Source organism: Megamonas rupellensis DSM 19944, assembly GCF_000378365.1.
Taxonomy (GTDB): domain Bacteria; phylum Bacillota; class Negativicutes; order Selenomonadales; family Selenomonadaceae; genus Megamonas; species Megamonas funiformis.
Genome location: NZ_KB899566.1, coordinates 1 through 115,343, shown reverse-complemented (window position 1 = coordinate 115,343; position 115,343 = coordinate 1). Strand labels below are relative to the sequence as shown.

General features: G+C 32.8%; 126 protein-coding genes, 7 tRNA genes and 2 other annotated features (1 of these 135 running past the window's edge). Of the genes, 81 read left to right on the top strand and 52 right to left on the bottom strand.

What is annotated here, in order from left to right; genetic code table 11:
* Both F553_RS0100665 and F553_RS0100660 read right to left on the bottom strand, forming a co-directional pair.
* Positions 1–13, bottom strand: the 5' portion of a protein-coding gene (locus tag F553_RS0100665) for a sulfite exporter TauE/SafE family protein (protein ID WP_018998588.1). Its footprint begins 773 nt before the window's first position; only the first 13 of its 786 coding nucleotides appear in the window; the start codon lies at positions 11–13; the stop codon falls past the left edge of the window.
* 39 nt (positions 14–52) lie between these two features.
* Positions 53–976, bottom strand: coding sequence for a ketopantoate reductase family protein (locus F553_RS0100660; protein WP_018998587.1), 924 nt, complete (start codon positions 974–976; stop codon positions 53–55).
* Between the two features lie 86 nt (positions 977–1,062).
* Here F553_RS0100660 and F553_RS0100655 point away from each other — a divergent pair, with 86 nt between their 5' ends.
* The 4 genes from F553_RS0100655 to catA all read left to right on the top strand — a co-directional run bounded on the left by F553_RS0100655 (position 1,063) and on the right by catA (position 3,473).
* Complete coding sequence (locus tag F553_RS0100655; protein ID WP_018998586.1) at positions 1,063–1,344, top strand: ArsR/SmtB family transcription factor; 282 nt, start codon at positions 1,063–1,065, stop codon at positions 1,342–1,344.
* A 69-nt stretch (positions 1,345–1,413) separates the two neighbouring features.
* Entirely contained in the window at positions 1,414–2,400 is a 987-nt protein-coding gene (locus F553_RS0100650) for a permease (protein ID WP_018998585.1), read from the top strand.
* Positions 2,401–2,416: 16 nt separating this feature from the next.
* A complete protein-coding gene (locus F553_RS0100645) occupies positions 2,417–2,818 on the top strand; it encodes an arsenate reductase ArsC (protein WP_018998584.1) in 402 nt (133 codons plus the stop codon).
* 7 nt (positions 2,819–2,825) lie between these two features.
* Positions 2,826–3,473: a type A chloramphenicol O-acetyltransferase gene (catA, locus tag F553_RS0100640; protein ID WP_018998583.1), complete on the top strand. Its 648-nt coding sequence runs from the start codon at positions 2,826–2,828 to the stop codon at positions 3,471–3,473.
* Positions 3,474–3,510: 37 nt separating this feature from the next.
* Here catA and pheT read toward each other — a convergent pair whose 3' ends face one another.
* Positions 3,511–5,946 (bottom strand): phenylalanine--tRNA ligase subunit beta, encoded by a 2,436-nt coding sequence (gene pheT / locus F553_RS0100635; protein WP_018998582.1) that lies wholly within the window; start codon positions 5,944–5,946, stop codon positions 3,511–3,513.
* A gap of 21 nt (positions 5,947–5,967) precedes the next feature.
* Positions 5,968–6,993 carry a phenylalanine--tRNA ligase subunit alpha gene (gene pheS / locus F553_RS0100630; protein WP_018998581.1) on the bottom strand — a complete coding sequence of 342 codons (1,026 nt, stop codon included), beginning with the start codon at positions 6,991–6,993 and terminating at the stop codon, positions 5,968–5,970.
* Positions 6,994–7,041: 48 nt separating this feature from the next.
* Positions 7,042–7,240, bottom strand: a binding site (T-box leader).
* A 325-nt stretch (positions 7,241–7,565) separates the two neighbouring features.
* Here pheS and F553_RS0100625 point away from each other — a divergent pair.
* The 3 genes from F553_RS0100625 (at position 7,566) to F553_RS0100615 (ending at position 10,671) form a co-directional block, all read left to right on the top strand.
* The gene (locus F553_RS0100625) at positions 7,566–8,537 is read left to right on the top strand and encodes an L-lactate dehydrogenase (RefSeq protein ID WP_015563002.1); all 972 of its coding nucleotides are present in this window, start codon (positions 7,566–7,568) and stop codon (positions 8,535–8,537) included.
* A 137-nt stretch (positions 8,538–8,674) separates the two neighbouring features.
* Positions 8,675–9,907 (top strand): MFS transporter, encoded by a 1,233-nt coding sequence (locus F553_RS0100620; RefSeq protein WP_018998580.1) that lies wholly within the window; start codon positions 8,675–8,677, stop codon positions 9,905–9,907.
* Between the two features lie 59 nt (positions 9,908–9,966).
* Complete coding sequence (locus F553_RS0100615) at positions 9,967–10,671, top strand: GntR family transcriptional regulator (RefSeq protein ID WP_008538976.1); 705 nt, start codon at positions 9,967–9,969, stop codon at positions 10,669–10,671.
* 35 nt (positions 10,672–10,706) lie between these two features.
* On the opposite strand, the gene F553_RS0100610 is transcribed toward F553_RS0100615, so the two are convergent.
* From F553_RS0100610 to F553_RS0100575, 8 genes are all read right to left on the bottom strand, one after another.
* Positions 10,707–11,342 carry a sugar O-acetyltransferase gene (locus tag F553_RS0100610; protein ID WP_008538975.1) on the bottom strand — a complete coding sequence of 212 codons (636 nt, stop codon included), beginning with the start codon at positions 11,340–11,342 and terminating at the stop codon, positions 10,707–10,709.
* A 36-nt stretch (positions 11,343–11,378) separates the two neighbouring features.
* Positions 11,379–12,029, bottom strand: coding sequence for a thiamine phosphate synthase (thiE, locus tag F553_RS0100605; RefSeq protein ID WP_018998579.1), 651 nt, complete (start codon positions 12,027–12,029; stop codon positions 11,379–11,381).
* A 36-nt stretch (positions 12,030–12,065) separates the two neighbouring features.
* On the bottom strand, positions 12,066–13,184 hold the full coding sequence (locus F553_RS0100600; RefSeq protein ID WP_018998578.1) for a Nif3-like dinuclear metal center hexameric protein: 1,119 nt from the start codon (positions 13,182–13,184) through the stop codon (positions 12,066–12,068).
* Positions 13,181–13,870 (bottom strand): tRNA (adenine(22)-N(1))-methyltransferase, encoded by a 690-nt coding sequence (locus F553_RS0100595; RefSeq protein ID WP_033405383.1) that lies wholly within the window; start codon positions 13,868–13,870, stop codon positions 13,181–13,183. The genes F553_RS0100600 and F553_RS0100595 overlap by 4 nt, the downstream gene beginning before the upstream one ends.
* Positions 13,871–13,964: 94 nt before the next feature.
* Positions 13,965–15,350 carry an N-acetylglucosamine-specific PTS transporter subunit IIBC gene (gene nagE / locus F553_RS0100590; RefSeq protein ID WP_018998576.1) on the bottom strand — a complete coding sequence of 462 codons (1,386 nt, stop codon included), beginning with the start codon at positions 15,348–15,350 and terminating at the stop codon, positions 13,965–13,967.
* A 136-nt stretch (positions 15,351–15,486) separates the two neighbouring features.
* Positions 15,487–15,891 (bottom strand): divergent PAP2 family protein, encoded by a 405-nt coding sequence (locus tag F553_RS0100585; RefSeq protein WP_008538969.1) that lies wholly within the window; start codon positions 15,889–15,891, stop codon positions 15,487–15,489.
* A 142-nt stretch (positions 15,892–16,033) separates the two neighbouring features.
* Positions 16,034–17,266: an oligosaccharide MFS transporter gene (locus F553_RS0100580; protein ID WP_018998575.1), complete on the bottom strand. Its 1,233-nt coding sequence runs from the start codon at positions 17,264–17,266 to the stop codon at positions 16,034–16,036.
* Positions 17,259–19,310 (bottom strand): beta-galactosidase, encoded by a 2,052-nt coding sequence (locus tag F553_RS0100575; RefSeq protein ID WP_018998574.1) that lies wholly within the window; start codon positions 19,308–19,310, stop codon positions 17,259–17,261. Before F553_RS0100575 ends, F553_RS0100580 begins: the two co-directional genes overlap by 8 nt.
* A gap of 178 nt (positions 19,311–19,488) precedes the next feature.
* Here F553_RS0100575 and F553_RS0100570 point away from each other — a divergent pair, with 178 nt between their 5' ends.
* Positions 19,489–20,382, top strand: coding sequence for a helix-turn-helix domain-containing protein (locus F553_RS0100570; protein ID WP_018998573.1), 894 nt, complete (start codon positions 19,489–19,491; stop codon positions 20,380–20,382).
* Between the two features lie 61 nt (positions 20,383–20,443).
* On the opposite strand, the gene F553_RS0100565 is transcribed toward F553_RS0100570, so the two are convergent.
* From F553_RS0100565 to dnaG, 5 genes are all read right to left on the bottom strand, one after another.
* Positions 20,444–20,518 (bottom strand) — tRNA-Ile (locus F553_RS0100565).
* Between the two features lie 9 nt (positions 20,519–20,527).
* A tRNA-Asn gene (locus F553_RS0100560) sits at positions 20,528–20,603 on the bottom strand.
* Positions 20,604–20,625: 22 nt separating this feature from the next.
* Positions 20,626–20,701: transfer RNA gene (locus tag F553_RS0100555), tRNA-Asn, on the bottom strand.
* 138 nt (positions 20,702–20,839) lie between these two features.
* On the bottom strand, positions 20,840–21,979 hold the full coding sequence (gene rpoD, locus F553_RS0100550) for an RNA polymerase sigma factor RpoD (protein ID WP_018998572.1): 1,140 nt from the start codon (positions 21,977–21,979) through the stop codon (positions 20,840–20,842).
* Positions 21,980–22,046: 67 nt separating this feature from the next.
* On the bottom strand, positions 22,047–23,861 hold the full coding sequence (gene dnaG / locus F553_RS0100545; protein WP_018998571.1) for a DNA primase: 1,815 nt from the start codon (positions 23,859–23,861) through the stop codon (positions 22,047–22,049).
* A 266-nt stretch (positions 23,862–24,127) separates the two neighbouring features.
* Here dnaG and F553_RS0100540 point away from each other — a divergent pair, with 266 nt between their 5' ends.
* Positions 24,128–25,255 carry an acyltransferase gene (locus F553_RS0100540; protein ID WP_018998570.1) on the top strand — a complete coding sequence of 376 codons (1,128 nt, stop codon included), beginning with the start codon at positions 24,128–24,130 and terminating at the stop codon, positions 25,253–25,255.
* A 38-nt stretch (positions 25,256–25,293) separates the two neighbouring features.
* Here the strand turns inward: F553_RS0100540 and brnQ are convergent, their stop codons facing one another.
* The 5 genes from brnQ to cobU all read right to left on the bottom strand — a co-directional run bounded on the left by brnQ (position 25,294) and on the right by cobU (position 32,603).
* On the bottom strand, positions 25,294–26,637 hold the full coding sequence (gene brnQ / locus F553_RS0100535) for a branched-chain amino acid transport system II carrier protein (protein WP_018998569.1): 1,344 nt from the start codon (positions 26,635–26,637) through the stop codon (positions 25,294–25,296).
* A 40-nt stretch (positions 26,638–26,677) separates the two neighbouring features.
* Complete coding sequence (locus F553_RS0100530) at positions 26,678–30,442, bottom strand: PolC-type DNA polymerase III (RefSeq protein ID WP_018998568.1); 3,765 nt, start codon at positions 30,440–30,442, stop codon at positions 26,678–26,680.
* Between the two features lie 15 nt (positions 30,443–30,457).
* A complete protein-coding gene (locus F553_RS0100525) occupies positions 30,458–31,096 on the bottom strand; it encodes a histidine phosphatase family protein (protein WP_008538963.1) in 639 nt (212 codons plus the stop codon).
* Positions 31,097–31,132: 36 nt separating this feature from the next.
* Complete coding sequence (gene cobS / locus F553_RS0100520) at positions 31,133–31,927, bottom strand: adenosylcobinamide-GDP ribazoletransferase (RefSeq protein ID WP_018998567.1); 795 nt, start codon at positions 31,925–31,927, stop codon at positions 31,133–31,135.
* A gap of 127 nt (positions 31,928–32,054) precedes the next feature.
* Positions 32,055–32,603: a bifunctional adenosylcobinamide kinase/adenosylcobinamide-phosphate guanylyltransferase gene (gene cobU, locus F553_RS0100515; protein ID WP_018998566.1), complete on the bottom strand. Its 549-nt coding sequence runs from the start codon at positions 32,601–32,603 to the stop codon at positions 32,055–32,057.
* Between the two features lie 93 nt (positions 32,604–32,696).
* Here cobU and F553_RS0100510 point away from each other — a divergent pair, with 93 nt between their 5' ends.
* A complete protein-coding gene (locus F553_RS0100510) occupies positions 32,697–33,632 on the top strand; it encodes a bifunctional riboflavin kinase/FAD synthetase (RefSeq protein WP_008538958.1) in 936 nt (311 codons plus the stop codon).
* On the opposite strand, the gene F553_RS0100505 is transcribed toward F553_RS0100510, so the two are convergent.
* On the bottom strand, positions 33,614–34,237 hold the full coding sequence (locus F553_RS0100505; protein ID WP_018998565.1) for a hypothetical protein: 624 nt from the start codon (positions 34,235–34,237) through the stop codon (positions 33,614–33,616). The genes F553_RS0100510 and F553_RS0100505 overlap by 19 nt on opposite strands.
* A gap of 237 nt (positions 34,238–34,474) precedes the next feature.
* Between F553_RS0100505 and greA the strand changes: the two genes are divergently transcribed.
* From greA to F553_RS12145, 4 genes are all read left to right on the top strand, one after another.
* On the top strand, positions 34,475–34,951 hold the full coding sequence (gene greA / locus F553_RS0100500) for a transcription elongation factor GreA (protein ID WP_008538956.1): 477 nt from the start codon (positions 34,475–34,477) through the stop codon (positions 34,949–34,951).
* A gap of 65 nt (positions 34,952–35,016) precedes the next feature.
* A complete protein-coding gene (lysS, locus tag F553_RS0100495) occupies positions 35,017–36,459 on the top strand; it encodes a lysine--tRNA ligase (RefSeq protein WP_370755001.1) in 1,443 nt (480 codons plus the stop codon).
* Between the two features lie 223 nt (positions 36,460–36,682).
* Positions 36,683–38,614, top strand: a complete 1,932-nt coding sequence (locus F553_RS0100490) for an HsdM family class I SAM-dependent methyltransferase (protein ID WP_018998563.1) — start codon at positions 36,683–36,685, stop codon at positions 38,612–38,614.
* On the top strand, positions 38,604–39,698 hold the full coding sequence (locus F553_RS12145; protein WP_018998562.1) for a restriction endonuclease subunit S: 1,095 nt from the start codon (positions 38,604–38,606) through the stop codon (positions 39,696–39,698). Before F553_RS0100490 ends, F553_RS12145 begins: the two co-directional genes overlap by 11 nt.
* A 95-nt stretch (positions 39,699–39,793) precedes the next feature.
* Here the strand turns inward: F553_RS12145 and F553_RS0100480 are convergent, their stop codons facing one another.
* The 3 genes from F553_RS0100480 to F553_RS0100470 all read right to left on the bottom strand — a co-directional run bounded on the left by F553_RS0100480 (position 39,794) and on the right by F553_RS0100470 (position 41,516).
* Positions 39,794–40,411, bottom strand: coding sequence for a LysE family translocator (locus tag F553_RS0100480; protein ID WP_008538948.1), 618 nt, complete (start codon positions 40,409–40,411; stop codon positions 39,794–39,796).
* Between the two features lie 75 nt (positions 40,412–40,486).
* Positions 40,487–40,885, bottom strand: a complete 399-nt coding sequence (locus F553_RS0100475; RefSeq protein WP_018998561.1) for a GNAT family N-acetyltransferase — start codon at positions 40,883–40,885, stop codon at positions 40,487–40,489.
* Between the two features lies 1 nt (position 40,886).
* Positions 40,887–41,516 carry a hypothetical protein gene (locus F553_RS0100470; RefSeq protein ID WP_018998560.1) on the bottom strand — a complete coding sequence of 210 codons (630 nt, stop codon included), beginning with the start codon at positions 41,514–41,516 and terminating at the stop codon, positions 40,887–40,889.
* A 125-nt stretch (positions 41,517–41,641) separates the two neighbouring features.
* On the opposite strand from F553_RS0100470, the gene speD reads away from it, so the two are divergent.
* Entirely contained in the window at positions 41,642–42,109 is a 468-nt protein-coding gene (gene speD, locus F553_RS0100465; RefSeq protein ID WP_018998559.1) for an adenosylmethionine decarboxylase, read from the top strand.
* A 9-nt stretch (positions 42,110–42,118) separates the two neighbouring features.
* Here speD and hydF read toward each other — a convergent pair whose 3' ends face one another.
* The 12 genes from hydF to F553_RS0100405 all read right to left on the bottom strand — a co-directional run bounded on the left by hydF (position 42,119) and on the right by F553_RS0100405 (position 58,104).
* Complete coding sequence (gene hydF, locus F553_RS0100460; protein WP_018998558.1) at positions 42,119–43,312, bottom strand: [FeFe] hydrogenase H-cluster maturation GTPase HydF; 1,194 nt, start codon at positions 43,310–43,312, stop codon at positions 42,119–42,121.
* Between the two features lie 20 nt (positions 43,313–43,332).
* On the bottom strand, positions 43,333–44,751 hold the full coding sequence (gene hydG, locus F553_RS0100455; RefSeq protein WP_018998557.1) for a [FeFe] hydrogenase H-cluster radical SAM maturase HydG: 1,419 nt from the start codon (positions 44,749–44,751) through the stop codon (positions 43,333–43,335).
* A gap of 31 nt (positions 44,752–44,782) precedes the next feature.
* On the bottom strand, positions 44,783–45,856 hold the full coding sequence (hydE, locus tag F553_RS0100450) for a [FeFe] hydrogenase H-cluster radical SAM maturase HydE (RefSeq protein WP_018998556.1): 1,074 nt from the start codon (positions 45,854–45,856) through the stop codon (positions 44,783–44,785).
* A 19-nt stretch (positions 45,857–45,875) separates the two neighbouring features.
* Positions 45,876–47,618, bottom strand: coding sequence for an NADH-dependent [FeFe] hydrogenase, group A6 (locus F553_RS0100445; protein ID WP_018998555.1), 1,743 nt, complete (start codon positions 47,616–47,618; stop codon positions 45,876–45,878).
* 16 nt (positions 47,619–47,634) lie between these two features.
* A complete protein-coding gene (locus F553_RS0100440; RefSeq protein ID WP_008538938.1) occupies positions 47,635–48,876 on the bottom strand; it encodes a complex I 51 kDa subunit family protein in 1,242 nt (413 codons plus the stop codon).
* 17 nt (positions 48,877–48,893) lie between these two features.
* Positions 48,894–49,394 (bottom strand): NADH-quinone oxidoreductase subunit NuoE family protein, encoded by a 501-nt coding sequence (locus F553_RS0100435; protein WP_008538935.1) that lies wholly within the window; start codon positions 49,392–49,394, stop codon positions 48,894–48,896.
* A 246-nt stretch (positions 49,395–49,640) separates the two neighbouring features.
* Positions 49,641–51,128, bottom strand: coding sequence for a UxaA family hydrolase (locus F553_RS0100430; protein ID WP_018998554.1), 1,488 nt, complete (start codon positions 51,126–51,128; stop codon positions 49,641–49,643).
* A 3-nt stretch (positions 51,129–51,131) separates the two neighbouring features.
* Positions 51,132–52,631: a tagaturonate reductase gene (locus tag F553_RS0100425; RefSeq protein WP_018998553.1), complete on the bottom strand. Its 1,500-nt coding sequence runs from the start codon at positions 52,629–52,631 to the stop codon at positions 51,132–51,134.
* Between the two features lie 13 nt (positions 52,632–52,644).
* On the bottom strand, positions 52,645–53,664 hold the full coding sequence (locus F553_RS0100420; RefSeq protein WP_018998552.1) for a zinc-binding alcohol dehydrogenase family protein: 1,020 nt from the start codon (positions 53,662–53,664) through the stop codon (positions 52,645–52,647).
* 187 nt (positions 53,665–53,851) lie between these two features.
* The gene (locus F553_RS0100415; protein WP_018998551.1) at positions 53,852–55,690 is read right to left on the bottom strand and encodes a sigma 54-interacting transcriptional regulator; all 1,839 of its coding nucleotides are present in this window, start codon (positions 55,688–55,690) and stop codon (positions 53,852–53,854) included.
* A 111-nt stretch (positions 55,691–55,801) separates the two neighbouring features.
* Positions 55,802–57,064: a nickel-dependent putative hexonate epimerase gene (locus F553_RS0100410; protein WP_018998550.1), complete on the bottom strand. Its 1,263-nt coding sequence runs from the start codon at positions 57,062–57,064 to the stop codon at positions 55,802–55,804.
* A gap of 89 nt (positions 57,065–57,153) precedes the next feature.
* Positions 57,154–58,104, bottom strand: a complete 951-nt coding sequence (locus tag F553_RS0100405; RefSeq protein ID WP_018998549.1) for a C-terminal binding protein — start codon at positions 58,102–58,104, stop codon at positions 57,154–57,156.
* Positions 58,105–58,408: 304 nt separating this feature from the next.
* Here F553_RS0100405 and F553_RS0100400 point away from each other — a divergent pair, with 304 nt between their 5' ends.
* The 4 genes from F553_RS0100400 (at position 58,409) to F553_RS0100385 (ending at position 62,462) form a co-directional block, all read left to right on the top strand.
* Positions 58,409–59,350 carry a sugar kinase gene (locus F553_RS0100400; protein ID WP_008538927.1) on the top strand — a complete coding sequence of 314 codons (942 nt, stop codon included), beginning with the start codon at positions 58,409–58,411 and terminating at the stop codon, positions 59,348–59,350.
* 20 nt (positions 59,351–59,370) lie between these two features.
* The gene (locus F553_RS0100395; protein ID WP_018998548.1) at positions 59,371–60,342 is read left to right on the top strand and encodes a bifunctional 4-hydroxy-2-oxoglutarate aldolase/2-dehydro-3-deoxy-phosphogluconate aldolase; all 972 of its coding nucleotides are present in this window, start codon (positions 59,371–59,373) and stop codon (positions 60,340–60,342) included.
* 29 nt (positions 60,343–60,371) lie between these two features.
* Complete coding sequence (locus tag F553_RS0100390; protein ID WP_008538924.1) at positions 60,372–61,658, top strand: MFS transporter; 1,287 nt, start codon at positions 60,372–60,374, stop codon at positions 61,656–61,658.
* A 108-nt stretch (positions 61,659–61,766) separates the two neighbouring features.
* Positions 61,767–62,462 (top strand): FadR/GntR family transcriptional regulator, encoded by a 696-nt coding sequence (locus tag F553_RS0100385; protein WP_008538922.1) that lies wholly within the window; start codon positions 61,767–61,769, stop codon positions 62,460–62,462.
* A gap of 98 nt (positions 62,463–62,560) precedes the next feature.
* Here F553_RS0100385 and F553_RS0100380 read toward each other — a convergent pair whose 3' ends face one another.
* A complete protein-coding gene (locus F553_RS0100380; RefSeq protein ID WP_008538921.1) occupies positions 62,561–63,250 on the bottom strand; it encodes a GntR family transcriptional regulator in 690 nt (229 codons plus the stop codon).
* A 227-nt stretch (positions 63,251–63,477) separates the two neighbouring features.
* Here F553_RS0100380 and uxuA point away from each other — a divergent pair, with 227 nt between their 5' ends.
* The 4 genes from uxuA to F553_RS0100360 all read left to right on the top strand — a co-directional run bounded on the left by uxuA (position 63,478) and on the right by F553_RS0100360 (position 68,625).
* Positions 63,478–64,557 carry a mannonate dehydratase gene (gene uxuA, locus F553_RS0100375; RefSeq protein ID WP_008538920.1) on the top strand — a complete coding sequence of 360 codons (1,080 nt, stop codon included), beginning with the start codon at positions 63,478–63,480 and terminating at the stop codon, positions 64,555–64,557.
* 75 nt (positions 64,558–64,632) lie between these two features.
* Positions 64,633–65,652 carry a zinc-binding alcohol dehydrogenase family protein gene (locus F553_RS0100370; RefSeq protein WP_018998547.1) on the top strand — a complete coding sequence of 340 codons (1,020 nt, stop codon included), beginning with the start codon at positions 64,633–64,635 and terminating at the stop codon, positions 65,650–65,652.
* Positions 65,653–65,674: 22 nt separating this feature from the next.
* Positions 65,675–66,952, top strand: a complete 1,278-nt coding sequence (locus F553_RS0100365; RefSeq protein WP_008538918.1) for an MFS transporter — start codon at positions 65,675–65,677, stop codon at positions 66,950–66,952.
* Between the two features lie 65 nt (positions 66,953–67,017).
* Complete coding sequence (locus tag F553_RS0100360) at positions 67,018–68,625, top strand: mannitol dehydrogenase family protein (RefSeq protein WP_018998546.1); 1,608 nt, start codon at positions 67,018–67,020, stop codon at positions 68,623–68,625.
* A gap of 456 nt (positions 68,626–69,081) precedes the next feature.
* Here the strand turns inward: F553_RS0100360 and argH are convergent, their stop codons facing one another.
* From argH to F553_RS0100305, 10 genes are all read right to left on the bottom strand, one after another.
* Positions 69,082–70,506 (bottom strand): argininosuccinate lyase, encoded by a 1,425-nt coding sequence (gene argH / locus F553_RS0100350; RefSeq protein ID WP_018998544.1) that lies wholly within the window; start codon positions 70,504–70,506, stop codon positions 69,082–69,084.
* Positions 70,506–71,720, bottom strand: coding sequence for an argininosuccinate synthase (locus F553_RS0100345; protein ID WP_018998543.1), 1,215 nt, complete (start codon positions 71,718–71,720; stop codon positions 70,506–70,508). The genes argH and F553_RS0100345 overlap by 1 nt, the downstream gene beginning before the upstream one ends.
* Before the next feature lie 77 nt (positions 71,721–71,797).
* Positions 71,798–72,727: an ornithine carbamoyltransferase gene (gene argF / locus F553_RS0100340; protein ID WP_018998542.1), complete on the bottom strand. Its 930-nt coding sequence runs from the start codon at positions 72,725–72,727 to the stop codon at positions 71,798–71,800.
* A 23-nt stretch (positions 72,728–72,750) separates the two neighbouring features.
* A complete protein-coding gene (locus F553_RS0100335; protein ID WP_018998541.1) occupies positions 72,751–73,947 on the bottom strand; it encodes an aspartate aminotransferase family protein in 1,197 nt (398 codons plus the stop codon).
* A 21-nt stretch (positions 73,948–73,968) separates the two neighbouring features.
* A complete protein-coding gene (gene argB / locus F553_RS0100330; RefSeq protein WP_008538909.1) occupies positions 73,969–74,871 on the bottom strand; it encodes an acetylglutamate kinase in 903 nt (300 codons plus the stop codon).
* The gene (gene argJ, locus F553_RS0100325; protein ID WP_018998540.1) at positions 74,871–76,076 is read right to left on the bottom strand and encodes a bifunctional glutamate N-acetyltransferase/amino-acid acetyltransferase ArgJ; all 1,206 of its coding nucleotides are present in this window, start codon (positions 76,074–76,076) and stop codon (positions 74,871–74,873) included. Before argJ ends, argB begins: the two co-directional genes overlap by 1 nt.
* A gap of 27 nt (positions 76,077–76,103) precedes the next feature.
* Entirely contained in the window at positions 76,104–77,141 is a 1,038-nt protein-coding gene (gene argC, locus F553_RS0100320) for an N-acetyl-gamma-glutamyl-phosphate reductase (RefSeq protein ID WP_018998539.1), read from the bottom strand.
* A 239-nt stretch (positions 77,142–77,380) separates the two neighbouring features.
* Positions 77,381–77,965 (bottom strand): hypothetical protein, encoded by a 585-nt coding sequence (locus tag F553_RS0100315; RefSeq protein ID WP_018998538.1) that lies wholly within the window; start codon positions 77,963–77,965, stop codon positions 77,381–77,383.
* Positions 77,966–78,076: 111 nt separating this feature from the next.
* Positions 78,077–78,997 (bottom strand): SufB/SufD family protein, encoded by a 921-nt coding sequence (locus F553_RS0100310; RefSeq protein WP_008538904.1) that lies wholly within the window; start codon positions 78,995–78,997, stop codon positions 78,077–78,079.
* A gap of 11 nt (positions 78,998–79,008) precedes the next feature.
* Positions 79,009–79,728, bottom strand: coding sequence for an ABC transporter ATP-binding protein (locus tag F553_RS0100305; protein ID WP_015562946.1), 720 nt, complete (start codon positions 79,726–79,728; stop codon positions 79,009–79,011).
* A 384-nt stretch (positions 79,729–80,112) separates the two neighbouring features.
* On the opposite strand from F553_RS0100305, the gene F553_RS0100300 reads away from it, so the two are divergent.
* From F553_RS0100300 to F553_RS0100050, 51 genes are all read left to right on the top strand, one after another.
* Positions 80,113–80,188, top strand: a tRNA-Thr gene (locus F553_RS0100300).
* Positions 80,189–80,203: 15 nt separating this feature from the next.
* Positions 80,204–80,279: transfer RNA gene (locus F553_RS0100295), tRNA-Met, on the top strand.
* An 11-nt stretch (positions 80,280–80,290) separates the two neighbouring features.
* Positions 80,291–80,366: transfer RNA gene (locus F553_RS0100290), tRNA-Thr, on the top strand.
* Positions 80,367–80,379: 13 nt separating this feature from the next.
* Positions 80,380–80,456: transfer RNA gene (locus F553_RS0100285), tRNA-Met, on the top strand.
* 237 nt (positions 80,457–80,693) lie between these two features.
* Positions 80,694–80,843 (top strand): 50S ribosomal protein L33, encoded by a 150-nt coding sequence (rpmG, locus tag F553_RS0100280; protein ID WP_008538901.1) that lies wholly within the window; start codon positions 80,694–80,696, stop codon positions 80,841–80,843.
* A gap of 35 nt (positions 80,844–80,878) precedes the next feature.
* Complete coding sequence (secE, locus tag F553_RS0100275; protein ID WP_018998537.1) at positions 80,879–81,097, top strand: preprotein translocase subunit SecE; 219 nt, start codon at positions 80,879–80,881, stop codon at positions 81,095–81,097.
* Positions 81,098–81,129: 32 nt separating this feature from the next.
* Positions 81,130–81,657, top strand: coding sequence for a transcription termination/antitermination protein NusG (gene nusG, locus F553_RS0100270; protein WP_015562944.1), 528 nt, complete (start codon positions 81,130–81,132; stop codon positions 81,655–81,657).
* Between the two features lie 62 nt (positions 81,658–81,719).
* Entirely contained in the window at positions 81,720–82,145 is a 426-nt protein-coding gene (gene rplK / locus F553_RS0100265) for a 50S ribosomal protein L11 (protein WP_008538898.1), read from the top strand.
* A 75-nt stretch (positions 82,146–82,220) separates the two neighbouring features.
* Complete coding sequence (gene rplA / locus F553_RS0100260; protein WP_008538897.1) at positions 82,221–82,925, top strand: 50S ribosomal protein L1; 705 nt, start codon at positions 82,221–82,223, stop codon at positions 82,923–82,925.
* A gap of 6 nt (positions 82,926–82,931) precedes the next feature.
* Positions 82,932–83,071, top strand: a sequence feature (ribosomal protein L10 leader region).
* 36 nt (positions 83,072–83,107) lie between these two features.
* Positions 83,108–83,650 carry a 50S ribosomal protein L10 gene (rplJ, locus tag F553_RS0100255; RefSeq protein ID WP_008538895.1) on the top strand — a complete coding sequence of 181 codons (543 nt, stop codon included), beginning with the start codon at positions 83,108–83,110 and terminating at the stop codon, positions 83,648–83,650.
* Positions 83,651–83,721: 71 nt separating this feature from the next.
* A complete protein-coding gene (rplL, locus tag F553_RS0100250) occupies positions 83,722–84,090 on the top strand; it encodes a 50S ribosomal protein L7/L12 (RefSeq protein ID WP_008538893.1) in 369 nt (122 codons plus the stop codon).
* A 353-nt stretch (positions 84,091–84,443) separates the two neighbouring features.
* Entirely contained in the window at positions 84,444–84,683 is a 240-nt protein-coding gene (locus tag F553_RS0100245) for a L7Ae/L30e/S12e/Gadd45 family ribosomal protein (protein ID WP_018998536.1), read from the top strand.
* A gap of 116 nt (positions 84,684–84,799) precedes the next feature.
* Complete coding sequence (rpsL, locus tag F553_RS0100240) at positions 84,800–85,177, top strand: 30S ribosomal protein S12 (protein WP_008538888.1); 378 nt, start codon at positions 84,800–84,802, stop codon at positions 85,175–85,177.
* Positions 85,178–85,217: 40 nt separating this feature from the next.
* Positions 85,218–85,688: a 30S ribosomal protein S7 gene (gene rpsG, locus F553_RS0100235; RefSeq protein WP_008538887.1), complete on the top strand. Its 471-nt coding sequence runs from the start codon at positions 85,218–85,220 to the stop codon at positions 85,686–85,688.
* Positions 85,689–85,729: 41 nt separating this feature from the next.
* On the top strand, positions 85,730–87,808 hold the full coding sequence (gene fusA, locus F553_RS0100230; protein ID WP_018998535.1) for an elongation factor G: 2,079 nt from the start codon (positions 85,730–85,732) through the stop codon (positions 87,806–87,808).
* Between the two features lie 20 nt (positions 87,809–87,828).
* Positions 87,829–89,016: an elongation factor Tu gene (gene tuf / locus F553_RS0100225; protein ID WP_018998534.1), complete on the top strand. Its 1,188-nt coding sequence runs from the start codon at positions 87,829–87,831 to the stop codon at positions 89,014–89,016.
* A 177-nt stretch (positions 89,017–89,193) separates the two neighbouring features.
* The gene (rpsJ, locus tag F553_RS0100220) at positions 89,194–89,505 is read left to right on the top strand and encodes a 30S ribosomal protein S10 (RefSeq protein ID WP_008538883.1); all 312 of its coding nucleotides are present in this window, start codon (positions 89,194–89,196) and stop codon (positions 89,503–89,505) included.
* 16 nt (positions 89,506–89,521) lie between these two features.
* A complete protein-coding gene (gene rplC, locus F553_RS0100215) occupies positions 89,522–90,163 on the top strand; it encodes a 50S ribosomal protein L3 (protein WP_008538881.1) in 642 nt (213 codons plus the stop codon).
* A 26-nt stretch (positions 90,164–90,189) separates the two neighbouring features.
* Positions 90,190–90,813: a 50S ribosomal protein L4 gene (gene rplD, locus F553_RS0100210; RefSeq protein WP_008538879.1), complete on the top strand. Its 624-nt coding sequence runs from the start codon at positions 90,190–90,192 to the stop codon at positions 90,811–90,813.
* Entirely contained in the window at positions 90,813–91,094 is a 282-nt protein-coding gene (gene rplW / locus F553_RS0100205; RefSeq protein ID WP_008538878.1) for a 50S ribosomal protein L23, read from the top strand. The genes rplD and rplW overlap by 1 nt, the downstream gene beginning before the upstream one ends.
* Before the next feature lie 27 nt (positions 91,095–91,121).
* Positions 91,122–91,958 carry a 50S ribosomal protein L2 gene (gene rplB / locus F553_RS0100200; RefSeq protein WP_008538877.1) on the top strand — a complete coding sequence of 279 codons (837 nt, stop codon included), beginning with the start codon at positions 91,122–91,124 and terminating at the stop codon, positions 91,956–91,958.
* 62 nt (positions 91,959–92,020) lie between these two features.
* A complete protein-coding gene (rpsS, locus tag F553_RS0100195) occupies positions 92,021–92,302 on the top strand; it encodes a 30S ribosomal protein S19 (RefSeq protein WP_008538876.1) in 282 nt (93 codons plus the stop codon).
* A gap of 21 nt (positions 92,303–92,323) precedes the next feature.
* Positions 92,324–92,656: a 50S ribosomal protein L22 gene (gene rplV, locus F553_RS0100190; protein WP_008538875.1), complete on the top strand. Its 333-nt coding sequence runs from the start codon at positions 92,324–92,326 to the stop codon at positions 92,654–92,656.
* 19 nt (positions 92,657–92,675) lie between these two features.
* The gene (rpsC, locus tag F553_RS0100185) at positions 92,676–93,350 is read left to right on the top strand and encodes a 30S ribosomal protein S3 (protein ID WP_008538874.1); all 675 of its coding nucleotides are present in this window, start codon (positions 92,676–92,678) and stop codon (positions 93,348–93,350) included.
* A complete protein-coding gene (rplP, locus tag F553_RS0100180; RefSeq protein WP_008538873.1) occupies positions 93,350–93,787 on the top strand; it encodes a 50S ribosomal protein L16 in 438 nt (145 codons plus the stop codon). The genes rpsC and rplP overlap by 1 nt, the downstream gene beginning before the upstream one ends.
* Positions 93,777–93,971 (top strand): 50S ribosomal protein L29, encoded by a 195-nt coding sequence (rpmC, locus tag F553_RS0100175; RefSeq protein ID WP_008538872.1) that lies wholly within the window; start codon positions 93,777–93,779, stop codon positions 93,969–93,971. The genes rplP and rpmC overlap by 11 nt, the downstream gene beginning before the upstream one ends.
* Before the next feature lie 58 nt (positions 93,972–94,029).
* The gene (rpsQ, locus tag F553_RS0100170; protein WP_008538871.1) at positions 94,030–94,290 is read left to right on the top strand and encodes a 30S ribosomal protein S17; all 261 of its coding nucleotides are present in this window, start codon (positions 94,030–94,032) and stop codon (positions 94,288–94,290) included.
* 39 nt (positions 94,291–94,329) lie between these two features.
* Positions 94,330–94,698, top strand: coding sequence for a 50S ribosomal protein L14 (gene rplN, locus F553_RS0100165; protein ID WP_008538869.1), 369 nt, complete (start codon positions 94,330–94,332; stop codon positions 94,696–94,698).
* Between the two features lie 24 nt (positions 94,699–94,722).
* Complete coding sequence (gene rplX, locus F553_RS0100160; protein ID WP_008538867.1) at positions 94,723–95,055, top strand: 50S ribosomal protein L24; 333 nt, start codon at positions 94,723–94,725, stop codon at positions 95,053–95,055.
* A gap of 21 nt (positions 95,056–95,076) precedes the next feature.
* Positions 95,077–95,616 (top strand): 50S ribosomal protein L5, encoded by a 540-nt coding sequence (gene rplE, locus F553_RS0100155; RefSeq protein WP_008538865.1) that lies wholly within the window; start codon positions 95,077–95,079, stop codon positions 95,614–95,616.
* Between the two features lie 25 nt (positions 95,617–95,641).
* Entirely contained in the window at positions 95,642–95,827 is a 186-nt protein-coding gene (locus F553_RS0100150) for a type Z 30S ribosomal protein S14 (protein ID WP_008538864.1), read from the top strand.
* A gap of 27 nt (positions 95,828–95,854) precedes the next feature.
* Complete coding sequence (gene rpsH / locus F553_RS0100145) at positions 95,855–96,253, top strand: 30S ribosomal protein S8 (protein WP_008538862.1); 399 nt, start codon at positions 95,855–95,857, stop codon at positions 96,251–96,253.
* A gap of 28 nt (positions 96,254–96,281) precedes the next feature.
* Entirely contained in the window at positions 96,282–96,827 is a 546-nt protein-coding gene (rplF, locus tag F553_RS0100140; RefSeq protein WP_008538860.1) for a 50S ribosomal protein L6, read from the top strand.
* A 36-nt stretch (positions 96,828–96,863) separates the two neighbouring features.
* Positions 96,864–97,223, top strand: coding sequence for a 50S ribosomal protein L18 (rplR, locus tag F553_RS0100135; protein WP_008538859.1), 360 nt, complete (start codon positions 96,864–96,866; stop codon positions 97,221–97,223).
* A gap of 22 nt (positions 97,224–97,245) precedes the next feature.
* A complete protein-coding gene (gene rpsE / locus F553_RS0100130) occupies positions 97,246–97,746 on the top strand; it encodes a 30S ribosomal protein S5 (protein WP_008538858.1) in 501 nt (166 codons plus the stop codon).
* A 15-nt stretch (positions 97,747–97,761) separates the two neighbouring features.
* Positions 97,762–97,947, top strand: a complete 186-nt coding sequence (rpmD, locus tag F553_RS0100125; protein WP_008538857.1) for a 50S ribosomal protein L30 — start codon at positions 97,762–97,764, stop codon at positions 97,945–97,947.
* A gap of 21 nt (positions 97,948–97,968) precedes the next feature.
* The gene (rplO, locus tag F553_RS0100120) at positions 97,969–98,409 is read left to right on the top strand and encodes a 50S ribosomal protein L15 (protein ID WP_008538856.1); all 441 of its coding nucleotides are present in this window, start codon (positions 97,969–97,971) and stop codon (positions 98,407–98,409) included.
* Positions 98,410–99,666: a preprotein translocase subunit SecY gene (gene secY, locus F553_RS0100115; protein ID WP_008538855.1), complete on the top strand. Its 1,257-nt coding sequence runs from the start codon at positions 98,410–98,412 to the stop codon at positions 99,664–99,666.
* An 11-nt stretch (positions 99,667–99,677) separates the two neighbouring features.
* Complete coding sequence (locus F553_RS0100110; protein WP_018998533.1) at positions 99,678–100,322, top strand: adenylate kinase; 645 nt, start codon at positions 99,678–99,680, stop codon at positions 100,320–100,322.
* A 264-nt stretch (positions 100,323–100,586) separates the two neighbouring features.
* Entirely contained in the window at positions 100,587–100,805 is a 219-nt protein-coding gene (infA, locus tag F553_RS0100105; protein ID WP_008538853.1) for a translation initiation factor IF-1, read from the top strand.
* 55 nt (positions 100,806–100,860) lie between these two features.
* Positions 100,861–100,974: a 50S ribosomal protein L36 gene (rpmJ, locus tag F553_RS0100100; RefSeq protein ID WP_004092858.1), complete on the top strand. Its 114-nt coding sequence runs from the start codon at positions 100,861–100,863 to the stop codon at positions 100,972–100,974.
* 15 nt (positions 100,975–100,989) lie between these two features.
* Complete coding sequence (gene rpsM / locus F553_RS0100095) at positions 100,990–101,358, top strand: 30S ribosomal protein S13 (protein WP_015562925.1); 369 nt, start codon at positions 100,990–100,992, stop codon at positions 101,356–101,358.
* A 19-nt stretch (positions 101,359–101,377) separates the two neighbouring features.
* Positions 101,378–101,770 carry a 30S ribosomal protein S11 gene (gene rpsK / locus F553_RS0100090; RefSeq protein WP_018998532.1) on the top strand — a complete coding sequence of 131 codons (393 nt, stop codon included), beginning with the start codon at positions 101,378–101,380 and terminating at the stop codon, positions 101,768–101,770.
* A gap of 21 nt (positions 101,771–101,791) precedes the next feature.
* The gene (gene rpsD / locus F553_RS0100085) at positions 101,792–102,385 is read left to right on the top strand and encodes a 30S ribosomal protein S4 (RefSeq protein WP_008538847.1); all 594 of its coding nucleotides are present in this window, start codon (positions 101,792–101,794) and stop codon (positions 102,383–102,385) included.
* Between the two features lie 43 nt (positions 102,386–102,428).
* Entirely contained in the window at positions 102,429–103,385 is a 957-nt protein-coding gene (locus F553_RS0100080; RefSeq protein WP_008538846.1) for a DNA-directed RNA polymerase subunit alpha, read from the top strand.
* Between the two features lie 20 nt (positions 103,386–103,405).
* A complete protein-coding gene (gene rplQ, locus F553_RS0100075) occupies positions 103,406–103,747 on the top strand; it encodes a 50S ribosomal protein L17 (RefSeq protein WP_008538845.1) in 342 nt (113 codons plus the stop codon).
* A gap of 200 nt (positions 103,748–103,947) precedes the next feature.
* On the top strand, positions 103,948–104,799 hold the full coding sequence (locus F553_RS0100070; protein ID WP_026296879.1) for an energy-coupling factor transporter ATPase: 852 nt from the start codon (positions 103,948–103,950) through the stop codon (positions 104,797–104,799).
* A gap of 29 nt (positions 104,800–104,828) precedes the next feature.
* Positions 104,829–105,698, top strand: a complete 870-nt coding sequence (locus tag F553_RS0100065) for an energy-coupling factor transporter ATPase (protein WP_018998530.1) — start codon at positions 104,829–104,831, stop codon at positions 105,696–105,698.
* Positions 105,692–106,516, top strand: a complete 825-nt coding sequence (locus F553_RS0100060) for an energy-coupling factor transporter transmembrane component T family protein (protein ID WP_018998529.1) — start codon at positions 105,692–105,694, stop codon at positions 106,514–106,516. The genes F553_RS0100065 and F553_RS0100060 overlap by 7 nt, the downstream gene beginning before the upstream one ends.
* A 103-nt stretch (positions 106,517–106,619) precedes the next feature.
* Positions 106,620–107,390: a tRNA pseudouridine(38-40) synthase TruA gene (gene truA / locus F553_RS0100055; RefSeq protein ID WP_018998528.1), complete on the top strand. Its 771-nt coding sequence runs from the start codon at positions 106,620–106,622 to the stop codon at positions 107,388–107,390.
* A 45-nt stretch (positions 107,391–107,435) separates the two neighbouring features.
* Entirely contained in the window at positions 107,436–107,945 is a 510-nt protein-coding gene (locus tag F553_RS0100050) for a P-loop nucleotide/nucleoside kinase family protein (RefSeq protein WP_018998527.1), read from the top strand.
* Between the two features lie 50 nt (positions 107,946–107,995).
* On the opposite strand, the gene F553_RS0100045 is transcribed toward F553_RS0100050, so the two are convergent.
* Positions 107,996–108,769, bottom strand: a complete 774-nt coding sequence (locus F553_RS0100045) for a DUF134 domain-containing protein (protein ID WP_018998526.1) — start codon at positions 108,767–108,769, stop codon at positions 107,996–107,998.
* 166 nt (positions 108,770–108,935) lie between these two features.
* On the opposite strand from F553_RS0100045, the gene F553_RS0100040 reads away from it, so the two are divergent.
* Together F553_RS0100040 and F553_RS0100035 are read left to right on the top strand one after the other, a co-directional pair.
* Entirely contained in the window at positions 108,936–109,679 is a 744-nt protein-coding gene (locus F553_RS0100040; protein ID WP_018998525.1) for a carboxymuconolactone decarboxylase family protein, read from the top strand.
* A gap of 17 nt (positions 109,680–109,696) precedes the next feature.
* Positions 109,697–110,521: an SDR family oxidoreductase gene (locus F553_RS0100035; RefSeq protein ID WP_018998524.1), complete on the top strand. Its 825-nt coding sequence runs from the start codon at positions 109,697–109,699 to the stop codon at positions 110,519–110,521.
* A 43-nt stretch (positions 110,522–110,564) separates the two neighbouring features.
* Here F553_RS0100035 and F553_RS0100030 read toward each other — a convergent pair whose 3' ends face one another.
* Positions 110,565–110,969 (bottom strand): MerR family transcriptional regulator, encoded by a 405-nt coding sequence (locus tag F553_RS0100030; protein ID WP_018998523.1) that lies wholly within the window; start codon positions 110,967–110,969, stop codon positions 110,565–110,567.
* Between the two features lie 95 nt (positions 110,970–111,064).
* On the opposite strand from F553_RS0100030, the gene F553_RS0100025 reads away from it, so the two are divergent.
* The 4 genes from F553_RS0100025 to F553_RS0100010 are packed head-to-tail and all read left to right on the top strand — an operon-like array spanning position 111,065 to position 114,337.
* Positions 111,065–112,141, top strand: a complete 1,077-nt coding sequence (locus F553_RS0100025; protein ID WP_033405376.1) for an alpha/beta hydrolase — start codon at positions 111,065–111,067, stop codon at positions 112,139–112,141.
* Positions 112,142–112,160: 19 nt separating this feature from the next.
* Positions 112,161–112,793 (top strand): flavodoxin family protein, encoded by a 633-nt coding sequence (locus F553_RS0100020; protein WP_018998521.1) that lies wholly within the window; start codon positions 112,161–112,163, stop codon positions 112,791–112,793.
* Positions 112,794–112,824: 31 nt separating this feature from the next.
* The gene (locus F553_RS0100015) at positions 112,825–113,475 is read left to right on the top strand and encodes a flavodoxin (protein WP_018998520.1); all 651 of its coding nucleotides are present in this window, start codon (positions 112,825–112,827) and stop codon (positions 113,473–113,475) included.
* 19 nt (positions 113,476–113,494) lie between these two features.
* Entirely contained in the window at positions 113,495–114,337 is an 843-nt protein-coding gene (locus F553_RS0100010) for an aldo/keto reductase (RefSeq protein ID WP_018998519.1), read from the top strand.
* Positions 114,338–114,464: 127 nt separating this feature from the next.
* Here F553_RS0100010 and F553_RS12635 read toward each other — a convergent pair whose 3' ends face one another.
* Positions 114,465–115,067, bottom strand: coding sequence for an alpha/beta hydrolase (locus F553_RS12635; RefSeq protein WP_008538832.1), 603 nt, complete (start codon positions 115,065–115,067; stop codon positions 114,465–114,467).
* Positions 115,068–115,182: 115 nt separating this feature from the next.
* Here F553_RS12635 and tnpA point away from each other — a divergent pair.
* Positions 115,183–115,343, top strand: a 161-nt coding sequence (gene tnpA, locus F553_RS12245; RefSeq protein ID WP_156809608.1) for an IS200/IS605 family transposase, incomplete at its 3' end; no start/stop codon positions are given.

Below are 115,343 nucleotides of genomic sequence, written 5' to 3'. Positions count from 1 at the left end.
GAATTTCAATCATAAAAAAACCTTACTTTCATATTTTGTAATTTATTATATTTTAGGCTATAAAACCAAAATGTTTAGCCACTAATTCATAGGCTGGCACAGCGATATTTTTGGTTTTTGCCATGCGAACAACTTCAAAAATGAGTCCATCAATTTCTGATTGACTGCCTTTTTGTAAGTCTTTTTGCATAGAAGCTGTAGTATCTGGTGTCATAGCATTTAATGTTTTTAAGTTTATATCAATGATATTTTCAGGAAGATTAATATTATAAGCTTTAGCTAGATTAATACAATCTTTTGTTAAGGCAATGAATAAATCTTGTTCTTTTCCTTGTTTTTGCATGATACCTGCTGGTATATCAAAATAAGCTCCACAACTAGCATAAGGGGAGATTAAAACGAATTTGCGGAAGGTATCTTCTGCGATATTTTCTGATAAGACAACGGAAATATTACTATTTTTAAGGTCTTGAGCAATTTGTTCTAATTGATTTTTTAATGGAGTTTTTCCACGTGTGCCAAAGACGATGCGGAAAATATTACCCTTTTGAGATATTTCTCCAGGTGCAGAAATATAGGCAACAATATAGATACATCCTTCAATTACATTTGTATGAGGTAATTTAGGTGCTAGTCTATAACCTGTACCATAGATATTTAGTATAGGAATGATGATGGTATTTTCCTTGCTTACTTTGGCTAAAAAAGGAATGATATCATCAAGAGCATATCCTTTGACAGAAATAAAAATTACATCAGGTATTTCATTTGTTTGAAGATATTGCTCTGTAGTCATTGCTTTTACGGGTTTTAAATTAAATTTACCAATTCTATCAGAATTGATGGTAAGACCATTTTCGTTGATGGTTTCAAGATGTTTTCCACGAGCGATAAAGGTTACATCGTGATTATTTTTAGCTAAAAAACTACCGATACAAGCTCCAGTTCCTCCAGTGCCGACAATGAGATATTTCAAGAAAATCCCTCCTTAAATATGATATAGTTATTATAGCAAAGTATAAAAGATTTTTCTTAATAAAATAAGAAAGTGAGATAAATAATATGACAGAGATTGATTATGTAAAAATTTTTAAAGCGTTATCTGATGAAATGAGATTAAAGATTTTACAAGAAATTGCAAAACATGAGGAAATTTGCGTTTGTAAATTAATGGAACAATTTGCTATAGCTCAAAGTAAATTATCTTATCATTTAAAATTATTGTTAGAAGCGAATTTAATAAAAGTAAAACCACAGGGAAAATGGAATTTTTATAGTATTAATAGTTCTTTATTGACAGAAGTATTTAGTCAAAAGGCGATAAAATTTTTTCAACATGAATAAATAGACTTGTCATATCAAAAAAAGTTGATATAATAAACATATCAAAAATATTTGATATGAGGTGAGATAATGTTTGATTTTTTTGTTGAACAAATACTAGGAATGCAATGGCTGAATGATTTAGTTTGGCAAGTCTTAGTAAATTATTTTAATGCAGATAAAAGTTCAAATTGGTGGTCTAGTATTCATTTTTTCTTTTATGATACGATAAAGATAACTATCTTATTAGTAACTTTAATTTATTTGATATCATATATTCAGTCGTATTTTCCACCAGAAAAGACAAAACGAATTTTAACGCATTTTGATGGTTTTACTGGAAATATAATTGCTGCACTACTTGGAACAGTAACGCCATTTTGTTCTTGTTCAAGTGTGCCTATTTTTATAGGTTTTACTAGAGCAGGATTACCTGTAGGCATGACTTTTTCTTTTTTGATATCTTCTCCTATGGTAGATGTGGCATCTATGCTTATGTTGATGTCATTTTTTGGACCTGAATTTGCTATTTTTTATACAGTTGTAGGCGTAATATTGGCTGTTGTTGGCGGTAAAGTCTTATCGATAATGAAGGTTGAAAAATATTTGAAAAAATATGATGGAGCAATTAGAGATTTTTATGCTGAATCAGAATATTTTAATCAAAGACAAAGATTAAATTATGCTTTAAATGACACTAAAATTATCGTGAGAAAAGTTTTTCCTTATGTATTATTGGGCGTATTAATAGGTGCAGTAATTCATAATTGGATACCACAAGAATTTATTTTAAGTATTTTGGGAGATAATAATCCCTTTGCTGTTATTTTAGCTACAATTATTGGCATACCTATTTATGCTGATATATTTGGAACTTTGCCAATCGCTGAAGCTTTGTATTTAGTAGGTGTGCCAGCTGGTACGATTTTAGCATTGATGATGGCGATAACAGCTTTATCACTTCCGTCACTTATTATGCTTAGCCAAGTATTGCAAAGAAAATTATTGTTTTTATTTATAGGTATTGTAAGTATAGGGATTATTTTTGTAGGCTATATTTTTAATTTTGTATTTTAAGATAGAGGTGTAAAATTTGTTAAAAGTAGCATTTATTTGTGTGCATAACTCTTGTAGATCCCAAATGGCAGAAGCTATAGCTAAAGAAATGGGAAAAGATGTTTTTGAAGCTTTTTCAGCAGGGACACAGTTAAAAAATCAAATAAATCCTGATGCAGTTCGCATTATGAAATCTTTAGGTTATGGTGATATAACAAAGGTGCAAAGACCTAAATTATTGCAGGAATTATCAGAGATTGATATTGTTATAACTATGGGTTGTAATGTAGCTTGTCCTATGATTAAATGTAAATATCGTGAAGATTGGGGTCTACAAGACCCTACAGGAAAATCTGATGAGGAATTTTTGAAAATCGTTGAACAGATAAAAGTGAAAATGAATAATTTAATAGCTAGAATAAATAATAAAGAGTTGTGATATTGAAATGGATTTTATAAAAATAGATAAAGAAAAATGGCAAAGAAAAAAAGTTTTTGAGCTGTATAGCAAAGATGTTCCGTGCACTTATAGCATGACAATCAATTTAGATATCACAGGTTTAAAAAATAAAATAGAGATAAAACAGCTAAAATTTTTTCCTGTAATTTTATATGGTTTGAGTAAGTTTGTTAATAAATATAAAGAATTCCGCATGGATTTAAATGAAGATGGAGAATTAGGATATTATGATGAGATAAATCCTATTTTTACAGTCTTTGAAGAAACGCAAGAACAGTTTTATCAAGTGTGGACAAAATATGATGATGATTTTGAAGTGTTTTATCAAAATTATTTATTGGATATGAAAAATTACCAACAGCAAGAGATAAAAAGCTCTAAATTATTATTAGAAAAAAATGTGTTTAATATTTCTTGTGTTCCTTGGGTTAGTTTTACAGGTTTTAATTTGAATTTAGTTAAAGGATATGATTATTATTTACCTATTTTCACTATAGGAAAGTATTTTGAACAAGGTGAAAAAATATTATTGCCATTAGCTATTCAAGTACATCATGGAGTATGTGATGGTTTTCATTTATCAAGATTTATAAATGATTTGCAAGAATGGTTGGATAAAACAGATGAAATATAAAAAAAGGCACTACAATTGTAGTGCCTTTTTATTTTTATTAGCCACGAAGATTTGCATTGAAATCTTTTTGAAGTTTAGCTACGATTTTTTCGATTGCTGGATCAATTTCAGCATCAGTTAATGTTTTATCATTGGATTGGAAAGTTAAGGAGAATGCTAAGCTTTTTTTGCCTTCTTCAACTTGTTTACCAGTGTAAACATCAAATAAAGTGATTTGAGTGAGATTTTGACCTGCAGCTTTAGTCATAGCTTTTTCGATATCAGCAGCATTTACATCAACATCTACGAGCATTGCAAGGTCACGGCTAGTTGCTGGATATTTTGGTAATGCTTTATATTTTAAATCTTTAGCCATGTATTTCATAACAGTAGTAGCGTCAAGTTCAAAGATATATACAGGTTTTGTAATACCATAAGCAGAAAGTACAGCAGGATGAACTTCACCAACTGTTGCGATTACATCGCGACCTTTTTTGAAGAGAGCAGTTTTGCCTGGGTGCATAGCGTAGTGTGTACCAGCTTCAACTGTATAACGAGTTACACGAAGGTTTGCAAGTAATTCTTCGATAATGCCTTTAGCATCGTAGAAGTCTACCATATCATTTGCTTGGTTCCAGCCCTGAGCATTGCGACGACCAGTGATAGCACCTGCAATTTTTACAACTTCATCTGGAAGTTCTGTTACAGGAAGTGCTTTAGGGAAGAATACAGAACCTACTTCAAATAAAGCTACATCATCATTTTTACGAGCAAGATTGCGAGCAAGATTATCAAAAATACTGCTGAGCAATGTTGTACGAACGAGAGGATATTCGTCAGAAAGTGGGTTCATGATAGGTACAGCTTTACGAAGAGGGCTATCTTGTGGAATGTTTAATTTATTGAATGTTTCTTCGTTAGTTAAAGCAAAGGAAATTGTTTCATAAAGTCCTTGGCTAGATAAGGAAGCTTTTACTTTATCGATAAATGTTTGTTTTGCAGATTGAGTCCCCTGCATAGAAACGCCATTTGGAAGAGTGGATTTAATTTTATCAAAACCATGTAAACGAGCAATTTCTTCGGAAATATCAGCCATGCAAGTTACATCATTTCTCCAAGATGGAACTTTAACAGTGATTTCATCATTTTCATCTTTTGTAACATCAAAACCAACGCTTGTAATGATATTAAGCATAACATCTTTAGCGATATTAGTACCGAGATGATTATTGATTTGTTCTGGTGTGAAAGTAACATAATTAGCTTGTTTTGGATTTGGATATACATCTACAATTCCTTCGCAAACAGTGCAAGCACCCATTTCTTGAAGTAATTGAGCTGCTCTGTCGAGGGCTTTAATAGTAGTTTCGCTATCAACACCACGTTCAAAACGACCAGAAGCTTCAGAAGAAAGACCGCAAGCACGAGCAGTTCTGCGGATACATGGACCATAGAAATCAGCAGATTCTAATACTACAGTAGTAGTAGTGTCTGTGATTTCTGTTTCGAAACCACCCATGATACCAGCAAGACCAGCAGCTTTTTCGCTATCAGCGATTACGAGCATTTCACCTTTTGCTTTGCGAGAAGTATCATCAAGAGTATGAAGTTCTTCACCTTCAATGGCACGACGAGCAATTAATTTTTTGCCTGTGATTTTATCATAATCATAAGCATGCATAGGATGACCAAGTTCAATCATAACGAAGTTTGTAACGTCAACTACATTATTGATGGAACGAATGCCAGCACCTTCAAGACGTTGTTGCATCCATTCAGGAGATGGGCCGATTTTTACATTTTTAAGCATACGTGTAGAGAAACGAGAGCATAAATCAGGGTCTGCGATTTCTACAGAGAAGATATCGTTTAATTTAGTGTTATCATCTTCATTAACTTTGATTTCAGGGAAATGTGGTTTATTGCCAGTGATAGCAGCAATTTCGCGAACAAGACCGAAAACACTGAAGCAGTCTGCACGGTTAGCTGTAAGTTCAAATTCCAATACAACATCATTTAAACCTAATACATCTTTAGCAGGAATACCTACAGGAGTATCACTAGGTAAAATGAAGATACCAGTTTTTTGTTCTTCAGGTAATTTTTCAAGGTCAAGTTTTAATTCTTGAGCGGAGCAAAGCATACCATTAGAAGCTACACCACGAAGTTTACCTTTGGAGATTTTCATGCCATTTGGCAAATGAGCACCTACCATAGCTACAGGAACAACTTGTCCTTCTGCTACGTTTTGAGCACCTGTTACAATGATGATATTTTCAGCAAGACCCACATTCATAGTGCAGATTTGTAAGTGGTCAGAATTTTGATGTGGTTCAAGCTTTTCGATGCGACCAGTTACAACTTTTTCTAAACCTTCGCCAGGGTCTACAACATTTTCTACAGGAATACCAGCCATTGTGAGTTTATCAGCAAGCTGCTCTGGAGTTTCAGTAAAATCTATATAATCTTTAAGCCATTTAATAGAAACTTGCATTAAATATAATCCTCCTTAATATTAGAACTGACGTAAGAAACGTACATCATTATCATAGAATAAACGTAAGTCATCAATGCCATAAGCGAGCATAGCAATACGTTCAACACCCATACCGAAAGCAAAACCGCTAACTTGTTTAGGGTCATAACCACTCATTTCAAGTACATGAGGATGAACCATACCTGCACCTAAGATTTCAAGCCAGCCAGTGCCTTTACATACACGGCAACCTTTACCTTTACACATAACGCAAGAGATATCTACTTCAGCACTTGGTTCAGTGAATGGGAAGAAGCTTGGACGGAAGCGAACTTTTACATCTTCACCGAAGATTTGTTGTAAGAAAGTAACAAGTGTGCCTTTGAGATCAGCAAAGCTGATGTTTTTATCAATGCAAAGACCTTCAACTTGAGTAAACATTGGGGAATGTGTAGCATCATAATCATCACGGCGATATACATGACCTGGAGCAATGATGCGAATTGGGCTATTTGGTTCATGAGCTTGCATTGTGCGAGCCTGTACAGGAGAAGTCTGACTTCTAAGTAAGATATCTTCTGTGATATAGAAAGAGTCTTGCATATCACGAGCTGGGTGATCTTTTGGAAGATTTAAAGCTTCAAAGTTGAAATAATCAGATTCAATTTGAGGACCTTCAGCGATAGAATAGCCCATGCTAGTGAAGATATTTTTTATATTGTTTAAGGTAACAGTTAAAGGATGAAGATGTCCTAAGCTTTGACGACGACCAGGAAGCGTAACATCAATTTTTTCTGTAGCTAAACGATTTGCAAGTTCAGCTGCTTTTAATTCTTCTTGTTTAGCTGCGATTGCAGTTTCTAATTCTTTACGAGTTGTATTTACCATTTGACCAACTACAGGACGTTGTTCAGGGCTTAATTTACCCATGCCACGTAAAATGCTAGTCAAAGAGCCTTTTTTACCAAGATATTTTACACGCACATCATTTAGTGCATTGAGATTAGAAGCGCTATTAATATCATTAATCGCTTCTTGTTGTAAACTTTTGAGTTCTTGTTCCATGATTTCACTCCTACAAAATTTTAACAAAAAATAAAAGCTCTCACCCCATGAAGGGGCGAAAGCTTGTTTCGCGGTACCACCCTAATTGATACTTAAAAGCATTAACGCTGCCAGACGCTATGACTACTTATTTTCACCATAGAAGCTCCAAAGTGAACTTCAATTAAATTTTCTTTTATTGTTCTCAGCCTAGACAATATTTTCTGTAAAAGAAATCTTAATTTACTCTCTTTATCATCGCTTAGTTATATTACAATTTTACAGTGAAAAGTATATCATAAAAATTTATTAAAAACAAGATTGAGCAAATATTGAAGATTTTTATAAAAAAATAATTTTAATTTATGTTATTTTTATGTATTTTAGAGGCGATTTTGCGAATTATGGCATTTATAAAAAACAAATTATAGATATAAAATACAATAAAGTATATGAAAACTAGCATTATTGTAAAAATCTCTAAAAAATAGAATGGATTTTGAAACGGAAAAATAATAGCGATAGAATATAGTCAAAGATAAAACGTTAGAAAAATAAGAATATTTATAAATTATAAAAGGGGTGCGGAAATTATGTTTGATGAAGGTAAAATCGTTATTATTGGTGCTAGTAATGTTGGTACAGCAGTGTTGAATAAAATTGTGGATTTTGGTTTAGCATCAGAAGTTGTATTAATTGATATTAACGAGAAAAAATGCATGGGTGAATCTCTGGATACAAGTCATGCTACGGCTTGCATTAGCAGTCATAATATCTATATTCATGAAGGCGATTATGAAGATTGCAAAGATGCTAGTATGATTATCATCACAGCTGGTCCAAGTATAAAACCAGGAGAAACACCTGATAGATTAATTTTAACTAAGACAAATTGTAAAATCATGGATAGTGTAATGTCGCAAATCGTTCGTTATACAAAAGATGCAATTATTTTAGTAGTAACTAATCCTTTAGATGTAGCTACTTATTATGTATCTGCTAATTTTGATTATCCAAGAGAAAAGATAATTGGTACAGGCACTTTATTAGAAACTTTCCGCTTACGTAGAATTTTGGCTGATTATTATCATTTAGACCCAAAACTTGTACATGGCTATGTATTAGGTGAACATGGCAATTCTGGTTTTGTGGCATGGAGCACAGTGGACATTGCAAGTTTAGGCTTAGGCAATATGGATGAATTTTTTAATCGTGATTACAAATTAAATAAAGGTATGATTGAACAAAAAATCATGCAAGTCGTATATGATGTAATTAATTTAAAAGGTTGTACAAATACAGGTATTGCTATGGTAGCTTGCCGTTTTATTAAAGCTATAAAATATAATGAATATACAATTTTACCAATGTCATCTATTTTAACTGGTGAATATGGCATTCATGATGTGGCTTTGAGCTTGCCTTGTATGCTTAACAACACAGGAATTATTAAGAAATTTACACCAAAATTAACTGATGAAGAAGTAGGTAAAATGATAGCTTCTGCTAAAAGTGTAAAATTTGCTATGAAAGCTATTGAGAAAAAGACAGAAGCTGTAGCTTAAATACAATTAGATAATTTATAAATATTTATTTTAATAGCGAGGTTTTTATTTAAGTAGAAAATCTCGCTATTTTTATAAGTTTAAATTTTAAAGATAAGGTCGTGTTTTAATTGTTATGATAAGAAAGGAATAGTATTATGAATACTTTGACCAATGTAAAAAAATCACAGGGAATAATGATGTTTATTATCTTGTTATTATCTTATATAGTATTTGCTTCAAATTGGGTAGCAGGTTCAAATTTATCCGAAAAGATTGTATATCATTATTTTAATGGTGAACAAGTATCACCGATGGTTTCAGAAGTTATAAATTATACGATAACGATTGCTAGAATTTTTGCGAACTTAGTTGCAGCGTATATTTTATTGAAATTAAATCCGCGAAAGGCAAGTATTGTAGCATTAGTATTACTTTGTTTTTCTTTTGTTGCTGTATTTGCTACAAATTATTGGCTATATACTATTGCGCGTATGATTATGGCATTAGGCGGTTCTATGATAATGGTATATATGAATACTGTAGTAGCTAGATTTATAGCTAATGATGAAAAAATTATAGCAAGTGCGCTAGTTACAGCTTCATATAATATTGGTGCAGGTTTAGTGGCTATTATTTTCTTTTTATATAAAGATGTGGTTATTAGTGATTGGCAACATACAATGTATGTATTTAGCTTATTTAGTATTTTGCTTTTAGTTTTATGGACTATGTTGGCAAAGGATTTTTCACCTAATGATGAGAACACACATCATCAAGAGGAATATAAATATAAAGATGCATTGACAGATAAATTTGTATATTGTTTTTCCATGGGTTTTGGCGGTTTTTTATTTTTATATGTAATGTCTTTAGTATCTATACCTGTAAAATTAGTTGCACAGGTCAATAATGGTTTTAATGCTGAATTTATGATATTGGCAATTACTATGGGCGGTATAGTGGGGACTTTATTTAGTATTTTAATTGGCAAAGTACCTTTTGAGCGTAAGCCGTTTTTATTAGTTCATGGTATTATGATGATTATTGCTATGGCTTTAGGTTTGTATATGGCATATATAAATCCAGGATTAGCATACTTTTTATTTGCGATTGGCGGATTTGTGATGTTTTCTCAGTATTCTGTGTATCTGAATTTTCCTCATGAATTGCCAAATATGAACCCACGTAAACTAACTATTATGTTTGGTGTGTTTTGGGCATTGGGCTATACTATTTATACTGTATTGAATTTTATTTGGAGCATTATACTTTCGTATTATGGTTGGGATTTATCTATGGTATTTTATATTGTATGTAGTTGCATATATATAATTTTTGTATTTACATTCCCTGCTTTAAAAGTTAAGACGAAAAGGGCATTTTCTTAAGCTTATATGAGCTTTATATAGTATAATTAAGGAAATTATGCTTGTGGTGGTGAAAATATATGGATAAATTAGATATTGAAGCATGTAAAAAAGAAAATCCTTTTATCGTATTAGCTGACGTTATTTATAAACATTTAAAAAATGATATTATGCAGGGCTTATTATTGCCAGGTGATAAGATTGTTGAGTCAAAGATTGCACAGCAATTAGATGTGAGTAGAACACCTGTAAATATAGCTCTTAATAGAGCTTTAAAAGATGGTTGGCTTGAGCGACGCAGTAAAAGGTTTTTGACGGTGCGAAAGATAAGTCCACAAGAATGTTTTTATCTATATGAAGCTCGTAAATTTTTGGAAGGACAAGCTGCTTATTTGGCAGCTAAACGCATAACAAAAGCAGAACTTATGGGTTTAAAGGAAATTTTGTTGAACTTTCGCAAGGGCAATGATGAACCAATTGATGATGAATTATTTTGTAAAAATGATGAGCGATTTCATGATTTAATCGTTAAGGCTGCACATAATGATTATATTTCAGAGATGTATAAACGTATAAAACCTGATTTACAACGATATAGATATCATTATAAACAGTTGATTATTGAACGAAATACAAATGAAAATGTCTATATGTATCATTATTCTATTTATTTAGCACTTAAAAGCAGATTGTCTGTAGTAGCTAAAGATGAGATAGAGTCAGATATTTCTAGTATGCATGGAATGATTTTTGCAGGAAATATCTTGGCTAAATTTAATTTATAAAAAAAGCCTTAGGAAAACCTAAGGCTTTTGTCATTTTATTTAAAATCATTTACTAAAACATCTTTGCGGAAATATTTTTTATCATATTCGCCGATTTCACGTATTACTTTGCATGGAGAACCATAAGCTAAGCTATTAGCTGGAATATCTTTAGTTACGATACTACCTGCACCGATTACACAGTTATCACCGATTGTAACACCAGGCATAACCATTACACCAGCGCCAAGCCATACACGGTTACCGATATGAATTGGCAAGGAGAATTGAGTACCACCAAGGCGATATTCAGGGTCTAATGGGTGACCTGTTACACAAAGTAATACATTTGGACCACACATAACATCATCGCCGATGAATACTTCACAGTCATCTACAACTTGGAAATTAAAGTTTGCATAGAAATTTTTACCGATATGAGTGTTGCAACCATAAGCAAAATGTGCAGGTGGTTCAAGATAGATACCTTTTCCTACAGAACCTAATAATTCTTTGAGAATTTTAGTTCTTGTTTCCATATCACTAGGACGAGTATTATTGAAATCAAACATCATTTCTTTAGCATTTACACGTTGTTTTTCAATAATTTTTTCGTATTCTTGGTCAACAGGGTCTTTGTGACCATATTCACGATAAAGTAATCCAGATTTCATTTGTTCTTCTAAACGCATAGAATCATCTCCCGCTCGTTAATTTACTATATTAAATTATAATTTATTCTGTAATGTTTTTTCAATAGATTTTATTTTGTTTACGATATCATCAGCACTGACAATTTCAGATACAATAGCGAATGTTTTAGCGCCATGAGAAGCGACTTCGCAGATATTATGTTCTTTGATACCACCAATGGCTACAAATGGATGTTTAGCATATTTACTAGCATAATCTACATAGGAAAAACCAACAGGTACAGCATCTTTTTTTGTCTGTGTAGCATAGACAGGGCCTACACCGATATAGTCAATAATATCACCAAGTTCATTTGCTTTTTGAAGTTGAGCTTCTTCATGAGTGGAAAGACCTAAGATTTTATCTTCGCCAATTAATTGACGAACTACTTGAGGCGGTAAATCTGTCTGACCAATATGCACACCATCAGCATTTACAGCCATAGCAAGGTCTACAAAATCATCAATGATAAATATAGCACCAGCTTCTTTAGTCATCTTTACTAATTGCATACATTCTTGATAGCGTTCAAGTGCAGGTTTTTCTTTTTCACGATATTGAATAAATTTAATGCCAGCTTCGAGCATTTTGCCTACAACTTCAATATTATTGCGACCGTTAGACATTGCTTCAGCAGTTATAGTATAGATGGGATTGTTGATAAAATGTTCCATTCCTTTACGCATGGAAAGACCTCTTTTCTAAATATAGAATTTTATTTTTTATTTTATAGTAGTGAAAACATCTGTTGCGTCATTATCAGCAGTGATTGTTATTTGCCATTTTTGTTTAATATTTTCTTCTTGTAAGTATTGAGCCAAAGTTTCAACTATAGGCAATTCTGTGCCAAAATGACCTGCATCAATGATATTTATACCTAATTCTTGAGCATGTTGTGCTTCATGATATTTAACATCACCAGTTATATAAGTGTCAGCACCTTGCATAGCAGCTTTATCTAAAAATTCAACACCAGCACCAGAGCAAAGGGCTACTTTTTTTACTAATTTGTCATTTCCTTTTACATAGCGGAATGTATCACCAGGAAGACTTTGTTTTATGCGTTGAGCAAATTCATCAAGTGTGATAGGATTAGCGAGTTTACCAATGCGACCAAGTCCATTTTCGTGATAAACATTTTCTGTAGGAATGATATCCCAAGCAGGAACTTCATAAGGGTGAGCTTTTAACATAGCTTTAATTACACGATTTTTTATTTTGCTAGGTAAAATGGTTTCTATGCGAACTTCTTGCACACTGGATAACTTATTTTGTTGACCGATAAAAGGATTGGAATTTTCAAGAGGTTTAAAATATCCTGTGCCATTATAAGTGAAGGAGCAATCACTATAATTATCGATAGCACCTGCTCCCGCTTTAGCTAAAGCTTCACGAACAGCATCAGCATAATCGCTAGGAACATTGACTCCTAATTTTAAAATTTCTTCACGGTAAGAAATAGTGAGTGGTTTTACTTCTGTGAGTTGAAGTTTTTGAGCTAAAACATCATTTACACCACCATAAGTAGTATCTAAATTTGTATGAGCAGCAAAGATAGCGATATTGTTACTGAGAATTTTTTGGAGCATTCTGCCAAGAGGTTTATCAGTAGCAATTTTTTTTATACCTTTAAATAAAAATGGGTGGTGAGAAATTATCATATTATAATTTTCACAGATAGCTTTATCAATTACTTGTTCTGTAACATCTAAGCAAGTCAAAATTTTAGTGATTTCTTGAGCAGGATTACCTATCAAAAGACCTACATTATCCCAATTTTCAGCGAGGCAACGTGGGGCAAGTCTATCCATAGCTTCAACTACAACTTGACATTTAATCATAATAATTCCTCCAAAGCTTTTACATAAGTTTGTAATTGATGATAATGTGCAGTATTTTTAGCAGTCTCAGATTTTGCCATGCCGTTTAAACTGCGATTGGCTTTGGCGATAAATTCAGCAATCATTTCTTTAAATAAAGTAGGTCTAGTGCGATTTAATACAGGCCCTATTTCAAGCTCAAGTTCAGTAGGTAAAGCTTGTTTTCCAGGTTTAGCATAAATTATTTGATAAATGCGACCATCTTCTTTGGCTATAGCTTCATCTTCGATATGCCAATCTATGCTGTAAAGATATTTTCTAAGAGCGGTAAATCCCTGTTGTGGTTGTAAGATTAAACCTTTTAAAGAATTTACAATTTCAGGGCAATCTTGTAATAATTGAACCATTAGATTTCCGCCCATACCACAAAATATAGCAATATCTACTTCGTTAGGTTGAAGAATTTTTAAACCACTACCTAAACGAATATCGATTTTATTCATCAATGAAGCATTGCGTACAGAACGTTTGGCTGCTAAATAAGGGCCTTCGTTTACATCACCAGCAATTGCTTTACAACATCTTCCAGTTTTTACTAATTCTATAGGTAAATAACCATGGTCAGTGCCAATATCAGCAATGACACTACCATGAGGTACGAACTTTGTTACTGTTTGTAATCTAGCACCTAAAGACAAAAAAATCATCTCCTTAAAATAAATTGATTAAATATATGATATCATGATAATAGATACAAAAAAAGCTGGTTCTATATTGAACCAGCTTTTTATTAATATTTAATTATTTTTTAGCAATTTTTTTCATATCGTCAGCAACAGCTTCAGCTTTTGTACCAACAATTACTTGAACGCTATTTCCTTTTTTGATAACACCAGCAGCACCTAGAGCTTTAAGACCAGCTTCATCAATTTTATCAATATCTTTAACATTTAAACGTAAACGAGTGATACAAGAGCTGATAGTAGTTAAGTTATCAGCACCACCTAATTTATCGATAAAGGATTGAGCTAATTCATCTGGGTTAGCATTTTCAATAGCTTCGTTGTCAGATTCATTTTCAAAACGACCAGGAGTTGGAAGGTCGAAGTGAACGATTGCCCATCTGAAAACGATGAAGTAAATGATACCAAATACTAAGCCGATTGGAATGATTAAGATAGGTTTAGTTGCAAGACCATAGTTTAATACATAGTCGATAAGACCAGCAGAGAAACCAAAGCCATGTAAAATACCAAACATATTAGCAACTGCAAGAGCAATACCTGTCATAACAGCATGGAATGCATAAAGAACAGGAGCTAAGAACATGAAAGTGAATTCTACAGGTTCAGTGATACCAGTTAAGAAAGCTGTGAAAGCGATGGAGAACATCATACCAGCAACTTTTGATTTATTTTCTGGTTTAGCAGCACTGTACATTGCAAGTGCGATAGCAGGAACACCGAACATAAAGATAAAGTAGAAACCAGCCATGAATACACCAGCAGTTGGGTCACCAGCGAAGAAACGATTTAAATCGCCTGTTGCAGTAACGCCTGTTTCTGGATTAGTGTAAGAACCAAATACGAACCAAACAAGAGAGTTGAGAATGTGATGAAGACCAACAGGAATAAGTAAACGGTTTAATACACCATAGACAAAGGCACCAGCAGCACCAGCACCAACAATCCATTCACCGATGCTATGAATAAAGTTTTGAATAGGACCCCAAATAATACCAAAAATAAGAGCTAAAACAACGAATGTTGCAGCAGTAACGATCGGAACGAAACGTCTGCCTGAAAAGAAACCTAAGAATTCTGGTAATTTAATATTGTAGAATTTATTGTAAAGTATACCAGAAATAATACCAACAATAACCCCAGCGAGAACACCCATATTTAAATCTTTATCGATAGCTTTGAGTGCTTCTGTTAATACTAAATAGCCAATAACCCCAGCAAGACCTGCCGCACCATTGTTATCTTTAGCTAAGCCAACAGCGATACCAACGGCAAAAATAAGTGCTAAGTTATTGAAAACAGCACCACCTGCTTGAGTAATAAATGGAATGTCGAAGACATCAGGTGCTCCTAAACGAAGTAAAAGAGCGGCAGCAGGAAGAACGGCAACAGGAAGCATTAACGCTTTACCTACAGCTTGAAGTTTGGAAAACCAACTGGACATAATAGTATCTCCTCCTATAAAATTTTAGCATAAAAGTTCGAATTTTCTCAATAAAAAGAAATTTATAGTATATAAAAACAAACTTTTACTTGCCCATAATATACTATAAATTTTATTTCACGTCAATATTACAACTTCAGAAAAAATTATAGAGAATGTATCCTGTAAGGATACCAATAATAGCGCCACTGATGACTTGGAAATAAGTATGACCTTCTTTTTCATGGAGGTCTGCCTTCCCTGTTAAGTGATTTAAAATAGAGGCATGTTTACCAATAGAGCGACGTAGATGAGTTGCATCAATCATAATGATAAAAGCAATAGTTACAGCTAAGATGAATAATGGAGAATTAAAATTATCATAAAAGCCGATATAAGTTGTAGTGGTAATTATAGTAGCCGTATGTACACTAGGAAAACCACCGTTACTGAAAGATAATTTCAAATCCAAAGTAGAATAGTAAATGTAATTAGTTATAAATTTTATGATAACTGCTACAAGCCAACCAATAAAAGGAACAAAAATCATACAAGACTGCATAAAATCACCTGGTTTTCTAAAAATAATTTAAGATAATTAAATTATAGCAAAGATTTGATTATTTTTATGTAAAAAAAATAAAACCTCAAGATAAAATATTTTTATTTATTTTGAGGTTTTATATAGATTTTTAAAATTTTAATTAATATTTATTTTTTATGGGTTTTAAAAATATCATAGTAAATATTGTAATAAGAAATACAATGCTACCCATTAATAAATAAGTTAATTGGAAGCCTATAGTAGAATATAGTCCTCCTGCTATTGAAGACATTATAAATACAGAAATTTGTTTGGAAAAATTAGCAGACAAAGCATATACAGTAGCATAAAATCTAATATCAAACGAGTTAGCAATATATTTAGTTATAGAAATTAATAGTAAAGGCATTTCTAAACCAGCAAGCAATCTAAAAAATATAACAGTATACCAAGTTGGAGCTAGTGCGCTGCCTACTATACGTAAAACAGCAACAAATCCAGCTAAGATCAATCCATTTTTAGCACCAATTTTATTTATAATATAAGGCATAGGAATCATAATAATAAATTCTAGGATACTATTAAAAGAACCTACATAACTATAAGTTAAAGTTGCTTCATCAGCACTTTTAAAAAAAGATTTAAAAAATATAATAAATTGTTGATCTACTACATCATAAATAGCAGAAGAACCCATAAAAAATAAAGATAATATCCAAAAATTTTTCATTTTTAAAACTTTAGAAAATTGTTTTATATCTAATTTATTGGATATATTTCCAGCTGCTGCAATATTATCACTGTTAACTTTAGCACTAAAAATAAGAATTAAAGTCATGATTGATGCGCAAATAGAACAAGCCCAGAATATTGCATATGGTTGCCAAATAAATAATCTTCCTGCAATTAATGTTGATAACATAGCAGCTACAGAGCCACCCATACGAGCATGTCCATATTCAAATTTATTAGCTAGAGCAGCTCGTTGAATATATTGTTCTACAACAGCAGAACCACCATGTAAGATAAAACCTAAATAGATTCCTGTTAAAGTAATTGTAAAAAAAGTATTTATAGATAATAAATCTAAAAATAAGTATTGAAAATAAGGACCAATAAAAACTCCTAGAATAGAAATTGTTAAAATTAGATGTTTTTTAAAGACTAATTTATCAGAAATAATACCAAAAAAAGGTTGTAAAACTAAAGAAGAGGCTGCCATAATAGAAAAAATAATTCCTGCATAGATACTATCAATGTTAGCTACTTCTTCCATCCATAATGTTAAATACCAAGCAATAATACACCAAATGGAGAAATACATAACATTTATTCCTGCAAATCCCCAAAAATGCATATTTTCATCTTTTATTTCTTGTAATAGCTTATTCATTAGCAGTCACCTTCTTATTAGTAATAAATATATTAAAATCCCATGGGTTGAGGGTAAATATATCATTATTATTAATTATTTTATTAGTTAATAAAGAATAAGATTTATCTCCATTAAAAATAACAGATTGTTTATTATTAGAATAGTTAAAATAAAATTCAATAATATATTTATCAGAGTTTTTTAAACATTTATTTATAATAGGAAAAACTTGATTTTGTCTATTAGTCCAAAGATTATTAATTTTCAAAATATAAGTAAGTAATTTATTTATGCTATTAGAATTTAGATAAGTACCTACATAATAAGCAGTTCCTTTGCCAAATTTATTCTCTGTAATAGCTGAGTATTTTCCCCAATATTGATGATTATATTTAGCTAAACTTTTTCCTGTTGTTGGTGTTAATAATTCCATCCAATAAAGTATAGGTTCATTAAATATGGAAGATAATTCGTCTATACCACTAATAGTAACATTTTGAGGTTCAACAAACATATTGTATTCTACTCCACAGGCTTTTGATATGATACCAGGTTGAACACATGTACGAACTTTTGCATTTTCATTACTAAATCCAGAACGGAAAGAATATAAAATAATTCCACCATTTTTTACATAGTCATTTAAAGTAATAAGGTCTTCATCGCTAATAGAATATAAAGATGGAGCAATGATAAATTGATAGTTATTGAGTTTTTTTGTACCTAATTCTATAATATCTACTTCAACATTAAGTTTGTAAAGTTCATCATAGTAAGCACGAATGATATCATTATATTGATGTTCTTCTGTTTTATCAAATAGACGACCTTTATATGGAAACCAATCAATAGCAGATAAACAATTATGGCTTACAAGAAGAGCCACTTTATTTTTTTTTGTAGTATTAACTAAATAGGGACTTAATAATTTAAATTCTTTTCCTATAATACAAGACTCGTTATAGATGGGATTAGGTTGGAAATCATGGCTCAATAGCCCCTTCCAATATGTTTCGAAACTATTATGAATAGAATGCCAGTGCCAATATTCAACAGTATTAGCTCCAGAAGCAATATGACTAAATGCTTGTAGTCGTAATTGATTTGGATATGGTGTCCAATGTCTGAAGGCTTGAGCTTCGGTTTCCATTACTATATAATTTTTGTTTTTTGTACTACGAGCAAAATCGCCACAAAAAGCAATTTCAATACCAGTCAAATCATCTTGAGATGGATGGTATATATCAACAGCAGTAATATCAAAACAATTAGAGATATCAAAATGATTAGCTTCAGCATTAATACCAAATGATTGCTGTCTCCATTCAAAATCAAAATTATTAGTTACAAATTGGTGAGGTTTTTTATATTCATTAACTATTTTGGTTTGCCAAGATAAATAATCTTTTACTAAAGAACGTTTAAATTCTTCAAATAAAATAGCTAAGCTACCATTTATAGTAGAATTTATAGGAGGAAAATCTTCCCAGGCATTGATACGATTACTCCAATAATTTAATCCTAATTCATAATTTAGTTTATTTAAATCATTATGAAATTTTTCTTTTAAATATTTTTGAAATGCAATATAAATATCATCATTGCTCATATTAAAATGTCTAGTTTCGTTATCTACTTGAAATCCAATAACATTACTATAGTTAAAACTTTTTTCTACTATTTTACGAATGATACGTTCTGCTAAATATCGAAAAGTAGGATGATTATAGTTGAAAATTTGACGAGCACCATATTTTTTAGTACCATTTAAATCACGAAGCATAACTTCAGGATATTTTTTGGCTAACCATGTAGGTATTGCATAAGTAGGTGTTCCAACAATAACTTTAATGTTAGCAGCCTTCATCGCTTTTAGAACTTTTTCTAATGAAGAAAAATCAAATACTCCTTCTTGTGGTTCATATGTACTCCATGTACTTTCACCAATTCTAACTAGATTAATATTAGCTTTTTTCATCATTTGAATGTCTTCATTTAGCCTATCATAAGGAAGATATTCATAGTAATAGGCTACGCCATAATATAAATTTTTTTGTTGCATAATATTCTCCTAAAAATAATTTTAAAAATTTAAGTTATAAAAATATATCCTTTTATGACTTATTTTAGATTTAATTTTTTATTATTATAGTTGATATTATAGAGAATTTTAATTAATTAATAAATTACCAAATAAAGAAAAAATTTTACCAAATCTGACTTTAGGAGATGAGAAAAATATGATAAATTTTTTAGAAAAAGCAAAATTATTACCAGTATTTGATTGGAATATTTGCTTTTTTGGAGCACATTATCAACAGGTAGATAAAAATTGGAAGGTACCTATAGAAGAACATAAAGCGTTTGAGTGTATTTATGTTATAGATGGAATAGAAGAAATTATTATGGAAAAAGATACTATTTATTTGAAAAAAGGAGACATATTAATTATTCCACCTGGAAGAAAACATACTATAAAGTGTATAGATAGTATGGAGTATTTTTGCTTTCATTTTGATATAGATGATCCTGTATTTGAATTAATTCTTATTCAGAGTGATACTTATTATCAAAATAAAACTAAACCTAATATAGAAATAAAGAAATATTTACAAAATTTAATCTCATTAATAAATGTGGAGCAGGATTCTTTTTGTATAAAAATGGAGATACAAATGATATTATCTAATTTTTTAATGTATATGTATGATTTATCAAAGAGAACATATAAAAATTCAAATATAAATCAAAGTTATTATGCTAAAGTTATAGCAGAACACTTAAAAAAAGGTTTAAATGATAAGATACATGCGTATTTAAATAGTAATATTTTTATTGATGAAAATATATTAGTGTATAATATTATGAGTAAAATTGGTTTAAGTGAAGGATATGGTACAAGAGTATTTACTAAATATTTTGGGGTATCGCCAAGAAAATATTTATCGGATTTAAAATTAAGTAAAGCAAAGCTTTTGTTATTAAAACCAAAATTATCAATAAATGATATAAGTTTAGCATTAGGTTATCAGAATATGTCCAGTTTTTCTAGGCAATTTAAAAGATGGGTAGGTATTTCTCCTGATAATTATAGAAAAGAACAATTTAGAAAAAATAATGATAAATGGTTTTGAGTAAATAGATAACAAAAAAAACCTCCATAAAATATGGAGGTTTAATATCATCTTTATTAAGTGGTGGGCCCACCTGGATTCGAACCAGGGACCAACCGGTTATGAGCCGGGGGCTCTACCGCTGAGCTATAGGCCCAAATAAAAATGGCTCCTTGAGTAGGACTCGAACCTACGACCGATCGGTTAACAGCCGATTGCTCTACCAACTGAGCTATCAAGGAATCTTACAATCTTGTTAGAAATTGGGTCCTCGAGTAGGACTCGAACCTACGACCGATCGGTTAACAGCCGATTGCTCTACCAACTGAGCTATCGAGGAATGTCTCATCACCAACGGAAATTATTATAATACATTATTAACTATATTGTCAACACTTTTTTTATATTTTTTTATAAACTTTTTTAAAAAATTTATAAAGCCTATTTATATAAGCAATAAATAGGCTTTAAACAAAGCTTATTCTAAGAAATCTTTTAATTTTTTACTACGGCTAGGATGACGAAGTTTGCGAAGTGCTTTTGCTTCAATTTGGCGAATACGTTCACGTGTTACACCAAAATTTTGACCTACTTCTTCTAAAGTACGAGCACGACCATCATCTAAACCAAAGCGAAGGCGAAGAACTTTTTCTTCACGTTCAGTTAAAGTATCAAGAACATCTTCTAATTGTTCTTTTAAAAGTACAAAAGATGCTGCTTCAGCAGGAGCTGGTGCATCATGGTCTTCGATGAAATCTCCAAGATGAGAATCTTCTTCTTCACCGATAGGTGTTTCCAAAGATACTGGTTCTTGAGCTATTTTCATGATTTCACGTACACGATCTACACTTACGTCCATTTCTTTTGCTATTTCTTCAGGGCTTGGTTCACGTCCTAAGGATTGGAGAAGTTGACGAGATACGCGAATTAATTTATTGATGGTTTCAACCATGTGGACAGGAATACGAATAGTACGAGCTTGGTCGGCAATAGCACGAGTAATGGCTTGACGAATCCACCATGTAGCATAAGTACTAAATTTGTAGCCTTTATTGTAATCGAATTTTTCAACAGCTTTTATTAAGCCTAAGTTACCTTCTTGGATTAAGTCCAAAAAGAGCATGCCACGACCAACATAACGTTTAGCGATACTTACAACAAGACGTAAGTTTGCTTCTGCTAGGCGTTTTTGAGCTTCAAGATCCCCATCTTCCATGCGTTTTGCTAATTTTATTTCTTCATCAGCAGATAATAATGGAACACGACCAATTTCTTTAAGATACATTCTAACAGGGTCATCGATATTTATACCTTCAGGTATGCTAAGGTCAATATCAATATCATCTTCATCATCTTTGAGATTAGAATCATCATCTGGTCCTATATCATTACCATTATCAATGATGTCAATGCCACGTTTGGTGAATGTATCGTATAATTCGTCTATTTCATCTGGTGACATGTCAACTGATTGAAGGGATTCCATAATTTCATTGTAAGTTAAAACGCCAGTTTTTTTACCTTTATCTAATAACTTACTGATTGCGTCTAAGCTGGCAGCAGCTGCTGCTGCATTAGTATCTTTAACGGCTTTTACATTTTTTTTGGATTGAGCCATTATTACATGCCTCCTCTTAATTTATTATTATAGGTATAGGGCTTATGTCTCCAGATTTATAGGAGCTCTACGAGGATAAATTATCCATTTCCATTCGTATTTGTTGACTAATTTTTAATTCTTCTAAAAATCTACTGTCGCCATTTCGTTGTAATTCATCTGCTAAAAGGCGATGTTTTTCATAATTACTATTTAGATAATAACGACGTAAAAGTTTTAGACAATCTTCAGTGAGTTGAATGTCATCATCAGTTGTAAATTCTTCAACTAAACAATGTGAAAGTTCACTATAAGCGGTATCACTTAGTTTCTCAGCAGCATCAATATCTGTAAAAGGCTGATTATTAGCAAGTGTACTTGCTAAATATTTTAGAATTTCTCCATGGATTTTATTGGGAAATTCTTCAGCTGGTATAAGATTTAGAACATAATCTAAAATACTAGCTTCATGCCAAATTTTTTTGATGATACATCTTCCTGCCATGGTCAAAGCATCTTTTTTTTCAGAGAATGCTTTGCGTGAATTTATTCCAGGAAGATTATCTGTAGAGACATCATATGCATTAAAATTTCTTTGCGAATTTTGTCGTTGCAAATCACTGCGAATAACGCCTTCATCTATACCCAAAACATTTGATATACGAATAATATATTCATTGCGTTCGACAGTGTTTGTAATATTAGCTAAAAGTGGCATTAATTGGTTTACTGCTAAAAGCTTTCCTTCTAAAGTATTGCGGTCTGTTGATTTTAATACATATTGCAATTGATATTCCATTAGCGGAAGAGCTTTATCAATTAATGCATAAAATTCTTTGCTACCATGATGGCGTAAAAATTCATCTGGGTCTTTGCCATCAGGAATGGTGATTACTTTGACATTAGCACCATTACTGCTAGCGATAGCTAAAGCTCGCATAGTAGCAGCTTGCCCAGCATTGTCACTATCATAGCAAAAATATATATTTGGTGAATAGCGAAGAATTTTTCTACATTGTTGAGCAGTAAATGCAGTACCCAATGACGCTACAGCATTAGTAATATTATGACTATGTAATGCGATAGCATCCATATAACCTTCAACAACAATACTGAAGTTATTTTCTTTTATTGATTTTTGTGCATGATCTAAACCAAATAGCAAATGTCTTTTATTAAAAATAAGTGTTTCTGGTGAATTTAAATATTTGGGAGAATCATTTGGATTGATAATTCTGCCACCAAAGCCACAGATTTGACCATGTTCATTCATGATAGGAATGATTATGCGATTGCGAAAACGGTCATAGACTTTACCAGAATCTTTTATAGTGATTAGACCTGCTTTAGCAAGTAACTCTTTAGTAATGCCTCGTTTAGTAAAAGAGGTAAATAGTTTATCCCAAAGGTTAGGAGCAAAGCCAAGTTTAAATTTCGTAATTATATCTGAATTTATTTGGCGAGAAGAAAAGTATGCTCTACCAGCTTCTCCAAGAGAGGTACGAGTTAAACAATTATGAAAAAAAGAACCCGCCAGTTCATGTATTTTAAACAATGAATCTTTTTGTTGTTCTTGTTTGAGTTCGTCAGCACTTTTTTTCGTAGTCGGTATAGGAATATTCAATCTTTGGGCTTGTAGTTTTATGGCTTCATAATAAGAAATATTCTCTATAAGAGATATAAATTTAAATAGATTACCACCAGCATGACAACCAAAGCAATAAAAAAATCCCTGTTGGGGAACTACGGAAAATGAAGGTGTTTTTTCATTGTGAAAGGGGCAACAACCCCAATAGCGATTACCTCGTTTTTTGAGATGAACGTAACTTGAGATGACAGATAAGATATCTGAAGAAGAACGCACTTGTTCAACAAAATCATCGTGCAAGTTTTGTGTACGCATATAAACTCACCTTTCAATAAAACTATTTAATTATAGATGATTTTTGCCATAACGTAAATACATTCTACACATAATTATAAAAATCCTGCTTTATTTTTTTATTTTATTTAAAAATTTTTCGTATTTACATTTTAGGGACTTTATCTATACTATTCAATACGTATGGTTAAATATCCTGCTTTATTAGTGTATTATGTAGTAGTTATTGTATTTTGAAGATGGATTTGCTATGATGAATAAAAATAAATAATAAAAGAGGTATTCATGTGAGTATAAAAAAAGAGAGAGTGCCAGCTATTGAATATATGCGTGGAATATCCATGCTAGGCGTAGTTGGTATACATGTGGGTTCACAATACTTGATGAATAATCCCACTCCTAATTTACAATTATTGGCTTTGTATGAAATTGTAACGAGATTTTCAGTACCGATTTTTTTCTTTATCTCCGCTTTTGGCTTATTTTATAATTTAGATTTACAGGAAAAGTTTAATTATAAAAATTTCATGAAGCGAAGATTTAAAACAGTGTTAATCCCTTATCTTGTATGGTCTATTTTTTATATTTTGCATTATACAATAACAAATCAAACGTTGTATTTACTTCATCCATTAAATTTGATTGGCATTTTATTTTTTGGTTTAGCATGTTATCAATTATATTTCATGATATTATTGGTTTGGTTTTATGCTTTAATGCCACTGTGGATTTTTATTGTAAAAAGATTAAATATTGTATTATTAGTAGTTTTATTTGTTTTTCAAATGGCAGTAGATTATTATTCAAGCTTTTTGATGAACCCATATGGTATTCAAAATGAAATAGTTAAAGCTATTTTTATGTATCGTTTAAATTATTGGGTAATACATTATGTATTTATCTTTTTATTAGGTGGATATGTATCTGTACATTATGATGAATTTAAAATCTTCATGAGAGATAATTTGAATAAATTAAGAGCTTTTGGTTTTATAAGCTTGATTGGGTTATTAGCATATTATTATTATTGTATTTACTATAATGGTTATTCTCCAGAAGGAGCAATAAATACTGCTCATCAATTATCTCCAGCTGGTCTTGTTTATACTTTAGGTGCTAGTTTATATTTATTTGCAGAATTTCAATATGGATTTTTAGCTAGAATAGGAACTAGTTTATTTTCTCTATTAGGTAAACATTCATATTTTGTATATTTAGCTCATCCTGTGGCAATCACTTATTTAGCTTTATTTATGGCAAAATTTAATATAGTTATGACGGCTGTTAATTCTATGATTTTTTATGTATTAGTAGTATTGTTTACTTTAATTGTAGCTATAATATTTAGAAAGCTTGGCAATACGAAATATCCAAAATTAAATGAATTGACAATAGGCGTTTATCCTAAAAAATAAGAAAAGCGGTAACACTTATTTGTGTTACCGCATTTTTTTTAATCTTTTTTGATAAGAGAAATAATAACGCCAATGATAAGACCGATAATGGAAGGAACAATCCAGCCCATACCCATATCAAAAAATGGCAAAGTATTTTTATATACTTCAATAATAGCGCTGATAGTAGCTGTGTTATTTAGTCCAAAAGGTAGGGAATTTAACATATCACCAATAGCTGCAAATAAAGTGAAAAGTGTGGTTACAGAATATACATAACGATGATAGCCAAAAATTGCACTGATAAACGCTAAGATGATAAGTGTTATAGCTAATGGATATAATAACATGAGAATTGGAATAGCTAAGAAAATGATACTAGTTAAACCAACGTTAGCGATTAAGAAAGAAACAATAGTGAAGATAAAAGCATATGTTCTGTAGCTAAAAGAGTTAGGATATAATTCACTAAATGTAGTGGAACAAGCAGTGATAAGACCGATGGAAGTTTTTAAGCAAGCTATAGTAACGGTAAGAGCTAACAGAATATGACCAAATGAACCAAAATAATAAGTGGAGATTTGAGCAAGAGCAATACCACCATTAGCAGATAAAGCAAATTGCCCTAAACTGCAAGCGCCAATATAAGCTAAGAAACTGTAGATAATGCCCATGAGAATTAAAACAACAATACCTGCTTTTAATGTACCATAAGCTACATCTTTTGGATTTTTTAATCCTAGATTGTGCAATGTATGAATAACAATGATACCAAAAGCAAGAGAAGCTAAAGCGTCCATAGTGTTGTAGCCTTCAGTGAAACCTTTGAAGAAAGCTTCTTGTTGATATGCTTCTTGTACAGGCATAGCATCAGGTGAACCCATAGGATTGATTACAGCAGTTACCATTAAAATTGCAATAAATACTAAAAAGAGTGGATTTAAAATCTTACCAATCCATGTGAGAATTTTACCTGGTTTTAAAGCAAATGCTAATGCTAAAACAAAGAAAATAAGTGAAAAAATTGCTAAATAAATTGTTTGCATGGAAGCATCAACATGGCTAGATAAACCTATTTCATAAGAAACTGCTGCTGTACGTGGAATTGCAAAAGCAGGTCCAATTGTGAGATATAAAAGTACAGTAACAAAATGAGCATAAGGTTTATTAATGCGACTAGCTAAATCAAAAAGACCTTCACTACGAGAAATACCCATAGCGACAATACCTAAAAATGGAAGACCAATGGCAGTTAGCATAAAGCCGATATTAGCTAGAAAAATATTACTGCCGGCTTCTTGTCCTAGATGTACAGGAAATATTAAATTTCCTGCACCAAAGAACATACCAAATAGCATAGACCCAACTAAAATATTTTGGGAAAGTGAAAGTGTTCGTTTCATGATAAATCCTTTCTGATGAGTTTTTATTTAATTTTTGATTTTAACTAAATAAGGAAATTTGGTCACTTTCTTGTAGACCATCTAAGCAACCATGTTCACGCAAGCGTTCAACAATTGGTGTAGATAAACTAGCACGTTTTTTGAGGTCATCAATAGAAGTGAATTCGCCTTCAAGGCGAGCTTGAACGATATTATTTGCAGCCATAGTACTGATACCAGTAAGGGCAGTAAATGGCGGTAATAGAGATTTTTCATGTAAGATGAATTTATCAGCATTTGATTTATAAAGGTCTACTTTTTCTACAGAAAAACCACGAAGATACATTTCCCAAGCAAGCTCTAAAACGACTTGGAAGCCTTTATCTTTTACGGATAATTTTTTCTGTTTTTCAAGTTCAATGATTTCGTCGAGTTTATCGCGAACAGCTAATTTACCTTTAGAAATAATATCTGCATCAAATTCAGCAGCACGAATAGAGAAATAAGCAGCATAAAAGGCAAGTGGATAGTGAACTTTGCAAAAGGCTATGCGATATGCCATCATAACATAAGCTGTGGCATGGGCACGTGGGAAGAGATATTTTATTTTTAGACAAGAATCAATATACCATTGAGGTATACCGCCATCTTTCATGACTTTAATATCATCTTCACTAAGCCCTTTACCTTTACGCACTTTTTCCATAGTTTTAAAGGAAAATAATGGGTCAATACCACTGTGAATTAAATGCATCATGATGTCATCACGACAAGAAATCGCATCGGAAACAGTGCAAGTTCCTGAAGTGATTAAATCTTGAGCATTTTCAAGCCACACATTAGTACCATGAGAAAATCCACTGATACGCACTAAATCACTGAATTTTTTAGGTTTAGTGTCATCAAGCATTTGACGTGTAAATGGTGTTCTAAATTCAGGAATACCAAATGTGCCAGATGTAGCACCAAGTTCTTCTGGTGTTACACCGAGGGCTTCTGTAGAGGAGAAGATACTCATAGTAGCTGGGTCATCAAAAGGAATAGTTCTAGGGTCGCGATGAGTTATATTTTCGAGCATTTTTATTACTGTAGGATCATCGTGCCCAAGTATATCTAATTTTACTAGACGGCTACTGATAGAGTGGTAATCAAAATGTGTAGTTATCGTATTTGTCGTAGTATCGTCAGCAGGTCTTTGAATTGGCGTGAAATGATGTACGTCCATATTACGAGGAATAACCATGATACCGCCAGGGTGTTGACCTGTAGTGCGTTTTACACCAGTGCAACCATTTACAAGACTGTTGATATAAGCATCGCGTTTTTTAATACCTTTTTCGTCAAAAAATTTTTTTACATAACCGTAAGCAGTTTTATCAGCTACAGTGGCGATAGTTCCTGCACGGAAAACATTATCTTTGCCGAATAATTCTTCAGTGTATTTATGAGCTACTGGTTGATAATCACCAGAGAAATTCAAGTCGATATCAGGAACTTTATCGCCGTCAAATCCCATGAATACAGCAAATGGTATATCATGACCATCTTTAATCATTTTAGTTCCGCAATGAGGGCAATCTTTATCTGGCATATCAAAACCACAACCATAAGTACCATCTTCAATAAATTCGCTGTGGCGACAATGAGGACAGCGCCAATGTGGTGGTAGAGGATTTACTTCTGTTATATTCGTCATAGTAGCGACAAAGGAAGAACCAACTGAACCCCTAGAACCAACAAGATAGCCATCATCAAGTGATTTTTTTACGAGTTTATGAGCGATTAAATAAAGCACGGCAAAACCATGACCAATGATGGAATTTAATTCTAATTCTAAGCGGTCTTGTACTACTTTAGGCAGATTTTCACCGTATAATTCACGAGCTTTGGCATAGGACATATCGTGAATTTCTTGGTCAGCTCCTGGTATCATAGGTGAATATAATTCATCAGGAATAGGCTTGAAGACTTCTACCATATCTGCTATTTTGCGTGGGTTAGTAACGACTGCTTCATATGCTAATTCTTCGCCTAAATAGCTAAATTCTTTGAGCATTTCATCAGTTGTGCGAAGATATAATGGCGGTTGTTTTTCCGCATCTTCAAAACCTTTGCCTTTCATTAAAATAGCACGATAAATACTATCTTTGGCATTTAAAAAATGAACATCACAAGTCGCTATGAGCATTTTATTTAATTTTTTGGCAAGCTCAGCAACTTTTAGATTGATTTTTATTAAATCTTCATCAGTTTGTACATCAGGGAAATTTTCGTTGCGGATTAAAAAGGCATTATTGCCGATTGGTTGAATTTCAAGATAATCATAAAAACTAGCTATTTCTAATAATTTTTCATCGCTTTCATTATTTACAATAGCTCTGATTAATTCACCTGCTTCACAAGCCGAACCGATGATTACACCTTCACGCAATTCAGAAATGATTTTTTTCGGTAATCTAGGTCTTGATTTATAGAGATATTTCAAATGAGATAAGGAGACCATTCGATAAATATTTCTAAGACCAATAGAATTTTTGGCTAACATGATGATATGATTAGCTCTGCGCTGTTGATAATCATCGCCTGTCAGATATCCTTCAATGCCATAGATTACTTTTATTTTATTATCTTTGGCAGCTTTCATCGCTTCTGGGAAGGCTTGAACGACACCATGGTCAGTGATAGCGATAGCAGGCCAGCCCCAACGAGCGGCAGTAGATATCAATTCTTTTGCTGATACAACAGCGTCCATATTGCTCATATGTGTATGTGCGTGTAGTTCTACGCGTTTTTCGATAGCTCTATCTTCTCTTTTTGGTAATTCAGACAAACAGATATTAAGTGGCATCATTACATAATCATTGAGATAAGAGTCAAAACGGATAGAGCCTTTTATTTTGATAATATCAGCTTTTTTTAGAGCAGACATTACTTCTTCAAAGTCATCTTTATTTTTTAAGAATACTTTACAAGAAATACCGTCAGATTCATCTGCTAGGTCAAAAGTTAGAAGATTAGTTCCTGTATTGAATTCACGATTATTGATATTGAAAATGCGACCGCGTAAAACGATATTTTTCATTTCGCCATCAATGCTAGTGATTTCAATATGTTCTTCAGGAATGTTATCAATCATTAATTTGCGTTCACTTTTGCGACGGAATTTTGGTGCAGGATTATTTGCATTATTAGCAGGTGGTGGCGGTGTATTATTTTTGCTGACTGTATGGTTTTGTGTTTTAGCTTGTTGTTGAAGTTGACGAAGATAAGATTCAGGGTCAAAATCAGCTAAAGTATTATTTATTGCAGGTTGTTGACTATCAATGCGACAGATAACATGACAAGGGCAATGTACCATAGCTTGAACAGCTTGAGATATAGTTTCTTCAATATTATGAGAGCGTAAAATATCTTCAATATGGTCGCCTTTGAAATCTATCATGATTTTATTGCCATCAACGCTATGACTAGCTTGGTTTAAAATGGAAAATAAAGTAGGGTTACCATTAGCTGCATTTTGAACAATGATAGACCAATGGCGGGCTACTTCTTGTGGCAAGTCCACAATATCTTGATAAAAAATTACAGTGGGAATATTGCATTTTTGCGAGATATATGATGAAGCTTTAGCTAATAATTCATCAGGTATACCATTATAAGTTTGCATGAGGATTTCCCATGAATTGTTATTTACATCAATTTCTACATGTTTAATAGTAGCTTCTTGCATGATTTTTTGTTCTTGAGCTGTTCCGGGCATAGAAGCAAGAAGCTGACGAAATTTATCGCCACCATTTTGAGGTAAAATAAGATATTTTTTTGTCATAATAAACCTCGTTAATTAAGAAAAACGACCTAATTTTGGCAATTGTGTAAGGCTAAGATGTGCTGTGCTATTTAATAACTCAACATTGATTTTATCGCCATAAAAAGTAACGATATTTACAGCTGTGTTATCTTGTCTTAAAGTCCAAATATAGCGAAGTGGCATATGCAAAGCATAAGCAAGTAAAGTGCGTAAAATTCCACCATGAGCTGTGATGGCAATAGTTTCATCAGGGTGTTTGTTTACAATATCTAATAGAGCTTCAACGCCACGTTTTTGCACTTGAGCGAAAGATTCTCCTTCAGGCATAGTCAAAACATCTGGAGTAGAAAACATAGTTTCGATTTCATTAGGCCATTTTTCATGAATTTCATCATAAGTTAAACCTTCCCAAGAGCCGAAAGAAACTTCACAAAGGCGTTTATCTTTGATGATTGGCACATTAAATTTTTTAGCGATTATTTCTCCAGTGATATAAGCTCGTTTTAGATTACTGCTATATACTCTATCTATATGAGTAACAGGAAAATTTTCAGCTAGTTTTTCAGCTTGTGAAATTCCTTCCTGAGATAATTCAATATCAGATTGTCCCTGAAATTTTCCAGAACTATTCCAAAGTGTTCTACCATGACGAATTAAAATAAGCTTAGTCAAAGAAAATCCTCCTTAATTTTTAACTTGAAAATTAAATCATATAAAAGATTGTGCTAAGACAAAAACAAATAAAACTACTAATTCACCTATTTCTGCAGTAGCACCATATACATCGCCTGTTAAACCTCCGATTAGATTTGCAACATAGCGATTGAACAAATACATAACGATTATAGTAAAGATAAGAGCAATAACGCCAATAGTGCCTAGAAGTAATGAAATGATAAAAGTGAAAAGAAGAGCAAAAGCCATACTTTTTTTAGAAGAATATTCATGAAAAGCTTTGCCAAGACCTTCTTTGCGAGCATAAGGAAATAAGACTACAGCGATACTCATGCAACAACGAGCGATAATCGGCATTAAGAATAAAGCAAATAAGCTGTTGAAAAATTGAGCATGAGTAATATAAATATTTTGATTTACCATTAAATCAGTAAACATACTATATTTGCCAATCAAAACTAGAATTAAACAAGTAGCACCATGAGCACCTACGCGACTATCCTTCATGATTTCTAAGATACGTTCGCGTTTTCTTCCTGATAAAATACCGTCCATAGTATCAGTGAAGCCATCGCAATGGAGCGCTCCTGTCAAAAAGATATTGCAAAATAGAAGGATAAAACCTATGAGATGTGCTGATAGATAAATATTAAAACTAGGCAATAAATAATATATCACATAACCCACTAGAACATATATTATACCTAAAATTGCACCAATTAAAGGGAAAAATTTAACACTGCCACCACAAGCTTTTTCAGACCAATCAAGATTTTTCTTGATAGTGATACGTGTTAAAAATTGTAGACCCAATAAAAAATTATTCACTAAAAAATACCTCCTTAAAAATAATATGTTCGTTTCTTTATGAAAAATTTTTATTCATTCAAAAGAAACGAACTGACGAGAATAATTTATATAATAGATGAAAAAACATAAAATATAAATATAAAAATTATTTTATTTTTACAGAAATGCCAGAAATAACAAGATAGACTTCAGCGGAAGCTTTAGCAATTTGTTGATTGCAAAGTCCTGCTAAATCGCGATATTTTCTAGCAAGAGCATTTTCTGGAACTATGCCAGAACCTACTTCATTAGTTACAAATACACATGTTTTATCTGTATTTTGTGCTTGTACTGCTTCAATTAGAGTTGACATCATATCTTTAGTTCCAGCAGATAATTGTTCCATAGAGTATGCTTGTGTTTGTTCACTGCAAAGATAATTGCTTAAATAAAGTGTCAAACAATCAAAGAGAATTATATCGTGATGACAAAAAGCTTCATGGATAGCTTTTTCAGCGTGAAATGGTGCTTCAAAAGTTTGCCACGAACTAGGACGGCGTTGTTGATGTAGTTTCACGCGATAAGCCATCTCATCATCATAGATTTGTGAGGTGGCGATATAGGCGATATTTTGACCATGAGTTTTTACATAATCTTCGGCAAAGCTGCTTTTGCCACAGCGCGCACCACCAGTTATTAAAATTATTTTGCCCATAACAAGGCTCCTTTGCGTATAGATTTATTTTTTAGATGAAGTATGTTATTCTAAATTATATATAAATTTTAAGTAGTAAAGAGGTAGAATTGTATGCAAGTTTTTTCCTCGCTTTTGGATATAAAAAATTTAAATTTGCAAGGTAAAAATTTGGCTGTTGCTTTAGGGACTTTTGATGGTGTACATATCGGTCATCAAAATGTCATAATGCAAGCTGTCAAATTGGCTAAAGAAAATCAAGGATTAAGTGCTGTTTTTACCTTTAGTAATCACCCATTATCTGTGATTGCTCCGAAGCGTAAACCTTTGATTATCAATGATACTTTAGCCAAGATTAGAGATATTGAAGCTTTAGGTGTAGATTTTTTATTTAATATTGAATTTAACCTAGAACTTTGTCAGATGGAACCAGAAGCTTTCGTTAAAATGTTGAAAGATTATTTATCTCCTAAATTTTTAGTTACAGGTCCTAATTATAGTTTTGGGGTAAAAGGATTAGGAACACCGGATTTATTAAAAGAACTTGGAGAAAAATATGGTTTTAAAGCATATATGCAACATTTTATTTATTGCCATAATAATATGGTAAGTAGCACTGTCATTCGTAAAGCATTAGCTGAAGGTGATTTAGATTGTGCAAATAAAATGTTAGGTAAGCCATTTAGCATAGATGAAGAAGTAATTCATGGAAAAAAACGTGGTCGTTTATTAGGTTTTCCAACTGCTAATTTAGCCATAAAAGCAGAGCGTGCTATGGTGCCAAATGGTGTCTATGTTGTTGAAGCTTATGTGGAAGGAAAAAAATATCAAGCTGTAGCTAGCGTAGGTACAAATCCAACATTTGAAGATATCAGCCGTCGCGTGGAAGTAAATATTTTTGATTTTCAACAAACTATCTATGGACAAATCATACGTGTTGATTTTCTAAAAATGCTTCGTAGGGAAATAAAATTTACTTCAGTTGATGCATTATTAAATCAAATGAAAAAAGATGTAAAACAAGCTAAAGCCTATTTTGTGAAGGAATAATTATAATTTATTTGAAATTTATCTTTAGCAGGAGTGTTAACAGCAGAAGTATCGATTTGTTTATCTGCCATTAAAGGATTTTCTGTTTCGTCAGTGGCATCATCAGGAAGATATTCAGTCGTATCTATAGGTAATTCAACTGGTAAATTAGTTATGCGGAAGCTTTCTAAATATTTATCTGTAGGTTCGACTTGAATGATGAGTTTTTCTTTAGCTTCATTTTTATAAATATAGCAAGTATTGCCTTCAAACATTTGTCTGTCTGCTTTACCAAATACTTGTTCTATTTTATAGGAAGTCATGCCAGTTTTTAATTTGTCGTTGTGATTATAAGTATCATCAACAATAATCATATCAACTATTTTTTTAGTATCATTATTTATGCCAATTTTGTTATTATTTTTATAAACATAATATGTGATTTTTTGACCCCAAAGATAGTTTTGTTCATCATAACGAGGCGTACCAAATTGAGCAATCATATCTTCATAATTATCGCCTAAAGCTAAGTTGTTGTAGTGCAAATTATTTTTTGTAGGAGCAAAGGTCATACCCATAGAAAGGATACTAAAACAAAGGCAGAGAATAATTAGATAAAGTCGCATAATAAAACTCCTTTTCATTATAAATTTTTACAAGTAAAAGACAAATTTTTCTATGATATGTATAGTATAAATGTCTCAAAAACTACTGTCAAAAATTGACAAAATACCGTAAAACCTATATAATATTTGCTGATTGCAAAAAGGTAGTGTCAGGCGTTAGCTTGGCACTTCTTCTATTATTTTTAACTATTGTATGATTTTGTATAATGAATTGTATGACTGAAAGGAAGCATTAAAATGGCAGATAAGCGAGTAGTTTTGACCGAAGAAGGCTTAAAGAAGCTAGAAGAAAAACTTGAATATTTAAAAAGTGTCCGTCGTTTAGAAGTTGCTGACCGTTTGAAAGCAGCTATCGCACTAGGCGACCTTAGCGAAAACTCTGAATATGATGATGCTAAAAACGAACAGGCTTTCATTGAAGGTGAAATTCTCACTTTAGAAAGCCAGATTAGAAATAGTGAAATCATCAAAGCTGATGATAGCAATAAAGATGTAGTACATCTTGGTAATACTGTAGTAATCAAAGATATGGAATATGATGAAGATGAAACATATACAATCGTAGGTTCTACAGAAGCAGATACTACAGAAGGTAAAATCTCCAATGAATCTCCTGTTGGTATGGCTATCTTAGGAAAAACTGTAGGAACAGTAGTTCAAGTAAAAGTGCCAGCTGGTACTTTAGAATATAAAATTGTAGAAATTAAAAAATAAGAAGAGGAGGACTTTCGTTGGCAAAACAGCATATAGAAGAAAAACAACAAGATATCAATGAACTTATGCAGGTGCGTCGTGATAAGATGCAAGCTTTCATAGATAAAGGTATTGAACCATTTGGTCGTAGTTATGATGTAACTCATCATGCTCAAGAACTTTTAGACCAATTTGAAACTTTAGGAGAAGAAACTGTAGTGCGCGTAGCTGGTCGTTTAATGGCTGTTCGTGGTCATGGTAAAGCTAGCTTCACTGTTGTTTCCGACCTTAGCGGAAAAATTCAGGCATATTTCCGTCTTGATAACCTTGGCGAAGAAAAATATGGTGAATTTAAATTATTAGATATCGGTGATATCATCGGTGTGGAAGGTACTTTATTCAAAACACATCGCGGTGAAATCACTATCAAAGTATCTGATTTCTCTATTTTAGCGAAGTCCCTTCGTCCATTACCAGAAAAATTCCATGGCTTAAAAGATGTAGAAACTCGTTATCGTCAACGTTATTTAGATTTAATCGTAAATCCAGATGTACGTCAGACTTTCATCACACGTACAAAAATCATTAAATCTATCCGTAACTATTTAGATAGCCGTAACTTCTTAGAAGTTGAAACACCTGTATTAAGCCCAATCGCTGGTGGTGCAAATGCTCGTCCATTCATCACTCATCATAATGCACTTGATATTGATATGTATCTTCGTATCGCTACAGAATTATATTTAAAACGTCTTGTAGTTGGTGGCTTTGAACGTGTTTATGAAATTGGTCGTATCTTCCGTAATGAAGGTATTGACGTAAGACATAATCCAGAATTCACATCTATCGAAGTATATCAAGCATATGCAGACTTCAATGAATTAATGGATTTAGCAGAAGGTATCATTAAACAAGCTGCAATAGATGCTTGTGGCACAACTAAAATTACTTACGAAGGTACAGAAATTGACTTAAGTAATTTCCGTCGTGTTACAATGAATGATATTGTTTTAGAAACTACAGGCAAAGACTTCAGCAAAGTTCAGACTTTAGAAGAAGCACAAGCAATTGCACAAGAATTAGCTGTTCCTTGTGAAGGTAAACATTCTATTGGCGAAATCTTATATGAAGTATTCGATGAAAAAGTAGAATCTACTTTAATTCAGCCAACTATTGTAACACAATATCCAACAGAAGTTTCTCCACTTTCAAAACGCAATAAAGAAAATCCTGCATTCACTGACCGTTTTGAAATGTTCATTTATGGTCGTGAACTTGCAAATGCATTCTCCGAGTTAAATGACCCAATTGATCAGGAACAACGTTTCATTGATCAACAAAAAGCTCGTGAAGGTGGCGATGACGAAGCTCATATGATGGACCATGATTATATCACAGCTCTTGAATATGGTCTTCCACCAACATGTGGTCTTGGTATCGGTATTGACCGTTTAGTAATGTTCTTAACAGACAGTTCTTCTATTCGTGATGTACTCTTATTCCCAACAATGAAACCAATTGAGAATTAATTATAAGATAAAAAAATAGTAATTTCTTATATGTGTACAAAATATTGAACATATTAATTAATATAATAAAGGGACTTAGTTCTATATTTTAACGGACTAAGTCCTTTTATTATGATATAAATAAAATTTTTATAATTATAATATGTTTAAATAACATATTGTTTGTACAGTATGATAACAGAATATCTTTGAAAATATTATATACTAAGAAAGGTAAGGTTTTATGAATAGAATAGAAATTATTAATAAAATAGGTATTGAATATCATACTACTAATATGGAAAATGGAGAATATAGTTATGTTAGAGAAGCAGGCTCAAAAGAAAATTTAGAAAAAGCTGTAGGACATAAAATTTCTCATTTTGTATTAGATATAAGATTTGAAAAAAATGATATTGTTATTTTAGTAGAAACAAAAAAGAATTTTGTAAAAAAAGATGAAAAGCAACTTGCAGCATATTTAGAAGAAGAAAGAGCTTTGCACAAAGAAAAAAAGATTATTGGTATTTTAGCTAATACCAATAATGATAAAATTAAGGTTTGGAAATCTAATATTAATAAAGAATGTGAATTAATAGAAGAAACAGTATTAGATACAATGCAATATTATGAAAGATTTTTTGCAATAAATAAACAAAATGATAGAGAAAAAGTTTTAAAGAATACGTATAGTTTAAATGAACTATTGCATAAAATGGATATTGATGAGAAGTTGAGAAGTCAATTTGTAGGAACTTCTTTATTATATTTAAAAGATATAATGAAAAAAATGGAAGTTAATGTTATTGATGATGCATTAAAGAATAAACTGGATAATATCTGGAAATTAATGGATGAAAAAGCTATACGAGCAGATATAGAAGCAACATTATCGAATTTATTAGATGGTTCAGAAAATAAGACAAAGAAAATTGAATTATTACAAAAAAATGTATTAAATGATCAGAAAGTAAAAAAGTTAAAAAATAAACATTGGAGAGATTTTTTAACAACAATTTTATTAGAAATCTATAAATATATTGATGCAGATAGTTCTGAAGGTCAAGACATTTTAAATTTATTTTTTATTGCATTTAATAAATACACAGGTAAAGCAGATAAAAATCAAGCGTTTACTCCAGATCATATAACAGAATTTATGTGCAAATTAACAAATGTAGATAGAACTAAAGTGGTTTTAGATGCAACATGTGGTAGTGGATCATTTTTAGTACAAGCTATGGTTAAAGAATTGGCGGATTGTAAACGAAATAAAACGGAATCTCAATGTAAAGAACTTCAAAATATTGTAAAAAAAGAACATATTTATGGAATTGAAGTAGAAGAAAAGGCTTATGGATTAGCAACTACAAATATGCTTATTCATGGAGATGGAAATTCTAATATTAAGTTTGGAAGTTGTTTTGATAATGAAAAATTTATAATGGATGCTAATCCAGATATAATTTTAATGAATCCACCATATAATGCAAAACCAATAGGCATTCCTAAGGAATATAAGAAAAATTGGACTAAAAAAGCAATAGAAGGAAAGGATGATCCAACAAAAGGATTTGTTTTTATTCATTTTTTATCAGATATAGTAAAAAAAATGAATGAAAAAAGAGAAAAAGAAAATTTGTCAATAAAGACAGTAAAGTTAGCAGTATTATTACCAGTTGCGGCAGCAATAGGTATAAATAGTAAAATTATAACAGAAGAAAAAATAAAAATGTTAGAAAATAATACTTTAGAAGCAGTATTTACTCTTCCAGATGAGATATTTTACCCTGGAGCTTCAGTATGTGCATGTTGCATGTTATTTACATTGGGTCAACCACATATTAAACCAGATGGTGTACCTAGAGAAACTTTTTTTGGTTATTATAAAAATGATGGTTTTAAAAAGAAAAAGAATATAGGTAGAATAGAACAATTTGATGAAAATAATAATTCTATATGGAAATCAATTGAAAAAGAATGGTTAGAATTATATGAGTCAAGGAAAGTTATTGATGGTAAATCTGCAATAGCTGTTGTTAATGGATATAATGAATGGTTATGTGAAGCATATATGAAAACAGATTATACAAAATTAGAAAAAAAAGATTTTCAAAAAACATTAAATAATTATTTAGCATATTTAGTTAGAACAGGAAAAGTATATGAATCTTAATATTAAAGAATGGAAAAAATTTTTACTTAAAGATTTATTTATAATTAAATATGGTGTTAATTTGGATTTAAATAAATGTGAAGAAGTTTATGATGAAAATGAGTATGGTGTTAATTTTGTTTCGCGAACATCTATAAATAATGGGGTTTCTGCTAGAGTAAAAAGAATAAAAGATATTGAGCCACAAGAAGCAGGATTGATAACTATTGCAGGTGGTGGAAGCGTACTTTCTACTTTTTTGCAAAAAGACGTTTTTTATAGTGGGAGAGATTTATATATTTTAAAATGTAAAAAAGATGTTTCAGATGAAGTTAAGTTATTTTTAATAACAATAATAGAAAAAAATAAATATAAATATAGTTATGGACGACAAGCAAATAAAACTTTGCCATATATAGAATTATTATTACCTGTTAAATATAATAAAAAAAATCCTATTTTAGATTCTCAAAAAAGCTATTCTAAGGATGGATTTATTCCAGATTGGGATTTTATGGAAAGATATATAAAAACGCTTTATTATAAACCGTTGAGTACAAAAAATTTATTAAATCAGATACCTGATTTAATAATAGATGAATGGAAAGAATTTGAGTTAGTTAAATTATTTGATATATGTGCGGGTATATATTATTCAGCTGATGATTATGAATTTGGCAATACACCATATGTATCTGCTGCTAATTCTAATAATGGAATTAGTGCAATGACAAATTTGTTTCCGGATTTTGAAGGTAATAAAATAACTATTGGAAAAATAGGAGCAACTGCATATTATCAAGAAGATAATTTTTGTGCAACTAGTGATGTTAATATATTATCACCATTGTTTAAAATGAATAAATATAGTGGATTATTTATTGTTCAAATTATAAATACATCTGAAAATTATAAATGGTCTTATGGACGACAGTGTAGAATTAACGACACAAAAAAAATTATAATTAAATTACCAATAAAAAAGTATCAAAATGGAAAAGCATATATTGATAATAATTGTCAATATTCTAAAGATGGATTTGTTCCGGATTGGGATTTTATGGAAAAATATATCAAGTCTCTACCATATGGTGATAAAATTTAATATAATTTTTTTATAAATATATGAAAATGACACCTAAAGAATATAGAAAGCTCTTGAAAAATTAGAGGTATTTCTAAAATCAGGAGCTTTTTAAATTAACTTATGATTAGGGCTAAGCTGATAAAGAGTAATACAATACCTTGAATATAGCCCATTATTTTGTTGAAGTTTTTTACGTTTAAAATATAGTCACGAACTTTGCCAGCACAGATAGCGACTAGGGAAAATATTATAAGTGTTTGTAAGCCAAAGATAAATCCTAAAAATGCAATTTGAAGGCTGACGCTATCAGAATTTAAATTGACAAATTGAGGTAAGAAGGCTAAGAAAAATAATAATACTTTAGGATTTAAAACATTCATGATGAGCCCACGACGATATAATTTAAAAAAGGAAGTACTATTATTTACAGCATTTAATTTTAAATTGCCTTGAGCATGGAATGCTCCCCAAGCAAGATATAATAAATAAGCAGCACCAATATATTTTAAGGTGGCAAAGGCAAGTGGTGATTGTTGAATGATAGCAGCAACACCGATGATTACAAGCGTTGTATGAAAGATAAGACCAGTCGTTAAGCCTAGAGCTAAGCTAATACCTGCTTTAGTGCCATCAGCTAGACTTTTAGCAAGTAAATACATGATATCTGGTCCAGGTGCTAAAGTCAGTAGCACAGAAGCTATCAAAAAATATAAAAGAGTAGTTAATTCCATAGATAAACACCTCGATATGTATAAAATAAAACCGCACTTAAGTTAATAAATGCGGTTTTGTATTAGTATTATAAATTAACGAGCTAATACTTTAGCACCATCTAATACATTAAATCCTAATTTAGAGAAGAAGGAAGCATGGAAATTATCTGGAGCAAAAGCAAAAAGATAAGGATAATTTTCGTATTTAGCTTTTACTTGAGCAATTAATTCATCATTGATGCCTTTACCACGATAGTTTGGTGCAACAACAAGATAGCGAATATAAGCTGTCATTTTGCCATCATCAACTACAGTGATAAGTGCAGCAAGTTCATTTGTATCTTTATCCCATGCAGAAACTACAGTGCCTGCATTGTTGATAGCTTCAACTAGTGTTTCTTCGTATTTAGCATCAGGATTACCAGATACTGTGAAGAAATCTAAAAGAGTTTTAGCATCAAAATTTTTTTCTTGAGAGTAAGTGATATTCATATTATAATTCACCTTTCTTTATTTTTATTGATTGTTTTAATAGCGATTTTAGTTCAGCTTTTTTATTGAGATTTGATGAAGCATCTTTAGCAAGTTCAGTTAACATTCCCCATGTAGAGATTTCATCAAAATATTGACGTCTATCAGAGATTTTAAATGTTTTATTTAATGGGCGATAATATACCCAAAGGTTTACTGATATATAACTATTTAAAAGCGGAGAACCATCTAAATGAGAGATGGAATGATAATAATGTTGATACATAGTAGGAATAGTATAACCAACTACGACATCAGCATCTAATAAATCAGCTGTATCTTTTAGTGTATCAAGATTTTGATTATAAGTAAAGTTGGATTGTTTTATCGCAGCATAAATACTGTTTTCATCAATATATTCAACTGCTTGTAAGGTATCATTTAGAGGAACATGCATTTCTTGGGTTAAATTGTTATAGAGTAATTGATTGACATCTGGATAGCGTTGGCTATTGGAAAGCGTAGGTAAAATAGCTACTTTCAATGTCTGTTTTTGGGGTGTTTCTTGTTTGATAATGTCTTGAGCAAAACCTATTTGCATAAAGCAAAGATAACAGCAAAAGCATATTAAAGTCATAACTTTTTTTAACATAAAAATCACTCCTTAAAGCTAATATATTCTATAATTATTATATATTATTAATCGATTGATATATATAATAATTTTTATAGCTATGATATAATATTAATAAATTTTAAGGCAGGGAGAGAAGCGATGTGAAGATTTTAGCTAGACAATTAACTGTAGATATGTACGATTGTAAAAATAAAGATTTAAGTAATTATGAAGATTTGCGTGAGTCCTTGGACATGGCGATGAATATGGCTGGATATACACCGATAGAAGTTCGTGCTCAATTATGGAATGAAGAACAAGCTATTGTATTTATTTTACTTCAAGAAGGTCATGCAGTAGTGCGTACGTATCCAAAATTAAAATATGTTGCTAGCGATGTATTTATTTGCCAAGAAGATGGTAAACCTGAAAAAGCAATTAAGGCTTTGAAAAAATTAATGAAGCCAGAAAAAATAAGAATAACTTATTTAAAACGTGGCGATTTTGGTACGGTCAAAGATGTTAAACCACGTATAAAAATTCGTATTGCACCACTTAGACCACTTCGCAGTATAAAAAATAAAGGTGCTAAAGTTATTAAAACTGTAGCACGCAGAATAAAATTATAATTTATGAAATTAAAAATCAGAAAATACATGTAAGGTTCTATTTAAAATGCCGTGAATATAGGCAATAGTAGTACCATAATTGCTCATGGGTATATTTTGCTCATGAGCTTTTTTTAATCTTGATTGCATTTCCGCTTGATTGAGCATACAGCCACCGCAGTGAATGATTAATTTATATTTAGATAAGTCATCAGGAAATTCTGTGCCAGAGGTAAAAATAAATTCTGGGTTGGCTTTAGTATAATTTTTTATCCAATTAGGTAATTTCACAGTGCCAATATCATCACATTGGCGGTGATGTGTACAGCCTTCAGCAATTAAAATTTTATCATCATCTTTGATAGTATCTAAGACTTTAACAGCATTTACTTGTCGCTTTAAATCTCCTTTATAGCGAGAAAAGAGAATTGAAAAAGAAGTTAATTCTATATCTTGAGGGACGATTTTATTTACCCTGTCAAAAACTTGGCTGTCCGTGATGATGAGTTTTGGTTTAGTTTTTAGATTGGCTAAAGTATTTTCTAAATTATCATCTTGAGTCATGATGGCAGTAGCACCAATATCGAGCAATTCGCGAATTACTTGTTGTTGAGGTAAAATAAGTCGTCCTTTAGGAGCTGCTTTATCAATAGGAATTACCAACACTACAGTATCTTTGGGATTTACAATATCTTTTAAGATAAATTTTTCTTGTTTAGTTTTGGCTACTTGTATAAGTTTAGATTTTAATTCTTCAATACCTGTTTTTTCTTTGGCACTGATATATACATACTGTTTAATATTTTCATTTTTAGGTTTGAAATCAGGCATTAAATCGACTTTGTTATAAGCTACGATATAGGGAATGTTTTTGTCAGTGATTAATTTTAAAATATTTCGGTCAAAATCGGTAAAATCTAAAGTAGCGTCAATAACTAAAATAGCGATATCAGTTTTATTTAAAATTTGTTTAGTTTTTTCTATACGCAATTTGCCAAGTTCGCCAATATCGTCAAGACCAGCTGTATCAATGATATTTACAGGGCCAAGTGGTAAAAGTTCCATGGCTTTATGCACTGGGTCTGTTGTCGTTCCTTTGACTGGAGAAACTACAGCGATATTTTGATTAGTTAAGGCATTCATAATGCTAGATTTACCAGCATTACGAATACCAAAAAAAGCGATATGGGTGCGATTGGCAAGTGGAGTTTGATTTAAATCCATAATATACACCTTATTTTTTATTAAAATCTGAAATCACGTTGACCTTCAGCGATTAAATGAAGTTGTTTAGTTACGATATCGCGAACTTTATCGCTTTTAATTTGATCTAATTGTTCGTGAATTAATTTATCGCCTACTTGTTTTGTATCATCACTAGCATAATCACAAAGATATTCTTTAAGTGTCATTAAAGCGTTAGGTAAACAGCAATTGGAGATTTGACCACTCTTACATAAGCTCATAAATCTATCGCCTGTTCTACCTTCGCGATAGCAAGCTGTACAGAAGCTAGGTACAAAACCTAATTTCATAAGCCAATTTACAACTTCATCTAAAGAGCGATTATCGCTGACATCAAATTGACTGGAATTTTCTTCGGGAGCTTCTTTTTCGGCATAGCCACCAACGCTTGTGCGAGAGCCACCACTGATTTGAGAAATACCAAGTTGCAATACTTTTTCACGACAAGCTTGGCTTTCACGAGTGGAAACAATCATGCCAGTATAAGGAACAGCAATGCGGATACAAGCTACGATTTTGGCAAAAGTATCATCATCAATACCATTATCAAAAGTGGATGGGTCGATATCATCAGCACGACGGATACGAGGAACGCTGATAGTATGAGGCCCTACGCCAAAGCGTGCTTCAAGATGTTCTGCGTGCATGAGTAGACCTGCAAATTCATAGCGATATTTTTCTAAGCCGAATAATACACCACAACCAACATCATCAATGCCACCTTCCATAGCTCTATCCATAGCTTCTGTATGATAAGCATAATTATGTTTTGGTCCTGTTGGGTGAAGTTGTTCATAGCTTTCTTTATGGTAAGTTTCTTGGAATAAAATATAAGTGCCGATACCTGCTTCTTTTAATTTGCGATAATTTTCAACAGTTGTGGCAGCGATATTGACATTGACACGGCGAATAGCGCCATTTTTATGTTTTATGCTATAAATAGTTTTGATGCTTTCAAGTACATATTCGATAGGATTATTTACTGGGTCTTCGCCTGTTTCTAAAGCAAGGCGTTTGTGTCCCATATCTTGAAGGGCGATGACTTCGCGTTTGATATCTTCTTGAGTTAATTTTTTTCTAGCAATATGTTTATTTTTAGCATGATAAGGGCAATATACACAGCCGTTAACACAGTAATTAGAAAGATAAAGTGGCGCGAATAGAACAATTCTATCACCATAAAAATCATCTTTAATTTTTTTTGCTAGAGCGAAAATTTCTTCATTGAGTTCAGGAATATCACAAGCTAAAAGCACAGAAGCTTCACGGTGAGAAAGACCTTTTTCAAGTTTTGCTTTAGCTAAAATTTCAGTGATTAAAGCTTTATCATGTTTATGTTCATCAGCATAAGCAAGAGTAGATAAAATTTCTTCATGATTGATAAATTCTTCTGCTTTAGAGGATTTTGGATTGTACAAATCTATCAACTTCTTTCTTTAGAAATATATATTAAGACATTAAGCTATCGCCTCTATTAGAGGTTACATGATAGCCATGTTCTTGCAAGGCATTTGTTAATTTTATGATACCTTCTAAAGATTCGCCACCTGTTATTTTTTTATTATTATATAAAGTATAAAGTGAACGAATATTTAAAGGTGAAATATTAGGCATGATGACATTAGCGCCAGCTTCAAGACCTTTTATAGTTCCATTCGGAGCTAATGTGGCAAGTGCAGTTGTTGCTGGCAATAAAACTTTAGGCAGTAATAAACGAATTATAGCCAAGATGACTAAAGTCAAATCAACGCTACCTGCCGTTTTATCTTTAAACGGTGTTTGTTCATGCGGAATAAAAGGGCCAGTGCCTATCATATGAGGTTGAAAATCACTTAAAAATTCTAAGTCATTCAATAAATCAGCTAAAGTTTGATATGGTGAGCCAATCATCATACCAGCTCCCACTTGATAGCCAATATCTTTTAAAATTTTTAGGCAGTTTAAGCGATTGTTTAAATCCATTTTTGCTGGGTGAAGTTTTTGATAATGTGAAATATTAGCTGTTTCATGACGAAGTAAATATCTATCTGCTCCAGCATCAAAATATTTTTGATAGCTTGCTCTTGTTTTTTCACCGATGGATAAAGTGATAGCACAATCAGGATATTTATTTTTTATCTCTTTAATGATATGTGTCATTTTATCGTCAGTGAAATACATATCTTCACCGCCTTGTAGGACAAAGGTGCGAAGATTATTTTTATAGCCTATTTCACAAGATAATAATATTTCTTCTAAAGATAGGCGATAGCGAGTAGCTTTATGATTAGAACAGCGAATACCGCAATAATAGCAATCATTTTTGCAGTAATTGGTAAATTCAATAAGACCGCGCAAAAAGACATTATGTCCGTATGATTTTTCACGAACAAAGCGAGCCGCTGCAAATAGATATTTGCTAAGCGGCCCTGCATAGGCTTCTTGAGATAATTCATCAAGAAGTTTTTTTATTTTTGATTTATTAAATTGGGGATTGATGATTAAATCATCAATAATGTTTAATGAATTTAATTTAGTTTCCATAATGAATTATTTCAATAAATTATTTTTCAAAATCAAATTGTTTTTTACGTGCTTGGTAATGAGTATGCAATAATTTATGAGCAATTTCACTACCTGGTTTTTCAAGAAAATCTTTATAGAGTTGTTTTAAATATGGATTTTCATGAGATTTACGATATTTAGTATTTTTATCTATCTGATAGATGGATTCCATACGTTTTTTATTTACTTCCATAGTTGTTCCGATAGGTTGACCACCGCCACCTAAGCAACCACCTGGGCAAGCCATTACTTCGATGAAATCATATTTACATTCGCCAGCACGCAATTTATCCATGAGGATTTTGGCATTATTTAAAGTATGAGCTACAGCGATGTTGATAGTTTTATCGCCAATATTGATTTGAGCTTCTTTGATACCATCAAAACCGCGAACAGGAGTGTATTCAACATTTTTCATTTCTTCTCCTGTGAGCCATTCGTAAGTAGTACGAAGTGCAGCTTCCATAACGCCACCAGTAGCACCGAAGATAGCAGCAGCACCTGTAGCAGTACCCATAGGATTATCAAATTCACTTTCAGGGAGATTTTCAAAATCAATACCGATATATTTAATGAGTTTGATTAATTCACGAGTTGTCAATACTGCGTCAGTATCAGGACGACCATCATGAGCCATTTCAGGACGAGTGATTTCATATTTTTTAGCGATACATGGCATGATTGCTACAGTGAAAATATTTTTAGGGTCGAGATTTTCTTGTTTTGCATAATGTGTTTTAGTGATAGCGGAGAAAATCTGCATAGGAGATTTTGTAGTAGATAAATGGTCTAAAAGGTCAGGATAATGTTTTTCCATATAATTTACCCAACCAGGACAGCAAGAAGTAGCCATTGGCATTTTTTTGCCAGATTTTATGCGTTCGATTAATTCATTAGCTTCTTCAGTGATAGTGAGGTCAGCACCGTAGTTTGTATCAAATACTTTATCAAAACCAATCATGCGAAGTGCAGTAACCATTTTTTTAGTTACGATAGAGCCTTTTGGCATACCGAATTCATCGCCTAAAGCTATACGCACACTTGGAGCTGTTTGAACGATAACAGTTTTATTAGGGTCGAAGATGGCATCAAGAACACGGTCAGTATCATCTTTTTCTACTAATGCACCTACAGGGCAAGCAAGACTACATTGTCCGCAAAGCACACATTTTGTATTATCAAATTCAGCATCAAATGGAGTTGTTACATGAATATTTGTACTGCGTCCAGCAAAACCTAAAACTTCAATACCTTGAATTTCTTTACAAGCACGGATACAACGACCGCATTTAACGCATTTTTCAGGGTCATGTACTAAGCTTGGATTAGCACCACGTTTTTCGATATGTTGACCAACATGAGGAATGTTTGGACGAAGAACATTGAAACGACTGCAAAGTTTTTGAAGTACGCAGTTACCATTACGAGGGCAAGTCAAGCAATTTTCTTCATGGTCAGCCATGATTAATTGCAAAATACCACGTTGAGTATCGCGTACAACTTTTGTATCAGTGAATACTTCCATACCTTCCCAACATTCAGTAGAGCAAGCTGCAAGTAAACGGCGTTGACCGACAACTTCTACAGAACATATACGACAACGTGCTTTGATGCGTTGGTCAGGGTGATAGCATAAATGAGGAATATCTATATGAAGCATTTGAGCTGCTTGTAAAATTTTAGTGCCTTTTTTTACACTTATAGGCATATTATTTATTTTAAGATTGATTAACTCTTCCATTAACTTCCAATGCCTCCTAGTTTTTTATTTTAAAGGTATCAGGAAAAATTTTCATAGCGGATTTTAAAGCATTTTGTGCTGTTTCTCCTAAACCACAAAGTGAAGACATAGGCATAACTTTGGCAAAAGTTTGCATAGTTTCTAGGTCTTCTTGTGTATGAGTTTGAGCTTTGATTTTATCTAAGAACATTTTGATATGGCGGTTACCTTCTCGACATGGAGTGCATTGACCACAACTTTCATGTAAGAAGAAATCTTGAGTATAACGTAAGAAATCTATTACAGAAGTACGTTCATCGATTACAAGAATAGAACCAGAGCCGATGACTAAATCATGTTCTTTGAAATCTTCATAAGTATAAGGAACATCTAAAATACTATCATCAGCTATTTTTCCAGAAGCACCACCGAATTGAATGAGGCGAATTTTGCGATCACCTTGAATACCACCAGCTAAATCGTAGATGATTTCACGGATTGTAGTACCGAATGGAATTTCATATACACCAGGTTTTTTTACGTTACCGCCAACGCTTACAAGTTTTGTACCTAAGGATTCACCTACACCGTATTTCATGTAAGTTTTAGCACTATCGCGAAGTAAGTGAGGTACGATAGATAAACTTTCTACGTTATTCATGCAAGTAGGGCGAGCGAATAGACCACTTTGTTTCATAAATGGCGGTTTCATGCGAGGGCGACCAGCTTTACCTTCCATAGAGCGGATAAGAGCAGTACCTTCACCACAAACGTATGCGCCAGCACCAGAATAGAGATGGATTTTGTAATTCCAACCAGTGCCTAAAATATTTTCACCTAAGAAACCATTTTCTTCAGCTTGCTTGATAGCATTTAAAAGGCGAGGGCGGAATCTACTATATTCTGAACGCATATAAATATAACCATCTTCAGCATTTACTGCCCAACCAGCAATGATGATGGCTTCAATTAGATTGAAAGGGTCATTTTTTATTAATTCACGATCTTTAAAAGTACAAGTTTCCCCTTCATCAGCGTTACAAATTACACAATGATGAGGACGTTCTACAGCACGAGCTTGAGACCATTTACGTCCCATAGGATATGCTGCACCACCGCGACCTTTGATTTTTGCTTCAGTTAATAAACTAGCAATATCTTCTTTATCCATAGTAATTGCTTTTTTCAAAGCAGAAAAACCACCGATATTCATATATGATTCAATGGAAAATACATCATATTTACCAAAATTTTCAGTTATGTATTTTACACTACTCATGAAAATACCTCCGTTTCTTAGATGAATTTTTGTAGTAAATCTCTAATTTTTTCTTCGCTGTCTAAATGACCGTATACTGTGCCGTTTATTTTCACTGCTGGAGCAACATCACAAGCACCAAAGCAAGATACTTTTTCTAAAGTGAATTTACCATCATAAGTTACAGTATCAAAATCAATATTTAAAAGACGACGCAATGTATCAATTAAGAATTCATTATTATTTACTTTGCAAGCGATGCTATCGCATACTTCAATTGGGTAACGTCCACGAGGTTTATCAGATAAAGTATCGTAGAAAGTTATACAGTCATAAATGACAGAAAGTTTTACGTTAGGAAGTTTTTCTACAATATAGTAAGCTACAATTTTAGGAATATAATGTTGGGGAATTTGTTCTTGAACTTCTACTAGAATACCAACAATTTGAGTGTAATCATAATCGTGAGCTTGTAAGATATTATCAATTTTTTCTTTGAGTTCATCTGTTAGCTCAAATTTTGTGCTATCCTCAATCATGTCATCAACCTACCTTTATATAATATATACAGATAATAATTTTACTTAACTGACTAAATAAAATTTATGTTAGTAATATATTAACATAATTTAGATTTAGAGTGAATACAAAAAAGTGTAAACTTTACAATTAAATTAAGAGTGTAAAAAATAAGAGCATTGATTAATATAATGCTCTTATTTTTCACATTTTATTAGTTGATTTTTTATTCAGATAAATTTATTTTAAATAATAATATATTACTATTATTCAGTAATACCATCTTTCATTATAGCTATTTCATTAAAATGCATTTGTTCAGATTTTGTTAATTTACCTGAAATAACAGTTAATATATAATCAAATAGTTCATTACGAAGTTTTTCCATAGAGGATTTTTCAATTAATTTGCCTGCATTAAAGTCAATCCATTTGGATTTATGCTGTGCTAATTTACTATTGGTTGCTATCTTAATAGTAGGAACAATTGTACCCCATGGTGTACCACGTCCTGTAGAGAATAAGATTATTTGACAGCCAGAAGCTGCTAAAGCTGTTGTAGATACTGAATCATTGCCAGGAGCATTTAATAATTGAAGACCTACTTTATTGATAGTATCGCCATAATCTAATACATCAACAATAGGAGCATGACCACCTTTTTGGACACACCCTAAAGATTTATCTTCTAAAGTAGTAATTCCACCAGTTTTATTACCTGGAGATGGATTATCAGATATAGGTTGGTCATAACGTTTAAAATATTGTTTAAAATTATTGATTAAATCCACCGTTTTGTGAAAAATATCTTCATTAATAGCTCTATTCATTAATAAAGTTTCAGCACCAAACATTTCAGGAACTTCAGTAAGCACAGTAGTAGCACCACTACCAATAGCTAAGTCTGACAATTCACCAATTAAAGGATTAGCTGTAATGCCAGAAAAGCCATCAGAACCACCACATTTTAGACCAATGCGTAGTTTACTAATAGGACAAGTAGTTCTAGTGTATTTATTGGCAAATGTAGCTAATTCTGTTAGTAGTTGCTTCCCGATGATATCTTCATCTTCAACTTCTTGAGTTACTAAAAATTTAACACGGTCAGAATTGTAATTACCAAGAATTTTTTTAAATTCAGTTAGATTATTGTTTTCACAGCCAAGACTGATGACTAATACTGCACCAGCATTAGGATGATTAACAATATCAGCTAAAATTTTTTGAGTCATTTGATAATCTTTGCCGATTTGTGAACAACCATAAGGGTGAGTAATGCCAATACAGTCATCAATATTAGGATAATTTTTTATTAATTCTTTACCGATTTTTTCAAGGTAACGAACGGTACTGGTAACGCAATTTACTGTAGGTACAATCCATAAATTATTACGAATGCCAACATCACCATTTTCTCGTTGATAACCTTTGAAGGTGCAGTTTTCAATTTTAGGTAAATTTGATATTTTTGTCGGCTTGTAGCTATAATTTAAGATTTTTCCTAAGTTAGTTTTTAAGTTATGTGTATGCACATGAGAACCAGCTACAATATCGTCTGTAGCATGACCAATAGAGAAGCTATACTTGATAATTTGTTCATCTTTGTTGATATTTTTTAAGGCAATTTTATGACCAGCAGGGATATTTTCTTTTAAAATGATATCATGCTCATCTATTTGTATTATTTTACCTTTGGTTAAATCAGTTAGAGCAACAGCGACATTATCTAATTTATTGATTTGTAAGATGTCCATAGATTATTCCTCATTTAATAATAATGATTGCATGATTTGTTTGATATTTTGTGTATCAATGGCATAAAGATATTTACTAACATCATTAATAAGTTCAGGGTAAGTAGTTAAATTTATGCCCCATAAATTAGTATCACCTAAAATTTCATTAACAACTACAGTGGCAGATTCTTGAGTTTTAGCATAATATTTCCATGCGGAAGTTAATTTTTGAATAGCATACTCATCATCAGTTAACTCACAAGTTGTACCATTATGTTCAATATAGAAATGATTTCCATTAATTTTAGAAGTATTATATAAAGTTATATAAGCGGCGAAACTAAAACTTAAATTTTGTGAGAATGTATGGAATTTATCATGATACTCTAAAATAGAAGGTAAAACTCTAGCTTTAAATTTTGATGTACAATTAAGTAAAATACTTGCTAATTGATGCTTGATAAATGGATTTTGGAAACGTTCAATTACAGCATTAGCAAAATCAATGAGCATTTCTTTATCCATAGAAATTGACGGCAAAATATGATTATTTATGGTTTGTTGGGCAAATTTACCAGTGATTTGGTCATTCATCATTTCAGCTACAGTATTTAATCCAGCGAGAAAACTAGCTGGAACGTTAGCTGTATGCCCACCGTTTAAAAGGCGAACTTTGCGCTGGCGGTATTGGGAGATATCGTTTTCAATAACGACATTTAATCCACTATTTAATAGTGGTAATTTTTCATTTAAACTAGTATCTCCTTCAATAGCTAAGAAATGGAATGGTTCACCACAAGCGATAAGTATATCATTATAACCTAATTCTTGGGTAAGGGTTTCAATTTCATCTTTAGGATAACCACTAACTACTCTATCTACTAAAGTATTGTAAAATTTATTGTGGGCATTAAGCCAAGTGATGAAGTCGGAAGGTAATTGCCATTGTTTACAGTATTTTAAGATTATACTTTTGAGTAATTGACCATTATTTTCTAATAATTCACAAGGAATAATATACATTCCTTTTGTTGCATCACCATGAAAATATTGATAGCGATGATAGAGAAATAAGGTTAATTTAGCAGGGAAAGAAAGTGGAGGTTCCATTGTGGCTGTATCTTGATTGTTATAGGTAAGTCCCGCTTCAGTAGTATTGGAAAATACAATTTCGATTTCAGGGTTTTCAGCACATTTTAAAACATCTTGCCAATTAGTGTAAGGATTGATACCACGACTGATAGAGGAGATGATTTCTTTAGTATTTACAGTTTGACCGTCTTGAATACCACGTAAAATAGTAGTAAATAATCCGTTTTGAGTATTTAATTTACCGACCACTTTGCCATGAGGTGTTGGTTGAATAGCAACTACACTACCATTGAATTTATTTTGATTATTTAATTGTTGAATAATCCAATCCATGAAGGCACGAATAAAATTACCTTCGCCAAATTGAATGATTTTTTCAGGTCGTTTACAGATTAATTCAGGAAAATTATCAGCATTTAATTTATTCATTATTTACACCAACTTAAAATTTGATAACAACTTTTAGCATTGAAGCAGCATTTTTAGAGAAATCTTGGAAAGCTTTATCAGCCTCGTCTAAGTTATAAGTATTAGTAACGATTTTTTCTAAATCAACTTTTCCAGATTTTACTAAATCGATTAATTCTAAGAAATCTTTTTTCAAAGCATTGCGAGAACCATAAACATTTAATTCTTTTTTCTGAAGCAAAGTGAAGTCAAATTCATGAGTGCGTTTACCTACACCTATTTGTACCATACGAGCACCAAATGCCGCAGCATCAATACAAGCTTGGAAGGTAGATGGTAGACCTACTGCTTCAATGGTTACATCAAAATAATTGCCATTAGTGATTTCTTCAACACGTTTAATAAAGTTTTCTGGGCTATCATTTAAAATACCACCATCAAGACCGAAAGTTTCAATGGCATAATTCATTTTATTTTCTGCTACATCAGAAATATAAACTTTAGCTCCTTTAGCCTTAGCAGCTACAGCAGCAAGAACACCAATTGTACCAGCACCGATTACTAAAACTTTATCATTAGGCTGAATATTTGCTCGGCTGATACCATGATAGCTAATACAAAATGGTTCAATAAGTGCTAATGTTTTTGCTGATAATCCTTTACCATCATAGATACGTTCAATAGGCATTGTTATATATTCAGAAAAAGCACCATCACGTTGTGCGCCCATGGTTTCATTACTAGTGCAACAGTTAACAAGACCACGTTGACAAGAATAACAGTGACCACAGTTAAAATATGGATTACAAGTTACAATCATACCAGGTTTTAAGTTGCGGTCATTATCACCAATTTCGATGATTTCTGCGGAAAATTCATGTCCAGGAATACGTGGATAGGAAGCATAAGCAAATGTTCCACGATATGTACCTAAATCACTACCACAAATTCCACCATATAATATTTTAAGTAAAGCTTCTCCTTGTTTACGTACAGGCATAGCTTGTTCAATAATTTCAACTTCACCAGGTTTATTAATAATAATGGTTTTCACCTAAATCACTCCATTTAAAAATTTTTCTAATATTATATAATGCAAATAGTATGCCAATTTTAAATTTTTAACTGATTTAGTTTGAATTACTTAATTTTTAAAGATTTTTATAGCAAAAAACGATTTATAGTAAAAAAAAGAAATAGCCATATTTCATAAAAGAAATACAACTATTTCATATTTGAAATTATTTAGTTTTTCGCCATAAGGTAACTTTGCTTATACCTAATAAATGGCAAATTTCATCATTAGAATAATTTTTATCAATTAATTGCTGAATAATAGTTTTTTCCATATTTTTTAAATTATTATTTATAGGTAAAGTTAACATAGAAGTGTTAGATGATGAAATATCATTAACATCATCTAATATATGTTTAACATCATCTAAAGAAATATCGTTTTTGTAAATAAAAGCAAGAACTTCTGCTACATTTTTTAATTCACGAATATTGCCATTCCAAGGATAATTAAGTAAATAACGATTTATTTCTGTAGCGAGATTTTTAGTTGATATTTGACCATATTTATTTAAATAATAATCCAATAATAAAGATATATCTTCTGTACGTTCACGTAATGGTGGTAGGGTAATGCGCAGTACATTGATACGATAATACAAATCTTGGCGGAATTTGCCTTCATGAATGAGTTGTTTAAGATTTTTATTAGTGGCACAAATTAGACGAATATCTATAGGGAGTATTTTATCATCGCCAATACGCATGATTTCACGCTCTTGCAGTACACGAAGTAATCTACTTTGAATATCTAGTGGTAAATCTCCGATTTCATCAAGAAAAATAGTACCTGTATGAGCCATTTCAAATAGACCTTTTTTACCAGATTTTCTAGCGCCTGTGAATGCTCCTTCAACATATCCAAATAGTTCTGATTCAATAAGTGTTGGTGGGAGTGAAGCGCAGTTTACAGAAACAAATGGTTTGTCGTGGCGTTGACTGGCATTGTGAATACTTTGTGCCAGACCTTCTTTGCCTGTGCCTGTTTCACCATATATTAGGATATTAGAGTTAGATTGGGCAAATTGTTTAGCTGTAGTTAGAAGTTTTTCCATTTTGGGAGATTTATATAAAATATCGTTAAAGGTTTTTTTAGCATAAAGACCTTTTTGATAGAGTGCTACTTGAATTTTACGAGCAGTCTTTTCAATTAAATTTACTTTTTGGAAAATCAAGATTTGATTATTTAATTCATTATTAATATCTAAAGAAATAACATCTAAAAGTAATTTTTCATTATTGATATCTAAAATTTTGCCTTTATACATAGTTAGATAATTATTAAGTTGAGCAGTTCCTTTTTTTCCGGCAAGAACCGTATTATTATTAAGTATCTCTTTACCTAGTTTATTGTAAAATATAGGTTGTTTATTTAGATTATAGACAATAATACCCTCGTTTATATTGTCTATAATGCTTTGCAATGTTTGCAAGCGAAGCTGTTTTTTCTGTTGTTTGTTGGCAAGGATTAATGCCTCATTAATGGCTTTCCTTATAGAGATGATATCAGATTCAATATATATACTGTTTTTAATATTATATTTTTTGGCAAGTTCAACAGGCTTAATATCACCAATAATTCCATCAATATTTTTAGGTAATAGATTTTCAATAATTTTGGAAACATCTTCATCGTTTGAATAGGGACAAATTTTTACACTTGTTTGGTGAATGTTAATAATAGAGCTTTCTGGTTCAATTATATTGTTATTAGAAATAATAGCGATATTTTTACAACCGGCTAGGTGGAGTTTTTCTATAGATTTTAAAATATTAGTAAGAGAAATACCAATATCAACTATAATTTTATTTGTGTATTTTTTTAAATCACGAACAGTACCACCACGGCTGATGATAATAGATGTAGATTCTGATTGTTTGGCTATATTTACGGCAATTTTATTTTTAGCTACAATTAATGGTATAGATAAATTCATTTCTATCAAGGCTTTTTTTGCAATAGAAGCAATTTCTTCATGAGGGGCAATAAAAAGAATAGAATTCATATAAAAGCTCCTTTAATAAAATAAATATAATTATTATTTTAGCTAATTTAACAAAATAAAACAAAGGAGAATTAAGATTTTAATCTTATTTCTCCTTTGTTTTATTTATATTTAAGGTAAACGCCAAAGTCCAGTAGCAGGATTTTTAATAAAATAAATTTCTTCACCATCAGGCATTATTTGCCATCCATCGGATAATTTATCAGGATTATATCTTTTTATAGCATCATCAATATTCATATAATTAAAGCCTACGCTTTCGATTTCTGTTTTACTTATTAACTTTGGATTAACAGCATAAGTAATAGAAAATCTATCATCAGAAGAACCGTGAATTAAGTGTGCGGGAACCATTAATTGATTAGGAAATTTATTTTCATTATATAGTTTTAAAATTTTTGTTCTACCAATATAGCCATATTTACGAATGACTTCATCAACTTCAGCATTTTCTCCAAAACTGTGAATACCAGGAGCTAACAATAATAATTCTCCACCATCAGCAATAGCCATACGAGAACGATAAATACCTTTATTACCTACCCATGTGGTTTTTAATTCCATAGGATTTAGATAAGCAACAACTTTTTTTGCAGGTTTATTTAAATAGGTGATATTAAGTTTTTGTGATAATTGAACAGCTTGTTCATAAGCTTGGCGGCTGGTGCCAATGTATAAACCATTTAAATTAATAGTATCATCTTTATTTGTGGTAGTAACTGTTAGAATATATACTAGAGGTTTATTTTTTAAATAATGTTCTTGAGCATAATCAAAGACTTGACGTGCTGGTGCGTAGTCATTGCCAAGAGCTTTTTCAATACCACATATAGCACCGAGCATATGGCTTTTATTTATCATTTGGCGACCGCCAATACCTACAAAAATATTTTTACTATAATTAGCCATACCAACAACTTCATGTGGAACAACTTGTCCTATAGATAAAATTAAATCATAATCGTCTTCCCAAAAATATTTATTAACTTCAACATCAATAGTATCGTTAAATAGATTATTAGATATTTTGGCTACAAAGTCTTTAGGAACTTCACCTATCTTTATAGTATCTGATTGCCATTTATGATGTAAAAAATTAGCTTTAGGAATATCACCATACATTTTAATACGTTCTTCGTCATTAATCATTGCATGAGTACCTAATGCGGGCATAATATCAATTTTTACATTAATAGATAATTTTTTATAAATTATTTGGGTAATATCACCGGCTTTAGAAAAACAACGTGTAAAATCTGGCGGAATAATTAGAATTTTTCTTAAATTATCATACTGCTGTAATAATTTATCTATAGCTGTTTCAATATCATAATTAGATAAATTTTTAGTAGATGATAAATAAATTTCATTCATGGAAATTATACCTCCTTATTAGTAAATAGACTATCGATTAATAAGTTAATCGATAGTCTATTTATTTAGTTACATTAAGAATAAGATTTTTATTTCAAATGATTTATTGGATAACGAACAGTATGTTCTTTTAAAAAGCTAACACATTCTTCGGCAACTTTACGTTTTAATTCTAAGGCAGCTTCTTCAGAATACCATGCCATATGTGGTGTAGCTAAATAATTATTTAAAGTAAATAATTTATTATTTGGCATCATAGGTTCTGTTGCTGCACAGTCAATGGCAGCTCCAGCTATTTCTTTATTTACAAGTGCATCATAAAGGTCATCTTCGTTAATAATTCCACCACGAGCTACATTAATGATAATAGCATTATTTTTCATCATTTTAAATGTTTCATCATTAAATAGGTTTTTATTTCCATCTGCTGGAATATGAAGGGATATGATATCAGATTCTTTGATAACATCTTCTAAAGATTTTATTTTTATAAATTTAGTATTTTCATTTTCTTTATAATATGGGTCATAACCGATAATATTGTATTCTAGAGCATGAGCTTTAATAGCAAAATTTCTGCCAATACGACCTAAACCAATAACACCAACTGTTTGTGTGGAAGCACGATGTATTGGAATAGAATGAGCATAGTCCCATTTTGTGCTTTTAGTGAAATTGTTCATAAGCACGATTTTTCTGGTCATAGCCATCATTAAAGCAATAGCATGGTCAGCAACTTCATTCATTCCATAATCGGGTACATTACAAATTTGAATATTATGTTTAGTCGCTTCTTCTATATCAATAGTGTCAACACCTACACCATAACGAACGACCATTTTTAATTTTGGTAAAGCGTCCATAACTTTTTTTGTAATATGTGCATATTGAACAATAAGAGCATCAGCATCTTGGCATTGAGAAATAACATCTTCTTCAGAATGGCATTGTTTTAGCTCAAAATCGATTTGAGCAGTATTTAGAATTTTGGTTTCCATATCAATATTATCATGATCGCAATCAGTAATAATAACCTTCATCATAATCACTCCAATTCATCATATGTATTATAAAAATATAATAAAATATTAAAATAGAAAAGTCAAGAAATTTAGAAAAATACAATTATAAATATACTGATTTTATATTTTAAAATGTATAAAACAGTAAATAGATATTGTTTTTTGGAGAAAAATAGAAAAATGATTAATAAAAATCTGAAATATAAAAAAAGAATGAAAAAAATATTGCATATAAAAATATAATATGATATGATATTATCAAAATTGATATGATGAATTATAGAAAATCATTAGATGATTTTAGAGGTGGGAGGATAAACTAATGCAAAGTGGATTAATTTTAGTTGGTGAGCCTATGGGATTATTGATTGCCCAAACTGAAGGCAGTTTAAATAATGTTAGTAGTTATGATTTAGCAGTAGCAGGTGCAGAATTTAATGTAGCAATAGGTACAGCAAGATTAGAACATAAAGTTACATATATGACTAAATTGGGTGATGACCCTTTTGGAAAACGTATTACTACAGTATTAAAAGATAATAAAATTGGTGATGAATTTATATCTTTTTCTAAAGAACGAGCTACTGGTTTTATGTTGAAAGGTAGAACTAGTGTAGGAGATCCAGAAATTTTTTATTTTAGAAAAAATTCTGCTGCATCAACATTAAATGAAGATGATGTAGAAAAAATAGATTTATCAAATTATGGTTATATTCATTTGACTGGTATTTTACCAGCTTTATCAGAAGATACTAAGAAAGCTACATTTTCTTTAATTAAAAAGGCTAAAAAACAAGGTTTATTTATAAGTTTTGATCCTAATTTACGTCCTCAATTATGGAAATCTCAAGAAGAAATGATACAAACTATTAATGAATTAGCATCATATGCAGATTTAGTTTTACCAGGGCAGGCAGAAGGAAAAATATTAATTGGCACAGATGATGAAAAAGAGATTAATGATTTTTATTTACAAAATGGAGCTTCTATTTGTGTAACTAAATGTGGAAGTAAAGGGGCATACGTATCTACTAAAGATGGAGAAGGTTATATGGTAGAAGGTTATAAAGTGGAAAAAGTTGTTGATACTGTGGGTGCTGGTGATGGATTTGCAACAGGCGTAGTTACTGGTTTAATGGAAGGATTAACTTTATCGGAGGCAGTTAAACGAGGTACAGCAATTGGGGCAATTCAGGTTATGAGTCGTGGCGATAATGAAGGTTTACCAACTAGACAAGAGTTAAAAGATTTTATGAATAAATAATTTTAAAGGAGTTTTTATTTATGATTAGTAAGAATATACAAAAAATTTTTGATATAGGTTTAGTACCTTTAATTGTATTAGATGATGTAGAAGATGCTGTTCCTTTAGGAAAAGCTTTGGTTGCTGGTGGTATACCTGTAGCAGAAGTTACTTTCCGTACAGATGCAGGTGGTGCTGTTATAGAAAAGATGGCTCAAGAAGTACCTGAAATTCTTGTAGGTGCGGGTACTGTTCATGATGTGGAACATGCTAAAGAAGCTGTAGAAAAAGGTGCTAAATTTATTGTGACACCAGGATTTAATTTAGATGTAGTCAAATGGTGTGTAGATAATAATATAGATGTAATTCCAGGAACTGTAGCACCTAGTGATATTGAAGCTGCAATGAATTTAGGATTATCAGTATGTAAATTTTTCCCAGCAGAAGCATATGGTGGAGTAAAAACTTTAAAAGCTTTAGCTGGTCCTTATGCTGATATAAAATTTATGCCTACTGGTGGAGTTAGCGAAAATAATATGAATGAATATTTAACATTATCTAATGTAGGAGCTATTGGTGGAAGTTTTATGACTCCTTCAAAATTAGTTAAAGAGAAAAAATGGAATGAAATTACTGAGGTTTGCAAAGCTATTGTGAAAAAAATGTTAGGTTTTGAATTGGCACATGTAGGTATTAATACAAAAGATGCTAATGAAGCTAATGATATAGCTAATACTTTAGGAAATGTATTTTTACAAGAAAAAAGAGAAACTTCTGGTGCATATTTTAGTGGTGATGTAGCAGAGGTAGTAAAAGGCTCGTTTTTAGGCGAACATGGCCATATTTGCATTGATACAATTGATATGCCACGAACTATTGCATATTTGAAACGTATTGGCGTGGAATTCAATAATGAAACTTGGGCTAAAGATGACAAGGGGAATATTATTAACGTTTATTTAAAAGATAGTATAGGTGGTTTTGCTATACATGTTAGAAGAAAAGCTCAGTAATACTTTTTTTTATGAAAAGAGGGTCTTTTATGGAATTAAATACAAATAAGAAAACTAACTATAGGTGGATTGTATGTGGTTTTTTATGGGTAGCAGTTGCTGTAAACTATGTTGATAGGACTGCATTATCAGCAGCAACACCTATTATTATGAAAGAATTTAATATTGATGGTACAGAAATGGGTATTATCATGGCAGCTTTTTTCTGGGCATATGCTTTGTTACAAGTTCCTATGGGATATATTGCTGATAAATTTGGACAACGTATAGTATATTCAATAGCTGTTGCATGGTGGTCAATTGCTCAAATGTGCATTGCAGTATGTAGTTCTTTATTTGGTTTTGTTACAGCTCGACTATTTCTTGGTGTAGGTGAAGCTGGTTCTTATCCATGTAATGTTGGTGTTGTTTCTAAATGGTTTCCAAAACATGAGCGTTCTAGGGCTACTGCCATTTTTGATAGTGCTTCTAAATTTGGTAATGCTTTTGCAATGCCGGTAGTTGTTGGTCTTATTACTATGTTTACATGGCATGCACCATTTTTAATTTTTGGGGCTATTGGTATTGTTTGGGCTATTTTATGGTGGTTTTTCTATAATGATCCACGTAAATCTAAATATACAAATAAAGCAGAAGTGGCTTATATTGAACAAGATGGATCTGCTGTAATTGAAGATGTAAATTGCAAGTCAACAATGAAATGGTACCAATTGTTAAAATATAGAAATGTTCAAGCAATGTGTTTAGGATTCTTTATTTTGAATTATATTTTATACTTTTTTATTACATGGTTTCCAACATATCTTGTAGAAGAACGTGGTATGCAATTTTCTCAAATGGGTATGGCTGCTTCAGTACCATTTATTGCAGCAGTTTGTGGTTCTCTTATTGCAGGTATATTAGCAGATAAACTTTTAATGAAAGGTTGGTCTGTAACAAAAACTCGTAAAACTTTATTAGTAATTGGTATATTATTAGCAACTTCTGTAGGTTTTGCAGCATTTGTAGAATCAAATGTAATTGTAATTGCTTTATTGGCAGTAGCTAATTTTGGATGTGCTGTTACTGGTGCTATGCAATGGTGTTTAGCAAGTGATGTTGCTCCTAAAAATATGAGCTCTCAATTGGCAGGAATTCAGAATTGTGTAGCAAATTTTGGAGGAGTAGCAAGTCCAATTGTAGCAGGGGCTATTTTATCTGCAACTAATTCATTTCAGATTGCTTTATATACTTATGGTATTACAGCTGTAATTGGTGCACTTATTTATGGATGTTATTTAGGAAAAATTGAACAAATAAAAGTACCTGAAAAGTAAAATTCATAATAAAATAGGAGCTTATAGAAAGGCATTTCTATAAGCTCCTATTTTTATTTATATATTTATGATAAAATAATTTTAATTAAGTAAATGAGGAGTGGTTTTATGACTACATCATTAGTTAATATAACAATAAACAAAATATTAAATTTAATAAAAAATGAAAATCTTAAACCAAATGATAAATTGCCAACAGTTGAAGAATTATCAACGAAATATAATGTAGGTAGAAGTACTATAAGAGAAGCTCTAAAAGTATTAGCTACTCAAAATATAATAACAATAAAACAAGGTTCAGGAACATTTATTTCAGAACAACAAGGTATGAGTAAAGATCCTTTAGGGTTAGAATATATTAGTGATGATATAAATATAATTTTTGATATGGTAACGTTACGTTTGATTTTTGAACCAGAAATGGCAGCAATGGCAGCGCAATTTGCAACAAGAAAAGATATTCAATATATAAAGGATTGTTGCTATGAGGTGGAAAATTTAATAAATGAGGGAAAAGATTACTATAAAGAAGATGCAAATTTTCATGTAGCTATAGCTAAAGCTAGTGGAAATAGTATAATTCACAAAATTACGCAAGTAATACATTCTTCAATAAAAAAGAATATTTTTATGACAGATAATACTTTATGTAAAGATACAATTGTTTTTCATAAAAGAATAATTGATTGTATTGAAAATGGAGATATAAGTGGAGCTAAATATGCAATGATAAATCATTTAGATGCACAACGAAGATTTTTAATAGATAATTACAAATATAAATTGACAAGAAAACAACTATAATTTAAAATGATGAGCTATAATTATTGTATCTTTAAGCAATAAAGACCTAAATAAATTTATTATAAATTTATTTAGGTCTTTATTATTTTGATATATTATTATTCAAAATAATCAGGATAAATAGTTTTTAATTCTTCAATATCACCAATAACTTTATTAATATGTTCAGTTATTATTTTATTACCTAAAACAGAATCATGATTTAAAATAGCTTCTACTATTTGTTGATGTTGAGTAAATAATAAATCAATTTCATTATTTTTAGAATGTAAATCTAAGACTCGGGAACGTATATAATTTAAATTAGTATTTTGCATTAACTGCCAAATATTAGGTTTTTCACATCCGGAAAAGATGATAGAATGCATTCCATTATCTAATTCAAAAAAGCGACTATAATTTTTTATTTTTACACAAGTTGATTGTTCTTCTAAGCAATCTATGATTTTTTGTTGATATTCAGGGGGAAACTTTTCACAGGCTAATTTCATAACTGCTTGTTCAAGTGTAACACGTAAAAATCTAAATTCAGCAATTTGAGAAGTGTTTATTTTAGAAATATAAGTTCCTCTTTGAGGAAGTACTTCTAATAGTTGTTCTTGAGATAGTCGAATAAAAGCTTCTCGGACTGGTGTTCTACTTATAGATAAAGTATCAGAAATTTCTTTTTCAGATATTTTATCTCCAGGTTTTAGCTTTAATTTTAATATGTTTTCACGTAAGGTACGATAAGCATATTCACGTACAGATTCATTTTCTTTAAATAGAGATAAAGTTAATGTTGTCATAAAAAATCCTCACAATATAAGTAATATATAATTACAGTAATATGTATGTTTTTTATTATAACAGATGAATTTAATTAATAATAGTATAGAATTGTTTATTGATTTTGAAATTTTTTTATAATAATACTTGAAATTGATATACTTGTATGGTAGTATATAAGTAATAAAAGACAGAAAATTTAAAACTAATGATTTATTTTAAATAAAAAATAAGGAGATTAGATAACATGAGAATGACTTTTCGTTGGTATGGTAAGAAAGATGATAAAATCACATTACAACAAATTCAACAAATCCCAGGTATGGATGGAATTGTAGGAGCTTTATTTGATGTACCAGTAGGGGAAGTATGGCCATTAGAAGATTTATTATCAATAAAAGAAGATGCTAATAAATATAATTTAGATTTTAAAGATATCGAAAGTATAAATGTTCATGAAGATATTAAATTAGGGTTACCATCAAGAGATAAATATATAGAAAATTATATTATATCTTTAAGAAATGCAGCTAAAGCAGGTATTAAAGTAGTTTGTTATAATTTTATGCCTATTTTTGATTGGACAAGAACAGATTTAGCATTACCTTTATATGATGGTTCTACAGCTTTAGCATACGATTATCGTTTAATAGCTGGAAAAAGTCCTCAAGATATGGCAAGAGAAATATTAGATAATTCTAATGGTTTTGTACTTCCAGGTTGGGAACCAGATAGATTAGAAGAACTATCAAAATTATTTGAACAATATGAAGGTATGGATGAAGATAGATTAAGAAAAAATTTAGAGTATTTCTTAAAAGCTGTTGTACCTGTAGCAGAAGAATGTAATATTAAAATGGGAATTCATCCAGATGATCCACCAATTTCTGTATTTGGTTTACCTAGAATTGTAAAAAATGAAGAAGATTTAGATAAAATTGTTAATATGGTAGATAGTGAAAGTAATGGATTAACCATTTGTACAGGTTCTTTAGGATCTAATTTAAAAAATGATATTCCACATATTATTCGTAAATTTGGTGCTAAAAAAAGAATTGCATTTATGCATGTAAGAAATATTCAAGTACATGAACCTTGGGTGTTTAACGAAGTAGCACATAAATCTAAACATGGGTCTTTAGATATGTTTGAAATTATGAAAGCATTATATGATGTAGATTTTGATGGACCAATTAGACCAGATCATGGACGAATGATTTGGAATGAAGAAGGTAGACCAGGATATGGTTTATATGATAGAGCATTGGGTGCAAATTATCTTTGTGGTCTTTGGGATTCGATTAATAGAATATACGGTGCAAAATAGAATTTAAAATATGATAACTATAGGGATTTTAGACAAATCTCTATAGTTATTTATAAAATAGAAAGGTGAAATGAAATGAAAGCAGCAGTTGTTTATGGTATAAATGATTTAAGATTAGAAGAAATAGAGAAACCACAAATTGAAAGAGATGATCAAATTTTAGTAAAAATAAAAGCAGTAGGAATATGTGGCTCAGATATACATATACTTCATGGTGCAAATCCATTTGCTACTTATCCGAGAATTATGGGGCATGAAATGGTCGGAGAAGTGGAAGCAGTAGGTGATAATGTTAAAAATATAGCGATTGGCGATCATATTGTAGTAGAACCGATTACTTACTGTGGAAAATGTTATGCTTGTAGAAAAGGAATGCCTAATGTTTGCCAACAATTAAAGGTATCGGGAGTTCATGTAGATGGTGGTATGAGGGAATATATAGTAATTGCTGAAAAACAGGCGCATAAAATAAAAAAAGATATTCCATGGACTACAGCTGTTTTAGCAGAGCCATATACGATTGCAGGAAATGTAACAACAAGAACAAATATTAGTGCAGGAGATAAAGTCGTTATACAAGGTGCAGGTCCTATTGGAATTACTATATTACGTATGGCAAAAGTAAAGGGAGCAACAGTTTTAGTTACTGATATGGTTGATGAAAAATTAGCTTTTGCTAAAGAAAATGGTGCTGATATGGTGGTAAATCCAAGTAAAGAAAATTTAATTGAGGCTGTAAAAACATGGACTGATGAAGAAATGGCTAATGTGGTAATTGATGCAGCTTGTACACCTAAAACTTTTGAAATATGTTTTGATTTAGTTTCCATTGCAGGAACAATTGGTGTATTAGGAATGAATGAAAAGCCATCAAACATACCACAAATTCATTTTATGAAAAAACAATTAACAGTAGTTGGTTCAAGATTACAGGCTTATCAGTTTGCTCCAGTAATTAGATTAATGGAAGCTGGTTATTTGAATGATGATGCACTTGTTACACATAAATTTAAATTTTCAGATATTAAAGAAGCTTTTAAATTAATAGAAGAAAATCCAGAAAAAGTAAAAAAAGCAGTACTTATTTTCGAATAAGAAAGGATAATATAGGTGAATTATGAATGATATAGCAAAAAAACGAAAAATAATAATGATTTTATTATTTGCTTGTGGTGTAATCAATTATTTAGACCGTTCAGCACTTTCAATATCAGCAGGACATATTGCTGGAGAATTTGCGTTATCTAGTTCAGAAATGGGTATAATTTTTTCAGCTTTTTCCGTAGGTTATGCGTTATTTAATTTGGTTGGTGGTATGGCAGCTGATAAATTTGGACCAAAAGATACTTTATTAGTAGCTGTAATAGTTTGGTCATTGTTTAGTGGTGCACTCATTTTTGCTGTAGGGTTTTTAAGCATTTTAATTATTAGAATAATTTTTGGTATGGCAGAAGGTCCATTATCAACAACAATGAATAAAACTATTGATTTATGGTATCCTGACAATAAAAAAACATCTGTAATGGGAATTTGTTCTAGTGGTACTCCACTAGGAGCTGCTATTTCTGGACCAATTGTTGGTTATATTACTTTAAATGTGGGTTGGAGAGAATCTTTTATTGTAATAACTTTAATTGGTTTAGTTTGGGCTTTAATCTGGTATAAAATGGTTGATAAAAAACCTGCTAAAGTATCAGAAGAATTTAATCAAAAAGCAGAAGAAAAAATTTCTACCACTAAAATCAGAGTAACTTTAAGAAAAGGTTTTTATTTAAAAAGACCTACTATCATTTTTACTGCTTTAGCTTTTTTCGCCTATAATTATATTTTATTTTTCTTTTTAACATGGTTTCCATCTTATTTACAAAAAGGTTTAGGTATAGGTCTGGAAGAAGTGAGTTTAATTAGTGTAATTCCATGGACTTTTGGTTTTGTAGCTATTGCAATTGGAGGAATTATATCTGATAAAATTACTGATTCTAGAGAGTGGAAAGATCCATTAACTCCAAAACGATTGGTCTTAGGTATTTGTTTACTTATATCTGGAGGTGCTGTTATTGTAGCAGCAAATACAACTAATTTTATTTTGATTATAGCAATGATTACTGTATCAGTATTTGCTTTATATTTTACTGGTGGTATTTATTGGGGTGTAGTAAATGATATTGTAGATAGTAGTAATGTGGGGTCTATTGGTGGAGCAATGCATGCTGTAGGTAATTGCGCCGGTATTTTAGGTCCTGCTATTACAGGTTTTATTGTTCAGGCAACTGATTCATTTATACCTGCATTTATTTTAGCCGGAACGATTGGAGTTCTAGGTGCTTTAGGTGCGTTAATTAATGTTAAAAAATTGAATATTAGTGAATCAGAAATTGCATTGAATAAAAAATAATGTAATCAAAAAATGAATGTCGTTAAGGCATTCATTTTTTCTAATTAAAAGAAAGGATTTTTCAAATGTATTTTAATGAAGAATGTTTAACGTCACAAGAATTAGTAAATAAAACAAATATAAAATTACCTTTATTTAATAGAAGACAAGTTAAAGAAAATACTAAAAAAAATCCTAAATGGATTCATTTTGGACCAGGAAATATTTTTCGTGCTTTTATAGCTAATTTACAACAATCCTTATTAGATAGGGGAGAAGATGATTGTGGTATTATCGCAGTAGCACCAAATAATAGTGAAATAATAGATAAAATATATCGACCACATGATAATTTAAGCTTATTAGTGACTATGAATGCTGACGGAAGTAATGAAAAAAAGATTATTGCTAGTATTACTGAAAGTTTAACTTGCGATATGCAAAATAAAGTGGATTGGGAAAGGATAGAGAGTATTTGTATAGCAGGAAGTTTACAAATAATGAGTTTTACAATTACTGAAAAAGGTTATAAGTTAAAAAAAGATAATGGGGAATATCTAGAGTCTGTAAAACAAGATTTACAAATGGGACCAAGCCAAGTAAAAAGTTTTATGGGGAAGATTACTTCATTATTGTATAAGCGCTATTTAAATGGAGCAAAACCAGTATCTTTAGTTAGTATGGATAACTGTTCACATAATGGGATAGTATTGCATGATGCAATATTAGATATTGCTAAAATTTGGATAGATAGAAATTTAGTAAAAAGAGAATTTCAACAATATCTTGAAAAAAATATAACATATCCATGTACAATGATTGATAAAATCACACCATATCCTTCAGAAAAAATACAAGAAGAATTGAAACAAGATGGTTTTAATGATATGGATTTTGTTGTTAGTAGCAGAGGAAGCAAATATGCACCATTTGTAAATGCAGAGAAAACAGAATATCTTGTTGTTGAAGATTCTTTTATTAATGGTCGTCCAGCATTAGAAAAAACAGGTGTGATTTTTACTGATCGAGCTACAGTAGATAAAGTGGAAAAAATGAAAGTATGTACTTGCTTAAATCCCTTACATACAGCATTGGCTATTTTTGGCTGTTTATTAGGTTATACCTCTATTTCTAGTGAGATGAATAGTCCATTATTAAGAAAATTAGTAGAAAAAATTGGTTATGATGAAGGTATGAAAGTAGTAATAGATCCAGGTGTAATTTCACCAAAAGAATTTATTGAAAAGTGTATAAATGAACGTTTTCCTAATTCAGCAATTCCAGATACACCACAACGTATAGCTTGTGATACATCACAAAAAGTAGCTATTCGTTTTGGCGAAACAATTAAAGCATATATGAAATCTAATACTTTAAAATCAGAAGATTTAGTATATATACCATTGACAATAGCTGCTTGGTGTAGATATTTATTAGGAATAGATGATAAAGGAAATGAATTTTCTATAAGCCCTGATCCATTATTAGAAGTACTACAAAGTAAATTAGGAAATATAAATTTGGGAGATAAAATAAATGTCCATAATATATTAGAAGATATATTAAGTGATAGTAAAATTTTTGGTGTAAATTTATATGATGCTGGTATTGGAGAAAAAATAGAAGGATATTTTCTTGAAATGATTTCTAAAAAAAATGGAGTAGAAATTACTTTAAATAAATATTTAAAATAGAAATATTTATTGATAAACTAGTTTAGTATAAAATTTTTATATTAAACTAGTTTATTTTTTTTTGATATTAATAAATTATCTATATAATATAAATAATTTCAAAAAATAAACTTTTAGTAATAACGTTGACTACTTTAACTAGTATGGTATAATTACACTTTGTAAATAAGTATAGAGGTGAAATAGATGAATTTAATATTAATATTTTGTAGTTTTATCTCAGTTTTTTCGGGTATAATTTTTTTTGCAATTACAGGAGATTTGCTAATGATATTTATACCAGGTATAGTTAATTTCTTAGGATTAAGTATAGTGGGTATAATTTATAAATTATTAGTAAAAAATGAAAAAAAGGAAAAATATTCTTCATATTATAGCATACATACGCCATTATGATATTATAAATAAAAAGCACGCAAATCTATAGAATTTGCGTGCTTTCTATATTTAAAGATATTAAAGTTTAATTTGTTTATCTTTGTAGATATCTAATTGAGCTTGTTCTTGAGTTAAGATTTTATCAGCAAGAGCAAGTTGCATATCTACTTGGCTATAAGATGTTCCACCATAGGAATTGCGGTTTTTAACGCAAGTTTCTGGTGCAATAGCTTCATAGATATCTTCTTCAAATAAATCAGACATCTGTTTGAATTCGTCCATAGTTAAGTCTTCAAGCCATTTGTTATTTTCAATGCAGTAATGAACAGCATGACCAGATACACTATGAGCTTTTCTAAATGGCATACCTTTTTTTACAAGATAATCAGCAAGGTCAGTAGCATTAGAGAAGTCTTCACGAACAGCTTTAAGCATTACATCTTTTCTAACTTTCATGCCACGGATTAATTGAGCATATACAGCAAGGCTGAATTTGATAGTATCAATAGCGTCAAATAAACCTTCTTTATCTTCTTGTAAATCTTTATTATAAGCAAGAGGTAAACCTTTTACAGTTGTGAGCATAGCCATCAAATGACCAATTACACGACCTGTTTTACCGCGAACAAGTTCGGATACGTCAGGATTTTTTTTCTGTGGCATCATACTAGAACCAGTGCAATGAGCATCATCTAATTCTACGAAAGAGAATTCACGAGAGCACCAGAAGATGATTTCTTCGCTGATACGGCTTAAGTGAATCATGAGAATAGAAGCTGCGGATAAAAATTCCATGATGTAATCTCTATCACTTACAGCATCTAAGCTGTTTGCATAAATAGCATCAAAATTGAGCTGTTTAGCAACGAATTCACGATCAATAGGGAAAGTTGTACCAGCAAGAGCACCAGCACCAAGTGGCATAATATCACAGCGTTCATAAACACCTTTGAAACGGGAGAAGTCACGGCTGAGCATGGAGAAATATGCCATCATATGATGAGAGAATAAAATAGGCTGTGCACGTTGAAGGTGAGTATAACCAGGCATGATTACATCTTTGTATTTTGTAGCTGTTTCAGTTAAAGCAGTCTGTAATTCTTTGATTAAATTAATAACTTCAACTGTTTCACGACGTACATACATATGGGTATCAAGTGCTACTTGGTCATTACGGCTTCTAGCAGTGTGAAGACGACCGCCAGCTTCACCGATAGCTTCTGTAAGACGTTTTTCAATATTCATATGAATATCTTCCAGGTCAACAGAAAAATTAAAATCACCTTGTTCAATTTTAGCTAAAATATTTTTTAAGCCGGAGATGATATTATTTTTATCTTCTTCAGTCAAAATACCAACTTTGCAAAGCATGGTAGCATGAGCTATGCTACCAGCTATATCTTCATGATACATGCGTTTGTCAAAGTTAATAGAAGCCTGAAATTCATTGATCATTTCATCTGTAGATTTGGCGAATCTACCGCCCCACATTTGTTCAGCCATTATTTTAAACCTGCTTGTTCTTTCATTAATGCACGAACTTTGAGTGGAAGACCAAAGAGATTGATGAATCCAGTAGCATCTGCTTGGTTGTAAACATCGTCTTCTTCAAATGTTACGAATTCTTGGCTGTAGAGGGAGTATGGAGATTTTGCACCAGCTGGGCAAATATTACCTTTATAAAGTTTAAGTTTAACAGTACCAGTAACTGTTTCTTGAGTTGCATCAACGAATGCTGCAAGAGCTTCACGAAGTTGGGAGAACCACATACCATCATAAACGAGTTCAGCATATTTGATAGCAACTGTTTCTTTGTAATGAAGAGTTTGACGGTCAAGGCAAAGATATTCAAGTTCTTGATGAGCAGCATATAAGATAGCTCCGCCTGGGTTTTCATATACGCCACGGGATTTCATACCAACAAGACGGTTTTCTACGATATCTGTGATACCTACACCATTTTTAGCACCGATTTCATTTAATTTTTCAAGAAGTGCAACAGGAGCAAGTTTTTCACCGTTTACAGCAACAGGAATACCTTTTTCAAAGTCAATTGTTACATATTCAGCTTCATCAGGAGCATTTTCAGGAGCTTTGCTGATTAAGTACATGCTATTTTTTGGAGCGTTCCAAGGATCTTCAAGGTCAGAACCTTCATGGCTTAAGTGCCAGATATTTCTATCCATAGAATAAGTTTTGTTTTCTGTAGCGATTGGAATACCATGTTTTTCAGCATAAGCAATTTCTTGTTCACGAGAACGAAGTTCCCATTCACGCCATGGAGCGATTAATTTGATGTTTGGAGCAAGAGCTTTTACAGAAAGTTCGAAACGAACCTGGTCATTACCTTTACCAGTAGCACCGTGAGCAATAGCGTCAGCGCCTTCTTCTTTAGCGATTTCAACAAGGCGTTTTGCGATGAGTGGACGAGCAAAGGAAGTACCTAAAAGATATTTACCTTCATAAACAGCGCTAGCTTTTAAAGTTGGGAATACATAGTTTTCTACGAAGTCTTCTGTTAAATGTTCAATATAAACTTTAGAAGCACCAGATTTTAAAGCTTTGTCATGAACAACATTTAATTCGTCACCCTGTCCGATATCAGCACAAACAGCGATAACTTCGCAACCATTATAGTTTTCTTTGAGCCATGGAATGATAACGGAAGTATCAAGACCACCAGAGTAAGCAAGAACTACTTTTTTAATATTTTCCATTTAAATTACAACTCCTTAAATTACGATTTTTAAATAGTCATATTTATGTATGGCTATTAGATATATTAACAGATTTATCAGCCCATTAAAAGAGCCATAATTGCTTTTTGTGTGTGAAGACGATTTTCTGCTTCATCAAAAATAACATTTGCATTCTTTTCAAGAACATCTTCAGCGATTTCTTCACCGCGATGAGCAGGAAGACAATGCATTACGATAGCGCGTTTATCAGCTACGCTGAGAAGTTCATTATTGATTTGATAATCTTTGAAGATTTTTACACGTTCATCATGTTCAGCTTCTTGTCCCATGCTTGCCCAAACATCAGTATATAAAATATCTGCATCTTTAGCAGCTTCAAATGGGTCATTTAAGATTTCGATAGTAGAACCAGATTGTGCAGCATCAAGTTTAGCATTAGCTACTACTTGAGCATTTGGTTCATAGCCTTTTGGACTAGCACTAGCAAAGTTCATACCGACTTTAGCACAAGCATACATTAAGGAATGAGTCATATTGTTACCATCGCCGATATAAGCCATTTTCAAGCCTTTTAAATCTTTGCCTTTATGTTCTTGAGCTGTTAAAAGGTCTGTGAGTGCTTGGCAAGGGTGAAGTAAGTCTGTGAGTGCGTTGATTACAGGAATGCTAGCATATTGAGCGAATTCTTCAACAATCTCATGACTGAAAGTACGAATCATTACACCATCAAGATAACGAGAAAGAACACGAGCAGTATCTTTAATTGGTTCGCCACGACCGATTTGAAGGTCACGGTTGGATAAGAATAATGCTTGTCCGCCTAATTGATACATACCAACTTCAAAGGAAACACGAGTACGAGTAGAAGATTTTTCAAAAATCATACCGAGAGTTTTACCTTTTAAAATGTGATGTTCAATACCAGCTTTTTGTTTAGCTTTTAATTCATGAGCTAAATTTAAAATTTCCATAACTTCATCAGAAGTTAAATCATGTATAGATAATAAATCTTTGCCTTTTAGCATGAATATTTCCTCCTCGTTAAGTTTTAAGCGTATTTTGGTAATACTTTATCTAAAACAGAAATTAATTCGTCAACATGAGCTTTTGTGATATTAAGTGGTGGTACAAAGCGAAGTACATTGCCAGCAGTGCAGTTGATGATTGCACCATAATCTAAACATTCGTTGGCAATTTCACGGCCAGGACGAGTAAGTTCCATGCCTAAAATTAAACCACGTCCACGAACTTCTTTGATTAAATTTGGATATTTTGCTTTGTATTCTTCAAATTTAGATTGAAGATAAGCACCGATTTCTTTGGCATTTTCCATGAGATTGCCATCAATTAAAGCGTCTAAAACAACGCAAGCAGCTGCACAAGCAAGAGGATTACCACCGAATGTAGAACCATGGTCTCCAGCGTGGAATGCATTAGCAACTTTGTCTGTAGCCATGAAAGCACCGATTGGTACACCACCAGCTAAGCCTTTAGCGAGTGTTACAATATCTGGTTTTACACCAAATTGTTGACAACCAAAGAATGTACCAGTACGACCCATACCGCATTGAACTTCATCGAAGATTAAAACGGCATTGTATTTGTCGCATAAAGCACGTACTTTTGGTAAATAATCTGGATCAGGAACATGAACGCCACCTTCACCTTGGATAGCTTCAAGCATTACAGCACAAGTTTTATCACTCATTTTTGCTTCAAGTGCTTGAATATCATTGTATGGTACATAGTCAAAACCAGCAGGTAATGGACCAAAGCCATGATGATAATGATCTTGACCTGTAGCAGTCAATGTAGCAAGTGTACGTCCATGGAAACTATGAAGCGCAGAGATTATTTGAATTTTTTCTGGGTTAATATTAGTTGCGTATTTACGAGCAAGTTTGATAGCACCTTCATTAGCTTCTGCACCGGAATTTCCGAAGAAGACTTTATCCATGCCACTTAATTTTTTGAGTTTTTCTGCTGCTTCAACTTGAACTTCAGTGTAATAAAGATTGGAGCAATGAATCATTTTGCTAGCTTGTTGAGAAACTGCTTCAACGAGTGGTTTATAATTATGACCAACTACATTTACGGCAATGCCAGCTAAAAAGTCGATATATTTTTTACCTTTTGTATCATAAACATATGGACCATCGCCATGGTCTAAAACTATATTATAACGAGCAAAGACAGGCAAATAATCGCTTTTGTCTTTGGCGAATATTTCTTCATTAGTTAACATATAAATTCTCCTTTTGTCGAATTAACGAACTACTTCTGTACCGATACCTTGAGAAGTAAATAATTCGAGAATTAAAGAATGAGCTTCGCGACCATCAATGATACAAGCTTTGCCAGTACCGCTATCAAGAGCATGAAGACATGCTTCTACTTTTGGTATCATGCCACCGCCGATACTGCCATCATTGATGAGTTTTTTAGCTTCGCTTTGAGTGAGTGTAGAGATAAAGGAAGATTTATCTTCAAAATCGCGATAAATTCCTTTAGTATCAGTTAAGAGTAAAAGTTTTTCAGCTTGAAGTGCACCAGCAACTTCAGCAGCTACATAATCAGCATTGATATTAAATGATTCATCTGCATGACCTGCACCGATTGGAGCGATTACAGGAACATAATCATTATCTAGTAAATCATTGATTAAAGCTGTATTGATTTTTTCTACTTCACCAACATAACCGATATCTACTTGTTCAACAGCGTCTGTACCATTATGTACTTCTGCTAATTTTTTATGAGCGATGATTAAATCTGAATCTTTACCACTTAAACCAACAGCACGAATACCGAGGCGATTTAAACGGTTTACGATTTCAGAATTGATTTTACCAGCAAGTACCATTTCAGCGATTTGCACAGTTTCTTTATCAGTAACGCGAAGACCGCTTACAAATTCAGTTACTTTGCCGAATTTTTTTAAGAAAGATGTGATATCAGGACCGCCACCATGAACGATTACAGGGCGAATACCAACATATTTCATAAGTACGATATCTTTCATTACTTGTTCTTTTAAAGTATCGTTTATCATGGCATTACCACCGTATTTGATAACGATGGTTTTGCCGTAGAATTCTTGAATATATGGAAGGGCTTCTACTAGAATAGAAGCCTTATCTTCTGCGGAAAAATTATTTAAATTACTCATCAGGTGTGATACTCCCCATTGATTTTTACATATTCGTAAGAAAGGTCACAACTCCAAACTGTAGCATCTTCTTGTCCCATGTTTAATTCAATATCGATAACGATATCTTTTTGTTTCATAACATGAGCGAGAGCTTTTTCATCATAAGTTGCACCAGTACCATTAGCAAAAATAGTAATGCCACCGAATTTTACAACAGTTTTTTCAGGAACCATATCTGCACCAGAGTAACCAACAGCACAGATTACACGTCCCCAGTTAGGGTCTTCACCGAAGAATGCAGTTTTTACAAGTGGGGAATTAGCAATTGCCATACCTACAGTTTTAGCATCAGCAAAAGATTTTGCACCTTTTACATTGATTGTTAAGAATTTGCTAGCACCTTCACCATCAGCTGCAATTTGTTTTGCAAGTTCTGTGCAAAGCATCATGAGTTTATCAAAGAAGATTTGATAATCAGCGTTTTCTTCTGTGATTTTTGCATTATTTGCTTCGCCGTTAGCGAGTACGATTACCATATCATTTGTACTCATATCACCATCAACGGAAATCATGTTGAAGGATTTTTCTACGCAACCAGATATAGCTTTTTGTAAAAGCGCTTGGTCGATAGCAATATCAGTAGTAATATAGCAAAGCATTGTAGCCATATTAGGACGAATCATACCAGAACCTTTTGCGATAGCGCCCATGCGAACTGTTTTACCAGATAATTCAAATTCGCAAGTTACACTTTTGCTATGAGTATCAGTAGTGATGATAGCTCTACCAGCATTATCACTGCCATCAGCAGATAAATTAGCTACAGCATCTTTGATACCAGCTTCAAGTTTATCCATTGGCAAATTAACACCGATAACACCAGTGGAACCAACGATTACATCATCAGCATTAACACCGAGTTCATCAGCTGCGATTTGTGCCATTTTGTGAGCATCATCTAAACCTTGTTGACCAGTGCATGCATTAGCACAACCAGCATTAGCTACGATTGCATGAGCAGTTCCTGTAGCAACAACTTCTTTAGATACATAAACTGGAGCAGCAGCTACTTTATTTTGAGTGAATGTACCCGCTACAACAGCTTGAGTTTTTGTATAGATAACAGCAACGTCTAAGTTACCGCTTTTTTTTATGCCAGCTTTAACGCCTGCTGCAGTGAAACCTTTGGCAAACGTTACACCTTGAGTATCTTTTTTTATCATAAAATATACCTCCGAGTTATCGAAATATCATGGATAAATTGGAGTGAAATCCAATCCTGTTTTTTCATCAAAACCGCAAGCAATATTAAAGTTTTGAATAGCTTGACCTGCGGCGCCTTTTACTAAATTATCAATAGCGGAAAGGACGATAATGCGACCTGTTCTAAGGTCAATATGCCAACCGATATCGCAGAAGTTAGAACCACGAACTTCTTTAGTAGATGGGTAAGCACCTCTACCTAATAAGCGAATGAAATATTCATCGCCATACATATCAGTGTATGCTTTATCTATCATTTCTGGAGTAACCCATTGTTTGATATTAGTATAGCAAGTGCTTAAAATTCCTCTAGACATTGGTACTAGATGAGGTGTGAAGTTCAAAGTAACTTTACGATGACATAAATGACCTAAAGCCTGTTCGATTTCAGGTGTATGACGATGTGTAGCTACGCCATAAGCTTTGAAATTATCATAAAGCTCAGGGTAATGTGTCATTTGTTTAGCTGAACGACCAGAACCAGAAGTACCAGATTTAGCATCAACAATAATAGTATTTGGTTCAATAAATTCATTTTTTACAAGTGGTGCTAAAGCTAAGATACTAGCAGTAGTATAGCAACCAGCATTACCAATAATTTTAGCATTTTTAATATCTTCGCGATAAAGTTCAGCTAAACCATAAACACGAGGTGCGTCTTTATGTGTATGAGCTACTTTATACCATGCTTCATAGATATCTGTATCATCAAAGCGATAATCAGCACCTAAATCAATAATGCGAACATTAGTATCGGCTAAAGCTTTACCTACTTCCATAGCATGACCATGAGGAAGACCAATAAATACAAAATCGCTATCGTTTGCGATAGTATCCATATCTTTCATACTGATTAATTCTTGGTCATATAATCCTCGTAAGTGAGGATATACTTCAGAAATTTTTTTACCAGTATAACTTTCTGAAGTTATATGCACTACTTGAACTTGGGGGTGGTTGTACAGTAAACGTAAAAGTTCTGCACCAGCATATCCAGTAGCACCAATAATACTTACTCTAATCATGATATCCTCCATTTTTAAAAGTTAAATATTAACGCTTCAATATAATTAAAGATATGCAGTGTTAACATGTAAATAAATTATAACACAAAATAAAAAAAACGCTAACAAAATAAGGTGGTTATAATTATACAACTCAATCGTATAAAATTTCAATAGTTTTTTTAAAAATTTTTAATAAAAAATGGTATATATAAACTAAAAGAATATATATACCATAAATTAATATTTATAAACTATGTTTATTTTTGGCTTTGAATAGTTAAAGTACGGAAGAACTTATGCATAAACATTGAATAATTTTCTAAATTATCATCTTCAGTATCTCCGCCGATTATTTGATAAGAACAAATCCAATGATTGTCTTTAGCATCATAAACATCAGCAAACATAACTACACGGCTATCATTAGCAAATGTGAAAATTACATAAGCATCAGCATAATTTTTAATATTTTCTTTATAGATAGCTAGTGCTTCACGATTGGACAAAGTAGTGATATCAGTACCTGTAGTAGCTTTTATATTTTGGATTACATCTTTATCAGATAATAAAGTATAAGTAACTTCATCTTCTTTAGCTACTTTGAAGATAACGTCTGTCAACATATCAGGAGTGATTAATTCTGGAGCATTAGGTAATTTAGCTTTACGTTCAATGCTTAATGCGGAAGGTTTGTAGCTTGGTGTATAAATAGCTAATGTATGGATATTTTTTAAATTATAATCTTCATCCATCATGGTGATTTTCTCATTAGCAGCAAAGGCTGTAGATATACTAAAGAGCATAATTGCTAATAATGAAAATATAGTAATTAGTTTTTTCATGAAAAAGCCTCCTAAATAAATCTTAATCAATAAATAATATTCGTTTTAAAAATTTTATTTCCTGCAAAAAAAGACTCCAAACGATATATTTTGTTTGGAGTCTTTTATATTTTATTTTAAGAAACCGTTTATGATTTGATTTTCAGCTTCTTTTTCAGTTAAGCCTAAGCTCATTAATTTTATTAATTGTTCTCCTGCAATTTTACCGATAGCTGCTTCATGAATTAAATTTGATTCAGGGTGATTTGCTTTGATTTCAGGAATTGCAGAAATTGTAGCATCGTCCATGATGATAGCATCACATTCAGAATGACCATGGCATTTGTTATTACCATAGATTTTAGCAATGAAGATTTGTTTTGATTTTTCTTGAGCTACAGCTCGAGAGATAATATTAGAGTGGGAATTTTCTCCATCTAAATTTACTTCAAAATCACTTTCTGCATATTGATTGCCATGTGTTAAAAGTTTTTCTTTTACAATTAAAGTGGAATTTTTACCAACAGTTCCTTTAGTAATTCTTTTTGTAGAATTTATACCACGAATTTGAGTTGTTTCCATTTCCATATAGGAATTTTCGTCCATTTCAACAATGGTAGTAGGGTTCATGATGCGTTTACCATCACCATCGCCAGAACCATAATGTTTTTCTAAATATTTTACTTTAGAATTTTTACCTATATAAAAAGCATGAATACCATCATGTTCGGAGTCTGCATTGCCACAGTTATGGATACCACAGCCAGCGACAATGGTTACATCACAATCATCACCGATGAAAAAGTCATTATATACTAATTCATTAACGCCAGATTTATCCATGATTACAGGAATGTAACAAACTTCTTTTTTTGTTCCTGGAGCAATGCGGATATCAATGCCATCTTTATCTTCTTTTTTAGTTATAGTTATATTTTTACTAGAAGCTCTATCAACAGCTTTACTATTTAAACGGATATTATAAGCACCTTGTGGTTTATCTTTAATACCAGCTACTTTTTCTAATAAATCTTTTTCTAGATTATCTAACATGAGGAGTCCTCCTATTTTTTATAGAAATCACAAACACCAGCAACTTCCATAAGTTGAGGCATGATTTCTTCTTTTGTGCCAATTTGTTTAATGGAGCCATTTGCAACTAATACAATTTGGTCAGCTATATTTAAGATGCGTTCTTGATGGGAAATAATCATAATGGATTGTTGTTGTTCGTGTAATTTTTCAAAAACACTGATGAGTTTTTGGAAGCTCCATAAATCAATACCAGCTTCAGGTTCATCAAAAACAGCTAATTTAGTTTGTTTACGAGCTAAGATAGTAGCGATTTCAATGCGTTTAATTTCGCCACCAGATAGGGAAGTATCTACTTCACGATTTACATAATCAGCAGCGCAAAGACCTACTTCAGAAAGATAAGTGCAAGCGCCACTAGTAGATAATTTTTCTCCAGCTGCTAGGCTGAGTAAATCTTTAACACCAATTCCTTTGAAGCGAACTGGTTGTTGGAAAGCAAAACTAATACCAGCTAAAGCTCGTTTAGTAATATCCCAATCAGTTATATCTTCACCATTAAAGAAGATTTTTCCGCTAGTTGGTTTTTCAATGCCCATGATGATTTTGGCTAATGTAGATTTACCACCACCATTTGGACCTGTGATTACTGTAAATTTTTTATCATCAATAACTAAATTGATATCTTTAAGAATTTGTTTTGTTTTATTTCCATCATTAACAGAAAATGATAGATTTTTTAATTCTAACATTAATCTAACTCCAATCTAATATATTTATGTAATTTATATATATTAAATACATAATATATGATACCTATTATACAATTTTTATTATGTATTAGCAAAATAAATTAAATCAAAAATATTTGTTAAATCGTGATTGATTATAAAAGAGTTTATATGGCTAGTCAATGAAGAATATAGCTTTTTTGAAGAAAAAAATAAAGATTTTTGGAAATAAAATCAATAAAAAAGATATCCTTAATTAATATATATAAGCATAATTTTTATACTTGAAAACAACTTTTTTTAACTTTTTTTTAACTTTTTTTAAAAAAAGGGGTTTACAAATGAATTATCTTATGATAACATTATTACCTGTCAGCACGGTGCTGACAAACGAAAGCGAGAAACGCTGGTGTAGCTCAATTGGCAGAGCAGCTGACTTGTAATCAGCAGGTTGGGGGTTCGATTCCTCTCGCCAGCTCCATATTCTTTACCAAATCGCGGGGTGGAGCAGTTGGTAGCTCGTCGGGCTCATAACCCGAAGGCCAGAGGTTCAAGTCCTCTCCCCGCAACCAAAACCGATTTTGCTGGTGTAGCTCAGTCGGTAGAGCGTATCCTTGGTAAGGATAAGGTCACCGGTTCAATCCCGGTCATCAGCTCCAGAAAATATAATATGGCGGCGTAGCTCAGTTGGCTAGAGCATGCGGTTCATACCCGCAGTGTCCGGAGTTCGAATCTCTGCGCCGCCACCAATTAAAACAACAACCCCTTAATAGGGGCTTTATTTATGTTGGTAGCCTTTGAATATACCATATAAATATTCAATGAAAAATGATAATATTTTCAGTGTCAGGCGTTTTTGGTAGTTCAATTTCGCCTGAAGTCGTGTTATTTATTTGACACATGTTTTTAATTGTGATAAATTATATAGGCGACGTTTATAAGACGAACGAATATTATACTAAATGATGTAAAGAGGGGTGCATGAGATGCGCAATGCTGTTACTTTAGCCTGCACTGAATGCAAACAGCGCAACTATCAGACTAATAAAAACAAAAAAAATAATCCTGATAGAATTGAAATGAAAAAGTATTGCAAATTCTGTAAAAAACATACTTTACACAGAGAAACAAAATAAGGTTTTCCTTTGTAGTAGTGTGAGGAAGTGAAGAAATGGCACAGAATGAAAATACTCCAGTAAATCAGGAAAAATCCGGAATAATAGGATTTTTATCTGGTGTAAAAAGTGAGTTAAAAAAAGTTGTTTGGCCTACTCGCAGAGAACTGGTTTCTTATACAGGAGTAGTTTTCGTTGCAGTGGCATTTATTTGTGCTTTAATTTGGATATGTGATACTGTTTTTGCCCGTATATTTGATCTCATTTTACGATAATTACAGGAGGTGGAGATGTCTTGTCCCTTGGCATGGAATTAGAAAAGAAATGGTATGTTATACATACATATTCCGGTTATGAAAACAAAGTAAAAGCCAATCTTGAAAGAAAAATCCACTCCATGGGCATGGAAGACAAAATCTTCAATGTAATCGTGCCTGTAGAAAAAGAGACTGAAAAGAGAAATGGCAAAGAAAAAGTAGTAGAAAGAAAAATTTTTCCAGGTTATGTCTTACTTGAAATGATAGTTGATGAACGTTCTTGGTATATTGTAAGAAATACACCAGGCGTTACAGGATTTGTAGGTTCAAATACAAAACCTGTTCCATTAACTGAAGAAGAAGCAAATAGAATTTTAAAAGCAATGGGTATGGATAAACCAACAGAACTTGATGTTGAAGTGGGAGACCAAGTAAACATTACTTCTGGTGCTTTTGAAAATTTTGTTGCAACTATAACAGAAATTGATTATAGTAAGAGTAAGATTAAAGGCGTTGTTGATATGTTTGGTCGTGAAACTGCAATTGAAGCAGATTTCGATCAGATAGAAAAAATATAAATCAGCAAATTCAAATATAACATATAGTTATATTCCATAATCCTAAGGAGGTGTAAATAACAATGGCAAAAAAAGTTGTTAAACTTGTAAAATTGCAAGTTCTCGCTGGTAAAGCTACTCCTGCTCCTCCAGTTGGTCCTGCTTTAGGTCAGGCTGGTGTAAATATCATGGCTTTCGTTAAAGAATTCAACGAAAGAACTGCTAAACAGGGCGGTTTAATTATTCCAGTAGAAATTACAGTTTTTGAAGATAGATCCTTTACTTTTGTTACAAAAACTCCACCAGCAGCTGTGTTATTAAAGAAAGCAGCTGGCATTGAAAAAGCATCTGGTGAACCTAATAAAAAGAAAGTGGCTAAATTACCACGTGCTGAAGCAATGAAAATTGCTGAAAGCAAAATGCAAGACCTCAATGCTGCAGATATCGAAGCTGCAACTCGCATGATCGAAGGTACTGCACGCAGCATGGGTATCGAAATCGTTGACTAATTTTATTAGTTGATGTAAGATACTTGACTGTGGGAGGCTTATACCGTTAAAACCACAAAGGAGAGAATTTTAATAATGGCTAAATTTGGTAAAAAATACCAGGACGCAGCTAAATTAGTTGAAGCTGGTAAAGCATATGATTTAGCAGAAGCTATTGAAGTAGTTAAAAAAACTGCTACTGCTAAATTTGATGAAAGTGTTGATGTAGCTGTTCGTTTAGGTGTTAACCCTAAATATGCAGATCAGCAAGTTCGCGGTGCCGTTGTATTACCACATGGTACTGGTAAATCTAAAAGAGTTTTAGTTTTTGCTAAAGGCGATAAAGTTGCTGAAGCAGAAGCTGCTGGAGCTGACTTCGTTGGTTCTGATGAACTCGTTGCAAAAATCAAAGAGGGCTGGTGTGACTTCGATGTTACAGTAGCAACTCCTGATATGATGGGTGTTGTAGGTCGTTTAGGTAAAATCCTTGGTCCTCGTGGCTTAATGCCAAACCCTAAACTTGGTACTGTTACAATGGATTTAACAAAAGCTGTTAATGAAATTAAAGCAGGTAAAGTTGAATATAGAACAGATAAAGCTGGTAACGTACATGTGCCAATCGGTAAAGTTTCTTTCGACAATGCAAAACTTGTTGAAAACTTACAGGTTCTTCTTGACACATTAGTAAAAGTTAAACCAGCAGCAGCTAAAGGTCAGTATATGCGTAACATCACAGTTAGCACAACTATGGGCCCAGCTGTTACTGTAAACACAAACTTCAAAGCTGCTAAAGCTGAATAATTTAATATTCATTTAGTAAAGCGACTTAAGACAGCAGGTGTTACATTATTTGTAACATAATATAGCCTGCCGAGGTCAGATACTTGGCAAGGCATGAAAACTTTGCGGTCTCTGGTCCTCACTAGAGACCGTTTTTTGGTTTCGTAATAAATATTTCTCATTTGAGAGGGGGTGTCATGTAAATGGCAAACATTCGTCCAGAAAAACAGGCCGCAGTTGCAGGTCTTAAAGAACAACTTAGCTCTGCAAAAGGTGCTGTATTAACAGGTTATAGAGGTTTAACTGTAGCTCAAGATATGAAACTTCGTGCTAAACTTCGTGAAGCAGGTGTTACTTATCATGTTGTAAAAAATACAATGGTTCGTATTGCTGCAAATGAAATTGGCTTAGAAGGTTTAGATCCAGTTCTTAACGGTACTACTGCTCTTGCAGTATCCGCTGATGATGCTGTAGCTCCAGCTAAAGTTATATATGAATTCATCAAAGAAAACAAACTTGAAAACACAGAAGTTTTAACTATTAAAGCTGGTCTTGTTGAAGGTAAAGTTATCAATGTTGAAGAAGTTAAAGCTTTGGCATCCCTACCATCCCGCGAAGTTCTCATCGCGAAAGTTCTTGGCAGTATGCAAGCTCCTATCTCTGGCGTTGTCAACGTACTTCAGGGTACTATTCGCAATGCAGTATATGTGCTTGATGCAATCCGCGCTCAGAAAGAATCTGCATAAGCAGACTCTCTCTATATAAATAATATAAAAATAAAATGAAATTAATGTTTTAAATTTGGAGGAATATAAAAATGACTAAAGAAGAAATTATGCAAGCCATTGAAGAAATGACTGTTCTTGAATTATCCGAACTTGTAAAAGCTATGGAAGAAAAATTTGGTGTTAGCGCTGCTGCTCCTGTAGCTGTAGCTGCTGCTCCTGCAGCTGGTGCTGCTGCTGCTGAAGAAAAAACTGAATTCGATGTAATTCTTGCTTCCGCTGGCGACAAAAAAATCAACGTAATCAAAGTTGTTCGTGAAGTAACTGGCCTTGGCTTAAAAGAAGCTAAAGCTTTAGTTGACGGTGCTCCTGCTCCTGTTAAAGAAGGCGCTTCCAAAGAAGACGCTGAAGCTTTAAAAGCTAAATTAGAAGAAGCTGGCGCAACTGTAGAACTTAAATAATTTTATTTTAAGTAAAGTTGATAAGCTATTAAAGGACACTGGATATTATCCGGTGTCCTTTTTGTGCTTTTTACGATAATATTAGGTGAAAAATAAAATCTTTCTATCAAAAACAAGTGTCTAATGTAAAAGGTATGTAAATAAAAATATTTTCTTAAAATTTAATAAATTAGAAAGTAAGATGCCATAAAGCCTTTGTTTATAAGGGTTTTTACGACTTTTACATTTTTATATGATACGCCAGGAGCCGTGTTAATAAAAATACTTATAAAATATGTGTTGACAATGCTTTTTAATGATGATAATATTAATGAGTGCCTGAAATCTGTCAGTTAGTATTTAGGAGTGATAAAATGACAGTTACACTGAAAAATGCTAAACGCGTTATTGGCATAAAACAAGTTACTAAAGCGGTGAAAAACGATTTAGCGAAATGTGTTTACATAGCAGATGACGCAGATGATAGAGTTTTAAGCCCTTTAAAAGAGCTTTGTATGACTAAAAATGTAGAAATGATTTTTGGAAATACAATGGCTGAACTAGGTAAATCCTGTAACATTGAAGTAGGAGCTGCTGCGGTAGCATTACTTTAAGGGATACCGTTAACTAAGCTGAAAATCTCACAGCAAGTGAGATTTCTTAATCTAAAATATCCGAAACAAGGATAGGGCTTTGAAGCCTTTGGAAATTTGAGGAAGGAGGTGCATGTATGCCTACAATAAATCAGTTGATTCGTAAAAGCAGACAGAGCATGCAGGAAAAATCTACAGCACCGGCATTAAAAAATTGCCCGCAGAAACGTGGTGTTTGCACAAGAGTATATACTACTACTCCTAAAAAACCAAACTCCGCATTGCGTAAAGTTGCCCGTGTTCGTTTAACGAATAGTATTGAAGTAACAGCTTATATCCCTGGTATTGGTCACAATCTTCAGGAACATAGTGTTGTTTTAATTAGAGGCGGTCGTGTAAAAGACTTACCAGGTGTGCGTTATCACATCATTCGTGGTTCTTTGGATACTGCAGGTGTTCAAAACCGTGAACAAGGAAGATCTAAATACGGTGCAAAACGTCCTAAGAAAAAATAATTACTTAAAACATTGAAGACTATGACAAGGAGGGGTAGTAATGCCAAGAAAAGGTTCCGTACCTAAAAGAGATGTATTACCAGATCCGGTGTACAAATCCAAGGTTGTAACTAAATTCATAAATAAAGTTATGCTTTCCGGTAAAAAAGGTGTTGCTGAGAAAGTTGTATATGATGCATTTGACATTATAAAAGAAAAAACTGGTAAAGACCCAATGGAAGTTTTTGAAACTGCATTGAAAAATGTTATGCCAGTATTAGAAGTTCGTGCTCGCCGTGTTGGTGGTGCTAACTACCAAGTTCCTGTAGAAGTTCGTCAGGATCGTCGTATGACACTTGGTATTCGTTGGATTGTTAACTATGCTAGACTTCGTGGTGAAAAAACTATGAACGAACGTCTTTCCGGCGAATTAATGGATGCTGCTAATAACACAGGTGCAGCAATTAAGAAAAAAGAAGATACTCATAAAATGGCTGAAGCTAATAAAGCATTTGCTCATTATCGTTGGTAATTTTAAAGTATCTTTTGTATAATATAAGGAGCGATGAGTAAGTGGCAAGAGCGTTTTCACTCGAAAAAACTCGTAACATTGGTATTATAGCACATATTGATGCTGGTAAAACCACTACTACAGAGCGTATTCTGTTCTACACAGGTATACTTCATAAAATGGGTGAAGTTCATGAAGGTGGAGCAACAATGGACTGGATGGCACAGGAAAAAGAAAGAGGTATTACAATTACTTCTGCTGCTACAACTTGCCATTGGAAAAACCATCGTATTAACATCATTGATACACCAGGCCACGTGGATTTCACAGTTGAAGTAGAACGCTCTCTTAAAGTACTTGATGGTGCTGTTACTGTATTATCCGCAAAAAGCGGTGTTGAACCTCAATCTGAAACAGTTTGGCGTCAAGCTGAAAGATATCATGTACCTCGTATGGTATACGTTAACAAAATGGATATCATCGGTGCTGACTTCTATAATGTTCTCAAAATGATGGTTGAACGTCTTAACGCACATCCAGTTGCTATTCAGATTCCAATCGGATCTGAAGATACTTTCCAAGGTCTTATTGACTTAATTAAAATGAAAGCTGTAATCTACGAAGAAGATTATACAAAAGAACCTGAATCCGTAGAAATTCCAGCTGAATATAAAGAAAAAGCTGAAGAATATCGTCAGAAAATGCTTGATTCTGTTGCAGAAACAGATGATGAATTAATGATGAAATATCTTGAAGGTGAAGAACTCACTGAAGAAGAAATCAAAGCTGCAATTCGTAAAGCTACAATCGCTTGCGAAATTACTCCAGTAGTTTGCGGTTCTTCTTACAAAGATAAAGGTATTCAGCCTATGCTTGATGCTGTTGTTGACTATATGCCAGCTCCAGTTGATATTCCAGCAATCAAAGGTATAAATCCTGATACAAATGAAGAAGACAAACGCGAATCTAGCGACGAAGAACCATTCGCAGCGTTAGCATTCAAAATTATGGCTGACCCATTTGTTGGTAAACTCGCATTCTTCCGTGTTTACTCCGGTACATTAAATGCTGGTTCTTATGTATTTAACTCTACAAAAGGCAAAAAAGAACGTATCGGACGTATTTTACAGATGCATGCAAACAACCGTAAAGAAATTGAAGTTGTTTACAGCGGTGATATCGCTGCTGCTGTAGGTCTTAAAGATACTACAACAGGTGATACACTTTGCGATGAAAATCATCCAATCATTCTCGAATCTATGGAATTCCCAGATCCAGTTATTTCCGTAGCTGTAGAACCAAAAACTAAAGCTGACCAGGAAAAAATGGGTATTGCTCTCCAGAAATTAGCAGAAGAAGATCCTACATTCCGTGTAAGAACTGATGCTGAAACTGGACAGACAATTATCTCTGGTATGGGTGAATTACATCTCGATATTATCGTAGACCGTATGAGCCGCGAATTTAAAGTAGATTGTAAAGTAGGTAAACCACAGGTTGCTTATCGTGAAACAATCCGCAAAACAGTTAAATCTGAAGGTAAATTCGTTCGTCAGTCCGGTGGTAAAGGTCAGTATGGTCATTGCTGGATTGAACTCATTCCACAAGATCCAGGTGAAGGTTTCTCCTTCGAAAGCAAAATCGTTGGTGGTGCTATTCCTAAAGAATACATCGGACCAATCGAAAATGGTATCAAAGAAGCTATGGAAAACGGTGTTGTTGCTGGTTATCCAATGGTTGATATCAAAGCTATCGTTTATGATGGTTCTTATCATGAAGTTGACTCCTCAGAAATGGCCTTCAAAGTTGCAGGTTCTATGGCATTCAAAGCTGGTGCATTAAAAGCAAATCCAGTATTATTAGAACCATATGTAAAAGTTGAAGTTACTGTTCCTGAAGAATACATGGGCGATGTAATTGGTGACTTAAACTCCCGTCGTGGTCGTATCGAAGGTATGGAACCACGCAATGGTGTACAAGTAATCAACGCATTTGTTCCACTTTCTGAAATGTTCGGTTATGCAACCGACTTACGCTCTAAAACACAGGGTCGTGGGAACTACTCCATGGAAGTTTCTTACTATGATGAAGTTCCTAAAAATATATCTGATGCTATTGTCGCTAAAACAAAAGGCGAATAATAAAGGAGGAAATTAATTAAATGGCTAAACAGAAGTTTGAAAGAACTAAACCACATGTAAACATTGGTACAATCGGTCACGTTGACCATGGTAAAACTACTTTAACTGCTGCTATCACTAAAGTTTTATCTGAAAAAGGTATGGCTCAGTTCGAAGATTACAGCATGATTGATAAAGCTCCAGAAGAACGTGAACGTGGTATTACAATCAACACTGCACACGTTGAATATGAAACTGACAGCAGACACTATGCACACGTTGACTGCCCAGGCCATGCTGACTATGTTAAAAACATGATCACTGGTGCTGCTCAGATGGACGGTGCTATCCTCGTTGTTAGCGCTGCTGATGGCCCTATGCCACAGACTCGTGAACACATTCTTCTTGCTCGTCAGGTTGGTGTTCCTGCAATCGTTGTATTCCTTAACAAAGCTGACCAGGTTGACGATCCTGAACTTCTCGAACTCGTTGAAATGGAAGTTCGTGAACTTCTTTCCAGCTATGACTTCCCAGGTGATGATATCCCTGTAGTAACTGGTTCCGCTCTTCAAGCTCTTGAAGGCGATGCAGCTGCTAAAGAAAAAATTCTTGAATTAATGCAAGCTGTTGATGATTATATCCCAACTCCAACTCGTGACACTGATAAACCATTCTTAATGCCAGTTGAAGACGTATTCACAATCACTGGTCGTGGTACAGTTGCTACTGGCCGTGTAGAACGTGGTGAACTCAAACTTGGTGACACTGTTGAAATCGTTGGTCTTTCCGAAGAAAAGAAATCCACTACTGTAACTGGTATCGAAATGTTCCGCAAAATGCTTGATAGCGCTGTTGCTGGTGACAACATCGGTGCATTACTTCGTGGTGTAGACCGTAAAGAAATTGAACGTGGTCAAGTACTTGCTAAACCTGGTACTATTCATCCACACAAAAAATTCAAAGCTCAGGTTTACGTTCTTACTAAAGAAGAAGGTGGACGTCATACTCCATTCTTCTCCAACTATCGTCCACAGTTCTATTTCCGTACTACTGACGTTACTGGTGTTGTAACTCTTCCAGAAGGTACTGAAATGGTTATGCCTGGCGATAACATTGAAATGTCTATCGAACTTATCACTCCAATCGCTATTGAAAAAGGTCTTCGCTTCGCTATTCGTGAAGGTGGCCATACAGTAGGCGCTGGTCGTGTAATCGAAATCGACGAATAATTTCAAGCTTAAGCTTATTACTTTTAATAATTAATTTATATAAGGGCGGCATTTTGCTGCCCTTATATAAAGTTCTTTTAAAATGCGATGACGCGGCAGATTGCTTGCATAAGGCAAGGGAACTGGCGTGGAGAAATTGTCCGGGTCATGAATCTGGGCGACAAGGAGGAAAATAATTTGGCTAAACAGCAGAAAATCAGAATTCGTTTAAAAGCATATGATCATAAAGCACTTGATCAGAGCTCCGTTAAAATTGTTGAAACAGCTAAAAGAACAGGTGCAATGGTATCTGGTCCTATTCCATTGCCTACCGAAAAAAATATTTTTACAATTTTAAGATCTCCACATGTTAATAAAGACTCTCGTGAACAGTTCGAAATGAGAACTCACAAACGTCTTATTGATATTTTAGAACCAACATCTAAAACTGTTGACGCTTTAATGCGTTTAGATTTGCCAGCAGGTGTGGATATCGAAATTAAATTGTAAGAGGAGGTGGCAATAGATGGCAAAAGTAATTTTAGGTAAAAAACTTGGCATGACTCAAATCTTTACTGAAGAAGGTAAAGTAGTTCCTGTTACAGTTGTAGAATCCGGTAAAAATGTTGTTCTTCAGAGCAAAACTGTTGAAACTGATGGCTACAATGCCGTTCAGATTGGCTTTGGAACAGTTAAAGAAAAAAATGTAACTAAACCAATGAAAGGCCATTTCGCAAAAGCTGGCGTTGAACCAGTAAAATTTATTCGTGAATTACGCCTTGCAGATGTTCCTGAATATAAAGCTGGTGACTCCATCAGCGTTGACATATTTGGTGCCGGTGATTTAGTTGATGTTACTGGTACTTCCAAAGGTAAAGGTTTTGCCGGCGGTATTAAACGTCATAACTTTGCTAGAGGTCCTATGGGTCACGGTTCTAAATCTCATCGTGAACCAGGTTCTACAGGTGCTATGATTTCTGGTCATGGTGGACGTGTACTAAAAGGTAAAAAATTACCAGGCCGTATGGGTGGCGCTAAAGTTACAGTTCAGCGTTTAAGCGTTGTACGTGTTGATGCAGACCGTAACCTTATTTTAATCAAAGGTGCTATTCCTGGTGCTAAAAATAGCTTTGTTGTAATTAAAGATACAGTTAAACCTAAGAAATAATAATTGGAAGGAGGATATGCTATATTATGCCTAAAGTAGCAGTTTATACAGTTGCCGGCCAGCAGATCGGTGATATCGAATTAAATGAAAGCGTATTTGGCGTTGAAGTTAACGAAGGTCTTGTTCATCAAGCAGTTGTAATGCAGTTGGCAGCTCAGCGTTTAGGAACGCATGCAACAAAAACTAGAGGTTTAGTACGCGGTGGCGGTCGTAAACCTTGGAAACAAAAAGGTACAGGTCGTGCTCGTAGCGGAAGCACCCGTTCCCCACTTTGGGTAGGCGGTGGTACAGTTTTTGGTCCATCTCCTCGTTCCTATGCATTCAGAATGCCTCGTAAACAGCGTCGTTTAGCAATTAAATGCGCTTTAACAGATAAAGTAAACAATGGTGATTTCATTGTATTAGAAAGCTTAGATTTCGCAGCTCCTAAAACAAAAGAAGTTGTAAAAATGATGAGCGATTTCAACGTTGCAGAGAAAGCTCTTATCGTTACTGCTGATGTAGTAGAAAACGTAGAGAAATCTTCTCGCAATATCCCTGGTGTAAAAGCTATCAGTTCTTGCGGATTAAATGTATATGATATCTTAAATCATAACAAACTCTTCATTACTAAAGATGCTATTACACGTATTGAGGAGGTATTAGCATAATGGAAGCTAGAGATATCATTATCAGACCGCTTGTTACAGAAATGACAACTGAATTGATGGAAGAAGGCAAATACGTATTTGTAGTTGCTAAAGAAGCTAACAAAATTGAAATTGCCAAAGCAGTATCTACTATCTTCAACGTAAAAGTTGAATCCGTAAATACAGTTAACGTTCTTGGTAAAGTAAAACGTATGGGCCGTAATCTTGGCAAACGTTCTGACTATAAAAAAGCAATCGTAAAACTTGCAGCTGGAGAAACTATCGAGTTCTTCCAAGCTTAAGTAAAAAATAAAAAGGAGGTTAATTAAGTGGCAGTAAAGAGTTTTAAACCTTATTCTGCAGGTAGAAGATTTATGACTGTTTCTTCTTTCGAAGAAATTACAGCAAAAAAACCTGAGAAATCCTTGGTTGAAAGTCTTAAAAAGAACGGTGGTCGTAACTTCCAGGGCCGTTTAACAGTAAGACATCAAGGCGGCGGACACAAACGTTTATATCGTGTAATCGATTTCAAACGTAATAAAGATGGTGTTCCAGCACGCGTTGCTACTATAGAATATGATCCAAACCGTAGCGCTCGTATCGCACTTCTTAACTATTTCGATGGTGAGAAACGTTACATCTTAGCTCCAGATGGATTAAAAGTTGGTGACCAGATTGTATCCGGTCCAGAAGCAGATATTAAAGTAGGTAATGCATTACCACTTGCTAATATTCCACTTGGTACATTAGTACACAACATTGAAATGAAAATCGGTAAAGGCGGTCAGATGGTTCGTTCCGCTGGTGCAGCTGCTCAGCTTATGGCTAAAGAAGGCAACTATGCTCTCTTACGTATGCCATCTGGTGAAATCCGTAAAATCCATATCAATTGCCGTGCAACAATCGGTCAGATTGGTAACTTAGAACATGAAAACCTCACAATTGGTAAAGCAGGTCGTAACCGTTGGTTAGGCGTTCGTCCTGAAAACCGTGGTGTTGCGATGAACCCTAATGACCATCCACATGGTGGTGGGGAAGGCCGTAGCCCAGTTGGACGTAAACATCCTGTTACTAAATGGGGTAAATGTGCTATGGGTGCTAAAACTCGCCGTAAAAAAGCATCTGATAAACTCATCGTTAAACGTCGTGCAAAACGTCGTAAATAATAAATTTATGAATAAGGTAGCTTAATTGATTACCTTATTCTAAAATGAAAGGAGGACATATTTTGTCAAGATCAGTAAAAAAAGGACCTTACGTTGCAGAAAGCCTTGAAAAGAAAATTGATGCTTTAAATGCAGCTAATGACAAAAAAGTTGTTAAAACTTGGTCCCGCAGTTCGACAATCCTTCCTACATTTGTAGGCCATACAATTGCAGTTCATGATGGTCGCAAACATGTACCTGTATATGTTACAGAAGACATGGTTGGTCATAAACTTGGTGAATTTGCACCAACAAGAACTTACAAAGGCCATGCTGGCGAAGAAAGACGTACATCTTTAAGATAATTGTTGAAAGGAGGAACAACTGTGGAAGCTAAAGCAGTAGCAAAATATATCCGTATTTCTCCGCGTAAAGTACGTATTGTTATGAATCTTATTCGTGGCAAAAACGTAGCTGACGCGTTTGCAATATTGAAATTCACACCTAAAGCAGGTGCTGATGTAATTAATAAAGTTTTAAAATCAGCAGTAGCAAATGCTGAAAATAATTTTGATATGAATCCTGATAACCTCTATGTGGCTACAGCATTCGTTGATCAGGGACCTACCCTTAAACGTATTCACCCACGTTCCCGTGGACAGGCATTCAAAATCTTAAAACGTACATCTCATGTTACGATCGTAGTTAAAGAAAAATAATTAGAAGGAGGGAATAGATTTGGGACAAAAAGTTAATCCACATGGTATGCGCCTTGGTATCGTAAAAACTTGGGATGCGAAGTGGTATGCTGGTAAAGATTTCGCTGCTAACTTACATGAAGATATTAAAATTCGTAGCTTCTTAAAAGAAACTTTAAAAGTTGCTGGCGTATCTAAAATTGAAACAGAACGTTCTAAAAATCGTCTCAGATTAACTATTCATACTGCTAAACCTGGTATGGTTATCGGCCGTGGTGGTTCTGGTATTGAACAGCTAAAAAAAGGCCTTAAAAAATACACTGATAAACACGTAGATATTAATATCGCAGAAATTAAACAGCCAGATATGGATGCTACACTCGTAGCTGAAAACATCGCTTCTCAGCTCGAACGTCGTGTTGCTTTCCGTCGTGCAATGAAACAGGCTGTTAGCCGTACAATTCGTATGGGTGCAAAAGGTATTAAAGTAACAGTAGGTGGCCGTCTCGGCGGTGCTGAAATTGCTCGTAGTGAATCTTACCGTGAAGGTAGTATTCCACTTCATACTTTACGTGCTGATATTGATTATGGTACAGCTGAAGCACATACAACTTATGGCCGTCTTGGCGTAAAAGTATGGATCTTCAAAGGTGAAGTTCTTCCTGAAAAGAAACTTGCTGCACAAGCAGAAGCTGTTGAAGGGAGCGAAGATTAATGTTAATACCTAAAAGAGTAAAATACCGTAAACAGTTCCGTGGTACTATGAAAGGTAAAGCTCATAAAGGTAATACTGTAGTACATGGTGAATTCGGTTTACAAGCTCTCGAACCTGCATGGATTACAAACCGTCAGATCGAAGCAGCTCGTATTGCGATGACTCGTTATATTAAACGTGGTGGTCAGGTTTGGATTAAAATCTTCCCTGATAAACCAGTAACTGCAAAACCTGCTGAAACTCGTATGGGTAGCGGTAAAGGTTCACCTGAATACTGGGTAGCAGTAGTTAAACCAGGTCGTATTATGTTTGAAATGGGCGGCGTTAGCGAAGAAGTTGCTAAAGAAGCTATGCGTCTTGCAAGCCATAAACTCCCAATCAAAACAAAATTTGTTAAGCGTGAAGTGCAAGGGGAGGGTGAAGTAAATGAAGGTTAATGAAATACGTGAAATGAGTGCTGGCGAACTTAACCAGAAACTTGCTTCGCTTAAAGAAGAATTATTCAACCTCAGATTCCAGCTTGCTACAGGTCAGCTTGAAAACCCTATGCGTATCAAAGAAGTAAAGAAAACTATTGCTCGTATTAAAACTATTCAACGCGAACAAGAATTAAAAGCTTAATAGTTAAGATTAGACTAATAGATAATAAATGATATGCAGAAGGAAGGAGGTTCTTTTAATGAGCGAAATTAGAAATGAACGCAAGACTAAAGTTGGTAAAGTTGTAAGCGACAAAATGGAAAAAACTATTGTTGTTGCTGTAGTTGATACTGAAAGTCATCCACTCTATAAAAAATCAGTTAAGAAAACTGTTAAATTTAAAGCACATGATGAAAACAACGAAGCTCACGTAGGAGATACAGTTTCTATTATGGAAACTCGTCCTTTATCTAAAGATAAACGTTGGAGACTCGTTGAAATTCTTGAAAGAGCAAAATAATTTGTTACTTGATATAGAATTTTAGAAGGAGGTAAAGCAATGATTCAGCAACAAACAATGTTGAATGTTGGTGATAACACTGGTGCAAAAGAAATTATGTGTATCCGTGTAATGGGCGGTTCTTATCGTAAATATGCCAACATTGGTGATATAATCGTAGCTGCAGTTAAATCTGCTTCACCTGGTGGAATGGTTAAAAAAGGTGACGTTGTTAAAGCTGTAGTAGTACGTTCTAAAAAGGGTTTACGTCGTGTTGACGGTTCTTATATCCGCTTTGATGAAAACGCTGCTGTTATTATTAAAGATGATAAAACTCCACGCGGAACTCGTATTTTTGGCCCGGTAGCCAGAGAATTACGTGACAAAGATTTCATGAAAATCGTTTCACTGGCACCAGAAGTAATTTAATAAATAGACAGGAGGTGCCAAGATTTGTCACAGGCTAAATTGCATGTAAAAAAAGGTGATACAGTTTTAGTATTATCCGGTAAAGATAAAGGTAAACAAGGTAAAATCCTTCAGGCTATGCCTGCTAAAGATAAAGTTGTAGTTGAAGGCGTTAACAAAATTAAACGTCACACTAAACCTAATCAGAAAGCTCCAAACGGCGGTATCATTGAAAAAGAAGCTCCTATGTTTGCTTCTAAAGTTATGGTAGTTTGCCCAGCTTGTTCTAAAGCAACTCGTGTTGCGAAAAAAGAAATTGATGGTAAAATGGTTCGTGTATGCAAAAAATGCGGTGAAGCATTAGACCAAGCAAAATAATTGAGGAAGGAGGATATCTTGGTGGATAGATTACAAGAAAAATATATCAATGAAGTTGTTCCTGCTATGACTGAAAAATTCGGTTATAAAAATGTAATGCAACTTCCTAAGATTGAAAAAGTTATCATTAGTATGGGTGTTGGTGAAGCTGCTCACAACTCTAAAGCATTAGATTCTGCTGTAGCTGACCTCACTATTATCGCTGGTCAGAAACCTGTTTTGACTCGTGCGAAAAAATCTCTTGCTGCATGGAAATTACGTGCAGGAATGCCTATTGGCGCTAAAGTTACTCTTCGTGGAACTCGTATGTATCAGTTCCTTGATAAATTTATGAATATCGCTTTGCCTCGAGTTCGTGACTTCCGTGGCGTAAGCCCTAAAGCTTTTGATGGTCGCGGAAACTATTCAGTTGGTCTTAAAGAACAATTGATTTTCCCTGAAATCGAATATGATAAAATCGAAAAAATTCATGGTATGAATATTATTATTGTTACTACGGCAAAGACTGATGAAGAAGCTAGAGCTCTTCTTAAATTAATGGGTATGCCGTTTAGTGCTTAATTCTTAAGAGGAGGTATACTGATCTATGGCCAGAAAGGCAATGGTCCAGAAATGGAGTCAAGAACCTAAATTCAAGGTTCGTAAATATAACAGATGCAAAATCTGTGGTCGTCCACATGGTTATATGCGTAAATTTGAAATGTGCCGTATTTGTTTTAGAGAACAAAGCTACAAAGGCGCAATCCCTGGCGTAACAAAAGCTAGTTGGTAAGGTTGAAAGAAAGGAGGATATCGATTTATGGGAATGACTGATCCTATTGCAGATATGTTAACTCGTTTGCGTAATGCAAACTCCGTACTTCATGATAAAGTTGAAATTCCTGGTTCTAAAATTAAACAGGCTATTGCAGAAGTTCTTAAAGAAGAAGGTTTCATTAAAGACTTCTCCTTCGCAGAAGATAACAAACAAGGTGTTATCACAATTAACTTGAAATATGGTCCAAACCGTGAACAAGTAATCACTGGTATTAAACGTATTTCTAAACCTGGTCTTCGTGCTTATGCTAAGAAAGATCAATTACCTCGCGTACTTGGTGGTCTTGGTATTGCTATCATCTCTACTTCTAAAGGTATTATGAGTGATAAACAAGCACGTCGTGAAGGTGTTGGCGGCGAAGTTTTAGCTTACGTATGGTAAAATTAGTTTTAGACTAGGAGGTGTACAGATGTCAAGAATTGGTAGAGAACCGATTACAATCCCTGCTGGGGTTACTGTAACAGTTGATGAACATAATCACGTAGCGGTTAAAGGTCCTAAAGGAGAAATTAGCCGTGACTGTCATAAAGATATGAAAATTACAGTAGGTGAAGGCGTTGTAACAGTAGAACGTCCATCCGAAGATAAAATGCATAGATCTTTACATGGTCTTACTCGTACTCTTATCAACAATATGGTTGTAGGTGTAACACAAGGCTTTGTAAGAAATCTTGAAATTAATGGTGTAGGTTATAGAGCTGCACAGGCTGGTAAAAACCTTAACTTATCTTTAGGTTTTTCCCATCCAGTAGTTGTTGAACCTCCTGTTGGAATCAAATTAGAAGCTCCTGCTCCTAACAAGATTGTTGTATCTGGTATCGATAAAGAAGCAGTTGGCGCTATGGCAGCTAAAATTCGTTCTTACAGAGAACCTGAACCTTACAAAGGAAAAGGTATTAAGTACGAAGGCGAACATATCCGTCGTAAAGCTGGTAAAACTGGTTCTAAGAAATAATAATCTTTAGTTAGAAATAGAAAGGAGAGGCTGGTTTTGTTTAATAAACAGGATAAAAATAAAGCTCGTCAGAAACGTCATTTAAGAGTTCGTAATCATATTTCTGGCACAGCTGAAAGACCTCGTTTAAACGTATTCCGTAGCTTAAGCAACATTTATGCTCAAGTTATTGATGATGTTAATGGTGTTACATTAGTATCCGCAAGCTCCAAAGATAAAGATTTCAACGCTTACGGCGGTAACATCGAAGCAGCTAAAGCTGTAGGTGCAGCTGTAGCAAAACGTGCTCTTGAAAAAGGCATTACTGAAGTTGTATTTGACCGCGGTGGCTATGTATATCATGGTCGTGTAGCAGCTTTAGCAGATGCAGCTCGTGAAGCTGGTCTAAAATTCTAATATTGGAACAGGAGGTAAATTAATGGCCAAGATTGACGCTAACGCACTTGAATTAGAAGAAAAAGTTGTGTATATTAATCGCGTTGCTAAGGTTGTAAAAGGTGGCCGTCGCTTTTCTTTCAGCGCTCTTGTTGTAGTAGGCGATAAAAACGGTCATGTTGGTGCAGGTCTCGGTAAAGCTAGCGAAGTACCTGAAGCAATCAGAAAAGGCATTGAAGATGCTAAAAAGAATCTTGTAGAAGTTTCTTTAGTAGATAAAACTATTCCACACGAAAGCCTCGGTGTATTCGGTGCAGGTCGTGTGCTCTTAAAACCAGCTGCAAAAGGTACTGGTGTTATCGCAGGTGGTCCAGCTCGTGCAGTTTTAGAACTTGCAGGTGTTGGTAATATCTTAACAAAATCCCTTGGTTCTTCTAACCCTAATAACATGGTTCGTGCAACTATTAAAGGTTTAGAACAGCTTAAAAAAGCTGAGCTCGTAGCTGAACTTCGTGGAAAATCCGTTCAGGAACTTTTAGGTTAAGGAGGAAATATTTCAATGGCAAAAGTGAAAATTACCCTTACAAGAAGTCTGATCGGCAGACCTGAAACTCAGAGAAGAACAATTCAGGCTTTGGGATTACGTAAATTAAATTCTACAGTAGAACATGAAGATACAGCTACAATTAGAGGTATGATTCATAAAGTAGAACATCTTATTACAGTAGAAAAAATCGGCGAATAATTTAGAGGAGGTGTCCAGGTTATGAAATTACATGAATTATCACCAGCACCGGGCTCTAGAAAAGTTCGTATTCGTGTTGGTCGTGGTTTAGGTTCTGGTTTAGGTAAAACTTCCGGACGTGGTCATAAAGGTCAGAACGCTCGTTCTGGTGGCGGCGTACGTACAGGTTTTGAAGGTGGCCAGATGCCTTTATACCGTAGATTGCCAAAACGCGGCTTCAAAAATATTTTTGCAAAAGAATATGCTGAAGTAAACGTTTCTTCTTTAAATCGTTTTGAAGATGGCGCAACAGTAGATCCAGCAGCATTAGTAGAAGCAGGTATCCTTAAAAACGTTTGTGACGGTGTACGTGTTCTTGGTAACGGCGAAATTACTAAGAAATTAACTGTTGTAGCAAACGGCTTCACAAAATCTGCTGAAGAAAAAATTACAGCAGCAGGTGGAAAAGTAGAGGTGATCTAAGTGCTTTCAGCTCTTAGCAATATCCTCAAAATCACCGAATTGCGACAGAAAATAGTATTTACACTAATTATGTTTGCAGTCTTCAGGCTCGGGACTCATATCCCGGTGCCTGGAGTAAATCCTTCAGTAATTGAACAGTTATTTAACAGCGGTAACTTGTTTGGCTTGTTGGATTTATTTTCCGGTGGTGCTTTAAGTAAATTTTCTCTCTTTGCTATGAGTATTACCCCATATATCAACGCGTCAATTATTATTCAATTATTGACCGTAGTAGTACCTACTTTGGAACAGTGGTCTAAAGAAGGTGAAGAGGGACATAAAAAGATAACCAAGACGACCCGTTATTTGACTGTTGTCTTGGCATTTTTACAAGCTATAGGTATGTCTATTGGTCTTAAACAGGCCATAATTAATCCTAGTATTACATCAATTCTTATTATTGCAATTACCCTAACAGCAGGAACAGTGTTCCTCATGTGGATTGGTGAGCAGATAACTGCACATGGTGTGGGAAATGGTATATCGCTTATCATTTTCGCAGGTATCGTTGCAGCACTTCCACAAAATTTGGGTACTATATATAATTACTTGCAAGCAGGCACAATAAGCTATTTTAATGTGTTATTCTTTGCAATAATCGCCCTTGCTATGATTGTTTTTGTTATTGCCATTCAGCAAGGACAACGTAGAGTTCCGGTATCCTACGCAAAACGCGTTGTAGGTCGTAAAACTTACGGTGGCCAATCTACGCATATACCGCTTAAAGTAAATCAGGCCGGCGTTATACCAATCATCTTTGCATCATCAGTATTGATGTTCCCAGCTACTTTAGCTCAGTTTGTACAAACTCCTTGGATTAAAACAATTGCTGATTATTTCCAATGGGGAACACCTTTTCAAAGTGCTGTATATGCATTATTGATTTTATTTTTTACGTATTTTTACACTGCGGTTACATTTAAAATTCCGGATCTCGCTGATAATTTGAAAAAATACGGTGGTTTTATTCCTGGAATTCGTCCAGGTCAGGCAACTGCAGATTATTTAGACCGTATTATGACACGTATTACATTAGCGGGTGCATTTTTCCTTGCATTCATTGCAATTTTACCAACAATGATAGCTGGTGCTACTCATATTGAAGGAATTCATTTCGGTGGTACAGCATTATTAATCGTAGTTGGGGTTGCTCTTGATACGATGAAACAAATTGAATCAATGGTCGTAATGCGCCATTATGAAGGTTTTATGAAGTAAGGAGGATTTTTATGCACATCCTTTTAATGGGCCCTCCTGGTGCTGGTAAAGGTACACAGGCAGCTAGGCTAGTAGAAGAATTTAAAATTCCTCATATCTCTACTGGGGATATGTTTCGTGCAGCAGTAAAAGAAGGTACTGAACTTGGAAAACAAGCAAAAGCTTGCATGGATGCTGGACAATTAGTTCCAGATGAAGTTACAATTGGTATTGTAAAAGAACGTTTAGCTAAAGCTGACTGCGAAAAAGGATTTATTTTGGATGGTTTTCCTCGTACAGTAGAACAAGCTGTGGCTTTGGATAAAATTTTAAGTGAATTAGGTTTAAAACTTAACTGTGCTTTGAACGTTGCTGTTCCAGCAAGTGAATTAATCAGAAGAGCAGTTGGTCGTCGTATTTGTAAAAAATGCGGTGCTACTTATCATGTAGAATTTAAGCCATCTAAGAAAGACGGAATTTGTGACGTGTGCGGCGGTGACCTTTATCAAAGAGCTGACGACAGCGAAGCAACAATGAAAAATCGTCTTTCTGTTTATGAAGAACAGACAAAGCCTCTTATTTCTTATTATGAAAAAGAAGAACTTTACAAAGAAGTTGACGGAAGTCAGTCAATGGATAAAGTATTCCAAGACATTGTTGCAATTTTGCGCAGTTAATTGATAATATAATACGGTAATATATCTGTTGTAAAAAAAGTGTGAAAAAAATCGCTGATAATGATATATTTAAACGCTGTAATATGTTATAATTAATATTCGGGCAGTAAACAGGAATGTTTTTCTGTGGCAGATAACAATAATGTTGGGCATGGCATTGCTGTAAAAACGGATTACTGACAGGTTTGGGCATATCATGGGCATGATAATTCAAACCTCAAAGAGTTTTCGGCCCAACTTAAGCTTTAATTGAAGGAGAATTTCATGTCTAAGCAAGATGTAATTGAAGTTGAAGGTAAAGTATTAGAAGCTTTGCCTAACGCAATGTTTAAAGTAGAGTTAGAAAACGGTCACGTTGTACTAGCTCATGTTTCTGGTAAAATTCGTATGAATTTTATCCGCATCCTGCCAGGTGATAAGGTTACTATTGAACTTACGCCTTATGATTTGACCAGAGGCCGAATCACTTACCGTTTTAAATAAGACCTATTTTTATAATTTGATAGGCATTATAGCAATGTAGAAGGAGGTACATGCAGTGAAAGTTAGACCATCAGTAAAACCTATTTGTGAAAAATGTAAAGTTATTAAACGCAAAGGTCATGTAATGGTTATTTGCGAAAATCCTAAACATAAACAGAAACAAGGATAAGGAGGTGCTGATTGTATGGCACGTATTGCCGGTGTAGATTTACCACGCGATAAACGAGTTGAAATTGCTTTAACATATATTTTTGGTATTGGTCTTAAAACTTCTCAGGATATCTTAGCTGCTACTGGTATTAATCCAGATACTAGAGCACGTGATCTTACTGAAGATGAAGTTGCTAAGTTACGTGAATATATCGACAAAAATCATCTTGTAGAAGGTGACCTTCGTCGTGAAATTTCTTTAAATATTAAACGTTTGGTTGAAATCGGATGCTATCGCGGTAGACGCCATCGTTTAGGCTTACCTGTACGCGGTCAGAACACAAAAAATAATGCGCGTACTCGTAAAGGCCCTAAAAAGACTGTAATGGGTAAAAAAGGCTAAGAAGAAGGAGGTTTAATAAGTGGCAGCAAATAAAACATCTCGTCCAAAGAGAAAAGATCGTAAAAATGTCGAATATGGTGTTGCACACATTCGTTCGACTTTCAATAATACAATTGTTACTATCACTGACAAAAATGGTAATGCTTTATCCTGGGCTAGTGCTGGTGGACTTGGCTTCAGAGGTTCTAGAAAAAGCACTCCATTTGCAGCTCAAATGGCAGCAGAAGTTGCAGCAAAAGCAGCAATGGAACATGGTTTAAAACAGGTTGAAGTATATGTAAAAGGTCCTGGTGCAGGTCGTGAAGCTGCAATCAGATCTTTACAGGCAACTGGTCTTGAAGTTAACATGATTAAAGATGTTACTCCAATTCCACATAATGGTTGTCGCCCACCTAAACGTAGAAGAGTATAATTAGGAGGTTGAAGTAGAAATATGGCTATTGACAGAGTTCCTTCTCTGAAAAGATGTCGCGCTCTCGGCTTAGAAACAGCTGTAGTTGGTCTTGCAAAAAGCTCCAAAAGACAGCCTAAACGTTCTGGTCGTAAAGTAAGCGAATACGGAATGCAGTTAAAAGAAAAACAAAAAGCTAAATTTATATATGGTGTATTAGAAAAACAGTTTAGAGCTTATTATGATAAAGCTAAAACTATGCCAGGCGTAACAGGTGAAAACTTACTTGGTCTTCTCGAACGTAGAATTGACAACGTTGTTTTCCGTTTAGGTCTTGCATCCACTCGTCGTCAGGCTCGTCAGCTCGTTTCCCATGGTCACATCACTGTTAATGGTAAACGTCTTGACATTCCTTCCGCTTTAATTAAAGTTGGCGATGTAATCGGTGTTAAAGAAAAAAGCCGTGGTACTGCATTATTCAAAGAAATTGCAGAAAGCAAAAATGCTTTAAACGTACCAGCTTGGCTTACTGCTGATATCCAGAATCTTAGCGGTTCTGTTACAAGATTCCCTAACCGCGACGAAATCGATATTCCAGTTGATGAACAGGCGATTGTCGAATTGTACTCCAGATAATATGTCTGTGTTTTATAGCGCATAGAATAGGAGGTTGTTTCAGATGATCGAAATCGAAAAACCAAAGATTGAGATTGTGGAAATAAGTGAAGACAACCGTTATGGTAAATTTGTCTGTGAACCATTGGAACGCGGATATGGTACTACTCTTGGCAACAGCTTACGTCGTATTTTGTTGTCTTCTTTAGAGGGTGCGGCTATAACATCTATCAAAATTGATGGTGTTCTTCATGAATTTTCTACTATTCCTGGGGTTCGTGATGATGTAACAAACATTATCTTAAACTTAAAAGAATTATGCTTAAAAATGCATGATGAAGAACCTCATACCATTCGTATAGATGTTACTGGTGAAAAAGAAGTAACAGCAGCAGACATTATTGTTGATTCTGATATTGAGATTCTCAATAAAGATTTGCATATTGCTACTGTTGATGAAACTGGTTCTTTGAAAATGGAAATGGTAGTTGAACGTGGAAGAGGATATACACCTGCTGATAAAAATAAAAAACCAGATCAGGTTATTGGTATTATCCCTATCGATTCCATCTTCTCTCCTATTCAAAGAGTTAACTACACAGTAACAGATACTCGTGTTGGTAATGTTACCGACTATGATAAACTTACATTAGAAGTATGGACTGATGGTTCTATAAAACCAGAAGAAGCAGTAAGTAAATCAGCTAGCATTTTGATTACTCACTTGCGTCTATTCCAGAATATGGGTGGTTCTGTAGAAGATATTCCTGCTGATGAAGGAATTTTCAATACACCAGAAGAAGATAATACTTCTAAAGTTATGGAAATGACAATCGAGGATCTTGATTTATCTGTACGTTCTTATAACTGCTTGAAGAGAGCTGAAATCAACACTGTTGCAGATTTAATGCAAAAGAGTGAAGATGATATGATTAAAGTTAGAAACCTTGGTCGTAAATCTCTTGAAGAAGTTAAGAAAAAATTACAGGAATTAGGATTAACACTCGCTGAAAAAGAATAACAGGAAAGGACAGGCTGCTAATGGGCTACAGTAAATTAGGACGCAACTCCAGTGCACGTAAAGCTTTATTCCGTAGTGTGCTAGTTTCCCTTTTTAAACATGAACGCATTGAAACTACTGAAGCTAAGGCTAAAGAAATCAGCGGTCTTGCTGAAAAACTCATTACCCTTGCAAAACGCGATGACTTAAGTGCTCGCCGTCAGGTTATTGCTGAACTTGTTGATAAAGAAGTTGCAAAAAAATTATTCGATGAAATTGCACCTAAATATAATGACCGTAATGGTGGTTATACTCGTATTCTTAAATTAGGCGTACGTCGTGGTGACGCTGCTCCAATGGCTCTTTTAGAGTTAGTAAAATAATTTAGAATTAGTAATTCATTGAATTATTGATATGTGAGGCGGTCAAATGGGCCGCCTTCGCCTTATCAATTAAGTTAAAAATTTAATTAATAGATTTTTGGTTTACTTGATAAGGTGATTGTGTTAACAATTTAAAATGGGTATAATAAGAACTGTAATTTTGATTGCAGTTCTTATTTTTTTATATAGATTTATAGGTGATGATATTGAGTTTTATAGAAGTAAAAAATCTCACACATATTTTTAGGGAAAATGATGAGAAAAAAACAGAAAAAATAGCGTTAGATAATATTAATTTAAAGATAAATAAAGGTGAATTTATAGCTATTATTGGCGTTAATGGTTCAGGCAAGTCAACACTAGCAAAGCATTTCAATGGCTTATTATTGCCAAGTGAAGGTGAATGTATTGTTGATGGCATGGAAGTTGATGATAGTGAGGATATTTGGAAAGTACGTCAAAAAGTAAGTATGGTATTTCAAAATCCTGACAATCAAATAATCGCTACTGTAGTAGAAGATGATATCGCTTTTGGCCCTGAAAATATGGGTCTTGAGCGTGAAGAAATAAAAGATAGAATAGAATTTGCTTTAAAATCTTTGCATATTGAGCATTTGCGCAAGATGCCACCGCATTTGTTATCGGGTGGGCAAAAACAATTGACTGCTATTGCTGGGGCTATAGCGATGCGTACTCAGTGTATAGTTTTAGATGAACCGACAGCAATGCTTGACCCACAGGGTAGAAATGCTGTAATGAAAGCATTGAAGGAATTACATGAAAAATATAATATAACTATTATTATAATTACACATTTCATGGAAGAAGCTATGCAAGCAGATAGAATTATTGTCATGAATGATGGCAAGATAATACAAGATGGTATGCCAAAAGATATTTTTAAACAAAAGGAAAATTTAAAGAAAATAGGTCTTAGTGTGCCTTTAGCTGTAGATATTGTAGATGCTTTGCAGAAAAAAGGTTTGAAATTAGCTAATGTTTTTGACAATGAAAATTTAGCTAAAGAATTACAGCAATTAATATGTAAATAATATTAAATAGATTTTAAAGTGGTGAGAAGATGCCAATAGAGGTAAAAAATATAAGTCATATTTATATGGAAAATACGCCATATGAAAAAAAAGCATTAAATAATGTCAGTTTAACAATAAATGAAGGTGAATTTGTAGCTATTGCAGGTCATACAGGTTCAGGAAAATCCACACTTATGCAACATTTTAATGGTTTATTAAATCCTACTAAAGGTGAAGTTTTTATTGATGGAATTGACATTAATAAAAAGAAGGATAAAAAGACCTTAAATGCTAGACGTAGTGTGGGGATGGTGTTTCAATATCCAGAACAACAATTATTTGAGGAAAGTATTTTTGCAGATATTGCTTTTGGCCCTAGAAATTTTGGTTGTAGTGAAGATGAAGTAAAGCAAAGAGTCAAAGAAGCAATGGATTTTGTAGAATTAGATTATGAGGAATATAAAGATAAATCTCCTTTTTTATTGAGTGGCGGTCAAATGAGACGTGTGGCAATTGCAGGAATAATTGCATTAAAGCCTAAATATCTAGTTTTAGATGAGCCGACAGCAGGTCTTGACCCTAGACTTAAACAAAATTTATTGCAAAAGGTAAAAAGATTACATCAAAAAGAAAAAATAACGATTATTATGGTATCGCATAATATGGACGATATATCACTTTTAGCAGATAAGGTAGCTATTATGAGACAGGGAAAATTAATGATATATGGCGAGCCACGTGAAGTTTTTACACATAAAGATGTAATTGAACAAGCAGGCTTATTAGAGCCAGAAGTGATGCAATTATTGCGAAAAATAAAAGAATATGGTTTAGATGTGGATATAAATGCTTTAAATAAACAAGAAGCTTTAAATAATATTTTAGTAGCTTTGAGAAAGAGAGGGATAAAATGCTAACTGATATAAAAATTGGTCAATTTTTCCCAGCAAATTCTTTATTGCATAAATTAGATGCTAGATTGAAAATCGTAAGTTTATTTATTTTAATCGTGGGGATTTTTATTTTTGATAGCCAATTAGACTATATTATATGGTGCGTGTTAATTGGGTCTTTGATGTATATGTCAAAAATTCCCTTAAAAATGTTTTTTATATCCATAAAGCCGATTATCTGGATTATTTTATTTACTTTTATTTTGCATTTATTTACGACACAAGGAAAAGTTATTTTTGAAGTTTGGAAGCTCAGTATTACATGGGAAGGTTTGGCAAATGGTAGCTTTGTCTGTCTTAGATTGTTATTATTGATGTTTGGAGCATCTTTATTGACATTTACAACGCCACCACTTGTATTATCTGATGCTTTAGAAGATTTAATGAAGCCATTAAAAAGATTTGGCGTGCCTGCTCATGAATTAGCTATGATGATGACAATAGCACTTCGTTTTATTCCTACTTTATTGGAAGAAACAGATAAAATTATAAAAGCTCAAAAATCTCGTGGTGCTGATTTTATGACAGGAAATATCTTAAAAAGGGTCAAAGCTTTTATGCCAATATTGATACCGTTATTTATCAGTGCTTTTCGCAGAGCAGATGATTTGGCTATGGCTATGGAAGCAAGATGTTATCATGGCGGAGTGGGTAGAACACGCTTGAAACAATTGAGTTTTGCCTCTAGAGATTATATAGCAATGACTGCTTTTATAGGGATTTTGTTAATTTTGACAGTTATAAAAATAGTTTTTCCTCATATGGTATTATTTACTTTATAAAATTAAATATGTATAATCTAAAAGAACTAGTTTATTTTAAATGTATATAATAGACTAGTTCTTTTTTGAAGCGATAAAATAAAAAATTAAACGAGGATAGAAAATGAAATCTGAACATAAGGAAATGATGAAAGCTAGAAGACGTAATATAAAACTTACGCTTAGTTATGATGGGACAAATTATCATGGTTTTCAAAGACAGACTAAAGTTATAGCTGTGCAAAATGTATTAGAGGGTGCATTATTTAAATTATTTGGCGATAGTATTGAGTTAGCGGCAGCAGGTAGAACAGATGCTGGTGTTCATGCTATAGGTCAAGTGGTGAATTTTTTTACTGATGGAACTATTCCTATTCAAAATGTAGTGCGAGCAGGAAATCGCTTGTTGCCAGATGATATAGTTTTATTAAAAGCAGAAGAAGCTGACCGTGATTTTAGTGCACTACATAGTGTAAAATCTAAGATTTATATTTATAAGGTTTTTGAAAATGAATTGGCAGACCCATTTATGAATAGATTTTATTGGCATGTAAATAAAAAATTAAATTTAGAAGATATGCAAGAGGCTTTAAAATATATTGAAGGAGAACATGATTTTTCCTCATTTCGTTCTGCTGGCGGAAATGATACAAGCCCTATTCGCGAAATTTATGAAGCTAGTTGTACAAAAGAAAAGAATGTATATACTTTTAAATTTTGGGGCAGTGGATTTTTATATCATATGGTCAGAAATATCATGGGTTTGATGATAAATATTGGGCTTGGTAGAGTGGATAAACATGAAGTGCCCAAAATAATAGAGGCTAAAAATAGAGCTTTAGCAGGGAAGATGGCGCCAGCAAATGGCTTGTATTTACAAAAGGTATATTATTGATAATATTTTGTTTAAACTATGGATAATAAAAATGTAGAGGTATAAATGGTTATTTTAATTGCAGGTGCTAGTCATACAGGAAAGACTTTATTTGCACAGAAACTATTAGAAAAATATAAATATCCTTATTTAAGTATAGATCATTTAAAAATGGGTTTAATTAGAAGTGGGCAAACTAATTTAACAGTGGAAGATGATGAGCAATTAACGAAATATTTATGGTCAATTGTTGTGGAAATGATAAAAACTGCTATTGAAAATAAACAAAATTTAATTGTTGAAGGCTGTTATATTCCAGCAGATTGGAATGGGTATTTTAAACAAAGATATTTAGAAGAAATAAAATATTGTTGTTTAATTATGAGTGAAGAATATATAAAAAATAATTTTAGTATGATAAAACAAAAAGCGAGTATCATTGAAAAGCGTTTAGATGATAGTTATTGTACAAAAGAATTGTTGATAGAGGAAAATAAACGTAATTTAGAGATATGTAAGCAATATAATTATAAATATATATTAATTGATGAAAAATATAATATAAGTGATATATAAAAAAAGCAGTAGATTTATATCTACTGCTTTTTTGTTAGCGAATAATTTGATTAGTTACCAGAACAACCATGTTTATCTTCATGGCAAGCATGACCATGACCACCGCAAGAATGACCGTGACCATGATGATTGCATTGTACATTAGCATTATAGTTTAATGTGCCATTAAGATATGCTTTTACAGCTTCATCAGCATTTCCCATAACGCCACCGAATAATTTAATACCAGCTTGAGCTAAAGCGTTTTGAGCTCCACCGCCGATACCACCACAGATTAAGATATCTGCTTGAGCATTATTTAAAAATGTAGCTAAAGCACCATGTCCTTGACCTTGTGTATCAATGATTTGTTCGTTTACGATTTGATTATTTTCAATATCATAAACTTTAAATTGTGATGTATGACCAAAATGTTGGAAGATATTTCCATTATCGTATGTAACAGCTATTCTCATTGTATTTACTCCTTTTTTAGTTATAATTTGTTGTTTGTGAATTTTTCGTTTAGGGCAATTTTGTAAACAGTTTTGTTCTCCTTGGCAAAGTTGATAATTGCCACCAGAAATCAATAGTGGACGACCATGTACAAGGCTATTGGCTATTTTATAGCGAGCCATTTCATATATTTCACTGACTGTAGTGCGAGAAATATTCATTTGTTTAGAAGCTTGTTCATGGGTGAGTTTATTTAAATCTATTAGGCGAATTACTTCATATTCATCTAAGGTCAAAATAATTTTTTCACCATTAGAGATGCCTTCAGGAATAAAACTATCATAAGTGGGTTCAAAACAAATTTTGCGACAGCGACTAGGTCTTGCCATAAAATCATCTCACTAAAATTTATTTCCGACATATGTCGATTATTATTATAAGATATTAATCAAGAAAAAACAAGTTTAATTAGAAAATTTTTCAGATAATCATTTGACTTGGAGTTTACTTAAAGTTTTATAATAATAAAAAATACATAAGAAAAGAGTGGTTTTTATGGATAACGGAGAAAAATATCAGGATAAATTATTAAATGATAAATCTATATTATTTGGCGAAACAGACCCAGATTTTGCAAAGTTTTTTGCTGATTTTGCTTTTGATGATGTCGTTAATCAAAATGATTTAGATGATAAAACTCGCATGATGGCTATACTTGCCACATTGATTGGTTGTCAGGGCAGAAAAGCTTTTGAAAGTATATTACCAGATAGTTTGAAGTTGAATGTTACACCTGTAGAAATAAAAGAAATAATTTATCAAGCTGTAGCTTATCTAGGAATAGGTAGAGTATCTGACTTTTTAGGGATTGCAAATGATTGTTTTAAATCTTTGAATATCAATTTGCCACTTGAAGCACAATCAACAACTACAAGACAGACTAGATTAGAAAAAGGTATACAAGCTCAAGTTGATATCTTTGGCGAAAATATGAAAGATTTTTGGAAATCCGGAGATAGTGAAACTAGACATATAAATCGTTGGCTTGCAGAAAATTGTTTTGGTGATTATTACACTCGCAAAGGTTTAGATTTAAAACAAAGAGAGATGATAACTTTTTGTTTTATCTTGGCACAAGGCGGTTGTGAAAATCAATTGACAGCACATATTCAAGGTAATTTAAATGTTGGCAATGATAAAGAATTTTTATTAAAAGTTTTAACTCAATGTTTGCCGTATATTGGTTATCCTAGAAGTTTAAATACCCTAGCTTGTATAAAAAAAGTTTGTGATAAATAAGGAAAGAAGATTTTTTGATGAAAGATGTTTTATTATTAGTAGGCGCAGGTCAAATAGGTATGGCTATCGCTAGACGTATTGGCTTTGATAAAAAAATAATAATTGGTGATAAAAATTTAGATAATGCTAAAAAAATAGCAGATATTATGTATAATGCAGGTTTTGATGTAAATTATTTAGAAGTAGATTTAGCAGATAGAATATCTATTAAGAATTATATACAGGAAGCTCAAAAATATGGTCAGATAGGAATGCTTATAAATGCAGCTGGTGTATCACCTAGTCAAGCTTCTATAGAAACTATTTTAAAAGTAGATTTATATGGAACAGCTGTTTTATTAGAAGAAGTCGGAAAAGTAATCAAACCATATGGCACAGGCGTAACGATTTCTAGTCAATCAGGTCATCGCATGGAAGCTTTAGGTAGTGAAATTGATGAACAACTAGCAACTACTGATTGTGAAGATTTATTATCTTTACCTGTTTTACAAGTAGAAAATATAAAAGACAATTTACATGCTTATCAATTAGCAAAACGTTGTAATGTAAAAAGAGTTATGGCAGAAGCTGTAAAATGGGGTAAGAAAAAAGCTCGTATAAATTCAATTTCTCCAGGGATTATAGTTACTCCACTTGCTATAGATGAATTTAATGGCAAAAGAGGTGCTTTTTATAAAAATATGTTTGCCAAAGCACCAGCAGGACGACCAGGTACAGCAGATGAAGTGGCAAATGTAGCAGAATTATTGATGAGTGAAAAAGGTAGCTTTATTACAGGTGCAGATTTCTTAGTTGATGGTGGAGCTACAGCAGCATATTTTTATGGCGATTTAAATAAATAAAGATAAAAGAAAAGGAACTTAGTTTTAAGTTCCTTTTTTTATATTAATTATTATCATCGATTTTTATTAAATCACTTTTATAAGGAATTTTTCCAGATAATACATCTTGATAAAATTTATTTTTATAATCAATATATGCTAAATGCTCATTTAATTGAGATAACTTTAAAAGTAAAAATTCTTTTTGTTTAGCTAGCATTTTCATGCGTTGAGGTATAGTATTTTGTCCTTCTAAGCATAGAGCTATATATTCTTTTATCAATTTTATGCTCATACCACATTGTTTTAAGCAATTTAAGTTGTTAATCCAACGAATATTATGTTCATCAAATATGCGATAGTTATTTTTATCTCGTTTAATATTGGGAACAAGACCTTCATTACAATAATATTTTAAGGTTTCATAAGATAAATTTGTAAGTTTACAAGCTTCTTTCATTGTATACATAATACTACCTCCTATAAGTATTGACCGGTAGTAACTACCGAAGAGTATGCTTTTAGTATAGCAATAAGATATAAAAAAAGAAAGAAGTTGTTATAATGAATTGGCGGAAAATATGTATATGTACATTGATGACTACAAATATATTTATTAGTAGCGCTGGAGCTATGGATAAACCAGTAACTATTGTAGACCAAGGTAGTTTTTTTGCTGGCGGCACAGTAATACAAGCAGAGGGTAATAGAGATTTTTATAAACCAACAAAACCAGAAGGGCAAACTTTACATGGTGATCATGCATATGTTTTTTATCAAAAACCTCAAAATGCACATAAATATCCATTAGTATTTTTACATGGTGCAGGTCAATCTTCTAAGACATGGGAAACTACACCAGATGGTAGAGATGGTTTTCAAAATATATTTTTAAGTAAAGGATATAGTGTTTATTTGATAGACCAGCCTCGTAGAGGAAAAGCTGGACAATCAACCGTAGCAGGTAATATATCAGCACAGCCTAATGATCAATTGTGGTATGATAATTTTCGTTTAGGTAAATATCCTAATTTATATAAAGATGTACAATTCCCAAAAGACAAAGAAAGTTTAAATCAGTTTTTTAGACAGATGACACCAGATACAGGTGCTTATGATAAAGATGTTATCAGTGATGCAGTAGCTAAAGTATTTGATAAATCTGGTGATGGAATATTAATTACACATTCACAAGGCGGAGAACCAGGTTGGTTTACAGCAATAAAAACAGATAAAGTAAAAGCTATTGTAGCTTATGAACCAGGGAGTGGATTTGTTTTTCCAGAAGGAGAAGAGCCAGAACCAATACAAACAACAAGTCCATTTGGTGCATTAAAAGCAAATACTATTCCTTTAAAAGATTTTATGAAATTAACGAAAATACCTATTGTAATTTATTATGGTGATAATATAGCAACTGAACCTACTGATGAATGGAATAAAGATAATTGGAGAATTCGTTTACAAATGGCTAAGTTATGGGCAGAAGCCATAAATCGTCATGGAGGAGATGCAGAGGTTGTTTATTTACCTGATTTAAATATAAGAGGTAATACACATTTTATGTTTGCAGATTTGAATAACAAAGATATTGCTAATTTAATGGAAGCATGGTTAAAAGAAAAGTCTTTAGATAAATAATAAAAGGAAGCGAGTTTTTATGAAAGTATTATTAGTAAATGGAAGTCCACATAAACAAGGGTGCACTTATACTGCATTAAATGAAGTAGCGAAATCTTTAAATGAAAATGATATAGATACAAAAATATTTTGGATTGGTAATAAGCCTATAGGTGGATGTATAGCTTGTAAGTCTTGTGTTACTAAAGGAAAATGTATTTTTAATGATATTGTAAATGAATTTTTAGATATAGCAATAAATTATGATGGTTTTATCTTTGGTACTCCTGTACATTGGGGAGCTATGGCAGGTAATATGGCTTCTTTTATGGATAGAGTTTTTTATGCAGATTTTTGTAGTAATAAGCAAAGTTTTTTGTTGAAACCAACAGCAGGTGTGATTTCAGCAAGAAGAGCAGGTACTACAGCTACTTTTGATCAGATTAATAAGTATTTTGCTTTAATGCAAATGCCAATAATTTCTTCTCGCTATTGGAATATTGTTCATGGTACGAATGCGCAAGAAGTACAAATGGATATAGAGGGTATGCAAGTTATGAGAATTTTAGGAAGAAATATGGCATACTTTTTAAAATGTAAAAAATTAGCTACAGAAATGGGATTGAAATTACCACAACAAGAAAAAGTAAATTTCACGAATTTTATTAGATAGACTAATTTCTTGTGAGAATAGGGGTCTTTTTATGAAAAAGATAATATTGATATTATGTAGTATATTAGTGAGCTTATCTTTAATGGGCTGTATGGATAAAAATTCTACGGTTACTGAACAAGAAAATAATTCTGCAAGCGTTGATACTAATCAAAATGCATCAAAAAGCTTAGTAGTATATTTTTCACGTGCTGGTGAAAATTCTAGTGTAGGAAATATTGAAAAAGGAAATACAGAAATTATTGCTGAGATGATAGCTCAGGAAACAAATGCAGATTTATTTAAGATAGAGCCAGTGGAAGATTATCCAGTAACATATGATGAATGTGTGGCATTGGCCAAACAGGAGAAAGAAAGTAATGCTAGACCAGAAATAAAAGGTGATATAGATATAGATAAATATGATGTAATATTTGTAGGATATCCAATTTGGTGGAGCGATATGCCAATGCCTGTGTATACTTTTTTGGAAGCACATCAATATGAAGGAAAAACAATTATACCATTTTGTACACATGAAGGCAGTGGTTTAGCTAATACTGAAAATTATTTGCGTAATGTTTGTAAAGGCGCAGAAGTTTTAAATGGCTTAGCTATAAGAGGAAGAATTGCTCAAAATGAACAGGAAAAGGCAAAAGAAGAAGTTGAAAATTGGTTAAAAGAGATAAATATTATAAAATAGGTAGAATGGGAGTATTTGTATGGAATATGTAGTCTTAAATAATGGATTAAAAATGCCTAAATTGGGATTAGGTGTATATCAAATAACAGATGAGTTTGCATGTAGAAATACTGTAGAAAGTGCGTTAGATATAGGTTATAGATTAATTGATACAGCACAGGCATATCATAATGAAAAATTTGTAGGTGATGCGATAAAACAAAGTAATATTCCACGTGAAGAACTATTTATCACAACTAAATTATGGTTAGCTGATACAGGATATAAATCAACAATAAAAGCTTTTGAAAATTCTTTGAAGAAATTAGGATTAGATTATTTAGATTTATATTTAATACATCAACCTATAGGGAATTATTATGGTTCTTGGAAAGCTATGGAAGAATTATATGAACAAGGACTGATTAAAGCTATAGGTGTGGCTAATTTTATGCCTGATAGATTGATGGATTTAATTTGTAATAATAAAATTTTGCCGGCAATAGACCAAGTAGAAGTTAATCCATTTTGCCAAAGACAAATAGATGAAATTATGATGAAAGAAAAAAATGTACAAATGCAAAGTTGGGGTCCTTTTGCTGAAGGTAGAAATAATATTTTTCAAAATGAAGTTTTACAAAAAATAGCTGATAAATATCAAAAATCTATAGCACAAATTATTTTACGTTGGTTATTACAAAGAAATATTGTATGTATACCAAAATCTGTAAGAATAGAACGCTTAAAAGAGAATTTTAATGTATTTGATTTTAAATTATCTAATGAAGATATGAATTTAATATCAACATTAGATACTAAAAAAAGTTGTTTCTTTAGTCATTATGATCCTAAGATAATAGAATGGCTTTGCTCCATGAAATAAGAAAAATAATAAATTTAGAAGCTGAAATAAAAAATTATATAATATGTAAAGTAAAAGCTCTTTGATTAAAAACTAATCAAAGAGCTTTTTGTTAGTGAATAAAAAGGATTTATAAAATTTTTAGATTTTATTTAAGGTTATTTTTGAAGAATAATTCTAATTTATCAAATGGTATTTTATCAATTTTGTCATATAAATCAATGTGTTCAGCATCATCTACAACATATAATTCTTTAGGTTCAGAGGCTTTATTAAATGCTTCTTCACTGAAAAATTTAGAATGAGCTCTATCGCCAACAATAAATAATATTGGACGAGGAGAAATTTCATCAAGATAATCAAGTAAATGATAATTCATAAAAGCAAGATTACTAGTTGTGGTAAAGCCACCTAAAGCATTGATATGATGTCCTCTTTTTAAAGCGTAAAAACGGAACCATTCAGCTGTTGGTTCTGTTAAATCTTCAGGAACTTTTTCAAGTGGTTTATCTGGAAAATATGGAATGTATTCAGGATAGCCATTTTGAGCATCAATCCATCTTTGTTTAGATAATTTTTCTTTAGTAGCTTGAACAGTTTCTTTATCCATGCCTAAGCGAGAAGCTACAGTCATATCATACATTGAAGCTGTAGCTACAGCTTTTATACGTGTATCCATCTGTGTTGCAGATAAAGCGAAACCACCAGAACCACAAATGCCGATAGCTCCAATTTGCTCACGGTTTACCAAATGCGAGCGTAAAGCCCCTAAATTTATTTATGGGGATATAAGCTCGCTAAAAAACAATGATTCGATATCATTGTTTTTTATTGTATTATATTTTTAATAGTTATATAATACTTTTATGAAATATAAATCAAATAATAATATAGTATATTCTTGTAAGTATCATGTAGTATTTTGTCCTAAATATCGTAGAAAAGTGTTGAACAATGGTGTTGATGAACGATTAAAGGAGTTGATTAATAATATTTGTCAGGAGCTTCACGTCGATTTAATCGAGAT

Excerpts from the sequence above, each read along its gene's own strand:
- F553_RS0100600 (WP_018998578.1), bottom strand. The coding sequence starts at position 13,184 with ATGATTAAATGTCAAGTTGTAGTTGAAGCTATGGATAGACTTGCCCCA.
- F553_RS0100035 (WP_018998524.1), top strand. The coding sequence starts at position 109,697 with ATGAAAGATGTTTTATTATTAGTAGGCGCAGGTCAAATAGGTATGGCT.
- F553_RS0100415 (WP_018998551.1), bottom strand. The coding sequence starts at position 55,690 with ATGAATTCTATTCTTTTTATTGCCCCTCATGAAGAAATTGCTTCTATT.
- F553_RS0100245 (WP_018998536.1), top strand. The coding sequence starts at position 84,444 with ATGACAGTTACACTGAAAAATGCTAAACGCGTTATTGGCATAAAACAA.
- rplA (WP_008538897.1), top strand. The coding sequence starts at position 82,221 with ATGGCTAAATTTGGTAAAAAATACCAGGACGCAGCTAAATTAGTTGAA.
- F553_RS12145 (WP_018998562.1), top strand. The coding sequence starts at position 38,604 with ATGAATCTTAATATTAAAGAATGGAAAAAATTTTTACTTAAAGATTTA.
- F553_RS0100030 (WP_018998523.1), bottom strand. The coding sequence starts at position 110,969 with ATGTATACAATGAAAGAAGCTTGTAAACTTACAAATTTATCTTATGAA.
- F553_RS0100315 (WP_018998538.1), bottom strand. The coding sequence starts at position 77,965 with ATGAAAAAACTAATTACTATATTTTCATTATTAGCAATTATGCTCTTT.
- F553_RS0100530 (WP_018998568.1), bottom strand. The coding sequence starts at position 30,442 with ATGACAAAAAAATATCTTATTTTACCTCAAAATGGTGGCGATAAATTT.
- rpsH (WP_008538862.1), top strand. The coding sequence starts at position 95,855 with ATGGGAATGACTGATCCTATTGCAGATATGTTAACTCGTTTGCGTAAT.
- F553_RS0100020 (WP_018998521.1), top strand. The coding sequence starts at position 112,161 with ATGAAAGTATTATTAGTAAATGGAAGTCCACATAAACAAGGGTGCACT.
- lysS (WP_370755001.1), top strand. The coding sequence starts at position 35,017 with ATGCAGGTGCGTCGTGATAAGATGCAAGCTTTCATAGATAAAGGTATT.
- F553_RS0100390 (WP_008538924.1), top strand. The coding sequence starts at position 60,372 with ATGGAATTAAATACAAATAAGAAAACTAACTATAGGTGGATTGTATGT.
- truA (WP_018998528.1), top strand. The coding sequence starts at position 106,620 with ATGAAATCTGAACATAAGGAAATGATGAAAGCTAGAAGACGTAATATA.
- F553_RS0100580 (WP_018998575.1), bottom strand. The coding sequence starts at position 17,266 with ATGAATAAGCTATTACAAGAAATAAAAGATGAAAATATGCATTTTTGG.
- F553_RS0100510 (WP_008538958.1), top strand. The coding sequence starts at position 32,697 with ATGCAAGTTTTTTCCTCGCTTTTGGATATAAAAAATTTAAATTTGCAA.
- nagE (WP_018998576.1), bottom strand. The coding sequence starts at position 15,350 with ATGTCCAGTTGGTTTTCCAAACTTCAAGCTGTAGGTAAAGCGTTAATG.
- F553_RS0100445 (WP_018998555.1), bottom strand. The coding sequence starts at position 47,618 with ATGGAAGAGTTAATCAATCTTAAAATAAATAATATGCCTATAAGTGTA.
- rpoD (WP_018998572.1), bottom strand. The coding sequence starts at position 21,979 with ATGGCTCAATCCAAAAAAAATGTAAAAGCCGTTAAAGATACTAATGCA.
- rpsL (WP_008538888.1), top strand. The coding sequence starts at position 84,800 with ATGCCTACAATAAATCAGTTGATTCGTAAAAGCAGACAGAGCATGCAG.
- rpmD (WP_008538857.1), top strand. The coding sequence starts at position 97,762 with ATGGCAAAAGTGAAAATTACCCTTACAAGAAGTCTGATCGGCAGACCT.
- F553_RS0100440 (WP_008538938.1), bottom strand. The coding sequence starts at position 48,876 with ATGAGTAGTGTAAAATACATAACTGAAAATTTTGGTAAATATGATGTA.
- dnaG (WP_018998571.1), bottom strand. The coding sequence starts at position 23,861 with ATGCGTACACAAAACTTGCACGATGATTTTGTTGAACAAGTGCGTTCT.
- F553_RS0100345 (WP_018998543.1), bottom strand. The coding sequence starts at position 71,720 with ATGGAAAATATTAAAAAAGTAGTTCTTGCTTACTCTGGTGGTCTTGAT.
- F553_RS0100650 (WP_018998585.1), top strand. The coding sequence starts at position 1,414 with ATGTTTGATTTTTTTGTTGAACAAATACTAGGAATGCAATGGCTGAAT.
- F553_RS0100435 (WP_008538935.1), bottom strand. The coding sequence starts at position 49,394 with ATGATTGAGGATAGCACAAAATTTGAGCTAACAGATGAACTCAAAGAA.
- rplD (WP_008538879.1), top strand. The coding sequence starts at position 90,190 with ATGCCTAAAGTAGCAGTTTATACAGTTGCCGGCCAGCAGATCGGTGAT.
- hydF (WP_018998558.1), bottom strand. The coding sequence starts at position 43,312 with ATGGATTTAAATCAAACTCCACTTGCCAATCGCACCCATATCGCTTTT.
- F553_RS0100475 (WP_018998561.1), bottom strand. The coding sequence starts at position 40,885 with ATGAATATCACTTACTCTCAAGAAAAAAATTTTGATGCTAAAACTCTT.
- argF (WP_018998542.1), bottom strand. The coding sequence starts at position 72,727 with ATGCTAAAAGGCAAAGATTTATTATCTATACATGATTTAACTTCTGAT.
- brnQ (WP_018998569.1), bottom strand. The coding sequence starts at position 26,637 with ATGAAACGAACACTTTCACTTTCCCAAAATATTTTAGTTGGGTCTATG.
- rplL (WP_008538893.1), top strand. The coding sequence starts at position 83,722 with ATGACTAAAGAAGAAATTATGCAAGCCATTGAAGAAATGACTGTTCTT.
- F553_RS0100010 (WP_018998519.1), top strand. The coding sequence starts at position 113,495 with ATGGAATATGTAGTCTTAAATAATGGATTAAAAATGCCTAAATTGGGA.
- F553_RS0100305 (WP_015562946.1), bottom strand. The coding sequence starts at position 79,728 with ATGTTAGAATTAAAAAATCTATCATTTTCTGTTAATGATGGAAATAAA.
- F553_RS0100070 (WP_026296879.1), top strand. The coding sequence starts at position 103,948 with ATGATATTGAGTTTTATAGAAGTAAAAAATCTCACACATATTTTTAGG.
- F553_RS0100025 (WP_033405376.1), top strand. The coding sequence starts at position 111,065 with ATGAATTGGCGGAAAATATGTATATGTACATTGATGACTACAAATATA.
- pheS (WP_018998581.1), bottom strand. The coding sequence starts at position 6,993 with ATGGAACAAGAACTCAAAAGTTTACAACAAGAAGCGATTAATGATATT.
- F553_RS0100110 (WP_018998533.1), top strand. The coding sequence starts at position 99,678 with ATGCACATCCTTTTAATGGGCCCTCCTGGTGCTGGTAAAGGTACACAG.
- rplO (WP_008538856.1), top strand. The coding sequence starts at position 97,969 with ATGAAATTACATGAATTATCACCAGCACCGGGCTCTAGAAAAGTTCGT.
- F553_RS0100570 (WP_018998573.1), top strand. The coding sequence starts at position 19,489 with ATGATAAATTTTTTAGAAAAAGCAAAATTATTACCAGTATTTGATTGG.
- F553_RS0100395 (WP_018998548.1), top strand. The coding sequence starts at position 59,371 with ATGATTAGTAAGAATATACAAAAAATTTTTGATATAGGTTTAGTACCT.
- F553_RS0100360 (WP_018998546.1), top strand. The coding sequence starts at position 67,018 with ATGTATTTTAATGAAGAATGTTTAACGTCACAAGAATTAGTAAATAAA.
- F553_RS0100430 (WP_018998554.1), bottom strand. The coding sequence starts at position 51,128 with ATGGACATCTTACAAATCAATAAATTAGATAATGTCGCTGTTGCTCTA.
- F553_RS0100015 (WP_018998520.1), top strand. The coding sequence starts at position 112,825 with ATGAAAAAGATAATATTGATATTATGTAGTATATTAGTGAGCTTATCT.
- rpmC (WP_008538872.1), top strand. The coding sequence starts at position 93,777 with ATGAAGGTTAATGAAATACGTGAAATGAGTGCTGGCGAACTTAACCAG.
- F553_RS0100625 (WP_015563002.1), top strand. The coding sequence starts at position 7,566 with ATGTTTGATGAAGGTAAAATCGTTATTATTGGTGCTAGTAATGTTGGT.
- F553_RS0100040 (WP_018998525.1), top strand. The coding sequence starts at position 108,936 with ATGGATAACGGAGAAAAATATCAGGATAAATTATTAAATGATAAATCT.
- argB (WP_008538909.1), bottom strand. The coding sequence starts at position 74,871 with ATGAGTAATTTAAATAATTTTTCCGCAGAAGATAAGGCTTCTATTCTA.
- greA (WP_008538956.1), top strand. The coding sequence starts at position 34,475 with ATGGCAGATAAGCGAGTAGTTTTGACCGAAGAAGGCTTAAAGAAGCTA.
- rpsD (WP_008538847.1), top strand. The coding sequence starts at position 101,792 with ATGGCTATTGACAGAGTTCCTTCTCTGAAAAGATGTCGCGCTCTCGGC.
- F553_RS0100050 (WP_018998527.1), top strand. The coding sequence starts at position 107,436 with ATGGTTATTTTAATTGCAGGTGCTAGTCATACAGGAAAGACTTTATTT.
- F553_RS0100470 (WP_018998560.1), bottom strand. The coding sequence starts at position 41,516 with ATGTTAAAAAAAGTTATGACTTTAATATGCTTTTGCTGTTATCTTTGC.
- F553_RS0100310 (WP_008538904.1), bottom strand. The coding sequence starts at position 78,997 with ATGTTAGATAATCTAGAAAAAGATTTATTAGAAAAAGTAGCTGGTATT.
- argH (WP_018998544.1), bottom strand. The coding sequence starts at position 70,506 with ATGGCTGAACAAATGTGGGGCGGTAGATTCGCCAAATCTACAGATGAA.
- rplF (WP_008538860.1), top strand. The coding sequence starts at position 96,282 with ATGTCAAGAATTGGTAGAGAACCGATTACAATCCCTGCTGGGGTTACT.
- argC (WP_018998539.1), bottom strand. The coding sequence starts at position 77,141 with ATGATTAGAGTAAGTATTATTGGTGCTACTGGATATGCTGGTGCAGAA.
- rpsQ (WP_008538871.1), top strand. The coding sequence starts at position 94,030 with ATGAGCGAAATTAGAAATGAACGCAAGACTAAAGTTGGTAAAGTTGTA.
- rplN (WP_008538869.1), top strand. The coding sequence starts at position 94,330 with ATGATTCAGCAACAAACAATGTTGAATGTTGGTGATAACACTGGTGCA.
- F553_RS0100585 (WP_008538969.1), bottom strand. The coding sequence starts at position 15,891 with ATGCAGTCTTGTATGATTTTTGTTCCTTTTATTGGTTGGCTTGTAGCA.
- F553_RS0100385 (WP_008538922.1), top strand. The coding sequence starts at position 61,767 with ATGACTACATCATTAGTTAATATAACAATAAACAAAATATTAAATTTA.
- catA (WP_018998583.1), top strand. The coding sequence starts at position 2,826 with ATGGATTTTATAAAAATAGATAAAGAAAAATGGCAAAGAAAAAAAGTT.
- F553_RS0100060 (WP_018998529.1), top strand. The coding sequence starts at position 105,692 with ATGCTAACTGATATAAAAATTGGTCAATTTTTCCCAGCAAATTCTTTA.
- rpsG (WP_008538887.1), top strand. The coding sequence starts at position 85,218 with ATGCCAAGAAAAGGTTCCGTACCTAAAAGAGATGTATTACCAGATCCG.
- F553_RS0100380 (WP_008538921.1), bottom strand. The coding sequence starts at position 63,250 with ATGACAACATTAACTTTATCTCTATTTAAAGAAAATGAATCTGTACGT.
- argJ (WP_018998540.1), bottom strand. The coding sequence starts at position 76,076 with ATGATAAAAAAAGATACTCAAGGTGTAACGTTTGCCAAAGGTTTCACT.
- F553_RS0100080 (WP_008538846.1), top strand. The coding sequence starts at position 102,429 with ATGATCGAAATCGAAAAACCAAAGATTGAGATTGTGGAAATAAGTGAA.
- F553_RS0100410 (WP_018998550.1), bottom strand. The coding sequence starts at position 57,064 with ATGAATGAAATTTATTTATCATCTACTAAAAATTTATCTAATTATGAT.
- infA (WP_008538853.1), top strand. The coding sequence starts at position 100,587 with ATGTCTAAGCAAGATGTAATTGAAGTTGAAGGTAAAGTATTAGAAGCT.
- F553_RS0100045 (WP_018998526.1), bottom strand. The coding sequence starts at position 108,769 with ATGGCAAGACCTAGTCGCTGTCGCAAAATTTGTTTTGAACCCACTTAT.
- F553_RS0100335 (WP_018998541.1), bottom strand. The coding sequence starts at position 73,947 with ATGTTAACTAATGAAGAAATATTCGCCAAAGACAAAAGCGATTATTTG.
- F553_RS0100400 (WP_008538927.1), top strand. The coding sequence starts at position 58,409 with ATGCAAAGTGGATTAATTTTAGTTGGTGAGCCTATGGGATTATTGATT.
- F553_RS0100575 (WP_018998574.1), bottom strand. The coding sequence starts at position 19,310 with ATGCAACAAAAAAATTTATATTATGGCGTAGCCTATTACTATGAATAT.
- F553_RS0100480 (WP_008538948.1), bottom strand. The coding sequence starts at position 40,411 with ATGGAATTAACTACTCTTTTATATTTTTTGATAGCTTCTGTGCTACTG.
- rpsM (WP_015562925.1), top strand. The coding sequence starts at position 100,990 with ATGGCACGTATTGCCGGTGTAGATTTACCACGCGATAAACGAGTTGAA.
- F553_RS0100150 (WP_008538864.1), top strand. The coding sequence starts at position 95,642 with ATGGCCAGAAAGGCAATGGTCCAGAAATGGAGTCAAGAACCTAAATTC.
- rplQ (WP_008538845.1), top strand. The coding sequence starts at position 103,406 with ATGGGCTACAGTAAATTAGGACGCAACTCCAGTGCACGTAAAGCTTTA.
- rplC (WP_008538881.1), top strand. The coding sequence starts at position 89,522 with ATGGCAAAAGTAATTTTAGGTAAAAAACTTGGCATGACTCAAATCTTT.
- pheT (WP_018998582.1), bottom strand. The coding sequence starts at position 5,946 with ATGCAAGTTTCTATTAAATGGCTTAAAGATTATATAGATTTTACTGAA.
- secE (WP_018998537.1), top strand. The coding sequence starts at position 80,879 with ATGGCACAGAATGAAAATACTCCAGTAAATCAGGAAAAATCCGGAATA.
- F553_RS0100370 (WP_018998547.1), top strand. The coding sequence starts at position 64,633 with ATGAAAGCAGCAGTTGTTTATGGTATAAATGATTTAAGATTAGAAGAA.
- F553_RS0100405 (WP_018998549.1), bottom strand. The coding sequence starts at position 58,104 with ATGAAGGTTATTATTACTGATTGCGATCATGATAATATTGATATGGAA.
- rpsE (WP_008538858.1), top strand. The coding sequence starts at position 97,246 with ATGGCCAAGATTGACGCTAACGCACTTGAATTAGAAGAAAAAGTTGTG.
- F553_RS0100610 (WP_008538975.1), bottom strand. The coding sequence starts at position 11,342 with ATGCGTTTAGAAGAACAAATGAAATCTGGATTACTTTATCGTGAATAT.
- thiE (WP_018998579.1), bottom strand. The coding sequence starts at position 12,029 with ATGCGTAAAGGAATGGAACATTTTATCAACAATCCCATCTATACTATA.
- F553_RS0100065 (WP_018998530.1), top strand. The coding sequence starts at position 104,829 with ATGCCAATAGAGGTAAAAAATATAAGTCATATTTATATGGAAAATACG.
- F553_RS0100615 (WP_008538976.1), top strand. The coding sequence starts at position 9,967 with ATGGATAAATTAGATATTGAAGCATGTAAAAAAGAAAATCCTTTTATC.
- F553_RS0100505 (WP_018998565.1), bottom strand. The coding sequence starts at position 34,237 with ATGCGACTTTATCTAATTATTCTCTGCCTTTGTTTTAGTATCCTTTCT.
- rplJ (WP_008538895.1), top strand. The coding sequence starts at position 83,108 with ATGGCAAACATTCGTCCAGAAAAACAGGCCGCAGTTGCAGGTCTTAAA.
- rplK (WP_008538898.1), top strand. The coding sequence starts at position 81,720 with ATGGCAAAAAAAGTTGTTAAACTTGTAAAATTGCAAGTTCTCGCTGGT.
- rpmG (WP_008538901.1), top strand. The coding sequence starts at position 80,694 with ATGCGCAATGCTGTTACTTTAGCCTGCACTGAATGCAAACAGCGCAAC.
- F553_RS0100655 (WP_018998586.1), top strand. The coding sequence starts at position 1,063 with ATGACAGAGATTGATTATGTAAAAATTTTTAAAGCGTTATCTGATGAA.
- F553_RS0100490 (WP_018998563.1), top strand. The coding sequence starts at position 36,683 with ATGAATAGAATAGAAATTATTAATAAAATAGGTATTGAATATCATACT.
- uxuA (WP_008538920.1), top strand. The coding sequence starts at position 63,478 with ATGAGAATGACTTTTCGTTGGTATGGTAAGAAAGATGATAAAATCACA.
- cobU (WP_018998566.1), bottom strand. The coding sequence starts at position 32,603 with ATGGGCAAAATAATTTTAATAACTGGTGGTGCGCGCTGTGGCAAAAGC.
- nusG (WP_015562944.1), top strand. The coding sequence starts at position 81,130 with ATGGAATTAGAAAAGAAATGGTATGTTATACATACATATTCCGGTTAT.
- F553_RS0100425 (WP_018998553.1), bottom strand. The coding sequence starts at position 52,631 with ATGAATAAATTAAATGCTGATAATTTTCCTGAATTAATCTGTAAACGA.
- rplP (WP_008538873.1), top strand. The coding sequence starts at position 93,350 with ATGTTAATACCTAAAAGAGTAAAATACCGTAAACAGTTCCGTGGTACT.
- F553_RS0100620 (WP_018998580.1), top strand. The coding sequence starts at position 8,675 with ATGAATACTTTGACCAATGTAAAAAAATCACAGGGAATAATGATGTTT.
- hydE (WP_018998556.1), bottom strand. The coding sequence starts at position 45,856 with ATGGAAACTAAATTAAATTCATTAAACATTATTGATGATTTAATCATC.
- tuf (WP_018998534.1), top strand. The coding sequence starts at position 87,829 with ATGGCTAAACAGAAGTTTGAAAGAACTAAACCACATGTAAACATTGGT.
- F553_RS0100365 (WP_008538918.1), top strand. The coding sequence starts at position 65,675 with ATGAATGATATAGCAAAAAAACGAAAAATAATAATGATTTTATTATTT.
- rplW (WP_008538878.1), top strand. The coding sequence starts at position 90,813 with ATGGAAGCTAGAGATATCATTATCAGACCGCTTGTTACAGAAATGACA.
- F553_RS0100595 (WP_033405383.1), bottom strand. The coding sequence starts at position 13,870 with ATGATTTTTTTGTCTTTAGGTGCTAGATTACAAACAGTAACAAAGTTC.